Annotated in this window: 92 protein-coding genes, 4 pseudogenes and 1 riboswitch (2 of these 97 cut by a window edge); of the genes and pseudogenes, 45 read left to right on the top strand and 51 right to left on the bottom strand. The window is 70.4% G+C overall.

Going from position 1 to position 115,343, the window contains the following annotated elements:
* The 10 genes and pseudogenes from DEJ48_RS10845 to DEJ48_RS10800 form a co-directional block, all read right to left on the bottom strand.
* Positions 1 to 425 (bottom strand): annotated as a pseudogene (locus DEJ48_RS10845) (tyrosine-type recombinase/integrase); its annotated part reaches 787 nt to the left of the window's first position; the annotation flags it as partial.
* Between the two features lie 75 nt (positions 426 to 500).
* On the bottom strand, positions 501 to 746 hold the full coding sequence (locus DEJ48_RS10840) for a helix-turn-helix domain-containing protein (RefSeq protein ID WP_150215949.1): 246 nt from the start codon (positions 744 to 746) through the stop codon (positions 501 to 503).
* A 454-nt stretch (positions 747 to 1,200) separates the two neighbouring features.
* On the bottom strand, positions 1,201 to 2,712 hold the full coding sequence (locus DEJ48_RS10835) for an ATP-binding protein (RefSeq protein WP_411757443.1): 1,512 nt from the start codon (positions 2,710 to 2,712) through the stop codon (positions 1,201 to 1,203).
* Positions 2,679 to 3,557, bottom strand: a complete 879-nt coding sequence (locus DEJ48_RS10830; protein ID WP_150215947.1) for a bifunctional DNA primase/polymerase — start codon at positions 3,555 to 3,557, stop codon at positions 2,679 to 2,681. The genes DEJ48_RS10835 and DEJ48_RS10830 overlap by 34 nt, the downstream gene beginning before the upstream one ends.
* Positions 3,558 to 3,646: 89 nt before the next feature.
* A complete protein-coding gene (locus tag DEJ48_RS10825; protein WP_150215946.1) occupies positions 3,647 to 4,483 on the bottom strand; it encodes a phosphoadenosine phosphosulfate reductase in 837 nt (278 codons plus the stop codon).
* 85 nt (positions 4,484 to 4,568) lie between these two features.
* The gene (gene ssb / locus DEJ48_RS10820) at positions 4,569 to 5,024 is read right to left on the bottom strand and encodes a single-stranded DNA-binding protein (RefSeq protein ID WP_150215945.1); all 456 of its coding nucleotides are present in this window, start codon (positions 5,022 to 5,024) and stop codon (positions 4,569 to 4,571) included.
* A gap of 13 nt (positions 5,025 to 5,037) precedes the next feature.
* The gene (locus DEJ48_RS10815) at positions 5,038 to 5,331 is read right to left on the bottom strand and encodes a hypothetical protein (protein WP_150215944.1); all 294 of its coding nucleotides are present in this window, start codon (positions 5,329 to 5,331) and stop codon (positions 5,038 to 5,040) included.
* On the bottom strand, positions 5,331 to 5,660 hold the full coding sequence (locus DEJ48_RS10810; protein WP_150215943.1) for a hypothetical protein: 330 nt from the start codon (positions 5,658 to 5,660) through the stop codon (positions 5,331 to 5,333). The genes DEJ48_RS10815 and DEJ48_RS10810 overlap by 1 nt, the downstream gene beginning before the upstream one ends.
* Entirely contained in the window at positions 5,657 to 5,857 is a 201-nt protein-coding gene (locus DEJ48_RS10805; protein WP_150215942.1) for a hypothetical protein, read from the bottom strand. The genes DEJ48_RS10810 and DEJ48_RS10805 overlap by 4 nt, the downstream gene beginning before the upstream one ends.
* A 4-nt stretch (positions 5,858 to 5,861) precedes the next feature.
* On the bottom strand, positions 5,862 to 6,071 hold the full coding sequence (locus DEJ48_RS10800) for a hypothetical protein (protein WP_150215941.1): 210 nt from the start codon (positions 6,069 to 6,071) through the stop codon (positions 5,862 to 5,864).
* A gap of 546 nt (positions 6,072 to 6,617) precedes the next feature.
* Here DEJ48_RS10800 and DEJ48_RS10795 point away from each other — a divergent pair.
* Positions 6,618 to 7,100, top strand: coding sequence for a hypothetical protein (locus DEJ48_RS10795; protein ID WP_150215940.1), 483 nt, complete (start codon positions 6,618 to 6,620; stop codon positions 7,098 to 7,100).
* A gap of 415 nt (positions 7,101 to 7,515) precedes the next feature.
* Here the strand turns inward: DEJ48_RS10795 and DEJ48_RS10790 are convergent, their stop codons facing one another.
* The 13 genes from DEJ48_RS10790 to DEJ48_RS10730 form a co-directional block, all read right to left on the bottom strand.
* A complete protein-coding gene (locus DEJ48_RS10790) occupies positions 7,516 to 8,778 on the bottom strand; it encodes a hypothetical protein (protein WP_150215939.1) in 1,263 nt (420 codons plus the stop codon).
* A complete protein-coding gene (locus DEJ48_RS10785; RefSeq protein WP_150215938.1) occupies positions 8,772 to 10,115 on the bottom strand; it encodes a hypothetical protein in 1,344 nt (447 codons plus the stop codon). Before DEJ48_RS10785 ends, DEJ48_RS10790 begins: the two co-directional genes overlap by 7 nt.
* Positions 10,039 to 11,292: a hypothetical protein gene (locus DEJ48_RS10780; protein ID WP_150215937.1), complete on the bottom strand. Its 1,254-nt coding sequence runs from the start codon at positions 11,290 to 11,292 to the stop codon at positions 10,039 to 10,041. Before DEJ48_RS10780 ends, DEJ48_RS10785 begins: the two co-directional genes overlap by 77 nt.
* A 2-nt stretch (positions 11,293 to 11,294) precedes the next feature.
* Positions 11,295 to 11,669, bottom strand: a complete 375-nt coding sequence (locus DEJ48_RS10775) for a hypothetical protein (RefSeq protein WP_150215936.1) — start codon at positions 11,667 to 11,669, stop codon at positions 11,295 to 11,297.
* A 2-nt stretch (positions 11,670 to 11,671) separates the two neighbouring features.
* On the bottom strand, positions 11,672 to 11,896 hold the full coding sequence (locus DEJ48_RS10770) for a hypothetical protein (RefSeq protein ID WP_150215935.1): 225 nt from the start codon (positions 11,894 to 11,896) through the stop codon (positions 11,672 to 11,674).
* On the bottom strand, positions 11,896 to 12,879 hold the full coding sequence (locus DEJ48_RS10765; protein ID WP_190537323.1) for an NlpC/P60 family protein: 984 nt from the start codon (positions 12,877 to 12,879) through the stop codon (positions 11,896 to 11,898). Before DEJ48_RS10765 ends, DEJ48_RS10770 begins: the two co-directional genes overlap by 1 nt.
* A 156-nt stretch (positions 12,880 to 13,035) precedes the next feature.
* The gene (locus tag DEJ48_RS10760) at positions 13,036 to 14,739 is read right to left on the bottom strand and encodes a type IV secretory system conjugative DNA transfer family protein (RefSeq protein ID WP_150215933.1); all 1,704 of its coding nucleotides are present in this window, start codon (positions 14,737 to 14,739) and stop codon (positions 13,036 to 13,038) included.
* A 236-nt stretch (positions 14,740 to 14,975) separates the two neighbouring features.
* Entirely contained in the window at positions 14,976 to 15,224 is a 249-nt protein-coding gene (locus tag DEJ48_RS10755) for a hypothetical protein (RefSeq protein ID WP_150215932.1), read from the bottom strand.
* A gap of 9 nt (positions 15,225 to 15,233) precedes the next feature.
* Positions 15,234 to 16,376: a hypothetical protein gene (locus DEJ48_RS10750; protein WP_150215931.1), complete on the bottom strand. Its 1,143-nt coding sequence runs from the start codon at positions 16,374 to 16,376 to the stop codon at positions 15,234 to 15,236.
* Positions 16,366 to 16,707 (bottom strand): hypothetical protein, encoded by a 342-nt coding sequence (locus tag DEJ48_RS10745; protein ID WP_150215930.1) that lies wholly within the window; start codon positions 16,705 to 16,707, stop codon positions 16,366 to 16,368. The genes DEJ48_RS10750 and DEJ48_RS10745 overlap by 11 nt, the downstream gene beginning before the upstream one ends.
* Positions 16,704 to 17,357 (bottom strand): GGDEF domain-containing protein, encoded by a 654-nt coding sequence (locus tag DEJ48_RS10740; protein WP_317850910.1) that lies wholly within the window; start codon positions 17,355 to 17,357, stop codon positions 16,704 to 16,706. The genes DEJ48_RS10745 and DEJ48_RS10740 overlap by 4 nt, the downstream gene beginning before the upstream one ends.
* An 8-nt stretch (positions 17,358 to 17,365) precedes the next feature.
* A complete protein-coding gene (locus DEJ48_RS10735; protein WP_150215928.1) occupies positions 17,366 to 17,692 on the bottom strand; it encodes a hypothetical protein in 327 nt (108 codons plus the stop codon).
* A gap of 175 nt (positions 17,693 to 17,867) precedes the next feature.
* Entirely contained in the window at positions 17,868 to 18,077 is a 210-nt protein-coding gene (locus DEJ48_RS10730; protein ID WP_150215927.1) for a hypothetical protein, read from the bottom strand.
* Positions 18,078 to 18,910: 833 nt separating this feature from the next.
* Between DEJ48_RS10730 and DEJ48_RS10725 the strand changes: the two genes are divergently transcribed.
* From DEJ48_RS10725 to DEJ48_RS10715, 3 genes are all read left to right on the top strand, one after another.
* A complete protein-coding gene (locus DEJ48_RS10725; protein WP_150215926.1) occupies positions 18,911 to 19,279 on the top strand; it encodes a GntR family transcriptional regulator in 369 nt (122 codons plus the stop codon).
* Between the two features lie 242 nt (positions 19,280 to 19,521).
* Positions 19,522 to 20,736, top strand: a complete 1,215-nt coding sequence (locus tag DEJ48_RS10720; RefSeq protein WP_150215925.1) for a helix-turn-helix domain-containing protein — start codon at positions 19,522 to 19,524, stop codon at positions 20,734 to 20,736.
* A 52-nt stretch (positions 20,737 to 20,788) separates the two neighbouring features.
* Positions 20,789 to 21,238, top strand: coding sequence for an NUDIX domain-containing protein (locus DEJ48_RS10715; RefSeq protein ID WP_150221108.1), 450 nt, complete (start codon positions 20,789 to 20,791; stop codon positions 21,236 to 21,238).
* A gap of 211 nt (positions 21,239 to 21,449) precedes the next feature.
* On the opposite strand, the gene DEJ48_RS10710 is transcribed toward DEJ48_RS10715, so the two are convergent.
* The gene (locus DEJ48_RS10710; protein ID WP_150215924.1) at positions 21,450 to 24,581 is read right to left on the bottom strand and encodes a DEAD/DEAH box helicase; all 3,132 of its coding nucleotides are present in this window, start codon (positions 24,579 to 24,581) and stop codon (positions 21,450 to 21,452) included.
* Between the two features lie 46 nt (positions 24,582 to 24,627).
* Complete coding sequence (locus tag DEJ48_RS10705) at positions 24,628 to 25,434, bottom strand: hypothetical protein (RefSeq protein ID WP_150215923.1); 807 nt, start codon at positions 25,432 to 25,434, stop codon at positions 24,628 to 24,630.
* Positions 25,435 to 25,940: 506 nt separating this feature from the next.
* On the opposite strand from DEJ48_RS10705, the gene rlmN reads away from it, so the two are divergent.
* From rlmN to DEJ48_RS10680, 5 genes and pseudogenes are all read left to right on the top strand, one after another.
* On the top strand, positions 25,941 to 27,047 hold the full coding sequence (gene rlmN / locus DEJ48_RS10700) for a 23S rRNA (adenine(2503)-C(2))-methyltransferase RlmN (protein WP_150215922.1): 1,107 nt from the start codon (positions 25,941 to 25,943) through the stop codon (positions 27,045 to 27,047).
* 72 nt (positions 27,048 to 27,119) lie between these two features.
* Positions 27,120 to 27,236: riboswitch (TPP riboswitch) on the top strand.
* Positions 27,237 to 27,312: 76 nt separating this feature from the next.
* Positions 27,313 to 28,413, top strand: coding sequence for a thiamine ABC transporter substrate binding subunit (locus DEJ48_RS10695; RefSeq protein ID WP_150215921.1), 1,101 nt, complete (start codon positions 27,313 to 27,315; stop codon positions 28,411 to 28,413).
* On the top strand, positions 28,389 to 30,080 hold the full coding sequence (locus DEJ48_RS10690; RefSeq protein WP_150215920.1) for an ABC transporter permease: 1,692 nt from the start codon (positions 28,389 to 28,391) through the stop codon (positions 30,078 to 30,080). Before DEJ48_RS10695 ends, DEJ48_RS10690 begins: the two co-directional genes overlap by 25 nt.
* A complete protein-coding gene (locus DEJ48_RS10685) occupies positions 30,080 to 31,108 on the top strand; it encodes an ABC transporter ATP-binding protein (protein ID WP_150215919.1) in 1,029 nt (342 codons plus the stop codon). The genes DEJ48_RS10690 and DEJ48_RS10685 overlap by 1 nt, the downstream gene beginning before the upstream one ends.
* A gap of 85 nt (positions 31,109 to 31,193) precedes the next feature.
* Positions 31,194 to 31,984 (top strand): annotated as a pseudogene (locus DEJ48_RS10680) (maleylpyruvate isomerase family mycothiol-dependent enzyme).
* 25 nt (positions 31,985 to 32,009) lie between these two features.
* On the opposite strand, the gene DEJ48_RS10675 reads toward DEJ48_RS10680, so the two are convergent.
* The 6 genes and pseudogenes from DEJ48_RS10675 to DEJ48_RS10650 all read right to left on the bottom strand — a co-directional run bounded on the left by DEJ48_RS10675 (position 32,010) and on the right by DEJ48_RS10650 (position 38,184).
* Positions 32,010 to 33,155, bottom strand: a complete 1,146-nt coding sequence (locus DEJ48_RS10675; protein ID WP_150215918.1) for an LOG family protein — start codon at positions 33,153 to 33,155, stop codon at positions 32,010 to 32,012.
* Between the two features lie 37 nt (positions 33,156 to 33,192).
* Entirely contained in the window at positions 33,193 to 33,597 is a 405-nt protein-coding gene (locus DEJ48_RS10670; RefSeq protein WP_150215917.1) for a VOC family protein, read from the bottom strand.
* Between the two features lie 101 nt (positions 33,598 to 33,698).
* The gene (locus tag DEJ48_RS10665) at positions 33,699 to 34,964 is read right to left on the bottom strand and encodes a hypothetical protein (RefSeq protein ID WP_150215916.1); all 1,266 of its coding nucleotides are present in this window, start codon (positions 34,962 to 34,964) and stop codon (positions 33,699 to 33,701) included.
* 332 nt (positions 34,965 to 35,296) lie between these two features.
* Positions 35,297 to 36,088, bottom strand: a pseudogene (locus DEJ48_RS10660) (ABC transporter ATP-binding protein); the annotation flags it as partial.
* A gap of 186 nt (positions 36,089 to 36,274) precedes the next feature.
* The gene (locus DEJ48_RS10655) at positions 36,275 to 37,654 is read right to left on the bottom strand and encodes an aspartate aminotransferase family protein (protein ID WP_150215915.1); all 1,380 of its coding nucleotides are present in this window, start codon (positions 37,652 to 37,654) and stop codon (positions 36,275 to 36,277) included.
* Entirely contained in the window at positions 37,639 to 38,184 is a 546-nt protein-coding gene (locus DEJ48_RS10650; protein WP_190537321.1) for an Lrp/AsnC family transcriptional regulator, read from the bottom strand. The genes DEJ48_RS10655 and DEJ48_RS10650 overlap by 16 nt, the downstream gene beginning before the upstream one ends.
* A gap of 165 nt (positions 38,185 to 38,349) precedes the next feature.
* Between DEJ48_RS10650 and DEJ48_RS10645 the strand changes: the two genes are divergently transcribed.
* From DEJ48_RS10645 to DEJ48_RS10635, 3 genes are all read left to right on the top strand, one after another.
* Entirely contained in the window at positions 38,350 to 39,789 is a 1,440-nt protein-coding gene (locus tag DEJ48_RS10645; protein ID WP_150215913.1) for a gamma-aminobutyraldehyde dehydrogenase, read from the top strand.
* Positions 39,790 to 39,961: 172 nt separating this feature from the next.
* On the top strand, positions 39,962 to 42,562 hold the full coding sequence (locus tag DEJ48_RS10640) for an MXAN_6230/SCO0854 family RING domain-containing protein (protein WP_150215912.1): 2,601 nt from the start codon (positions 39,962 to 39,964) through the stop codon (positions 42,560 to 42,562).
* Positions 42,563 to 42,682: 120 nt separating this feature from the next.
* Complete coding sequence (locus DEJ48_RS10635) at positions 42,683 to 43,867, top strand: spermidine/putrescine ABC transporter substrate-binding protein (RefSeq protein WP_223831990.1); 1,185 nt, start codon at positions 42,683 to 42,685, stop codon at positions 43,865 to 43,867.
* Between the two features lie 219 nt (positions 43,868 to 44,086).
* Here the strand turns inward: DEJ48_RS10635 and DEJ48_RS10630 are convergent, their stop codons facing one another.
* Positions 44,087 to 44,761 (bottom strand): glycerophosphodiester phosphodiesterase, encoded by a 675-nt coding sequence (locus tag DEJ48_RS10630; protein WP_150215911.1) that lies wholly within the window; start codon positions 44,759 to 44,761, stop codon positions 44,087 to 44,089.
* 39 nt (positions 44,762 to 44,800) lie between these two features.
* Positions 44,801 to 45,862 carry an adenosine deaminase gene (locus tag DEJ48_RS10625; RefSeq protein WP_150215910.1) on the bottom strand — a complete coding sequence of 354 codons (1,062 nt, stop codon included), beginning with the start codon at positions 45,860 to 45,862 and terminating at the stop codon, positions 44,801 to 44,803.
* Positions 45,863 to 45,986: 124 nt separating this feature from the next.
* Here DEJ48_RS10625 and DEJ48_RS10620 point away from each other — a divergent pair, with 124 nt between their 5' ends.
* Complete coding sequence (locus DEJ48_RS10620; RefSeq protein WP_190537318.1) at positions 45,987 to 46,817, top strand: DUF4190 domain-containing protein; 831 nt, start codon at positions 45,987 to 45,989, stop codon at positions 46,815 to 46,817.
* Here DEJ48_RS10620 and DEJ48_RS10615 read toward each other — a convergent pair.
* Positions 46,801 to 48,120, bottom strand: a complete 1,320-nt coding sequence (locus tag DEJ48_RS10615) for an aminotransferase class I/II-fold pyridoxal phosphate-dependent enzyme (RefSeq protein WP_150215909.1) — start codon at positions 48,118 to 48,120, stop codon at positions 46,801 to 46,803. The genes DEJ48_RS10620 and DEJ48_RS10615 overlap by 17 nt on opposite strands.
* A gap of 76 nt (positions 48,121 to 48,196) precedes the next feature.
* Here DEJ48_RS10615 and DEJ48_RS10610 point away from each other — a divergent pair, with 76 nt between their 5' ends.
* Positions 48,197 to 49,513: an MFS transporter gene (locus DEJ48_RS10610; RefSeq protein WP_317850909.1), complete on the top strand. Its 1,317-nt coding sequence runs from the start codon at positions 48,197 to 48,199 to the stop codon at positions 49,511 to 49,513.
* A 13-nt stretch (positions 49,514 to 49,526) separates the two neighbouring features.
* On the opposite strand, the gene DEJ48_RS10605 is transcribed toward DEJ48_RS10610, so the two are convergent.
* Complete coding sequence (locus tag DEJ48_RS10605; RefSeq protein WP_150215908.1) at positions 49,527 to 50,105, bottom strand: NADAR family protein; 579 nt, start codon at positions 50,103 to 50,105, stop codon at positions 49,527 to 49,529.
* 177 nt (positions 50,106 to 50,282) lie between these two features.
* On the opposite strand from DEJ48_RS10605, the gene DEJ48_RS10600 reads away from it, so the two are divergent.
* From DEJ48_RS10600 to DEJ48_RS10565, 8 genes and pseudogenes are all read left to right on the top strand, one after another.
* Positions 50,283 to 51,785: a gamma-aminobutyraldehyde dehydrogenase gene (locus tag DEJ48_RS10600; RefSeq protein WP_150215907.1), complete on the top strand. Its 1,503-nt coding sequence runs from the start codon at positions 50,283 to 50,285 to the stop codon at positions 51,783 to 51,785.
* Positions 51,786 to 51,854: 69 nt separating this feature from the next.
* Complete coding sequence (locus tag DEJ48_RS10595; protein WP_150215906.1) at positions 51,855 to 53,105, top strand: spermidine/putrescine ABC transporter substrate-binding protein; 1,251 nt, start codon at positions 51,855 to 51,857, stop codon at positions 53,103 to 53,105.
* 159 nt (positions 53,106 to 53,264) lie between these two features.
* Positions 53,265 to 54,425, top strand: coding sequence for an ABC transporter ATP-binding protein (locus DEJ48_RS10590; RefSeq protein WP_150215905.1), 1,161 nt, complete (start codon positions 53,265 to 53,267; stop codon positions 54,423 to 54,425).
* Positions 54,422 to 55,357, top strand: coding sequence for an ABC transporter permease (locus tag DEJ48_RS10585; RefSeq protein WP_150215904.1), 936 nt, complete (start codon positions 54,422 to 54,424; stop codon positions 55,355 to 55,357). The genes DEJ48_RS10590 and DEJ48_RS10585 overlap by 4 nt, the downstream gene beginning before the upstream one ends.
* The gene (locus DEJ48_RS10580; protein ID WP_150215903.1) at positions 55,357 to 56,160 is read left to right on the top strand and encodes an ABC transporter permease; all 804 of its coding nucleotides are present in this window, start codon (positions 55,357 to 55,359) and stop codon (positions 56,158 to 56,160) included. The genes DEJ48_RS10585 and DEJ48_RS10580 overlap by 1 nt, the downstream gene beginning before the upstream one ends.
* 40 nt (positions 56,161 to 56,200) lie before the next feature.
* Entirely contained in the window at positions 56,201 to 57,619 is a 1,419-nt protein-coding gene (locus DEJ48_RS10575; protein WP_150215902.1) for an NAD(P)/FAD-dependent oxidoreductase, read from the top strand.
* Positions 57,620 to 57,726: 107 nt separating this feature from the next.
* A complete protein-coding gene (locus DEJ48_RS10570; protein ID WP_150215901.1) occupies positions 57,727 to 58,203 on the top strand; it encodes a hypothetical protein in 477 nt (158 codons plus the stop codon).
* A gap of 259 nt (positions 58,204 to 58,462) precedes the next feature.
* A pseudogene (locus DEJ48_RS10565) lies at positions 58,463 to 59,470 on the top strand (chitinase); the annotation flags it as partial.
* Here the strand turns inward: DEJ48_RS10565 and DEJ48_RS10560 are convergent.
* Positions 59,424 to 60,104: a phosphatase PAP2 family protein gene (locus DEJ48_RS10560; RefSeq protein WP_317850908.1), complete on the bottom strand. Its 681-nt coding sequence runs from the start codon at positions 60,102 to 60,104 to the stop codon at positions 59,424 to 59,426. The pseudogene DEJ48_RS10565 and the gene DEJ48_RS10560 sit on opposite strands and share 47 nt — an antisense overlap.
* 462 nt (positions 60,105 to 60,566) lie before the next feature.
* Positions 60,567 to 61,901, bottom strand: coding sequence for a 4-aminobutyrate--2-oxoglutarate transaminase (gene gabT, locus DEJ48_RS10555; RefSeq protein WP_150215898.1), 1,335 nt, complete (start codon positions 61,899 to 61,901; stop codon positions 60,567 to 60,569).
* Between the two features lie 241 nt (positions 61,902 to 62,142).
* On the opposite strand from gabT, the gene DEJ48_RS10550 reads away from it, so the two are divergent.
* The 5 genes from DEJ48_RS10550 to DEJ48_RS10525 all read left to right on the top strand — a co-directional run bounded on the left by DEJ48_RS10550 (position 62,143) and on the right by DEJ48_RS10525 (position 71,164).
* A complete protein-coding gene (locus DEJ48_RS10550; RefSeq protein ID WP_150215897.1) occupies positions 62,143 to 64,317 on the top strand; it encodes an ATP-binding protein in 2,175 nt (724 codons plus the stop codon).
* Between the two features lie 244 nt (positions 64,318 to 64,561).
* Positions 64,562 to 66,250: a PucR family transcriptional regulator gene (locus DEJ48_RS10545; RefSeq protein ID WP_150215896.1), complete on the top strand. Its 1,689-nt coding sequence runs from the start codon at positions 64,562 to 64,564 to the stop codon at positions 66,248 to 66,250.
* A 413-nt stretch (positions 66,251 to 66,663) separates the two neighbouring features.
* A complete protein-coding gene (locus tag DEJ48_RS10535) occupies positions 66,664 to 68,109 on the top strand; it encodes an aldehyde dehydrogenase family protein (protein ID WP_150215894.1) in 1,446 nt (481 codons plus the stop codon).
* A gap of 152 nt (positions 68,110 to 68,261) precedes the next feature.
* On the top strand, positions 68,262 to 69,143 hold the full coding sequence (locus DEJ48_RS10530; RefSeq protein ID WP_150215893.1) for an SDR family NAD(P)-dependent oxidoreductase: 882 nt from the start codon (positions 68,262 to 68,264) through the stop codon (positions 69,141 to 69,143).
* A gap of 77 nt (positions 69,144 to 69,220) precedes the next feature.
* The gene (locus DEJ48_RS10525) at positions 69,221 to 71,164 is read left to right on the top strand and encodes an acyl-CoA dehydrogenase family protein (RefSeq protein ID WP_150215892.1); all 1,944 of its coding nucleotides are present in this window, start codon (positions 69,221 to 69,223) and stop codon (positions 71,162 to 71,164) included.
* Positions 71,165 to 71,183: 19 nt separating this feature from the next.
* Here the strand turns inward: DEJ48_RS10525 and DEJ48_RS10520 are convergent, their stop codons facing one another.
* Entirely contained in the window at positions 71,184 to 71,465 is a 282-nt protein-coding gene (locus DEJ48_RS10520) for a hypothetical protein (RefSeq protein ID WP_150215891.1), read from the bottom strand.
* Between the two features lie 124 nt (positions 71,466 to 71,589).
* On the opposite strand from DEJ48_RS10520, the gene cpt reads away from it, so the two are divergent.
* From cpt to DEJ48_RS10480, 8 genes are all read left to right on the top strand, one after another.
* Positions 71,590 to 72,117 carry a chloramphenicol phosphotransferase CPT gene (gene cpt, locus DEJ48_RS10515; protein WP_190537961.1) on the top strand — a complete coding sequence of 176 codons (528 nt, stop codon included), beginning with the start codon at positions 71,590 to 71,592 and terminating at the stop codon, positions 72,115 to 72,117.
* A gap of 48 nt (positions 72,118 to 72,165) precedes the next feature.
* Complete coding sequence (secA, locus tag DEJ48_RS10510; RefSeq protein WP_150215890.1) at positions 72,166 to 74,841, top strand: preprotein translocase subunit SecA; 2,676 nt, start codon at positions 72,166 to 72,168, stop codon at positions 74,839 to 74,841.
* Between the two features lie 55 nt (positions 74,842 to 74,896).
* Positions 74,897 to 76,165: a 1-deoxy-D-xylulose-5-phosphate reductoisomerase gene (gene dxr, locus DEJ48_RS10505; RefSeq protein WP_150215889.1), complete on the top strand. Its 1,269-nt coding sequence runs from the start codon at positions 74,897 to 74,899 to the stop codon at positions 76,163 to 76,165.
* A complete protein-coding gene (locus DEJ48_RS10500) occupies positions 76,162 to 77,463 on the top strand; it encodes a M50 family metallopeptidase (RefSeq protein ID WP_150215888.1) in 1,302 nt (433 codons plus the stop codon). Before dxr ends, DEJ48_RS10500 begins: the two co-directional genes overlap by 4 nt.
* Positions 77,464 to 77,654: 191 nt before the next feature.
* Positions 77,655 to 78,812, top strand: coding sequence for a flavodoxin-dependent (E)-4-hydroxy-3-methylbut-2-enyl-diphosphate synthase (gene ispG / locus DEJ48_RS10495; RefSeq protein WP_150215887.1), 1,158 nt, complete (start codon positions 77,655 to 77,657; stop codon positions 78,810 to 78,812).
* Positions 78,813 to 79,356: 544 nt separating this feature from the next.
* Complete coding sequence (locus DEJ48_RS10490; RefSeq protein ID WP_150215886.1) at positions 79,357 to 80,205, top strand: GNAT family N-acetyltransferase; 849 nt, start codon at positions 79,357 to 79,359, stop codon at positions 80,203 to 80,205.
* 29 nt (positions 80,206 to 80,234) lie between these two features.
* Positions 80,235 to 80,786, top strand: coding sequence for a GNAT family N-acetyltransferase (locus DEJ48_RS10485; RefSeq protein ID WP_150215885.1), 552 nt, complete (start codon positions 80,235 to 80,237; stop codon positions 80,784 to 80,786).
* A gap of 114 nt (positions 80,787 to 80,900) precedes the next feature.
* Positions 80,901 to 82,595 (top strand): proline--tRNA ligase, encoded by a 1,695-nt coding sequence (locus DEJ48_RS10480; protein ID WP_150215884.1) that lies wholly within the window; start codon positions 80,901 to 80,903, stop codon positions 82,593 to 82,595.
* A 74-nt stretch (positions 82,596 to 82,669) separates the two neighbouring features.
* Here DEJ48_RS10480 and DEJ48_RS10475 read toward each other — a convergent pair whose 3' ends face one another.
* The 3 genes from DEJ48_RS10475 to DEJ48_RS10465 are packed head-to-tail and all read right to left on the bottom strand — an operon-like array spanning position 82,670 to position 84,629.
* Positions 82,670 to 83,569, bottom strand: coding sequence for an aminoglycoside phosphotransferase family protein (locus DEJ48_RS10475; RefSeq protein WP_150215883.1), 900 nt, complete (start codon positions 83,567 to 83,569; stop codon positions 82,670 to 82,672).
* 26 nt (positions 83,570 to 83,595) lie between these two features.
* Positions 83,596 to 84,081 carry a ferritin-like domain-containing protein gene (locus DEJ48_RS10470; protein ID WP_150215882.1) on the bottom strand — a complete coding sequence of 162 codons (486 nt, stop codon included), beginning with the start codon at positions 84,079 to 84,081 and terminating at the stop codon, positions 83,596 to 83,598.
* Positions 84,078 to 84,629, bottom strand: a complete 552-nt coding sequence (locus tag DEJ48_RS10465; RefSeq protein ID WP_150215881.1) for a hypothetical protein — start codon at positions 84,627 to 84,629, stop codon at positions 84,078 to 84,080. Before DEJ48_RS10465 ends, DEJ48_RS10470 begins: the two co-directional genes overlap by 4 nt.
* Positions 84,630 to 84,897: 268 nt before the next feature.
* Between DEJ48_RS10465 and rimP the strand changes: the two genes are divergently transcribed.
* The 9 genes from rimP (at position 84,898) to DEJ48_RS10415 (ending at position 97,296) form a co-directional block, all read left to right on the top strand.
* Positions 84,898 to 85,395 carry a ribosome maturation factor RimP gene (gene rimP / locus DEJ48_RS10460; RefSeq protein ID WP_150215880.1) on the top strand — a complete coding sequence of 166 codons (498 nt, stop codon included), beginning with the start codon at positions 84,898 to 84,900 and terminating at the stop codon, positions 85,393 to 85,395.
* Positions 85,396 to 85,397: 2 nt separating this feature from the next.
* Positions 85,398 to 86,387, top strand: a complete 990-nt coding sequence (nusA, locus tag DEJ48_RS10455; RefSeq protein WP_150215879.1) for a transcription termination factor NusA — start codon at positions 85,398 to 85,400, stop codon at positions 86,385 to 86,387.
* A 132-nt stretch (positions 86,388 to 86,519) separates the two neighbouring features.
* Positions 86,520 to 86,810: a YlxR family protein gene (locus DEJ48_RS10450; protein WP_150215878.1), complete on the top strand. Its 291-nt coding sequence runs from the start codon at positions 86,520 to 86,522 to the stop codon at positions 86,808 to 86,810.
* Positions 86,811 to 86,956: 146 nt separating this feature from the next.
* A complete protein-coding gene (gene infB / locus DEJ48_RS10445) occupies positions 86,957 to 90,064 on the top strand; it encodes a translation initiation factor IF-2 (RefSeq protein ID WP_150215877.1) in 3,108 nt (1,035 codons plus the stop codon).
* A gap of 156 nt (positions 90,065 to 90,220) precedes the next feature.
* The gene (locus DEJ48_RS10440; RefSeq protein ID WP_150172847.1) at positions 90,221 to 90,514 is read left to right on the top strand and encodes a DUF503 domain-containing protein; all 294 of its coding nucleotides are present in this window, start codon (positions 90,221 to 90,223) and stop codon (positions 90,512 to 90,514) included.
* A gap of 50 nt (positions 90,515 to 90,564) precedes the next feature.
* Positions 90,565 to 91,026 (top strand): 30S ribosome-binding factor RbfA, encoded by a 462-nt coding sequence (rbfA, locus tag DEJ48_RS10435; protein ID WP_150186515.1) that lies wholly within the window; start codon positions 90,565 to 90,567, stop codon positions 91,024 to 91,026.
* Positions 91,023 to 91,928, top strand: a complete 906-nt coding sequence (gene truB, locus DEJ48_RS10430; protein WP_150215876.1) for a tRNA pseudouridine(55) synthase TruB — start codon at positions 91,023 to 91,025, stop codon at positions 91,926 to 91,928. Before rbfA ends, truB begins: the two co-directional genes overlap by 4 nt.
* Positions 91,929 to 92,167: 239 nt before the next feature.
* Positions 92,168 to 96,214, top strand: coding sequence for a trypsin-like peptidase domain-containing protein (locus DEJ48_RS40280; protein WP_223831988.1), 4,047 nt, complete (start codon positions 92,168 to 92,170; stop codon positions 96,212 to 96,214).
* 128 nt (positions 96,215 to 96,342) lie between these two features.
* Complete coding sequence (locus DEJ48_RS10415) at positions 96,343 to 97,296, top strand: bifunctional riboflavin kinase/FAD synthetase (protein ID WP_150215875.1); 954 nt, start codon at positions 96,343 to 96,345, stop codon at positions 97,294 to 97,296.
* 7 nt (positions 97,297 to 97,303) lie between these two features.
* On the opposite strand, the gene DEJ48_RS40750 is transcribed toward DEJ48_RS10415, so the two are convergent.
* The 10 genes from DEJ48_RS40750 to eccE form a co-directional block, all read right to left on the bottom strand.
* Complete coding sequence (locus tag DEJ48_RS40750; RefSeq protein WP_150215874.1) at positions 97,304 to 100,651, bottom strand: tetratricopeptide repeat protein; 3,348 nt, start codon at positions 100,649 to 100,651, stop codon at positions 97,304 to 97,306.
* 16 nt (positions 100,652 to 100,667) lie between these two features.
* Entirely contained in the window at positions 100,668 to 101,006 is a 339-nt protein-coding gene (locus DEJ48_RS10405) for a trypco2 family protein (protein ID WP_150215873.1), read from the bottom strand.
* Positions 101,007 to 101,230: 224 nt separating this feature from the next.
* Positions 101,231 to 102,244, bottom strand: a complete 1,014-nt coding sequence (locus tag DEJ48_RS10400) for an ABC transporter ATP-binding protein (protein ID WP_150215872.1) — start codon at positions 102,242 to 102,244, stop codon at positions 101,231 to 101,233.
* A gap of 29 nt (positions 102,245 to 102,273) precedes the next feature.
* On the bottom strand, positions 102,274 to 103,302 hold the full coding sequence (locus DEJ48_RS10395) for an ABC transporter ATP-binding protein (protein WP_150221103.1): 1,029 nt from the start codon (positions 103,300 to 103,302) through the stop codon (positions 102,274 to 102,276).
* Positions 103,303 to 103,325: 23 nt separating this feature from the next.
* Positions 103,326 to 104,291 (bottom strand): ABC transporter permease, encoded by a 966-nt coding sequence (locus tag DEJ48_RS10390; protein ID WP_190537316.1) that lies wholly within the window; start codon positions 104,289 to 104,291, stop codon positions 103,326 to 103,328.
* Positions 104,288 to 105,382 carry an ABC transporter permease gene (locus DEJ48_RS10385; RefSeq protein WP_150215871.1) on the bottom strand — a complete coding sequence of 365 codons (1,095 nt, stop codon included), beginning with the start codon at positions 105,380 to 105,382 and terminating at the stop codon, positions 104,288 to 104,290. Before DEJ48_RS10385 ends, DEJ48_RS10390 begins: the two co-directional genes overlap by 4 nt.
* Positions 105,383 to 105,385: 3 nt before the next feature.
* Positions 105,386 to 107,308, bottom strand: coding sequence for an ABC transporter substrate-binding protein (locus DEJ48_RS10380; protein ID WP_190537315.1), 1,923 nt, complete (start codon positions 107,306 to 107,308; stop codon positions 105,386 to 105,388).
* A 589-nt stretch (positions 107,309 to 107,897) separates the two neighbouring features.
* Entirely contained in the window at positions 107,898 to 111,569 is a 3,672-nt protein-coding gene (locus DEJ48_RS10375) for an SCO5717 family growth-regulating ATPase (protein ID WP_150215870.1), read from the bottom strand.
* A gap of 307 nt (positions 111,570 to 111,876) precedes the next feature.
* A complete protein-coding gene (locus DEJ48_RS10370) occupies positions 111,877 to 112,644 on the bottom strand; it encodes a hypothetical protein (protein ID WP_150215869.1) in 768 nt (255 codons plus the stop codon).
* Entirely contained in the window at positions 112,644 to 113,966 is a 1,323-nt protein-coding gene (gene eccE, locus DEJ48_RS10365; protein ID WP_150215868.1) for a type VII secretion protein EccE, read from the bottom strand. The genes DEJ48_RS10370 and eccE overlap by 1 nt, the downstream gene beginning before the upstream one ends.
* A gap of 218 nt (positions 113,967 to 114,184) precedes the next feature.
* Here eccE and eccB point away from each other — a divergent pair, with 218 nt between their 5' ends.
* Positions 114,185 to 115,343: the 5' portion of a type VII secretion protein EccB gene (eccB, locus tag DEJ48_RS10360; RefSeq protein WP_150215867.1), read on the top strand. 374 nt of this gene lie beyond the right edge of the window; the window shows 1,159 of its 1,533 coding nt (coding positions 1-1,159); it begins with the start codon at positions 114,185 to 114,187; its stop codon lies off the right edge, out of view.

Genomic DNA, 115,343 nt, shown 5'->3' with positions numbered 1-115,343 from the left:
GCGGGGTTGCTGGCCAGGATGCTGACGAGCTTTCGGATGTGCTCCGGGCGGAACGAGTCGAGCGGGCGCGAGCCGAGGATGGGAAATGCGTGCAGGCGTAGCCGCTGCTCGGTCGCGATCCGACTGGACACGTCAGCGGTGTGAGCCTGCAGCCACTTCTCGGCGTAGCTCTTGAAGGTGATCCGCGCCGCGCGCGGATCGACGTAGTTGCCGCGCGACATGTCGGACGCGAGGTCGGTGAGCCACTTCTCGGCGAGCCGCTTCTGTCCGTCGGGAAAGCTCTTGGACTTCTCGGAGCCGTCGGGCGCGACGTAGCGGGCGCGGTAGCGCTGCCCGACTCCGTGACGGTCGGTCTTGACCCGTACGTTCTTGCCGTCGGCGCCGGGTTCGGTCTTGTACCAGCGGTCTTGGACGTGGCCGGCCATGTGGTGACTGGGTCTCCTCATGCAGAAGGGAAGGCCACTGAGGTGGCCTTCCCTGGGGAACGGAGAGGTGCGGGACTACGCCGCGTCGGCCTCGGCGTGCCGTTGCTGGGCGACGTAAGCGCGGACGTCGGCGGGGTCGTAGCGAACGTGCTTGCCGACGCGGAAGCCGGGCGGGCCGGTGCGCTTCTTTCGCCACTGGTAGACCGTTTCGAGTGGTACCTCGAACATCGTGGCGATGTCGCTGGGAGTCAGGTAGCGGTCGGGGAGACCGCCGCGAAGAGTGGCGCGGGGGTCGACTTGTGCGGGGCGGGGTCGGCTCATGAGGTCCTCGGGGATGTGTCGTATGACGGTCGGTGGCCCTCGGTCTGCGTGTTGTCCTAGGTGCGGATTTCTGCGTCATCGCGTCACCTGCGTCAATCAGGCCTCTGACCTGTGGGCTTGTGTGACGCGGCAGGGCGGGCCCTGCGTCACCTGTGACACGGGCTCGCGTCACGCGGTGACGCGGGTGACGCGGGGTGACGCAGGATTCGCCGTCTGCGTCACCGGTGTCTGTGCTGGTCAGAGGCCGTCTGTCGGGCCGTGGTGACGCCGTGACGCAGATCTTCCCTACTTAGGAAAAAGAAGGGGTGGTTTCTGTGGTTGTACGTCGCCGCTTAGGACTTGAAGAACGGGCCGCTTCGCGGCGCGACTTGTGCAGGGCGGCTGTCGCCGCCGAACAGCAAGAGGAGCACCCCCGGCGCGGCGTGCTCCTCTTGCTTGTCTGCCTGTGCGGTGGTCAGAACGCGGGCTGCTGTGCGTGCGGCGGGGCAGAGGCCGGGCGGCTGATCTCGATGTAGCGGGCGGCGCGGGTGCGGCCCCACTCGACCAGGACGCCGCGGGCGGCCAGGGTGGGCTGGATGCGCCGCAGCCGGTCGGAAAGGACCTTGCCGGTGGTAGGCCAGCCCTTGGGCAGGGGGCGGCAGTCCTCGCCGCTGTAGAGGGCGGTGAGGCAGTGCAGCCACTCAGCCGACGTCATCCGTGCCTCTTCGCCCGGGGCGAGTGAGGCGGCGTGCTGAAGGACGGTCTGCGCGAGCAGATCACCTTCGATGACGTCGTCGTTCAGGTCGTCCAGGCTGGCCCGGTAGGCGGCCAGCGTCCCGAAGCTCATGGCCGCGTCGAGTTGCGCGCACAGGTGGGCGAAGTCGGCCATGCGCAGGTCGGTGGGGGTTTCTGCTTCGGCCGCGCGGACCTTGACGGTGAGGTCGAGCAGGGAGCCGAGGACGGTGGGCAGGATCTCGGCGTACTCCGCCCACAGTTCCGCTTCGGTGCGCCGTACCTGGGGGCGTTCCAGGCGCAGCGTGAGGAGGCGTTCGGCGAGGTCGGGGCGGATGATGCCGACGTCGATGCCGGTGAGCAACACGGGGCGGCGGTAGCGGGAGCGGACGACGTCGCCGTCGGTGAACAGGGCGCGCTTGATGCTCTCGGCGCCGGTGATGACGCAGCACATGAGGTCGGACAGGTCCGGGGCCAGGTGCGAGAGGTTGTCCAGGGCGGTGATCCATCCGGCGGCTACGGCCGTGATCATGTTCTCTTCGTCCTTGGGAGGCCGCCGCAGGTCGGCGCTCATGCCCTCGATGATGCGGATGAGCATCCGTCCGGCGGTCGACTTGCCCGCGCCCTGCGGGCCGGTGAGGAACGGCGCCGGGACGGGAACGGACGGTTCGAGGCAGCCGATGAGCCAGGCGAGGGCCAGGCATTCGGTCTGGGCGTCGGCGAAGTTGCACAGCCGCAGCAGCAGATCCAGGCCCTTACCGCCTGTCTGCTTCTCGGGGAGGGGGAGTTCGCCGGTGAGCTGGGTGCGCCGCCAGCAGACCTCTTCGGGGTCGGGGATGCGGATGTCCCAGCCGGTGGGGTGGATGCGTACGGACTGTCCGTCGTCGCGGCCCAGGTCGAGCCAGGTGGCGCCGTCGAAGCCGGGGGCGACGCGGATGTGGGTGGGCTGTACCTGCTCGGCGAGCGCGAGTGCTTCGATCAAGTCCAACGCCTCCTTGAGGGCGGTTCCGTTGAAGACGCCGACCTCGTCGCGGAAGAGGCCGACCATGAGTTCTTGGCGGTGGCTCCCGGTGGTGCCCTGGGAGCGGATGGGGCGGGCCACGGGGTGGCCGGTGCGCTGGGCGTACACGGTGCCGTCGACCGTGCGGAAGTACCGGAAGTGGGACTGCGCGTAGTCGGTGATGACCTTGCGCGCCGGGTCCTTCTCCTCGTCGGACACGGTCAGAGTCCCAACTTGGACCGGGCGTTGGTCCATGCGTCGGTGCAGTGCCGCAGGGTCTCGCCCTTGGTCTGTGCGGCGGTGAACAGGCGGGTGATGTGGGCGTCGGTGAGGCAGCCGCACCGGCCGTGGGTGGAGAGCACTGCCAGGAACGTGCGGTAGACGGTGGCGTGCACGCCGCTGGTGGCCTCGGTGATGCGCTGTTCGGCCATCGTGAGGCCGCGGTCCAGGTAGGCCGGCGTGCGGTGCGGGCAGGCGCCGCCCCCGCCCGGTGCGGGCACGGTGGAGGCGGGCACCGACCGGGCCGGGGCGGGCTTCACGCCCAGTGCCCGGACCGTGTCGGGCAGGGCGGTGGGGCGGCCGGTGCCGGGCCCCAGCCAGCGGGCGTAGGCCATACGGGACTTGATGTCGATGCCGGGGCGGACGCCGTTGGCGGAGGGCATGGTGCCCAGGTAGATCCAGTGCTGGCCGCGTGTGGTGGGCACGGTGCGGGTGCGCGGGAGGTGGGCGTGGGCCCAGGCGATGGCGTCGGCGTCATCGAGGTCGACGACGGTCAGTCGCGCCCCGCCGGGGTGGTAGGCGACCGCGGCGGCCCGCTGCCAGGCGGTCGCCCAGGCGGTGGAGGTGAGGGTGTCGGGGTTGGTGGTTGCGGCGGCCCAGGCGTGGCAGGGGTGCGGGCAGGTGCAGGGCCCGGCCTGCTTCATGTTCGGCCGGCCGCCGCATGCGTTCTTGGCGCAGGCCGGGCAGTTGTTGAAGGGGGCCTTGCCCACGCGCAGCGGCAGGACGGGGACGCCCTTGGACGCGAGCGTGAGCGCGGTGGCCAGCAGCCCGGTCGGCTGTGGCCTGAGAGGGGCTCGCCGGGGTGGGGCGCAAGGGTTCATGCTGGGGGTCTCCTGCTTCTGTGATGAGGACGGGAGAACCGGGGCGGGCCGCAGTCTTTGGCGAGAGGGCGGCCCGCCTCGGGCGTGCTCTAGGTCATGCACCAGCCGGAGTCACAGCCGGTGTCCCACTCGTCGAAGGGCAGCGTGTCGACGCCGTCCGGGATCGCGGCCCGCAGGCTCCGGTTGAACCGGGTCAGCCAGACGTGGTCTTTGCCGAGTTCGTCACGTCGCCGGTTGAGGAGTTCTTCGAGCTGGCAGGCCTTCTCGAACAGCTCCGGCTCAGTGCGGCGCATGTCATGCCACGTCTCCGGCCGGTGGAACGGGCAGAACCAGCATGATGACTTGGGCGGCACCGGCAGGCCCGCGGCGCGGATGATGCGGGCGCAGTCGATACGCCGGATACCGCGCTCCAACAGCGGGTACTCGATGCGCTCGTGCGGCTCGCAGCGCCGGTTGTTCGCCCGCTGGATCTCGTCCAGGCTGATCCCGATCCCGACCGTGGCGGGCGCGTCCTTGGTGGCGCCGCGCCGCTTGAGTTCATCGGCGATGACCTCGATTTTGAACTGGGCCGTGCACGAGCGGGTGCCAGGGGCCCCGTTCGACATTCGCACCGGGATTTTCAGCGACCGCGAGCCCTCCCGAGTCAGGTCCTGTAAGAGGGTGCGGACCTCACCGGATCGCTTCATCACGCGGTCGAGAACGACCAGCTCAAGGCCGTGCGCTTTGGCGTAGGGGATGGCGTACTGGCGCAGGTAGGCGATGGTGCCGGGGTGTTCGGAGTCGTCCCCCACGTTCGCCATCAGAAAAGTGTGGTAGTCCAGCTCCCCCTGGGCCGCGAGAACCAGAGCGGCCGTGGACTGGACCCCGCCGCCGTAGCTGAACGACCGCAACACCTCAGTGCTCGTGATCGACTGTGTGGTGGGCATGTGATTCTCCTGTTTCTGTGATGAGGACGGGAGAACCGGGGCGGGCCGCAGTCTTTGGCGAGAGGACAGCCCGCCCCGGGCTCAGCTAGAACGGGGGCTTCTCGCTGAACGTCGAGTCGCCCGACGGCTGGCCGGTGTTCCACGGGTCAGCGCCGGCCGCGGCGGCGCCGTTGCTGCGCTTTCCCTGGATGGTGACGTTGGTGAAGCGCAGGCTGGCGCCGATCTCGTCGACCTCCAAGGCGAGCATGGAGCGGTTCTCGCCCTCGGGGGTCTGCCAGTCGTGTTGCCGGATGCGGCCGAAGGCGACCACGCGGGAGCCCTTGGTCAGCGAGTCGCCGATGTGTTCGGCGAGGTGGCGCCAGGCGGCGCAGCGGAAGAACGTGGACGTGCCGTCCTTCCACTGGTTGGAGTCGCGGTCGAAGACGCGCGGGGTGGCCGCGATGGTGAACTTGGCGAGCGCGGCCCCGCCCTCGGTGAACTTGATTTCGGGGTCGGCGGTGAGGTTGCCGACGACGGTGATGGGGGTCTCTCCGAACGACATGGAATCTCCCTGGTCAGTGGGTTCGAAGGGGGGTTTCGCTGCTGTAGCCGTGGGCGGCCCACGGGTCGGTGTGACGGTGCGGGGGCCAGCGGCGGCGCGGGAGCCAAAGCACGATCCAGCGGCGCTGTTCGTCCCAGCAGTGGCACGGGTCCCAGTTGGTACCGGCGTACTCGCCGGTCTCGGGGTCGCCGTAGTCGTACTCCGCACCGCCCGCGCCTTCGCAGTCGGGGCAGTCGGGGCGGGGCGTGTCGGTCAGGACGAGGGCGGGCCGGGGCCAGGTGGTGCGCTGGATGCGCAACCGGGCCATCAGCGTGTGTCCTTGGGCGGCAGCTGCAGGCGCCGAGCGGCTTCGTGCAGCTTGGTGTTGAGCACGGAGGGGGCGTGGTCGGTGAGGGAGAGCAGGGCGACCGCGGCGGCGACGATGACGTCGGCCAGTTCCTGGGCGACGTCGTTGCGGCTGTGGGTCAGGCCCTTGCGGGGGTTCTGGCCGGTGGCGCCGATGTACGCGGCGGCGGCTTCCCCGGCCTCCTCGTTGACCTTGAGCAGGCGCATTGCGATCTCGTGTTCGTCGCGGCCGTTGGCCGCGTCCAGGGCGGCGGTGATGCGGGCCGTGACGGGCCACAGGGCGGCACTCATGCGGGGATCTCCTGGGGGTCGGTGCGGATGACGGCGAAGGTGTCGTTGGCCTGGTCGTAGTGGACGTGGACCGGGCCGGGGGCCTCGTTGCGGGCCTGGGTGGCACGGTGCGCGGCCACGAGGGAGGCGCGGGTGTCGCCGGCCGGGTAGGAGTCGAGCAGGACGGGGTGTCCTGCGGTGCACTCGCGGCAGGCCATGGCGCTACTCCTGGCCGTGGGTGCGAACGTCGGCGGTCTGCGTATGTCCGGGCTGGGGCGTGGGGCTGGCGTCCTCGTCGCGCCCGTCGATGACGGCGGCGAGGGCGAGAACGAGCAGGACGATCAGGGCCCAGAACCATATGGGCCGCCGGGCGGGGGCGACCGGGGTGATGCTGATCTCGTAGCGCGTGGCAGTGCTCTTACCCAACAGCATGGTGAAGCCTCCGAGTTGTGACAGGACGTGGGGCGCGGGCCGGTGGGCCTGCCCGACCTTCGCGACCGCAGATGGACAGATGAAGGCCAGGAAGACCGGCCAGAGTTGGCTCTGGGCGGCTGGGTTCGTCCGTAAATGGACGTGGGTCAGACAGGGGCGATCTAACGGGCTGTGGCTGACGAGCTCAGGGGCCTCGCGCCTGAAGCGCTCGTGGCGAATACGAGCGGATAGTCAATTTTTAGCCATTTAGGTCAATTTGAGCCCGTTCTACAGCGCTGTAGATTTCGATCGGGTCTCAAATACGCAAAGCGGAACGAACTGGGCTCCAGCCCTGGCGGGTGCACACGCGTTGGAAATTTCCGCAACTTCCCTACACCGCAGGGGAATTGACGTGCCGTTGTCTCGCCGCATTGAGGCGAGGCTGGCAAAGATTTGATCATGCTACGGTCCTTTGGTCCGAACAGCCCCGAGAAATTCCTAGCGTTATGAAGGCAGAGGTTACGAGTGATCAAGTCCCGTGTTTTTAAGGCAACTTGCTCGGCAGTCATGACTGGTGCGCTGCTTGCTGCGGTTGCCCCTGCGGCGTCTGCCACAACTGCTAGGCAGGGCGAAATAAAGCCCGCCGCAGTAGCGGCAGTTGACGATGGTGGTGCTTACCTGGACCTCGCCTCGCAGGGATACACCTACGAAGAGGCTGTCGAGGCATTCAAGGATTCCCCGGTCGTCACCGTGGTAAAGGGTGAGGTGCCGGAGAGTGACGCGACCGAGGTCGTGGCGCGTGGTGTCAGCCTTGGTTGGTACGTCTACGTGAAGCTGAGTAAGTCTCAGGCCAAGGCCGTCAATGCTGGATCTGCGGCTACTGCAGCCGGTCTCATCGGCGCCATCACCGGAGGGATCGGCGGAGCCGTCGCCGCAGGTGTCTACGCCGCGGTTGTATCCATGGGCAACGAAAAGATCGACAAGTGCAAGAAGGGTGTAGAGTTCAAGTTCACCTACCTTGCCAAGTTCAAGGGCGCCAAGTGCTACTAAACGCCTAGGAGGGGAGCATGCGCACCCCATCAGCTATCGGAACGGCCGCCGCCGCATTCGCCTTCTTCTTCGTCCTGCTAATCGGTAGCGAATTTGTGGCAGATGACGGAAGCATGGCTCAGTCGGCCCTGTTCTATTTGGCTATTGCTGTACCGGGCGCCCTGTTGGTCTTCTGGGTTGCAACTAGAGGCCGAAGGTGACTCGCACCCCGAGGTGAAAGGCATGTTTCACCTCGGGGTAAAGCACTCTCTCGGACGTGCGGGACCCAGGCTCTGCCTAATCTTCAGCTGTATGTGCAGGTGTCGTTCTCACTGCGTATGACTGTGCTCCGATATGGGTTCCGGATCAAAAGCCCGTGGGACGAAGCTCGTGTCCGATGGGCGCCTAGGGAATTTGATCCCGATCTGTTGTTGACTCAGGCGGCGTGGTCGATGACGTTGGGCGGCATCTCCCACGACCACTGCCCGCGCGTGGCAGGCCTGGCGACGGGGCCTTTACCCTGGGCGGCGTCGCGGCGCCGGGAGGTGAAGCACAGCCGCTTCTCGTAGTCGGTCACCAACGTCTGCACGAGGTTGACGTGCCGCCCGGTCTGCCAGATGGCCTGACCCCGGCCCAGCAGCGGGATCTGTCGCACCGCCCAGTCGGGCAGGGAGAACAGCCCCCGGCACTGCTCCGCTTCCCCTTCGTCCATCTGGTGCAGGACCCGGGTGGAGGCCAGCCGCAGGAGGTCCTTGGCCTCCTCGGAGGTGGCGTCTTTGGCGCTGTGCGCAACGGAGGTGACGGACAGGCCCTCGCGGCGGGAGTACTTCATCATCCGCTGCAACAGCGCGGCCGTGGCCGGATGCTTGAGGATCTGCCACGCCTCCTCAACGATCAACGTCGAGTGGATACCGTGATCGGCGCCGCCCTGAGCGAGCCACACCGACTCCAGGAACACCCCCACGACCGACATCAGCGCGGGCAGGGCGATGGAGGTGCGGTCGATGCGGGAAAAGTCGAACACGGTCAGCTTCGCATCCAACGACACCGACGTTTCCCCATCGAGCATCCCGCGGGTCGCGGAGCGGATGAACGGAGACAGCGCCTGCACCACTTCCTGCCCGAAGGCGAGCAGCTGCGCGGCATCGAAGCGCCCGGGGATGGCGTCTGCTTCCAGGGAGGTGACCGCGCCCATCAACCCGGACAGCGTCCGGGCCGCGGGGGATTCCATGGCCGCGTCCAGCGCCATGCGCGCCCCCGGAGAGAGCGGCCGGTGCCCGCCGAGCTCGGCGAGCACCGCGACCAGCTGCACCCGGTGCAGCGGCGGGATCCGAGGATCCAGGGGGTTCATGCACACCCCGTCACCGAAGCGGACCGGGGTGAGGTGAAGGGCCGCGGCGACCGCGTCCCACTCGCCCACCCCGTCTTCGCCCTTGGCGTCCAGGACGGCGTAGCGGCGCCGAGGGCGGGCCATGTCCCGCAGCGACATGACCTTGGTGTTGGTGGACTTGCCGTTGCCCAGCGTGCCCAGAAGCGCCATGCCGGTGGACGGCAGAACCTCCTGGTCGCAGTCCACCGGGGTCATCCGGAACGGGGAGCCATCCAGCAGCGAGGCACCGATCAGCGCCCCGTCGGTGACCGGCTTGCAGGCATATCCGGGGAACAGGCCCGCTGCCTGGCGGGTGGTGGTGGTCAGCATGTGATCTCCCCTCCCGGGAGAGGCTGGGTGGCGTGCCAGCCCTTCTCGTGTTCGCGGTCCATCCACATCAGGTGCGCGCCGGCCGACACCGCGCCCTGCTCCACGTCGCGGCGGAACTCCTTCAGCTCCGTCTCGTCGCGGGCTTGGATCATCACGTGGGCGGCGACCTTCACGTAGGCGGCGCCATCGGAGATGTCCTCCTCATGCAGTTCAGCCGCGCGGCGTCCGGTGCGGGTGGAGGTCTTCTCCCGGCGCACGTCCTGCTCATCGCGGGCGGTCGCGGTGCGCAGCATCTCCCCGGTCTCCAGCCGCTTTTCCGCCTTGCGCCGGTCCAAGGGCAGGTACTCCACGACCGTGGTGCGGGTGACCCGGGGCAGCGTGGTGATCATCGGGCGCCAGAAGTCCGCGGCCCGCTCCCCCCGCCGGAAGTCGGTGACATCCGCGGTCGCGGTGACGAAGTCCCCGGACCGGAACAGGGTTTCGTGGATCTCGTAGGGGTCGCTGCCCTTGATCGGGGCGAGGGCGATGTCCCAGGTGGCGCGGTCCCACATGCGGCCGGTGTCGATCCCGCACACCTGCGCCTGCTCGTAGGCGGCTTGGGCCCAGGCGGTCTCTTCCTCGACGTCGGGGCCGTGGGCGGGCACGGACAGCAGGATGACGGTGGAGTGCACATCGCACGCCCCGTTCACCAGGCCCATGAGCTGGCGGTAGGAGTCGGCCAGGTCGCCGTCTCCCTCGGCGCGCACGTCGTGCCCGCCCGTGTGGGGGCTGACGGCGTGCACGATGCGCACGCAACTGCCGTGGCCGGTGGCCGCGACCCACTCCAGGAACGCGGCCAGCGCGTTGTGTGCGCGGTCGCGGTGGACGTCGTCCTTGAGGGCGGCGCCGTCGGTGACCCACTCGAACGCGGCCAGCAGCCTGCCCCCACCCTGTGGGAAGGCGTATCCGTCGCGTTCGTGCCAGACCACATCGTTGATGTGGGTGAAGGTGGTGTGGTGGGGCAGGGCCCCCTCCGCATCATCGGCGAAGGAGGCCAGCTCACTCTCGTACCGGCGCACGGCCCGTTTCAGGGCGCGCTTCCTGAGCGCGTGACCGCCGCGACGGCCCACCCGTTCGACGACCGTCGATCCGCCCGTCTTGACCAGCGACAGGGCCCCGGCAAGCGCCGTCGGGATGATGCAGGTCAGGGTCCCCAGAATGCCGGGCACGGCCATCCCGTGCACGGCGCTGAGCGCGACGCCGGCGCCCATGACGGTCAGGTCAGTGCGTGACGGGGGGAGCTTGAGTGTCTCGGTCTCGTAGAGGGGGTCGAGCAGGTACGTCCGTGACCCGGACATGGCGGATCCTCTCCTGTCGAGCGGGCGTAGAACGGGACGGTGCCGACGGGGCGGCTTGACTGGGGTGCGCCGACCGGCCCGGGGCCTTCAACGCGGCACGGACGCCCTTGCCGCCGCCCGCGTAGGGGCGGCGCCCCGGCGCGTGCACGGACGCCGCAGGCTGGGGCATCTTGCCCCTGGCGGGCCTGGACTGCGCGGCGGCCAGCCGCTTGGCGTGGGCCCGGCGTTCGGCATCGGCGGGCATCTTGGTCACCGCAGTGCGGCCCTCGCTCTGCGTCCGCAGCTTGGGGGCGCGGGTGACGGCCGCGGCGACACTCTTGGCCATCGCCGGGAGGCTCAGCAGGATGTACAGGCACACCACCGCCGTGGCGGCGGTCAGCAGCAGATCGTTCAGCGCGCTTTTCGGCAGCACCTTGCGGAACATCAGCACGATGGCGACCGGCACCCTAGCCAGGAACACCGCCGCGAGCAGATGCAGCAGCATCTTCCCGCTGCGGGATTGCAGCCAGCCCTTGCCTACCCCGAGCGCGGCGGACAGCGGCAGGAACACCACCGCCGCCAGCACGGCCAGGGGCGAGATGACGCACAGCAGCCACAGCGGGCCGACCGCGAACAGCACCACCGCGGCTTGTGCCAGGCGTCCGTAGGGGTTGCCGGTGGAGCCCAGCAGGGACTTTTCCATGCCCTTGAACGGGTGGTCGGCCAGGTCGGCGTAGATGAGCGCGGAGAACTGGCCCAGCGCGAACGCGATCAGGACCACCGCCGTCGGGATGACGGTCACCAGGAACAGCAGCCCGAAGAACCGGCCGCCGGCCGAGCCCGCCTTCTTGAAGGCGGGCCCCGAAGGGCGGGCGATCCAGAAGATCAGCCCGCCCACCAGAACAACCGCACCGATCAGCACGGCGATGCCCGCCACCGGGTTGTACACCTTCGCCAGCGTGCCGCCCTTCAGGCCGCCGAGGGGATCGGCGGCGGCCATCATCGACTTGTCCATCAGCCGGTACAGCGCCGATGCCTGGTCGGAGAGCCAGTTGGCGGCGGCGCCCAGCGGATCGAGCGCATCGGGCCGGTGCGGCGTCAGGTCGTCCGGCGCGACCCCCTTGCCGCCGCTGCCCTCGCCGCGCTCGCAGTACTTACGGGCGTCACCCCTGATGTACTGGCAGGGATTGTCGGCCATGCTCAGCCGCCCAGCGCGGTGGCGATGGACGGGCCGATGGCCAGCACGCCCAGCAGCAGCACGATCAGACCGCCGACCGTGACCGCGGTCTTCTTCAGTGCCGAGCCGTCCTTCTTGAACCCGGCCTGGATCCCGCCACGCCCCGCCGAAATCACGGCTCCGGCGGCGATGGCCAGGATGACCGCGCCGACCAGGACGCCCATGATCACGCCGTACAGCGGCAGGAACCCGGCCACCGGCGCGAGGTCCGGGCCGGTGTCGTTGACCGTCTTGACTACCTGCTTGGCGCCCTTGGAGCAGTCCTTCTTGCCGTCCGACTTGGTGATGCACCCATCACCAGGACCGGCGACGACGATGGTTCCGGTGTACTTGCCCATGCTCAGTACTCCTTCTCAGACGTGCGGTTGAGGGGTGCGGGCTGCTGTGCGGTGAGGCGCTTGAGGGTGGAGCCCAGCCGGAACGCGAAGAACACGGCGCCGACGCATACGAGGGCCAGGAAGATGACCAGGACCGTCAGGACGGTCACGGTCGTTTCCAGGCTCTGCGCGGAAGAGGCCACGGAATACATGGCCTGCGTGGTCGCAATGCACTGTCCGTTTCCCATCACACCTCCTTGGTGTTCGTGGATTTCGGGTAGACGCGGCCGGCGCCCATGTAGGTGTCCCACCAGACCTTTTCGATACGGACCTTCGCCCCGGTGCGAGGGGCGTTCAGGAAGTGGCCTTTGCCGAGATAGATGCCGACGTGGTCGATGTCGGCAGCACTCGCCGAACCGGTGCGCTTCTTCTGGCTGAAGAAGACGAGGTCGCCGATGCTCAGGTCGTCCTTCTCGACGAGGGCCCCGTCGTTTTCCAGGTACGTGTACTGGGCGCTGGCGACGCGGGGAAGGGTTACCCCGGCCTGAGCGAAGGCGGCTTTGGTGAGACCCGAGCAGTCAAAGCCGCCGTCCCCATCCCCGTTTCCGCCCCAGACGTAGTTCTTGCCGATCTGCGCGGACGCGTAATTGACCGCCTCGACCGCGATGTTGCCCTGACCGCCAACCGTCTGACCCATCTTCGCGGCAGACGCCATGATGGTGGAGACGTAGTTTTCCGTCTCCTTGTACGGCGGTATGCCTCGGTACTTCTGCACCGCCCCCGGCCCGGCGTTGTATCCGGCCAGGGCAAGGCGGGTCTTGTCGCCGGGCACACCCTTCAGATTTCGGGAGACCGAGCACATGTATTTGGCGGCGGAGGGGATCGCGTCTTCCGGATCCCACACGTCCTTCTTGCCGTCGCCGTTGCCGTCGTATCCGGAGTTCTGCCAGGTTCCGGGCATGAACTGCGCGATACCCATCGCCCCGACTGGCGATTTGGCCCGGGGGTTGAAGCCGGATTCCTGTTTGAGCTGTGCGGCCAGAATGCTGGGGGTGATGGCGTCGCACTCGTTGCCCCAGGCGTTGAAGAGCCGCTCGTAGCGGGCGGGCACCGATCCCGGTGCCGTGCGGTTGGCCACCGACGTGGCCTTACCGCTGACCGCCGGGTTGCCGGACAGGCTCGTGGCGGTGACCGCCAACAGGCTCGATCCGACCACCACGAGGCCGATCACGGATCCTTTCATCTCCTGCCCTCCGCAGGTGTATTGATGCAGTTCACAGACCGTGCGGGGCACCGTGCAGGCACCGTGTGGCCACCGTGCGCCGCACGGCGGGCCAGCGGTCCTGCACAGTGGTCGCACGGTCGTTGCACGGTGTCGGCACGGTGGTCAGCGGCGGAGAATCGCGGTCAGGAAGCGGCCCCGGACACGGCCCTCCTGGGCCGTGGGAACGCTGTAGCCGAACGACGTGGACAGCCACGCCGCGACCGCCTTGCCGGTGGCCGTGTCGTCGCCCTCCCCGACAATCTCGACTCCGAGTTCACGGAGCCGGGAGGCGAACTCGACGGTGGAAAGGAACACGTCGTCGCCGTAGGCCTCACGGACCAGGCGAACGTGTTCGGGCTCCGCGTCGAAGAACTCCTCCGCGCGGGCGTCAATGGCCTCCTGGAGTTCCTCGTCGGTGACGAGGAATCCGCGCATCTCCCGAAGCTGGTTCTTGATTTGGAGGATTGCCGCTCCATCGATTGCTGGGAGCTTGGAGGCATCGTGTCCCGTTGCCGCTGTACCGCTTCCCAAAATCACATCCGACTGCTTGGTCTCACCGCACCCGAAGGCCAGCCGCACACGGTGATTCGCGCGAATCGACGTGTTGATGACTTCAGCTTTCGGACTCTGCGTGGCCAGCAGGACGAGGATTTTCGATGAACGGAACTTCCGGGAAGCCTTCTTCAGCTTCTTCTCGAACTCCGCTGCCTGCTTCTTCGAGTCGGCCTCATCGGTGTAGGTGCTTACCTCGTCGATGATGAAAAGCAGCGGCCGGTGTTTCACCTTTCCGTTTCCGGCCTTGACCGATGCGCTGTTCTCCGCAGCACGCTGTTCGTGCCGCTCTTCCACGAAGGAGATGATGTCCATCATCCGGTCGTGGTCGGGAACCTCTTCATAGATGAGGCACGCTTTTTCCGCGTAGGCGAGGTCGCCGTCTCCCTTGGCGTCGACCAGGACGATGTCCCAGCCGTTGACCAGAGCGAAGTAGACGAGCCATTTGATCTCTTCGGTCTTTCCGGCACCGGCCGATCCGGCGATCAGCATGTGGGTATCGCCGACCGGAGAGCGGATTTCGACGATGGCGCCGTGCATGTCGTACCCGAGAGGGATCACGCCCCGGCGGGTGGCTTCCAGCGGGTCGGGAAGGGCCGGGGTGCGGCTGTAGACGGGATGGTCCAGGACCGTGATGACCACATGCCGCGAGGTGGGCCCCGGGCGCATGGTCACCTTCGTGGCGTCCACGCCGAGCCAGGAGATCACCCGCTCGGACTTGCCAGCCACATCGCCGTACACCCCGCCGGGCGGCAGCTCGATGACCCACTCTTCCCCCAGCTCAACCCGACCGCGGCTGAGCGTGCGGGGCTTGCCCGCCGCGAAGTCCAGCTTCAGCGCAGCGGCCAGCTCGGGTGCCCGGTCGCTCTGCAACGAAGCGGGCACCTCTGGGGGCTGCCCCTGCGGGGCGGGCGGGATTGCGGTGCCCGAGAGGCTGTGCGGGGCGGGACCTTGGAGGCCGTCGGCTGTGAACGCCGCCACAGTGCGGTTCTGTTCGCGCGGACGCGGCCCGCGGTTGCGCCGATAGGCCCGGGTCATCGCGAGCATGCAGGATCCGACCAGCAGCACGGCGATGCCGAGCAGCCAGTAGCGGTTGTCGTAGACCCACGCCTCGACCGCGTCGCGGTAGACCAGGCCGGAGGCGGGCACCGTGACGGCGAGCCCGCCGATCAGCCAGCGGGACTCCTCCGACATCGGCTTCCGTGCTGCGGGCCTGGCCGTCGTCTTCGTGGTGGGGGTTGCTGCTTTCGTCTCTTCGACCGCTTCGGCGGCCATGCATCCTCATTTCTCAGCTGGGGTGGGAAGGACGAATCCCCCGGGGCCGGTCTCGGATCTGCGCGGCGGACCTGCGGGACCTGCGGACCATGTCCGCCAGCCCGCCAGCCGCCGGCCAACCGATGGCCCGGGGCGGTGGTGCACTCGACTGTCTTCCGGCAGTCGTGACGAAGGCCGTCCCCCAACGCGATGGGGGGGACGGCCTTCATCAGTGGTGCCGGAAGGGGGGCTCGGGGTCAGAGCTGGTTGGGCTCCAGGGCGAAGAACGTGACGTTGGCGCGCGCCAGGTCCGGATTGCTCCGCGCGAGTTCTTCCCTGATGGCCGTGTAGACGTCCAGGCGGGTCCAGCCCTGCGGCGGTGTGCAGGTGTTGGCCGCCGTCACGGACAGGCGCCCGGGGAGGTCCAGCGTCATGACCCAGTGGTGGCTGCCCTGCGGCGGCTTCGCGGTTTCGGTGGTCTGCTCGGTCTCGGTCAGTACGGGCATGGCCTCTCCTTATGCCTGGTCACGGGGCGGCGTGCGGACGGTTCGCGCCTTGCCGGGGAACTCGGCTTGCAGCTGCTCGTAGGTCTTGGCCATCCGCTCGTAACTGGCCTTGGCCTCCTGCGCATTCATGGCCTTGATGAAGCCGTTCAGCGACTTCGGCGGCGCCAGCTCAGTGAAGATCCGCCGCCCGGTCAGGTACAGCGACGCATCACTGATGCTGGGCTTGCGCCCCGGACCCTCGGAAAGATCCGAGGGCCCCTCGGAATCCTCGGAACCGAATTCCGAGGACACACGTCCGGCGGGGTGTTCGAGCAGGTCAGGGCATTCCGAGGATTCCGAGGGCACCGCCTCGCCCATGCCGGGCGCCGCAGGGGCCGGTTGCGGGGGCGCCTCGATGGCGGGGACTCCGTCCGAGGGCGCGGTGAGGACGTGCAGTTCGCGGGCGGTGAAGGCCCGGGCCGCTGCCCCGTGCTCACTCTCGGAGGACTGCAGCTTCTCTTCAGCCTTGGCACGTGCCTTGTTGATCTTCTTTTGCATGCCGGTCAGCGCCTTCGCCTGAACCGCCTGCCGATGTGCCCGCGCGAGCGTCTCGGCCGTCTCGACGACGACCTCGTTCTCCGCGCCGGCCTTGAGCTGGCGTGCGTCGGCGTAGGTGAGGGCCAGGGTGTTGCGGGCGGCGGCGGACTGCTCGGCGATGACGCGCGAGGTCGCGTCGTCCGCGAGCATGTGGTCAGCGAAGATCCTCAGCCCCATGAACACGGCGGCGGCCACCGGCACCAGGGCGAAGACGCGGGCATGGCCCATCAGCAGCAGGATCGCGACCGACCCAGCCATTGAGAGGGCGGCCACGGACAGCATCACGGCCATGCCCAGGATGCTGCGCTGGCGGATGGCCTGCTCGCTCATCTTCAGCGCGCCGATCCACAACGCGTCAAAGACCAGGGCGATGAACCAGGCCGCGGCGGTGCCGAAGCGCCCGTGCAGGCCGAGGATCGGGGCGAGCTGGCTGCCGACGGTGACCGCCACGACCGTCAGTGCCGCCAGCGTCAGCAGCTTCTCGACCACAGCGAACGGGTTGATGCCCCGGGCCCTGTCCAGCGCGCGCGAGGTGCGCGTCCCCTGGGCCGGTTCGGGTGATGTCTTACGCCGCATGGCAGCCTCCTACCAGGGTGAGGGTGCGACGCAGCACGTCGCCGTAGGCGTACAAGGTCACGCGGGCACCGGCGTAGTCCGTGTCGGCGCACAGCACCCACGTCTGACCGTCGCCCTGCGTGTGGAAGTCGATGTCTTCGCGGGCGATGCCGAGCGCCGCCCGCCACGGCTCGAACGCCCCCAAGTCGCCGTGCAGGGAAAGATCCAGCTCCTTCGGGACGATCGGCGAGATACGCTCGGTCGGCGCGGGCAGCTGGGCGAAGTCCACGGCCAGCAACCGCAGCGCGGTCAGGGCAGGCGAGAGGTCCTGCACCGTGTCGGCGTAGTTCATGCGGTCACCTCCGTTGTGCAGTGGGTACCAGGGCGTCCCGCGCGGCGGCCGTTCACCGTGCCCAGCGCCGGGCCGTGCTCGCGTGCGGGGGCGATGCTGAAACCGCCGCCTTCCTGCTTGATTCGGTACATGTGCTCATCGGCCAGCCGCAGCAGCGCTGACAGATCAGCCCGCCCGGAGCGGGCCGCCCCGATCGACACGTGCACGTCGATCACGCGCCCCTCGAAGATGACGGGCTGTTCGAGTCGGCCGATCAGGTTCAGCAGCTTCGCGTTGAGGTTGCCGGTCCCGGTGTCGCTCGTGCCGCCCACGTCGACGAGGGCGGCGAACTCGTCTCCGCCCAGTCGGCCAGCCACGCCGTGATGCGCGTCCGCCCACGCGCCCAGGCGCAGGCCGGTCGCGCGAAGGACCGCATCCCCGGTCGCGTGGCCGTAGGTGTCGTTGATCTGCTTGAACCAGTTGAGATCCAGCAGGAGCACCGCCCGCTGCTTCCCTCGGGCCAGGCTCTTGCAGGCGCGCTTCTCGAACTCTGCGCGTGTCCACAGGCCCGTCAGTGGGTCGTGGCGTGTGTCCTTGATCCGGCGTCGCAGCCACAGGCTGTTCAGGGACCATCCGGCCGTGAGCGGCAGGGCGACGGACAGGGCCGTCAAGGTCTGGCTCATGCCGCCACCGCCTGACCCAGCGCGGTGCACACCGGCGCCCGCCGTCCCCGGCGAGCCCGACGCGTGCGGGGCGCCGGCGTCGGCAGGTCGCTCACCTTCAGCAGGGCGCGGGCGTAAGCCGCGGCCGCCGGGTCGACCTGCCGCAGGTCCGCGAGCACGTCGCGGGCCACGGCCAGCCGTGCCGCCCGGTCCTCCTCCAACTCGTTGGCCGTGCCGGTGAACAGCTCGGGGTCGAACCCCGGCGCGTACTCAGTCAGGCCCAGCGCCAGTTCCGCGAACTCCTTCGCGGTAACGGCGGTATGACCAGCAACGATGCAATTCATGGGTCGTACTCCTCTGAGGTCAGATGGGATGCAGACGGCCCAATGGCGCCCCCGGAGTAGCCGCTCCGGGGGCGCCGCCGCATGAATGAACGGCCGCCTCACGACGGCACAGCCGCCGGAAGGGCGACCGGAGCACCCCGGTTGGGAGTCGAACCCAGCCGGGGCAGTGGTGCGGTTAGACCAGCGGCGAGACGGCTTCAACGGACTCGCCGGCCAACAGGCCCCGGGCTACGGCAAGCCCGGAAGGCGTGAGCGCGCCGCGGTCGACCAGATCGGCCGCGTACAGGCTCATCAAGGCGTCGGCGTTCTTCGACGTCACCGCGTGATCGTCACGCTGGGCAGCGCGAACGAGGATGCGCTGTTGCAGATACGGCATCTCAGGCATGAGAACTCCCAACAGAACTCGGCTCCAGCTCCCCTCGACTCCGTCCGTACGGGCCCGCCCCGAAGAGCGGCCCGGACGGACGGAGGAGGCAGCCGGCGCGGCGCTAGCCGCCGCGAAAGCAGCTGGAGATGACCGGTCGCCCGCAGCGTCCTGCGCTGCTGACGGGTTAAAGGTGAGACGGCATCGCCGCGCCGGTCGATGACGGCGATGCCGGGGTATGTCGTCGGTTCACACCGCCCCCTTGCAGACGAAAGAACACGGCTTTCACCAGCACGCCGTTGCCACGGCGTACCGGCCCCGAGCCGGGATAGTCGGGTGCGTCTCGTTACTGCTCGACGCCAGCAGGGCGGCCCACACCGGGCGGCGCCCCAAGATGCGGGGGCGTTCTCCGGAGCCGGTGGGCTTGGCGTTACCGCCGACGACATCACCCGGTCGTCGCGGGGGCGGTCTCACTCTTGCCGCCACGTGCGTTGGGGCCCCGCTATACATCCCCACACCCGAACCCGGGCAGCGCCAGCCAGGCGCGTAGGGGGAGAGCCACGTTCATCACGGCGGTTTGCCCCCGGACCCTCGCCCTAGGCACCTACCGTTACCGCCGCTCTCGCGTCAGCCCCGCACGATCACTCTTCAGTTCTCAAACCGCTATCGCTTCCTTCGAGGCGACCCGCCAGTACGGACCTCTCCGGGCGTTTGCGCAGGTCAAACAGGTCTTACGTGTGCTCTGCCTCTACGGCGAGCAACTGACTCTGTTCTAGCACGACTAATACAACCAGTACAAGAGTCCGTGTTGTTCGTGCTGGCTGTGCTAGATCAGAGGGCGTTAGCATCGACGCATGACGCCGACTGCTGACGACGCGCGACGGGTGAACGAGCAGATCGCTGAGGCCCTGCGGGAGGAGATCAATACCGGCAAGGTGAAGATCGGGGAGAAACTGCCTTCGGTCCGTGCGATCGCTGAACGCTTTGAGGTAGCTCCAGGGACAGCGACAAAGGCTGTCCAGCTACTCACGAAGTGGGGATTGGTTGCGCCGGACTCAACTCGCGGCTACTTCGTGAGCGCTCGCAGCCCCGAAGATCAGGAAGTATCGGCCCCAAGTGCCGAGTTCACCGCGATCATGCGGGAGATCGAATCGATGCGTGAGCATCTGGGCCGCTTGGACGGACGCCTGCAACAGCTGGAGGAGCAGGGCAGGGAGGGGTGACGGGCGATGCCAACCGTTGCGCCCTCTGCGCAAGGGTGCCCACTTCCATGGAGAGCTCCGCAAGGGCCACCATCACCTGGTGCCGTTCCTTAGTCGTCAGAGACATAGCCGCGCCTCCTTGCCACCGTCGTTGGCGTCTCGATCTCGACACCCATGACGCTATGGCGCGACCCTGAACTGACCCCGGAAAATCCTTCCGGGGTCCTCATGCCAACTGAGGTGACGCTGAAGTCATGCGAGGAATGACGCAGCAACTGACGATCGGTGAGCGGGTCGCGTGGTACCGCCATCGCCGAGGCGTGTCCCAAGAAGTGCTGGCCGGACTGGTTGGGCGCACTGCCGATTGGCTCGGCAAAGCGGAGAACAACCGCATCGAGCTCGACAGACTCTCTGTCATCCGGGCACTGGCTCACGCGTTGGACGTGTCCATCGGTGACCTCATTGGCGAACCGACGCTGTTGGAGTGGTCCGCAGACAGCGGGCGACGCACGGTCCCTGCCCTACGCGAAGCGCTCATGGACTACCGGCAGTTGACCCCACTCCTTGGCGCGCCGGCGGATGGCGAACCCCCGAGTCTGACCGCGCTGCGATCCGACGTGAGCGAGGTGTGGGACGCCTACCAGGGGTCCCAATACGGCTTCGCCACCCGCCAGTTGCCCCTGATCCTCTCGGATGCCCTGCTCGCCGTGCGCACCTGCGTCGGGGGGGAGCGGGAGGAAGCGAGCGCGCTGCTCGCTTTGACGTACCAGGGGGCGGCGATGGTCCTCGGCAAGTTGGGGGAAAGCGAGCTTGCTTGGATGGCTGCGGATCGCGGTCTCGCCGCTGCACAGCAGAGCGGGAACAACGTCGTCATCGGATCGCTCTTCCGGTCGGTGACGCACTGCCTGCTGTCCACTGGACGCTTCGAGACCGCAGTGCAGCTCGTGAGCGATGCCGTCGGGTTCCTTGAGCCTGGGCTGGGGGAGGCGACCCCCGCGTACTTGTCCGTCTACGGAACCCTCTTCCTGACGGGCTCAATGGCCGCAGCTCGCGCAGAGGACCGTGCGACAACACAAGCCTTCCTCCGTGAGGCGGAGGCGACGGCAACACGCCTCGGGACGGACGGAAACCACATGTGGACGGCCTTCGGCCCCACCAACGTCGCGATCCACAAGGTGGCTACCGCTGGTGAGCTCGGAGATTTCCAGGTCGCAGCGGATTTAGGGGCTCAGGTCGATACGAGCGGGCTTCCTGTCGAACGCAGAGTGCGGCACGACCTCGAAACGGCGCGGGCACTAACGGCTCGGAACCGCATCGACGACGCGCTCAGCGTGGTCCTGGGCGCGGAAGAGCTGGCGCCGGAGCAAGTCCGACACCACTACATGGCGCGAGAGATCGTGCTCGGCTGGGTCCGCGGTACTCGTGGGCGGCCGAGCCGCTCCGTGGCCGACCTGGCCGAGAGGCTTCGAGTGGTGTGAGCTGGTTAGGCTCGGTCATGTGAGCGAGACCGAGAACGAACACGAAGCGAAGATGGCGCGCCCGCGGATGGCCTCGGGTGCGCTCTTCTTTGATGACCACGGCCGCGTCATGCTCCTGGAGCCCACGTACAAGGACTACCGGGACATCCCAGGAGGGTACGTGGATGCCGGCGAGTCGCCGCTACAGGCGTGCGTCCGTGAGGTTCAGGAGGAACTCGGCATCGCGCCGGAGATCGGGCGCCTACTCGTCGTCGACTGGGCACCTAGCCCTTCCGAGGGGGACAAGGTGCTGTATCTCTTCGATGGCGGCACCCTCGCAAGTCAGCTTCAGGCGCAGATCAAGCTGCAAGCCTCTGAGATCAAGGCGTATGACTTTCATCCCCTTGAGGCTGTGGACGATCTCACGATCCCCCGACTAGCGCGCCGCATCCGTGCCGCTGCGGTCGCTCGCCATGAAGGCGCGGTGGCGTACTTGGAGCATGGCGTGCCGCCCGGGCAGTGAAGCTGAGTACGGGTGCGGGTGCCGCGTTGTCCAGGTCGGACATCAGCGCCCTACGTCTGCCCAACTGAGGTGCCCGATGACATGGGCCCCGGACGAAGTGTCCGGGGCCCATGTCATCGGGCACAGCGGCGAGCCGTCTGCGGCTGTGCTCAGGGCAGGCGGCTCCGGGTATTCGTCGTGCCGACGAACTGCCCGTCCACGGTCAACTGCCTCAGTTAACGCCATCTAGGATTCGCCACACGCGGTAGTACGAGCTACCTACGGACCCAAGGGCGCGACTCCACGTGGCTTCGCCCTGGGCGGCAAGCCGAGACCTAGCCTCGCGCAGTGACGTGGTGCTTCCGCCGAGGATTGCATCAGCGATAAGCGGAGAAGCAGAGCGTGGAACGCCCAGCAGTCGCATGGAGATTTCCCGCTCGTTTGCAACACCGTAGAAGGCGTATGAGGGGAAATTTCGAAGTTCTCGTCTACGTGCGTCGCTCATACGCTCAAAATCCTCACCCAAAGTCATAGACTGAAGTGCTGAAAGCCCCCAGGCGACGGTGGGTGCCATCTTGAAGAGACGCTGACAGCACTTCGTCACGGCGACTAGGTCAGTGTCTCTTTCCTTCTTGAAGTACTGTGCCGCCAGGGTGGGGATGGAAGCGCCATTAACCCAATCTTGGATTACTCGCGAAATGAAATCACCAGTTCGATCTTGGTGATCTTCGATAATGGGAACTAAGTTTTCCCGTAGTTCTGGTACTTCCAGCATTACCCCCACGAGTCCCGCTAGGGGGCGAGGGCTTCCCTCATACAGAGACTGGTCCCAAACTTGAGCACTAATGCGAGCTTCGCTGAGCCTTCGTAGGGCGCTAGACACGCTTTCCCACGAGAAGCCTGTGCTGTCGACCAAGCTAAGAGGCTTTCCAGTGATTCTTTCCGAATATTCGCGAACGCCTTGAGTTAGTTGCGCAGCCCACGAAGGTTGACTACTTCGAAGGCTTTGGAATCCTAGGGTGCCTCGCAGGATCTGCTCTACCTCATTTGCGAACTCGGCGTGATCGCCGATCTGGCGATAGGTGTGAGCCAAGAACTGGACGAAGGAGGACCAAGTTGGTTGGTAGGATAGCTGATGCAGATTTAGCTCACCGTACTGAGCCATGGCGATTCGCACCATGTCGATCAGGGTCGAGTTGAGATCTGCGACCTTCCGCCCAACGAAAGATCGTAGCTTTGTTTCCTTCGCTCGGTCTGACGCCGCCAGCGCTACGACGCCAACCTGACCCTGTTCGATTCGCCCAGCCCTCCCGGCAAGGTTCCAGAAGTCTTGCGCTGGCATATCTTCCCCGTAGGGGAACTGGTGGGATGCCATGACGACATTGGCAACTGGGAAATTTACGCCTTGAGCGATAGTAGTAGTGGACACGAGATGGTCGAGCTCGCCGGACTCCATCAAGTATTCCGTCAAGGCTCGAATCTCATCGGGTAGTCCTGCGTGATGGACACCCACACCTCGCTTGAGCAGTCCAACGAGGGGGAAATCCGCGCCGAACTCCTGGCCCACTACCGCAGCGACAGCTTGTAGGTCGGGGCTCGGCTCTGGTAGTTCCCGGCGGGGCTCACCGATCTGCTGGGCGACGGTCCATGCGTACCCTGGCTGTTGTGCGAGAGTTATGGTCTGCCCGCGGAGCTCAAGTACTGAGGCTGTCGCAGCCGCCAACTTTCCTTGTGCCTTCGCTGCCGAACTGGTGAATCCCAACGGCCGGTTGCCGCCGATCGGCAGACTAGTCCTTGTGCTCAAAGTGTTTTTTGTTGTGACGAGTGGATCGAGCCGGATGCTGTAATTGCCGCGCGTGCCCGGTTGGTGGCAAGCTAGTGCGATAATTCGATCATTTGGCGTCCAGTCCAGCGACATTTTAATGGATTGCTGACTGGTGCTGTCTAGCCACTTAGCTACGGTGTCGCCATTGTCGATGAATGGCGTTAGGAGCAAGAATGCCGCATCCCGGGCTTCGCGGTTGATGCCTGCAAGTAGAAGCTCTAGTTTGATTCCGCGGTTAGGGTCAGAGATATTGTGTGCTTCGTCGACCACGACTAGGCACAACGGCCGACCGATCTCTTCCTGCCAGCCTGAGCGAAGCAGTAGATCAAGTTTTTCGGGTGTTGAAACTAGTACATCAAACTGCGACTCCCCAGAGTCATGAAGCATTTCAGCTTCAAGGCCGTCCACTTCCAGGGCTGGGCTAACTCGCTCTACGTTGATATTAAGCGGCCCCAGGTCCCGTCGCAGTCGACGCGTCACTTGGTTCACCAGGGCTCGGCTGGGGGCAACGTAAGCGACCCAACCTGCTTGCTGTCGGTAGGTATTAAGTGCCTGCAAGATGCGAAACTGTGCGATCAGTGTCTTGCCAGCACTCGTCGGGAGGCTGACGACGACACTTCGGAATGAGGATCGAATAAGGCCCTCTTCCGCGAGTGCTGCACGCTGGGGTGGCAGTGCCTCGAAAATGGGCCGCTCCGCCCCTCGTGAAACCAAAGACTCGACAAAGCTGGTGACTTCTGGGCTGACTGCCCGAGAAACTGTCCACAGGCTATTATCGATAATTTGACTGCCAGTAACGGATAGCAAGCGCACTAGCTCTTCGAGGTCGACATTCCCGGATGAAATGGCTGCTTCCAAGGCTCGATCACAGTGAGTTTCGGCTCGTTCCTTGACGTCGAAGCGTCGCTCTCCGCGCACGTCCGTTAGGACAGAGCCTGTCTCAATGAACTCTGCAATCAATTCGCCACATCGAATTAGATGGTAATAGCAGACCAGTTCCCATGCGGCGGGCCTAGCATCAGCCCCTTCCGCTTCGAGGAAGCTACCCTCGAATTCTTCCTGGTCGCGACGAAGTGCGGAAATACTTGAAGCCAAGGCGTCAAGGTCTGCCCAGCCTCGCTTGCGTAGCAGGAGCAGCCAGACATCAACCGTGCCATTGACAATTCGTTCCTCCCATCCGGCACTGTTCGGTATGGGGGTAGGGATTTCAACCTCTGCAAGAAGGCGTGCCGCAAGGGGTGTCTCATCAGAGAGCCAGCCGATACAGGCAGTCCTGAGTAGGAAGATTCTCGATTCCGCTGAAATTCCGGAATCTACCTGCGTGCGCGCGATGCCAAATGCCTGACCGCACAGCTTTCGTGCTTCCTCGCTTTTCGGGTCCTCCATGATCGCGTCCCATGCGAGGAGGTCGAGCGACTGCATAGCAAACTTTACGTCGTCGGCTGCATCGCCCGAAGTTTCCGAGTTAGGGAGAAAGCCCTCAGCCAGTACCGGCTTGAGAGCGGAGGTGATCAGGCTCTGTTGGGCTTGCGCGCTCACGCGCTCGACAAGGCCGGGGTCGAGTGATCCGTCGAGCCACGAGAGGTCATGCACTGTTCTCAAGCCCCACGTGTGAGGGCCAACTGGCCATGGTGACTGGCAGATACCAGGCAGTCAGTAGCGCCTTCATCGGCTCCACAACCGTGCGGGCAAGGGCCGCTCCGCGCACGCTGACATCCCTTTCGTTCGGACTCGTGTCCCGAATGAGACAGCCTACGAGACGGATGTCGCGTCCTTGAGACTGGACGTACCGGGACGCAGCGGCCTTGTAAAGCTCTCTGTGCTCTTGCGTGGAGCATCGGGCGCGAAGCCACTTGATCAACGTCCAGTGGTCGGCGTGCTTGTCCGTCAGTCGCTCCAGTTGTTGGATCAGCCCCGAACGGCCGTACACGACGTTTGGTGGTGCAGATGCGTCCGCAGATGACTTGACCTCGCCAAACAGCAGTGTGGCCGCACCGTCTATGACGCTAAGACCAACTAGGTCCGCGCCAGGGAGGCTGGCTCTTCTGGTACGCCTATCCCGAGCGTTGTTCCAGACCCACACTACTGAGTGCCAGTGCTCCAGCAGAACCTCTGCAAGGGCTTCGCCCACCTCCCAAGGCAACGGTTCAGCTTCACTCGCAAGGAGGTCACCCACAGTCTCCACAGCCATCTCTGTGGTCGCCAGTGCGCGAAGCTCCTCAATTATTGCAGCGCTGGACTCTAAGTCGCCCACTCTCTCGGCCCACGGACCGTCTCCTAACTCGACCATCACCTCAGGCGTTAACCGAACGCCTGACCAGGCGACGTCGCCCTGAGCTCCTGCGAAAGCAGATTCGCCGGCACGAATGCGCGGCGAGGATTGCTGCGCCATACGTAAGTCCCCTGCCATGCCTGGTGGGGTCGACTGTCAGCGCACATTGCCCCCCACGCCCTCCCTTGCGAACCAAGATTGTCTCGACCGTCTTTGCCGATGTCTACAGTGCGTCAGGGGTCGAAACTCCTCGTATCTCAAGAGTGCGCACTCGGGTGTGTCGCTCAGGAGAGCGCGAGCGGCGATCCCTTTGATGCGGAGGCGGGGTTCTGGCAGGTCAAGTGCAGTGCGGAACCGCGACCATTCGTGCACCCTCTGTCCTCCCCCGCTGAGACGCCTGTCACCACGTACACGCAGCAGGCCACCGGTTTGTGCGTTCTGGCAGCTGTAGGGGCGAGCGTTCAAGCGGGTGAGTCCGGCCCTTTGCCCAGCTCAAGCGGGATAGCGCCGGGCCGTCTGTGGGCCGTCGAAGGGCGACCCACAGCGACCACCGACGACCAATGACGACCCCCATCAATGCGCGGTGACCTGGTCGACGTCTGTGCGTCTGCGACACTGGAAGGACCATGCCTGTACCCGGAGAACTCACTTTCGTCGCGCCGCGCGGTGCCAAGAAGCCGCCGCGGCACCTCGCCGACCTCACGCCCGCCGAGCGCAAGGAAGCCGTCGCCGCCATCGGCGAGAAGCCGTTCCGTGCCAAGCAGCTCTCGCAGCACTACTTCGCGCGGTACGCGCACGATCCGGCGGAGTGGACCGACATCCCGGCCGGGGCGCGGGAGAAGCTGCGTGAGGCGTTGCTGCCCGAGCTGATGTCCGTGGTGCGGCACATCAGCTGTGACGACGACACGACGCGCAAGACGCTGTGGCGGCTCTTCGACGGGACGCTCGTCGAGTCGGTGCTCATGCGGTACCCCGACCGGGTCACCATGTGCATCAGCTCCCAGGCGGGCTGCGGCATGAACTGTCCGTTCTGTGCCACGGGGCAGGCCGGTCTCGACCGGAATCTGTCGACCGGCGAGATCGTGCATCAGATTGTTGATGGCATGCGGGCGCTGAGGGACGGCGAGATTCCGGGGGGTCCGGCTCGGCTTTCCAACATCGTCTTCATGGGGATGGGCGAGCCGCTCGCCAACTACAACCGTGTGACAGGGGCCATTCGCCGCCTCACCGACCCCGAGCCGGACGGCCTCGGGCTCTCGCAGCGGGGGATCACCGTGTCGACGGTGGGGCTCGTGCCCGCCATTCACCGGTTCTCCGACGAGGGCTTCAAGTGCCGGCTCGCGATCTCGCTGCACGCGCCGGACGACGAGCTGCGCGACACCCTCGTGCCGGTGAACACGCGGTGGAAGGTGCGGGAGGTGCTGGACGCGGGGTGGGAGTACGCCGCGAAGTCCGGACGCCGGCTCTCCATCGAGTACGCGCTGATCCGCGACATCAACGACCAAGCCTGGCGTGGTGACCGGCTCGGGCGGCTGCTCAAGGGCAAGCCCGTGCACGTGAACCTGATTCCGCTGAACCCTACGCCGGGCTCGAAGTGGACCGCCTCGCGGCCCGAGGACGAGAAGGCGTTCGTGGAGGCCATCGCCGCCCACGGTGTGCCCGTCACGATCCGGGACACCCGGGGGCAGGAGATCGACGGGGCGTGCGGCCAGCTCGCCGCCGCCGAGCGGTAGGCGAGCAGTAGGCGAGCGCTGGGCGAGAGGTAGTCTGGCGGGCGTACGGCTCGTACGAGTACACACATCTGCATATTCCGACAGGGGAGCGCCACAGCGCTGAGAGTGCGGCCACTTGGACAGGTGGGCCGCAGACCCTCTGAACCTCGCCCAGGTCATTCTGGGTAGGAAGTTCGGGCATCACTCAAGCTGTAGCGCCCTGCCCGCGTGCCGTCGGTGCGCGGGCGGGGCCGCGTCTTCTCCTGGTCACCCAGGAGGAAAGTCAGTGAGCACCACCAAGTCAGGGAGCACCAAGAAGGTCGCGTTCACCGCCGTGGCAGTGGGCATCGGGCTCGTCGCCGTCTCCGCGTGCGGCAGCTCCGACGGCGGGTCCGGGAAGGCCGACTCGAAGAGCGTCACGCTCGTCAGTCATGACTCCTTCAATGTCTCGAAGGACGTGTTGAAGGACTTCGAGAAGCGGTCCGGATACAAGGTCAAGGTCCTCAAGGACGGTGACGCGGGCGCCGCCGTGAACAAGGCGATCCTGTCCAAGGACAACCCTCAGGGCGACGTCTTCTTCGGCGTCGACAACACGCTGCTCTCGCGGGCCGTCGACAACGGGCTCTTCCAGTCGTACCGGGTCAAGGGTGCGGAGAAGATCAAGCCGGAGTTCCTGGCCGACGGGGACAGGAGCCGGGTGACGCCCGTCGACAGCGGTGACATCTGCGTCAACTACGACAAGAAGTACTTCGCCGACAAGAAGCTCGCGCCGCCGAAGTCCTTCGAGGACCTGACCAAGCCCGCTTACAAGGATCTGCTCGTCACCGAGAACGCCTCGACCTCGTCGCCCGGCCTCGGCTTCCTGCTCGGCACCGCCGCCAAGTACGGGGACGACGGGTGGGAAAGCTACTGGAAGAAGCTCAAGGCCAACGGCGTCAAGGTCGTCGACGGCTGGGAGCAGGCCTACAACGAGGAGTTCTCCGGGTCCGCGGGGGGCAAGAAGGCCAAGGGGGACCGGCCGCTCGTCGTCTCCTATGCCTCCTCGCCGCCCGTCGAGGTGCTGTACGGCAAGCCGCAGCCGAAGCAGGCGCCGACCGGCGTCGCGACCGGCACCTGCTTCCGTCAGGTCGAGTACGCGGGCCTGCTCAGCAACGCCGGCAACGAGAAGGGCGGCAAGGCGCTCCTCGACTTCCTCGCGAGTCAGGAGTTCCAGGAGGACATGCCGCTCAACATGTTCGTGAACCCGGTCCGTGAGGGTGCCACGCTGCCGAAGCTGTTCACCGAGCACGGCGTGACGGTCGACAAGCCCGAGACCATGGACCCGAAGAAGATCGCCGACAACCGCGAGCCGTGGATCAAGTCGTGGACCTCGCTCGTACTGAAGTAGCGAAACCCCGGCCACGCGCGGGATCCCGGCGCGGGAGCGCGGCGCGGCTCGGTCTGATGGCCGTGCCCGTCGCGTTCTTCGCGCTCTTCTTCGCCTATCCGGTCACGGCGATCGTCGCGCGCGGGCTGCACATCGACGGCGTGTGGCGGTTCGGGCGGATCACCGACGTGCTCGGGCAGTCCGACATCCGGCACGTGCTGTGGTTCACCACCTGGCAGGCGCTCGCGTCGACGGCGCTCACGCTGCTGATCGCGCTCCCCGGCGCGTACGTCTTCGCGCGCTTCGACTTTCCGGGGAAGCGGGTGCTGCGGGCCGTCGTCACGGTGCCCTTCGTGCTTCCGACGGTCGTCGTCGGCACGGCGTTCCTCGCGCTGATCGGGCGGGGCGGGCTCTTCGACGAGCTGTGGGGCGTGCGCCTGGACACCACGGTGTGGGCGATTCTGCTCGCGCACGTCTTCTTCAACTACGCAGTTGTCGTGCGGACCGTGGGCGGGCTCTGGTCGCAGCTCGATCCGCGGCAGGAGGAGGCCGCGCGGATGCTCGGCGCCTCCCGGTGGAAGGCGTGGCGGACGGTGACGCTGCCCGCGCTCTCGCCCGCCGTCGCCGCCGCCGCGCTCATGGTCTTCCTCTTCACCTTCACCTCCTTCGGTGTGGTGCAGATCCTCGGCGGACCCGCGTACTCGACGCTCGAAGTCGAGATCTACCGGCAGACCGCCCAGCTCCTCGACCTGCCGACGGCCGCCGTCCTGACCCTCGTGCAGTTCGCCGCGGTCGGCCTGATCCTGGCGATCCACGCGTGGACGGTGCGGCGGCGCGAGAGCGCGCTGAAGCTCGTCGACGCCTCGGCCGCGGCGCGCAGGCCGCGCGGCGCCGGGCAGTGGACGCTGCTCGGGTTCGTCATGGCGACGGTCGTGCTGTTGATCCTGCTGCCGCTGGGTGTGCTGGTGCAGCGGTCCTTCGACGGGCCCGAAGGATTCGGGTTCGCGTACTACAAGGAGCTGACCTCGGCGGACGGCGGCGCCTTCCTCGTACCGCCCATCGAGGCGATCGGGAACTCGCTGCAGTACGCGGTGGTGGCCACGGCCATCGCCGTGCTGATCGGAGGGCTCGCCGCCGCCGCACTCACCCGGCGCGCGGGCCGGCTCGTGCGCGGCTTCGACGCGCTGCTCATGCTGCCGCTCGGCGTCTCCGCGGTGACCGTGGGCTTCGGGTTCCTGATCACGCTCGACAAGCCACCCCTCGATCTGCGGTCCTCCTGGATCCTGGTGCCACTCGCCCAGGCCCTGGTCGGCGTGCCGTTCGTCGTACGCACCATGCTGCCCGTCCTGCGCGCGGTGGACGGCAGGCTCCGCGAGGCGGCTGCCGTGCTCGGGGCGTCGCCGCTGCGGGCGTGGCGCGAGGTCGACCTGCCGATGGTGTGGCGGGCGCTGCTGATCGCCGCCGGGTTCGCCTTCGCCGTCTCGCTCGGCGAGTTCGGGGCGACGGTCTTCATCGCGCGGCCCGACAATCCGACGCTGCCGGTCGCCGTGGCCCGCCTGCTCGGACGCGCGGGCGACCTCAACTACGGCCAGGCGATGGCCCTCTCGACGATTCTGATGGTGGTGTGCGCGGTGTCCCTGCTGCTCCTGGAACGCGTCCGGACCGAGCGCACCGCGGGGGAGTTCTGATGACGGACGCGCTGCTGAGTCTGCGGGAGGCGACGGTACGTTTCGGGGCGCGGGCCGCGCTCGACGCCGTGGACCTCGACGTCGCCGAGCACGAGATCGTCTGCGTGCTCGGGCCGAGCGGCAGCGGCAAGTCGACGCTGCTGCGCGCGGTCGCCGGGCTCCAGGGGCTCGACTCGGGGCGGGTCGTCCTCGACGGACGCGACCAGCGCGGGGTGCCCGCGCACAAGCGGGGCGTCGGCCTCATGTTCCAGGACCACCAGCTCTTCCCGCAGCGGGACGTGGCGGGCAACGTCGCCTTCGGGCTGCGCATGCACGGCGCGTCGCGCGGCGAACAGGTCGACCGGGTCGCCGAGTTGCTGGAACTCGTCGGCCTCCCCAAGGCACAGCGGCGTGCGGTGGCCGCGCTGTCCGGCGGCGAGCAGCAGCGCGTGGCGCTGGCGCGGGCGCTCGCGCCGCGGCCCCGCCTGCTGATGCTCGACGAGCCCCTCGGCCAGCTCGACCGCTCGCTGCGGGAGCGTCTGGTCGTCGAACTCAGGGAACTCTTCGACGAGTTGGGTACGACCGTCCTCGCCGTCACGCACGACCAGGGCGAGGCCTTCGCGCTCGCCGACCGCGTCGTCGTCATGCGGGACGGGCGGATCGCCCAGTCCGGCACGCCGCTGGAGGTGTGGCAGCACCCGGCCGACGAGTTCGTGGCGCGGTTCCTCGGCTTCGACAACGTGGTGCCGGCGACGGTGGCGGGCGGGGCCGCCGACACGGTGTGGGGCAAGATCCCGGTCCAGGAGGGCACTTCGGCCGGACCGTGCACGATCCTGGTGCGACCGGCCGGGGTGCGGCTCGTGCCTGCCGAGGAGGGGCTGCCGTGCCTGGTCACGGCGCGCACCTTCCGGGGCACGCATGTCGCCGTACACCTGCAGCCGAAGGACGGGCCGCGCCTGGAGGCGGCGTGTGCGTTGCGCCGGGCGCCGGAGGTGGGGGAGACGGTGGGCGTCGGGTTCGACGCGGAGGACGTGGTGGTGCTGGGCTGAGGGGCGCCTCGGGATGCGTGTGCGCGGCCGCGCGCGGCGCCGAAAACCAGGTGTCGCGGCGCAGGCGTCGCTCTACTGTTCGGCCATGACGACACTCGGCCACGAGCGGTACTGCGACGAAGTCGCCCGGCAACTCGACCTCCTGCGCGCGACGCTGACCGGCGCGGACCTCACGGTCACCGTGCCGACCTGCCCCGACTGGACACTGGCCCGGCTCGTGCGGCACACGGGCGGCGCGGTGCGCTGGAGCGAACGCCTGGTCGCCACGCGCGCCGGACAGGACATTCCGGAGGAGGACATCCCGGAGCTCGAAGGCCCCGAGGACGACGCCCCGCCGCCCTCGACGCCTGGCTGGCCCGCACCGCGGAGCTCGGCGCGACCACGTTCCGCGCCGCGGGCCCCGACGCCACCGTGTGGTCGTGGGCCGACGACCACAGCGCCGCGTTCTGGGCGCGCCGCATGACGCACGAGCTGGTCGTGCACCGCGCGGACGCGGCCATCGCCGCCGGTGTCCCGTACGAGGTCGACCCGGAGGTCGCCGCGGACGCCATCGACGAGTGGCTCGACCTCGTCGCCCTCGCGCAGCGCACCGACCCGGACGACAGCGCGGCGGAGCTCAAGGGCGGCGGACGCAGCATCCACCTGCACGCGACCGACGCGCCGCAGGGCCTGGACGCCGAGTGGCTCGTCGAGTTCGGCGACGACGGGTTCACCTGGCGGCGCGGCCACGCGAAGGCGACGGTCGCGCTGCGCGGGCCGCTCACGGAGGTGCTGCTCGCCTTCTACCGGCGACGGTCCCTTGACAGCGGGCGCGTGGAGGTCGTGGGGGAGCGGGAGGTGCTGGACTTCTGGCTGGAGCGGGCTTCGTTCGGGTGAGCCGACGCGGTTACGGCGTATGCGCTCAGGCCGTGCGGGACGGCGTCGCGCCGAGCCCCCGCAGGGCGTCCGGGGCGTCCTCCACGCGGTCCACCAGGGCGATCCGGGACTCCATCGGGCGGTCGCGGGCCAGCGACCGGAGCAGCGGCCACACCGGCAGGTGGTCGGTCCAGTGGGCGCGGTCGACCAGGACCATGGGGGTGGGTTCGCCGCGGGACTCGTAGTAGTTGGGGGTGGCGTTGTCGAAGACCTCCTGGACGGTGCCCGCCGCGCCGGGGAGGAAGATGACGCCCGCGTTCGAGCGGGCGAGGAGGCCGTCCTCGCGGGTGGCGTTGGCGAAGTACTTGGCCAGGTGCGAGGCGAACGCGTTCGGGGGCTCGTGGCCGTAGAACCATGTGGGGATGCCCACGGAGGCGCCGCCGTCGGGCCACCGCTCCCGGACCGCGAAGGCCGCCCGCGCCCACTCCGTGACGGAGGGCGTGAACGACGGGGCCTTGGCGAGGAGTTCGAGGGACTCGTCCAGCATGACGTCGTCGAACGGCGCCGCGTAGGCACCGAGGTTCGCGGCCTCCATGGCGCCCGGGCCGCCGCCCGTCGCGACGGTGAACCCCGCGCGGGCCAGCGCGCGGCCGAGCCGGGCCGCTCCCGCGTAGGCGTCCGTGCCGCGGGCCATCGCGTGCCCGCCCATGACACCGACGACCCCGGACCCGACGAGGAGCTCGTCGAGGGCGTCCGAGATGGAGTCGTCGTGTATGGCGCGCAGCATCGAGGAGAAGACGTCCCCGTCGGCCTTGGTCCGCTGGAACCAGTCGTACGCGTGCGCGTCCGGCGTCGCGTCGTACCCGCCCTCGGCGAGGCCGACGAACAGGTCGTCGGCGGAGTAGAGCAGCCCGCGGTACGGGTTGAACGGCAGTCCGGGGACGGGCGGGAAGACCAGCGCGCCGCCCGCCCGCACCCTCGCCGCCGCGTCCTCCCGCATCGGGCAGCCGAGGAAGACGGCGCCCGCCACGTCCGCCGCGAGGAGGGCGGAGGTGCGCTCCGTCAGGTCGACGGCCTGGACGCGGCACCCGGCGAGGGCGCCGCGTCCGGAGGCCTCGTCGAACTCGGCGAGGGTCTCGATCTCGCGGTCCTCGCCGGGGGGTTGCGGGTCGGACTGGGGTGTCGGATGCATCCGCCCATGCTAAGCAGGGCGGCCACCGGCGCCTCGGTCAGCCCTGGACCTCGGACGGGTCCATCCACATGACCTCCCAGGTGTGGCCGTCCAGGTCGTCGAAGCCGCGGCCGTACATCGTTCCGTAGTCCTGGACCTTGCCCGCCGTGCCGCCCGCGGCGATCGCTCTGTCGACGAGCTCGTCGACCTTCTCGCGGCTCTCGGCGCTCAGACAGATCAGCGTCTCGCTGACCTTCGTGGCGTCCGCGATCTCCTTCTGCGTGAAGTTCGCGTAGTGCTCCTTGCTCAGCATCATCGCGACGATGGTGTCGCTGATCGTCACGCACGCGCAATCGTCGGTCGAGAACTGTGCGTTGAGCGTGTAACCGAGCTCCGTGAAAAACTTCTTCGACGCGGCGACGTCGGACACGGCCAGGTTCACGAAGATCATCTGCTGGTACATGGTGTGTCTCTCCCGGTGTGTGTGCGCGGTCAGCGCGTCTGCTTACGGAGGGATAGACATGCGTTCGACCCGGAACTCATCGCTCGTCGCGAACTTTTTTCTCACCGGGTCAACGGCAGCGCTGCCAGCTGTGCGACGACCCAGGTCAACGGGCCGAACACGGCGAACAGCGCGCCCGCGCGGAGCGCCGCCGAACCGCGCAGCATCGTCGCGGGCGCCCCGAGCCGCAGCAGCGCGGACGTCGTGTCCGAGCGCGCCTGCCGTGCCTCCACGGAGGCCGTGGCCAGCGTCAATACCGCGCATCCCGCGACGAGCAGCGCGCCGAGCGTGGTCAGCGGACCGGCCTCGGGGCGCGGCCCCGCGTACAGCACGATCGACGCGTACGCGCCCGACGCCACCGCGCACAGCACGCCGAGCGGGCGTCCGATGCGCCGCGCCTCCTCCTGCAGGACGCGCCCCGCGAGCAGGCGCAGCGCACCGGGCCTGACCGCCTGCAGCAGCCGCCCGCAGAGGTAGGTGAGGCCGGGGCCCGCGAGGACGAGGCCGAGCGCGGTCAGCGCCCATCCCGCGAGCACGCCCGCGGGACTGCCGTCGGCGCTGCCGGGCAGGGGGAAGCCGGTGTTCGGAGCGGTGCCCGAGCGGCTCGTGTACGTCTCCACGGCGAGGCCGGCGGCGAGCAGGGCGACGCCCCAGGGGAGGCCGCTCGGAGGTGGTGTGGGGGCGGCGGGTTCGGTCCCGGGCTCCGCGCGGGCCGGGGGCTCGGACTCGGTCTCCGCCTCGGTGCCGGGCCGGGACGCGGTCGCGGTCGCGGGACCGGCCTTGGCCCCGCGCGTGATGCCCCCGGCCCTGGCCGTGGTCTTCGTGGCGCGCGGTCGCAGTACGAAGGCGCTCGCCGCGGACGCGGCGATCGGCACCAGTGCGAGCAGGGTGAGCGCGGCGGCGACCGGCAGCGGCTGGTCGGCGGCGAGCAGATCGGCCGCCGACCCGTCGAAGGGGAGGCCCGAGACATCGCCGCGCAGGTGCAGGAAGAAGAGCAGCGCGAGCATGGAGCCGAGCGTGCAGGCGACGGCCGTGGAGACGGCGGCGAGCATCATCAGCCGGCCGGGGCCGAGGCCCACCGCGGAGAGCCCGCTGCGGGGGCGGGTGCCGGGGTCGGTACGGGCGACGGCGACGGCGAAGTAGACGGTGGCGGCGATCGGCGCGACACACCACGCGAGGCGCAGCCCGGCGCCCGCTCCGGGGCGCTCCATCGCGTACGCCAGGGTGCAGAGCAGCAGGAAGCCGGTGCCGGCGGAGGCGGCGGCGACGAGGAGCCGTCGGAGCTGGACGACGGGGTGGGCGCCCCGGGCTAGACGGAAAGCGAGCACGCGGCCCCTTCCGTCCGGGTGGGGGAGGCGACACCGGCGGAACGGGTGGCTTCGGCGGTGCTTGCCGAGGTCGGGGGCGTGGCCTTGGGTGTGGGCGTGGGGGTGTCCGTTTCCGCGGGCGTGGCCTTGGTCGCGGGCGCGGGCGTGGCCGCGGTTGTCGGCGTGCCGGTGGCCGCGGTGCTGGTGGTGCCTGCGGGGTGCCTGGTGCCTGTGGCGTGTTCGGTGTCTGTGCGCCCTGAGGTGCTTACGGGGTGCCTGGTGTCTGTGGGACCTGAGGCGCCTACGGAGCCCGAGGTGCCTGAGGTGCCCGAGGAGCCTGAGGTGCCCGAGCCCGAGGAGCCCGCGGTGCCCGATGGCCCAGCGGCGACCGCCTTCTCGGTCTTCGCCCCTTCACCTCCCCCGGACCCGCCAGCCCTCTCCCCCCTCTCCACCCCCGGCAGATGCACCGTGCTCACCCGTCGGCCGTCCAAGAGGCTGACCGTGCGGTCCGCCAGCGTGGCGACCGCCTGGTCGTTCGTGGCGAGGACGACCGTGATGCCGTGCGAGCGGGCCGCCGTCGTCAGCGTGCGCAGGGCGAGCGTGTGGTCGGCGCGGTGCAGGGGAGCGGTGGGCTCGTCGGCGAAGAGCACGGACGGCGTGGTGACCAGGGCACGGGCGATGGCCACGCGCTGCCGCTCCGACTGGAGCAGCGCGTGCGGCCGCTTCCGCGCGCAGTCGCCGATGTCGAGACGGTCCAGCCACTCCTGGGCGGCGGGCTTGGAGACCCGGTGCGAGGCGCCGCGCAGCATCAGCGGCAGGGCGACGTTCTCCCAGGCGGTGAGCTCGGGGACGAGGTGCGGTTCGGGGTCGATCCAGCCGAAGCGGTCGCGGCGCAGCCGTTCGCGTACGAGCGGGCCCATCGTGTGGACGGGCGTGCTGTTGAACCACACCTCGCCCTGCTGGGGGAGCAGTTGGCCGGAGAGGCACTGCAGGAGCGTCGTCTTGCCGCTGCCGCGCGGGCCGTTGACGGCGAGGATCTCGCCCTCGCGGACACCGAGCGAGACGCCGGTGAGGGCGGGGGAGCCGTTGTGTGTGACATGTAGGGCGCGTGCCCACAGCACGTCGTTGTCCGGCGGGGCCACCATGGCGTACACCTCGGTTCAGATCAGCTCGACTCCCCCGTACGGGGGAACGAAGGCGGGGCCGATCGGTCACTGGGCACGGTAGGGATACGGGCGGACCCGTCCGGAAACGACGCGGCCCGGGGGCCGCCGTTCTCACTCGAACGGCGGCCCCCGGGCCGGTGTTGATCACAACCTGTTACGAACCGATCAGAGCTTCGTCCACGCCTCGGTGAGGACCTGCCGCAGGATGCCCTCGATCTCGTCGAAGGTCTCCTGGGTGGAGATCAGCGGCGGGGCGAGCTGGACGACCGGGTCGCCGCGGTCGTCGGCACGGCAGTACAGGCCGTTGTCGTACAGCGCCTTGGAGAGGAAGCCGTACAGGACGCGCTCCGTCTCCTCGTCGTTGAACGTCTCCTTGGTGGCCTTGTCCTTCACGAGCTCGATGCCGTAGAAGAAGCCGTTGCCGCGGACGTCGCCGACGATCGGCAGGTCGAGCAGCTTGCGGAGGGTCTGGTGGAACGCGTCCTCGTTGTCGAGGACGTGCTGGTTCAGGCCCTCCTTCTCGAAGATGTCGAGGTTGGCGATGCCGACCGCGGCCGAGACGGGGTGGCCGCCGAAGGTGTAGCCGTGCAGGAAGGTGTTGTCGCCCTTGTAGAACGGCTCGGCGATGCGGTCCGAGATGATGCACGCGCCGATCGGGGAGTAGCCCGAGGTCATGCCCTTGGCGCAGGTGATCATGTCCGGGACGTAGCCGAACTTGTCGCAGGCGAACATCGTGCCGAGGCGACCGAAGGCGCAGATGACCTCGTCGGAGACGAGCAGCACGTCGTACCGGTCGCAGATCTCGCGCACGCGCTGGAAGTAGCCGGGCGGGGGCGGGAAGCAGCCGCCCGCGTTCTGCACCGGCTCCAGGAAGACGGCGGCGACCGTCTCCGGGCCCTCGAAGAGGATCTCCTGCTCGATCTGGTCGGCGGCCCAGCGGCCGAAGGCCTCGGGGTCGTCGCCGTGGATCGGGGCGCGGTAGATGTTGGTGTTCGGCACCTTGTGCGCGCCCGGGACCAGCGGCTCGAAGGGGGCCTTCAGGGCGGGCAGACCGGTGATGGACAGGGCGCCCTGCGGGGTGCCGTGGTAGGCGACCGCGCGCGAGATGACCTTGTACTTCGTGTGGTTGCCGTTGAGCTTGTGGTACTGCTTCGCCAGCTTCCACGCGGTCTCGACGGCCTCGCCGCCGCCGGTGGTGAAGAAGACCTTGTTGAGGTCGCCCGGCGCGTAGTCGGCCAAACGTTCCGCCAGCTCGACGGCCTTCGGGTGGGCGTAGCTCCACACCGGGAAGAAGGCCAGCTCCTGCGCCTGCTTGTAGGCGGTCTCGGCGAGCTCGTGACGGCCGTGGCCCGCGTTGACGACGAAGAGGCCGGACAGGCCGTCCAGGTACTTCTTGCCCTTGTCGTCGTAGATGTAGGTGCCCTCGCCACGCACGATGGTGGGGACGGGCGCGTTCTCGTACGACGACATGCGGGTGAAGTGCATCCACAGGTGGTCGTAGGCGGTTTGGCTGAGGTCCTTGCTCACGGCTATCGGGTTCCCCACATATAGGTCTGCTTCTTGAGCTTGAGGTAGACGAAGCTCTCGGTGGAGCGCACGCCGGGGAGGGCGCGGATGCGCTTGTTGATGACTTCGAGCAGGTGGTCGTCGTCTTCGCAGACGATCTCCACGAGGAGGTCGTGCGAGCCCGCGGTCATCACCACGTACTCGGCCTCCGGCATGGCGGCCACGGCGTCCGCGACCGGGTCCACATCGCCCTCGACGTCGATACCGACCATCGCCTGCCTGCGGAAGCCCACGGTGAGCGGGTCCGTGACGGCGACGATCTGCATCACGCCCTGGTCGAGCAGCTTCTGGACGCGTTGGCGCACGGCTGCCTCGGACAGGCCGACGGCCTTGCCGATGGCGGCGTACGGACGGCGTCCGTCCTCCTGGAGCTGTTCGATGATCGCCAGAGATACGGCGTCCACGGGAGGGGTGCCGTTCCCACCGCCGCTTCCGCCAGGGTTTCCGGTGCGGGAGCTGCGAGGGGTGCTGGGGTCTGCGCTGCGACTGGCCACGACCTCACTCTGCACGACGTCTCGTCACTTCCGCAAGGCTCAACCGTTGAAATTCGTTGTTTCGAACTTCAATACTCACGGATTCCGCAGTTCTGGGCGGCTGGGTATGTTGAAAGCGTCGGTGCAGCGACTAGGGTGGGTGTCTCATCCACTGGACATCTGACTTGGAGGGCCGCGGAAGTGACCACCGAGCTGCGCCGTCTGCGCAACTACATCAACGGAGAATTCCGGGACGCGGCCGACGGACGGACCACCGAGGTCATCAACCCGGCGACCGGCGAGGCCTACGCGACCGCGCCGCTGTCCGCCCAGGCCGACGTGGACGCCGCCATGAAGGCCGCCGCCGACGCGTTCCCCGCCTGGCGCGACCTCACCCCCGCCGAGCGGCAGAAGGCCCTGCTCAAGATCGCCGACGCGTTCGAGGAGCGGGCCGAGGACCTCATCGCCGCCGAGGTCGAGAACACGGGCAAGCCGACCGGACTGACCCGGTCCGAGGAAATCCCGCCCATGGTCGACCAGATCCGCTTCTTCGCGGGCGCGGCCCGGATGCTCGAAGGGCGCGCCGCGGGTGAGTACATGGAGGGTCTGACCTCCATCATCCGCCGCGAGCCGATCGGCGTCTGCGCGCAGGTCGCGCCGTGGAACTACCCGATGATGATGGCCGTCTGGAAGTTCGCCCCGGCGCTCGCGGCGGGCAACACGGTCGTCCTCAAGCCGTCCGACACGACCCCCGCGTCGACCGTCCTGATGGCCGAGATCATCGGCTCCATCGTGCCGCCCGGCGTCTTCAACGTCGTCACGGGCGACCGCGACACCGGCCGTGCCATGGTCGAGCACCCCACCCCGGCGATGGCCTCCATCACCGGGTCGGTGCGTGCGGGCATGCAGGTCGCCGAGTCCGCCTCCAAGGACCTCAAGCGCGTCCACCTGGAGCTCGGCGGCAAGGCGCCCGTCGTCGTCTTCGAGGACACCGACATCGCCAAGGCCGTCGAGGACATCTCCATGGCGGGCTTCTTCAACGCGGGCCAGGACTGTACGGCCGCCACGCGCGTGCTCGTCCACGAGTCCATCCACGACGACTTCGTGACCGCGCTCGCCAAGGCGGCCGCCGACACGAAGACCGGTCAGCCGGACGACGAGGACGTGCTCTACGGCCCGCTGAACAACGCCAACCAGTTGAAGCAGGTCTCCGGCTTCATCGACCGGCTGCCCGCGCACGCCAAGGTCGAGGCCGGCGGCCAGCGGGTCGGCGAGAAGGGCTACTTCTACGCCCCGACCGTCGTCTCCGGCCTCAAGCAGGACGACGAGATCATCCAGAACGAGGTCTTCGGCCCGGTCATCACCGTCCAGTCCTTCACGGACGAGGCGCAGGCCGTCGAGTACGCGAACGGCGTCGAATACGCGCTCGCCTCCTCCGTCTGGACGAAGGACCACGCGCGCGCGATGCGCATGTCCAAGGTCCTCGACTTCGGCTGCGTCTGGATCAACACGCACATCCCGCTGGTCGCGGAGATGCCGCACGGCGGCTTCAAGAAGTCCGGCTACGGCAAGGACCTCTCGGCGTACGGCTTCGACGACTACACGCGCATCAAGCACGTGATGACGTCCATCGAGGGCTAGTACTGCTCTGGCCTGGGCCTTATTGAGGTGCCCGGCCCCGCCGCCCTCGCGTACCGTCGCGTACGCGGGGGCGGCTCCGCGGTGTGCTTCCTTCTTTTTCTTCTCTGCAAAAGATCCGTAGCGCACCCACTCCCCGCCCCCGCTCTTCTCTGCACCATGGGGGTGGAACCTGATGACGACGACGAACGACGACCTCCTGGGGATGCTGCTGCGCCGTCGGCAGAGCGTGTACGTCCCCGAGGGACCCGGACCGTCCGCCGTGACCACCGCCGGCGTCGTCGTCCTCGAAGCCGAACTCGCCGACCGCGGCCACCTGCTGACCGCCCCGCTGCGCCGCGCGCTGACCGCGCTGTCCGCCGACGGCCTCGCGGCGACCGGGCGGAAGCTGCTCGCCGACGTCGACGCCCTGATGGGCTCCGACCGGCACCACGCCCCGCTGTTCGCGCGGTTCCCCGCCGAGACCGCCTACCAGCCCGCGTACGAGCGGTACACCACCGTCGTCGCCGAGCATCTCGCCGCGCAGAAGCACCAGCCCTGCATGAACTGCGCGGGCACCACGTCGAGCGTGCGCGCGCTCGACCCGTGCGCCCACCTCCTGTGCGACGATTGCCTCGGCACGAAGATCGTCCCCTGGAACTGCTGCGACCAGTGCTGCGAGTGGTACGAGTGCCCGATCTGCGACAAGCGCTACGAGACGGACGGCCCCGTCGACCCCTGGCTCGACACCGGCGCCGGTCTCGACGGTGACGGCGGCCCCGTCCTGCGTGCCCTGCGCCTGGGCGCGCCCGGCGACGCCGCCGCCGAACTCGCCGCGCTGCTCGCCCGCCGCACCCCCCTGAACCCGCAGGACCACGACGACCTCGTCCTGCTCCTCGGCAACCTGGACCCGGCGGCGGCCGCGGAGTGGCTTCCGCCCGTCATTCCGCTGCGCGAGAGCAAGGCCCTCGCCCTCGCGCCGCTCCTCGACCTGTCCGCCGTGCGCCCGCTGATCGGACGGTACGCGGACACGGCCACCGACGTGCTGCGCCTCCTCGTCGTACGCTCCGGGGGCGACCCCGACCTGCTCGAAATCCCGCGCCTGCGCGGCCTGCCGCGCCCCGTACGCCGCGAACTCCTCGCCCTGCTCGACGGGTTCGAGTTCCGGCGCCTCGCCGAGGACATGGCACGCCACCCGCGCGCGTGGAAGCACGTCGGTGAAATCCTGCACCCCTTCGAGCACGCCCGCCGCCACGCGCGCGTGGCCCTCGCCTTCGCCGCCCTGCGCGGCACCCGCGTCGACGACGGCGCGCTCGGCGAGATACTGCTCGCCGAGGCGGCCCGGCACGACGACGTCCGCCTCGCCGGCGACCGGCTGCGCGTCGTCACCTGGCAGGCACGCGTCGAGGAGGCGCTCGGCCGCTGGGACGTCGAGGCCGCGGTGCGCCTGCTCCGCGAGCGGCCCGGCGAGCTCCTGCGCCGCCTCGACCTGCTGCTCGCCCGCTCCGGCTCGGCGACGCTCCCGGACGCCGTCGCCGAGGCGCTCGCCGCCGCCCTGCCGCACTCGGGCCCCGGGCCGCTGCTCGGCGCGTACGGCCGCATGAAGGTCCGTGCCGTGCCGGGACACCGCCGCGTCTTCTTCCCGCGCGGCCGCGTCACCCAGGCGTACGCGGTCGAGGACCACCGGCCGCCGCTGCCCGCCCGGGTGGCGGGCCGCGCCGGTGAGCTCATCGAGGCGGAGGCGGTGCGCCGCCTCGCCGAACGCGACGGCGAGCGGTACGACGTGGCCGTCCTGGACGCCGCGCTCGCCGACCTGCCCGTACCGTTCGCCGAGCGGGCGTCGGCCGCCTCGCTGGTCGCCGTGCCGCGCGGCAGCTCCCTGCCCGTGCCCGCGGACAGCGAGACCGTGCGTCTCTTCCTGCACTGGACGCAGCCCAAGGGCGTCCGCGTCGACCTCGACCTGTCCGTCGCGCTCTACGACGACCTGTGGCGCTTCATCGGCCTCTGCGACTACACACAGCTGGAGTACGCGGGCGGCGCCGCCCGGCACTCCGGGGACCTCACCTCCGCGCCCGCCCCGCAGGGCGCCACCGAGTACCTGGACCTCGACCTGCCGCGGCTCGCGCACACCGGGGTGCGGTTCGTGGTGCCCGCGGTGTTCTCGTACAACGACATCCCCTTCGACGAACTCCCGGACGCCTTCACGGGGTTCATGGCGGTCACGGGCAAGGACCGGGCCGTCTACGACCCGCGCACGGTCCGGCAGCGCTTCGACCTCGCGGGCGACGCGAAGCTGACCGTGCCCATGATCGTCGACCTGCGGGCGCGGCGCGCCTGGTGGACGGACGTCACCCTCGCCACGACCGGCACCCACCACGCCGTGTGGCGCTACCGCGAGCAGATCGGCCGCATGGGCAACGACCTGCTCGACACCTTCCAGCCGTGCGGCCGGGCCACGCTGTGGGACCTGGCCTGCTGGACGGCGGCGGCCCGCACCGACGGCGACGTGTACGTGCGCGGACGCGGCCACGTCCTGTGGGGCTACCGCCGTGCGCAGGGCGAGCCGCGCGCCGACTTCGCGCTGCGCATACGGGACGGCTGGGAGCCGGACGCGCTGTGCGCGGAGGCGGAGTTGACGGACCGGACCGCCCTGCTCGCGCTGGTGCACGGCGACCTGCCGGGCGCGCAGGACGCGGCGTCCGGCACGGCGTACCGCCTCTACCCGGGGCCGGTGGACGAGGCGGCGCCGGAGCGGGTCACCGCCGGGGACCTGGCGGGGTGGCTGGAGCCCGCGTGAGTGAGTGCGTACGCCCGGGGTGATCGACAAGGTGTCGGCTCCTCGCGGCGGGGCTCGACGCTGCGTCCATTGCCGCGCCGACGGACGAGGGCGCATGCTGCCGGGGTGCGAGCGAACCCCATGACCTCCATGACCTCCTCCGTGTCCCGCCGTTCCCTGCTCCGCGTCCTGGGCGGCGGTGCGGCCGTCGGCGCGCTCGCCGGATGCGGGGTGCCCGCCGCGTACATCGAGCCGGGGGAGCGGGCGGCGAGCGACGACTCGCGCAGGGACAGGACGCTGGCCTTCGCCAACTGGCCGCTGTACATCGACACCGACGACAACGACAAGACGAAGCGGCCCTCGCTGGACGCCTTCGAGAAGCGGACCGGGATCGACGTCCGCTACACGGAGGAGATCAACGACAACGACGAGTTCTTCGGCAAGATCAGCCCGTCTTTGATGAACCACCAGGAGACCGGCCGCGACCTCATCGTCATCAGCGACTGGATGTGCGCCCGCTTCGTCCGGCTCGGCTGGGTCCAGGAGATGGACCGTGCCCGCCAGCCCAACGTGACCAAGTACCTGGACCCGCTCCTGCGGTCGCCGCACTTCGATCCGGGGCGCAAGTACACCGTCCCGTGGCAGTCGGGCATCACCGGCATCGCTTACAACAAGCGCAAGGTCGGCCGCGAGCTCAAGCAGGTCTCCGACCTGTGGGCCGATGACCTCAAGGGCCGCGTCACCCTCCTCTCCGGCCTCGACGAGGCGTTCGCGCTGCTCCTCCAGGGCGACGGCGTCGACATCAGGAAGTGGACGGCGGACGACTTCCACCGGATGTGCGACAAGGTCGAGAAGATGGTGAACAGCCATCACATCCGCCGCTTCACCGGCAACGACTACATCAAGGACCTCTCCAGCGGCGACGTCCTCGCCTGCCAGGCCTACAGCGGCGACGTCATCCAGCTCCAGGCGGACGACCCGGACATCGAGTTCGTCGTCCCCGAGGAGGGCGCGGAGCTGTGGGCGGAGTCCCTGATGGTGCCCAACCTGGCCCGCCACAAGCAGAACGCCGAGCGGCTCATCGACCACTACTACGACCCCGAGGTCGCCGCGGAGCTCGCCGCCTGGGTCAACTACGTCTGCCCCGTCCCCGCCGCCCGCGACGTCCTCGCCTCCTCCAAGGACAAGGAACGCGCCGCCCTCGCCGAGGACCCGCTGATCTTCCCCGACGACGCGATGCGCAAGCGGCTCGTCATCGCGCGGGACATCACGTCGAAGGAGCGCACGGAGTTCGCGAAGCGGTGGAACGCGTTGGCGGGGTTGTAGCAGGCTGGCCGGAGCGGCGGCGTCCGCGGCGGTGGTTGTGCACCGCCTCCCGGATGTCCTCGGCGGGCCACGTGACGAACGTCAGGGCGCCGTTGAGCCGGGCCGCGTGGCCCGCCGCGGTGAACGCGAACCCGCGCTGCCCGAGGTCCGCGAGCCGCATGCCCTTGGTGCGGCCCTGATGACGCGCTGCGTCAGCGGCCCCCAGGGGTTGTCGTGAGATCAGCGAAGACCGTGCAGGACGTCGATGCGGTTCGTGGTGATCGCGTCGACGCCCGTGTCGATCAGGCGCCGCATCGAGCGGCGCGTGTCCGGGGTCCAGGCGGAGACGAGCAGGCCCTGCCGGTGCACGTGGAGGGTCAGTTCGCGGTCGACCAGCGGGAAGCGGAGGTTGAGCCAGCGCGGCTTCACCGCGTCCAGCAGGACGGGGCGGGGCGGGGCGGTGGTCGTCCAGGTCAGCGCGATCTCCGCGGCCGGGTCCGCCTCGCGCACGGCGAGCATCGTCCGCCCGCCCGCGCAGTAGTACACCCGCTCCGTCGCCCCGCACTCGGCGACGACCCCGATGACCGTGCGCACGGCGTCGTACGTCGCCCCCGGCAGGTCGATCATGAGCCGGTGCCCCTCGGTGGCCGCGAGGGCCGCCGCGAGGGTCGGGATGCCACCCTCGGTGAGGCCCTCGACCTCCGCCGACGACAGGGCGGCGAGCGGTCGCTCGTACCCCCACAGGCGCTTGAGGGTCGGGTCGTGCAGCAGGACGGGTACGCCGTCGCCGCTCAGGCGGACGTCGATCTCCACCGCGTCCGCGCCCCGGTCGAACGCGGAGCGCAGGGACGGGAGGGTGTTCTCGCGGACGCGGTAGGGATCGCCTCGGTGGGCCACAGCAGTCACGGTGCGCATGGGCCCATTGTGGTCACGGGATGCGGACAGGTGCGTGAATTACGGCGCGAGCCACGTGTCCGTGTACGTGTCGATCTCGGCGGCGATCCGCGCCTTGCCCGCCGGATCGAGGAAGGACGCCTCGACGGCGTTCTTCGCGAGGGCCGCGATACCGCGCTCGTCGAGGCCGAGGAGACGGGCCGCGACGGCGTACTCGTTGTTCAGGTCCGTGCCGAACATGGGCGGGTCGTCGGAGTTGATCGTGACCGTCACCCCGGCCTCGACGAACTGCTTGATCGGGTGCTCGTCGAGGGTGCTGACCGCGCGGGTCGCGATGTTCGAGGTCGGGCAGACCTCCAGCGGGATGCCGTGCTCGGCCAGGTGGGCGAGGAGCCCCGGGTCCTGTGCGGAGGTCGTGCCGTGGCCGATGCGCTCGGCGCCCAGGTGGATCAGGGCGTCCCAGACGGTCTCGGGGCCCGTCGTCTCGCCGGCGTGCGGGACCGAGTGCAGGCCCGCCGCGATCGCCCGGTCGAAGTACGGCTTGAACTGCGGGCGCGGCACGCCGATCTCGGGCCCGCCGAGCCCGAAGGAGACCAGGCCCTCGGGGCGCAGGCCGTCGGTGACGGCGAGCCGCAACGTCTCTTCGGCCGACTCGAGCCCGGCCTCGCCGGGGATGTCGAAGCACCAGCGCAGCACGGTGCCGAACTCGGCCTCCGCGGCCTTGCGGGCGTCCTCGATGGCCGCCATGAACGCGCGGTCGTCGATGCCGCGGCGCACGGAGGAGAACGGGGTGATGGTCAGCTCGGCGTAGCGGACGTTCTGCCGCGCCATGTCGCGGGCCACCTCGTAAGTGAGGAGGCGCACGTCCTCGGGGGTGCGGATCAGGTCCACGACGGACAGGTAGACCTTGATGAAGTGCGCGAAGTCCGTGAACGTGAAGTAGTCGGCGAGCGCCTCGGGGTCGGTCGGCACCGAGGAGTCGGGGTGCCGGGCGGCCAGCTCGGAGACGATCCGGGGGGAGGCCGAGCCGACGTGGTGCACGTGCAGTTCCGCCTTGGGCAGTCCTGCGATGAAGGCGTGCGGGTCTCTGGCGGGCGCGGCTGCGTTCTGCTGCTCGGTCACGGTTTCCTCCCCAGGAACGGGTTTGATCGGCTGATCGATGGGTCGGGGATCATCGTAGGCGGCGGTCGGCGCGGGTAAAGCGGGGGCCGTAGCATGACGGAACGTACGAAAGAGGTGACCCGTCATGTCCGCGAAGTCCGAGGACGACTCCGTGCCCGGGGTGGGTGGCGCGGATGGCGCGGGGGCGCCGGAGGAACGCGATCCCTGGGCGCCGCCCGCGGAGGACGGGTCGGCGAAGGACGCGCGGAGTGCGCCCGGAGCTCCGCTCGGGCCGCCGCCTTCGGTGCATGACCAGTGGACGGTGACGTCGATGCCGGGGGCCGTGCCGCAGCCGCCCGCGCCTCCGATGGCCGGTGGGCAGCCCGGTGTTCCGCCGGGTGTGCCGCCCGGCATGGGCAACCCCTTCGCGGCGCCCGGCGAGCCCGTGCCGCCGCCGCCCGTCTCGCCGGACGGGCCCGGGCAGATGCCGTACGGGCCACCGGGGCAGATGCCCTACGGGTACCCGGGCCAGGGCTATCAGGGGCCGGGATACCAGGGCCAGGGGTATCAAGGCCAGGGATATCAGGGCTTCCAGGGCTATCCCGGGTACGGCTGGCCCGCCATGCCCATGACCCCCGCGAACGGCATGGGCGTGAGCGCACTCGTCCTCGGGATCGTCGCCGCCGTCGGTTTCTGCCTGTGGCCGCTGGCGATCGTCCTCGGCATCCTCGCGGTGATCTTCGGCGCGGTGGGACGCGGCAAGGCGCGGCGGGGCGAGGCGACCAACGGCGGGCAGGCCCTCGCCGGGATCATCTGCGGAGCCGCGGGCATCGTCCTGGGCGTGGCGCTGCTGGTGATCCTCATCGTGGTGCCGGACGAGGACTCCGGCGCGGGGTCCACGCGGAACGATCGGGACGACTCGGGCTATTCGGCCGGTTCGGCCACCGGAACCGTCGGAATCACCCCCCGTACGTAGCCTCCGACTCGCCGAGCACCGCGGCGAAGTCCGCGGCGAGACGCCCGGCGTCCGCCGCCCCGAGCGCGGACGTGGTGATGCGCACGGCGGTGGGCGCGGCGATGCGGAACCGCGCCCCCGCGGCCACCCACCACCCGCGCGACCGCAACCCGTTGACCACCGCGGACTCGTCCCGCACGGGCACCCACACGTTCATCCCGCTCGCCCCCCGCGCCGCGATCCCGTGCCCCGCGAGCTCGCGGATCAGCGCCTCGCGCCGCTCGCCGTAGACACGCTCGGCCCGGTGCACCACCTCACGGGCCGCCGGGTCGGCCATCGTCCGCTCGACCGTCTCCTGCAGTACGTGGCTGACCCACCCCGAGGTGAGCAGCATCCGCCCCTCGTGCCTGGCCAGCGTGGTGGGGTCGCACGCGAGGGCCGCCCACCGCAGGTCGACGCTCAGGTGCTTGGAGACGGTCCGCACCTGCGCCCAGCGCGGGAGCCCGCCCGTGGCCAGTGAGTACGGGGCCGCCCCCGCGATCTCCGCGTTGTGGTCGTCCTCCACCACGAGCACGTCCGGATGCCCCGCGAGGGCGTCGAGCAGCGCGTCCCGCCGCTCGGCGGTGAAGTGGCCGCCCACCGGGTTCTGCCCCCGGGGACTGCACACCAGCGCCCGCGCGCCCGCCCGCAGCGCCCCGCGCAGCGCCTCCGGCCTGATGCCCTCGTCGTCGACGGCCACCGGCACCATGCGCAGCCCCAACGCCGGTACGAGGTCCAGGAGATGGTGGAAGCCGGGGTCCTCCACGGCCACCGTGTCGCCGGGTTTCAGCTCCACCGAGAGCAGCCGGGCCATGCAGTCGAGCGCGCCGTGCGCGAAGGTCACGCCGGAGTCGGGGACTCCGTCCCGCGCGAACCACTCCCGGGTCCGTTCCTCAAGGCCGGCGAGGCGCGGCGACCCGCGGTGCGAGCCGTTCACCGGCTCCACCCTGGCGGGCGGCAGCAGGACCGGCAGCAGTTCCGGATCCGGATGCCCGCCCGCCAGGTCGCGCACCCCCGGCGGCGCCTTCGGCGGCCTGCGGGTCCCGACAGCGGGGGCCTGCGCCACGACCGTTCCGCCCCGGCCGCGCGTCACGACGATGCCGCGCTGCCGCAGTTCCTTGTAGGCCGTCGCCACCGTGCCCGCGCTGACTCCCAGTTCGTCGGCGAGCCTGCGCACCGGAGGCAGCGCGGCGCCCGGCGCCAAGCCGCCGTCGGCCACGGCCTGTTCGACCGATGCGGTGATTCCCTTGGCGGTCGAGCCACTGATCACATATTGTGCTGCCACGTAAACAATTATGTACCGGTACAAAATTTCGCGTCAAGTCGACGTCGCCAAGTCGTCTGCCGGACAAGGGGGATGGGTGAGCCTCACTCGTAAGCGGTCCGCGCTGTACGCACGCATACCGGGAGGTGCCGACGGCCGCCGCATGCTCTGGATCGCCCTGATCAACAAGATGGGTACCGGTCTCTGGATGGGGGCGGCCGCCCTCTACTTCACCCTGATCACCGGGCTCTCCGTCGCCGAGGTCGGCGTGCTCCTGGGGGTCTCGGGCGCCGTCGGCATCGCGGGCGCGCCGCTCGCGGGTCACCTCGCCGACCGCTTCCCGGTCACCCGCATCCTCATCGGCGCCCAACTCCAGCAAGCAGTCGCGCTGTTGGCGCTGCTCACGACGGACGACTTCGCGCTGCTCCTGCTGTACTCCGCCGTCAACAGCCTCGCCGACCGCGGCGCCAACGTCCTCACCAAGCTGTACGCCGCCCGCATCGCGGGCCCGGACCGCACCAGGTACCAGGCCGTCCAGCGCACCGTCTCCAACGCGGGCTGGGCCATCGGCGGTCTGGCCGGCGCGCTGGCCCTCGCCGTCGGCACCACCCACGCCTACCAGGCGCTGCTCCTCGGCAACGTGGTCAGCTTCCTCGCCGCCGCGGCCCTCACCCCGCGCTGCGCCGAACCTCCGTCGCCGTCCCGCGTGGTCACCGCCTCCACGACCGCACGCGGACCGAGAGCCGCCCCTGGCACCCCGCCCTCCAACCCGTGGCGCGACCGCTCCTACCTGCTCTTCACCGTGACCGAGGCGGCCCTCTTCCTCGACGACGCGGTCCTCCAGGTCGGCATCCCGCTGTGGATCGTGCACGCCACGGACGCCCCGCACGGCCTCGCGCCGCTCCTCATGGTGCTCAACTGCGTGCTGGTCGTCTGCTGTCAGGTCCCGCTGTCCCGGTTCGGCAGCACTCCGGAGCGGGCCCGCGCGCTCCTGGTCCCCCTCGCGGCGTGCTTCGTCGTCGGCTGCGCCGCCCTGACCGCCTCCACGCTCGGCGGCACGGGGCTCGCCGTCGCCGCCCTCACGGTCGCCGCCATCGCCCTGACCTTCGCGGAGATACTCCACGCCGTCGCGTCCTGGGAGCTCTCGATCGCGCTCGCGCCCGGCGACGCCCAGGGCGCCTACCTCGGGGTCCACGGCCTGTCCTCGTCGGCCCAGCGCAGCGGCGGGCCGCTCCTGGTCACCGCGGTGATCGCGGCGGGCCCGCTCGCCTGGCCGGTCCTCGGCGCCGGGGTGATCGTGACGGTGGCGGCGCAGAGCCGTCTCGTACGGAGGCGGCTTGACCGGCAGGGCGACGGGGCCGGGGCGGGCGAGTCCGTGGCGGAGGACGCCGTGGTGGCCCCGCGCACCAGATGAGCAGCCCCGTCCCTCAGATCCGGCCCCGCGCCTCCATCAGCGCGAATCCCAGCAAGTTCGGCCCCCGCCACTTCTCGGGGTCCTCCGCGCGGGGGTCGTCGGCCGCCAGGCCGATGCCCCAGACGCGGTCCATGGGGCTCGCCTCGACCAGGACGCGCTCACCCGTGCCCACGAGGAAGTCCCGCAGCGCGGGGTCCGACGCGAACTTGTGCGTGCTGCCCTCGACCACGATGCCGAAGCGCTCGCGTGCCCATATCGCGTCGTCGAAGCCCCGGACGAGCCGTCCCGCCTTCTTCGCCTCGGCAGCCGTGCGGGCCGCGAGGGCCGCCCGCTCCGCGTCCGCGTCGTCGAAGAGGCGGGCCTTGGCCGCCATCATCCAGTGCTCCGCCGTCGCGTACTCCACGCCGTCCACCGTGAACGGCGACGGCCACCACTGACTCAGGCAGCTCGGGCCGAGCGTGCCGTCCCGCCGCGGGGTGTGGCCCCAGAAGCGCAGGTACGTCACCTTCTCGCCCGCGCGCACCGCGCCGACCAGCGCCTCCACCGAGTCGATCTTCGTCATGCACGCGAGTCTGGCACGCACCACTGACATTCCGTCCTGGGTTTTCGGGGTCGACTCGACACCTGGTCGACAGATTCCGTCGCGTAACCAAAAGGCAACAACGGAATCACTTGTTGGACTATCACTGCTCTGTCAGGATCGGCACTCAAATCGATCCGGAGCTACGCCGACCCCCGCGGGACGGGGCGGGCGGCGGAGGAGAGCGTCATGCACAACTTCCAGGCGCGGGACCACTTCGCGGACGGTGCGCAGTACATCGCCGGGCGGCTGACCAAGGGGACGTCCGGCGCCTCCCACGCGGTCGTCGACCCCGCCACGGGCGACGAGGTCTACACGTACGAGCTGGCCGGGGCCGACGACGTCGACGCCGCCGTCGCCGCGGCCGCCGAGGCGTTCCCCGGCTGGGCGGGCGCCACCCCGGGCGAGCGTTCCGACGCCCTGCACCGGTTCGCCGGCGTCCTCGCGGAGCGTGCCGAGGAGATCGCGCAGGCCGAGTCGCTGCAGTGCGGCAAGCCGATCAAGCTGAGCCGCGAGTTCGACGTCCCCGGGACCGTCGACAACGCAGCCTTCTTCGCGGGCGCGGCCCGGCACCTCCAGGGCCAGTCGGCCGGGGAGTACACCGGCGACCACACCTCGTACGTACGCCGTGAGCCCATCGGCGTCGTCGGGTCCATCGCCCCCTGGAACTACCCCCTCCAGATGGCCGCCTGGAAGGTCCTCCCGGCGATCGCCGCGGGCAACACCATCGTCCTCAAGCCCGCCGAGCTCACCCCCTTCACCTCCCTCCTCTTCGCGCAGGCCGCCACCGAGGCCGGCATCCCCGACGGCGTCGTCAACATCGTCACGGGCGCCGGGAAGGACGCCGGTGAGCACCTCGTCGGGCACCCCGACGTCGCCATGACGTCCTTCACCGGGTCCACCGGCGTCGGCAAGCGCGTCGCCGAGATCGCCACCGCCACCGTCAAGCGGCTGCACCTGGAGCTCGGCGGCAAGGCGCCCTTCGTCGTCTTCGACGACGCCGACCTCGACGCCGCCGTGCACGGCGCGGTCGCCGGCGCGCTCATCAACTCCGGGCAGGACTGCACGGCCGCCACGCGCGCGTACGTGCAGCGCCCCCTCTACGAGGCCTTCGTGCAGGGCGTCGCCGACCTCATGGAGAGCGTGCGGCTCGGTGACCCGTTCGACCCGAGCACCGACATGGGGCCGCTCATCTCGCACGCGCACCGCGACCGCGTCGCCGGGTTCGTGGACCGGGCCCGCTCCTACGCGCGCGTGGTGACCGGCGGCGAGGCGCTCCAGCACCCCGGCGCGTACTACAAGCCGACCCTGATCGCCGACGCCGCCCAGGACAGCGAGATCGTGCAGTCGGAGATCTTCGGCCCCGTCCTCGTGGTGCTGCCCTTCGACAGCGACGACGAGGGCATCCGGCTCGCCAACGACACCCCCTACGGTCTCGCCGCCTCCGCCTGGAGCCGCGACGTGTTCCGCGCCAACCGCGCGACCCGCGACATCAAGGCGGGCTGCGTGTGGGTCAACGACCACATCCCGATCCTCAGCGAGATGCCGCACGGCGGTTACAAGGCGTCCGGCTACGGAAAGGACATGTCCGCGTACTCCTTCGAGGAGTACACGCAGGTCAAGCACGTCATGTTCGACAACACCGCGGTCGTCCGCAAGGACTGGCACCGCACGATCTTCGGGGACCGGTAGTCACGCAGCCACGTCGTCGCGGGCCGCGTGACCGGCGGCCGCCTTCCTCCCGAAAGGGCAACCACGCGCATGGAGCAGTACGAGCCACACCGCCTCAGTCCGGCCCAACTGGCCGCCATGCACCGCAGCTACCGGAACGGCAGGGCCGCCCTGACCCGCCGTACCCTGCTGCGCGCCTCCACGGGCGGCGCGCTCGCGATCGGCGGCCTCGGGGCACTCAGCGCCTGCGGCATCCCCGCGGCGGGCAAGAGCCAGGGCGAGGTCTCGTCCGACGACCACTCGGCGAAGGAGAAGCGCGTCAGCTTCTCCAACTGGACCGAGTACATGGACGTCGACGAGAAGGACGAGAACCGGCGGCCCACCCTGGACGCGTTCACGAAACGCACCGGGATCACGGTCAAGTACACCGAGGACATCAACGACAACGTCGAGTTCTTCGGCAAGATCAAACCGCAGCTCGCCGCGGGCCAGGAGACCGGACGCGACCTCATCTGCGTCACCGACTGGCTGGCCGCCCGGCTCATCCGCTTCGGGTGGGTCCAGAAACTGGACCCGGCCAACCTGCCGCACGCGTACACGAATCTCTCCGCCCAGTTCCGTGACCCGGACTGGGACCCCGGCAGGTCGTACTCGTATCCCTGGACCGGCATCTCCACCGTCATCGCGTACAACAAGAAGGCGACCGGCGGCAGAGAGATCACGTCGGTGTCGCAGCTGCTCGATGACCCGAAGCTGAAGGGGCGCGTCGGGTTCCTCTCCGAGATGCGCGACACCGTCGGCATGACGCTCATCGACATGGGCAAGGACCCCGCGGACTTCACCGACGACGACTTCGACGCGGCCATCGCCCGCCTCCAGAAGGCCGTCGACAAGAAGCAGATCCGGCGCTTCACCGGCAACGACTACACGTCCGACCTCGCCAAGGGCGACATGGCGGCCTGCCTCGGCTGGGCCGGCGACATCGTGCAGCTCCAGGCCGACAGCCCCGACGTCGGCTTCCACATCCCCGACCAGGGCTACATCACGTCCACGGACAACCTGCTGGTCCCGAACAAGGCACGGCACAAGAAGAACGCCGAGCGGCTCATCGACTACTACTACGAGCCCGAGCCCGCGGCCCGCCTCGCCGCGTACATCAACTACGTCTGCCCGGTCGACGGGGTACGGGACGCGCTCGCGAGGATCGACGCGGACGCCGCGTCGAATCCGCTGATCATCCCCGACAAGGAGATGAAGGAGAAGTCCCGGGCGTTCCGGTCGCTCACGCCGAAGGAAGAGACGGCGTACGAAGAGAAGTTCGCGAAGCTGACCGGCGCGTGACGCTCCGGCGGACGAGGCCGCTTCTTGCCTGCGGGCCCGTCTTCTTGCCTGCGGGCCCGTCGTGGCTCGTCGCGCCCCACGGCGGAGCCGCACATGTCACAGCCCCGCGCCCCTGAACGGCACCTCCCGTTGCCCCTCGACTCCCCCCTGGACCACACCATGACCTCTGCTCAAGAAACCGGCGGCGACGTCCGTCTCGCCGGGATCAGCAAGACCTACGGCTCCTTCACCGCCGTGCGGCCGCTCGACCTCACCGTGCCGCAGGGCTCGTTCTTCGCCCTGCTCGGCGCGTCCGGCTGCGGCAAGACCACCACGCTCCGCATGATCGCGGGCCTGGAGGAGCCCAGTTCGGGGACCGTGCACCTCGGCGACCAGGACGTCACGGCCCTGCCGCCGTACAAGCGGCCCGTGAACACGGTCTTCCAGTCGTACGCGCTCTTCCCGCACCTGGACATCTTCGAGAACGTCGCCTTCGGGCTGCGCCGGCGCGGCATCAAGTCCGTGAAGGGCCAGGTCGGCGACATGCTCGACCTGGTGCAGCTCGGCGAGCACGCCCGCAAGAAGCCGCACCAGCTCTCCGGCGGCCAGCAGCAGCGCGTCGCCGTCGCCCGCGCCCTCATCAACCACCCCAAGGTGCTCCTCCTCGACGAGCCGCTCGGCGCCCTCGACCTGAAGCTGCGCCGTCAGATGCAGCTGGAGCTCAAGCGCATCCAGACCGAGGTCGGCATCACCTTCGTGCACGTCACGCACGACCAGGAGGAGGCCATGACCATGGCCGACACCGTGGCCGTGATGAACGGCGGCCGCGTCGAGCAGCTCGGCGCCCCCGCCGACCTGTACGAGAACCCGCGCACGACGTTCGTCGCGAACTTCCTCGGCACGTCGAACTTCATCGAGGCGGATGTCGATGCGCGCAGCGGTGACGACATGGTCGTCAAGGCGGGCGACTGCAAGCTGACGCTGCCCGTCGCACGATGTAGCGGCCCCACCGCCACGGGCGGCAAGGTCCTCGTCGGTGTGCGCCCGGAGAAGATCTCCCTCAGCCACGCCGACGACGCCGGACAGATCCCCGGGGGCCGCAACCGCATCACCGGACGCATAGCCGACAGCAGCTTCATCGGCGTATCGACGCAGTACGTCGTCCGCAGCCCCGTCTGCCCCTCCTTCGAGGTGTACGCGCAGAACATCGAGCGCGACACCCGCCTCGTCCCCGGCGCCGAGGTCGTCCTGCACTGGAACCCCGCCCACACCTTCGGCCTCGACGCCTCCCAGGACGTCGCGGCGGGCGTCGAGAAGGTCGAGGAGGACGCCTCCGCATGACCACCGTGACCGACGCACCACCGCCGACGGCGCCCGCTCCCGAGGAGCCACCCGCGCGCAAGCCGCGCAGGCGAGGGCGGCTCGTCCCCTACTGGCTGCTGCTCCCCGGCATCCTCTGGCTGATCGTCTTCTTCGCGCTGCCGCTCGTCTACCAGGCGTCGACCTCCGTGCAGACCGGCTCCCTCGAAGAGGGCTTCAAGGTCACCTGGCACTTCGCCACCTACTGGGACGCCCTGACCGACTACTGGCCGCAGTTCCTGCGCTCGGTGCTCTACGCGGGCGCCGCCACCGTCCTGTGCCTGCTGCTCGGCTACCCGCTCGCCTACCTCATCGCGTTCCGCGCGGGCCGCTGGCGCAACGTCATCCTCGTGCTGGTCATCGCGCCGTTCTTCACCAGCTTCCTGATCCGTACGCTGGCGTGGAAGACGATCCTCGCCGACGGCGGCCCGGTCGTGGGCGCCCTCAACTCCCTGCACGTCCTCGACGTCACCAGCTGGCTCGGCATCACGGCCGGCGACCGGGTCCTCGCCACACCGCTGGCGGTGATCTGCGGACTCACGTACAACTTCCTGCCGTTCATGATCCTGCCGCTCTACACCTCGCTGGAGCGCATCGACAGCAGGCTGCACGAGGCCGCGGGCGACCTCTACGCCAAGCCGTCCACCACGTTCCGCAAGGTGACGTTCCCGCTCTCCATGCCGGGCGTCGTCTCCGGAACGCTGCTCACCTTCATTCCGGCGGCCGGTGACTACGTCAACGCCGACCTGCTCGGATCCACCGACACCCGCATGGTCGGCAACGTCATCCAGACGCAGTTCCTGCGCATTCTGGATTACCCGACGGCCGCCGCACTCTCCTTCATCCTCATGGCCGCCATCCTCTTCATGGTGACCTTCTACATCCGCAAGTCGGGGACGGAGGATCTCGTCTGATGGCCGCCTTCTTCCGCTGGCTCCGGCGCAATGCCATCGTCATCGCGGGCCTGCTGACGCTCGCGTACCTGCTCCTTCCGAACATCGTCGTCACGGTCTTCTCCTTCAACAAACCCAAGGGCCGTTTCAATTACTCGTGGCAGGAATTCTCGCTCGACGCGTGGCAGGACCCGTGCGGTGTCGCCGACATGTGCGGATCGCTTTCGCTGAGCCTGCAGATCGCCACCTGGGCGACGATCGGCGCGACCGTGCTCGGCACGATGATCGCCTTCGCGCTCGTGCGCTACCGGTTCCGCGCGCGCGGCGCCATCAACTCGCTGATCTTCCTGCCGATGGCGATGCCGGAGGTCGTCATGGCCGCCTCGCTGCTCACGCTGTTCCTCAACATGGGCGCGCAGCTCGGCTTCTGGACGGTCCTCATCGCCCACATCATGTTCTGCCTCAGCTTCGTGGTGACCGCCGTCAAGGCGCGCGTCATGTCGATGGACCCGCGCCTGGAACAGGCCGCCCAGGACCTTTACGCCGGTCCCGTGCAGACGTTCCTGCGGGTGACGCTGCCGATCGCCGCACCCGGCATCGCGGCGGGCGCGCTGCTCGCCTTCGCGCTCTCCTTCGACGATTTCATCATCACGAATTTCAACGCGGGCTCGACTGTGACCTTCCCCATGTTCGTCTGGGGATCGGCACAGCGGGGCACGCCCGTTCAGATCAATGTGATCGGTACGGCGATGTTCCTCGTCGCCGTCCTGCTCGTGCTCTCCGGAATGCTCATCGGCAAACGCCGCAACAAGCAGCCCCGGTAATACCCGGCACTGCCCGGTAACACCTGAAGGAGTGGAAATCATGGCCCCTGGTGCCATGACCCGTTTCACCGAGTCCCTCTCCGGCGCCAAGCCGGTGTCGTTCTGGCTGGACGACCCCGGCAGGCCCGCCCCCGAGCCCGCCCTCACCGGCGACGAGCGCTGCGACCTGCTCGTCGTCGGCGGCGGGTACAGCGGCCTGTGGACCGCGCTCATCGCCAAGGAGCGCGACCCGGAGCGCGACGTCGTCCTCGTCGAGGGCCGCGAGGTGGGCTGGGCCGCGTCCGGCCGCAACGGCGGCTTCTGCGCCGCCTCCCTCACCCACGGCATCGCCAACGGCCTGTCCCGCTGGCCCGGCGAGATCGCGCAGCTGGAGGAGCTCGGCGCCCGCAACCTCGACGAGATCGAGGCGGCCGTCAAGCGGTACTCCATCGACTGCGACTTCGAGCGCACCGGCGAGATCGATGTCGCCACCGAGCCGCACCAGATGGCCGAACTCCGCGAGATGTACGAGGAGATGGCGGAGCACGGACTGGCCGGGGGCGCCGAGCTCCTGGACGCGGACGCGCTGCGCGAACACGTCGACTCGCCGACCTTCCTCGGCGGCCTCTGGGACCGCGAGGGCGTCGCCATGCTGCACCCGGCGAAGCTGGCGTGGGGCCTGAAGCGGGCCTGCCTGGAGAAGGGCGTACGCGTTTACGAGCACACGCCCGCGCTGGAACTGGCCTCCTCGGGCGCGGGCATGGCCATCCGCACGCCGTACGGCCGGGTCTTCGCCCGCCACGTCGCCCTCGCGACGAACATCTTCCCCTCGCTGGTCAAGCGCCTGCGCCCGTACACCGTGCCGGTCTACGACTACGCGCTGATGACCGAGCCGCTGACCGACGAGCAGCTGGCGGCGATCGGCTGGAAGAACCGCCAGGGCCTCGGCGACAGCGCCAACCAGTTCCACTACTTCCGGCTCTCCGCCGACAACCGCATCCTGTGGGGCGGCTACGACGCGATCTACCCGTTCGGCGGGAAGGTGCGCGCCGAGTACGACGACAGGCCCGCGACGTACGCGAAGCTGGCCGGGCACTTCTTCACCTGCTTCCCGCAGCTGGAGGGGGTCCGTTTCACCCATGCGTGGGGCGGCGCGATCGACACGTGCTCGCGGTTCTCGGCGTTCTTCGGCACGGCCCACAAGGGGCGCGTCGCGTACGCGGCGGGCTACACGGGCCTCGGCGTCGGTGCCTCGCGGTTCGGCGCCGACGTGATGCTCGACCTGCTCGCGGGCGAGCGGACGGAGCGCACCGAGCTGGAGATGGTGCGGACGAAGCCGCTGCCGTTTCCGCCCGAGCCGTTCGCGTGGACCGGTGTCGCGCTGACCAAGTGGTCGCTGGCCCGCTCCGACGCGAACGGCGGCAGGCGGAACCTCTGGCTGAAGACGATGGACAAGCTGGGCCTCGGCTTCGACAGCTGAGGCGTGCGGCCGTGACAACTGGCCGCCGAAACCCGCGTAATGCTCCGGCCCGTGGCCTCTCTCCCCTGTGACGCGCATGTTGCCGCACAGGGAAGGAAGGTCCTGCCATGACTGGCTCGGGTGACTCGGGGGAGAGGTCGGCGATCGACTGGCTGGTGTCGGTGGCACCGGAACCGGACGCCTGCCGCTGGGAGTGGGAGCGCAACCCCTTGGGGGTCGCGCTCCTGCCGGCGGGGAGGCGCTGGGACGTGCTGATCCTGCCCGGTGAGCTCGGCTACCCCACGCTCGACGTGCTGACCCGCTGCGTCGACCGGCCCGGCCCCGTGCTCGCCGACTTCGGCGACGAACGCATGGGGTTCTTCGTGCCGCCGGGCACGGTCTCGCGGTGGCTCGGCACGGGGGTGCGGGGAGCGGGGCGCGGCACCTGGGTGGTCGTGCCCTATCCGGGCCGGGCCGCGGGCGGCGTCCGCTGGCTGGTCCCGCCGGACGGCTCGGGGACGCTGACCGACCCCGGGGTGCTCGAACTCGCGATGCACGAGGCGGCCGCACGGCTGGCGGGCGACGGTCACGACGGCGGGACGTGAGCTGCCGGAAACCTTGACAACTCAATTGGTCTGGACCAAGTTATGCGCGACCCGCCCTCCAATCCCCCCATGCCCGGAGGCAGTTGTGGATCGCTCTTCGTTGCCCCGAACCAGCCCCGCGAGCCGCGTGAGACGTGCCGCAGTGGTCGCCGTCGCGGCCTGCGCGCTCGCCGCGTCCGGCCTGCTCTCGACCCGTGCGACGGCGGCCCCCGAACCCCGGGACGCCGGACCACGGGCCGCGGGACCGTCCGTCGCCGCCGACCACGCCCTCGTCGGCTATCTGCACACCAGCTTCGCCAACGGCTCCGGCTACACCCGGCTCGCCGACACCCCCGACAGCTGGGACATCATCGACCTCGCCTTCGGCGAACCGACCTCCGCGACCTCCGGTGACATCCGCTTCGGCCTCTGTCCCAGGACGGAGTGCCCGAACGTCGAGACGAAGGACGAGTTCAAGGCCGCGGTGAAGGCCAAGCAGGCCGCGGGCAAGAAGGTCCTGATATCCATCGGCGGCCAGAACGGCCAGGTCCAGCTCAAGACGGCGCAGGCCCGCGACACCTTCGTCGCCTCGGTCTCGAAGATCATCGACGAGTACGGGCTCGACGGCCTGGACATCGACTTCGAGGGCCACTCGCTCTCGCTCGACGCCAACGACACCGACTTCAAGAACCCGAAGACCCCGGTGGTCGTCAACCTCATCTCCGCGGTGAAGACCCTCAAGGCCAAGTACGGCGCCGGCTTCACGCTCACCATGGCGCCCGAGACCTTCTTCGTGCAGCTCGGGTACCAGTTCTACGGCACCGGCAAATGGGGCGGTCAGGACCCGCGCGCGGGCGCGTACCTGCCCGTCATCCACGCCCTGCGCGACGACCTGACGCTGCTCCACGTCCAGGACTACAACTCGGGCCCGATCATGGGCCTCGACAACCAGTACCACTTCATGGGCGGCGCGGACTTCCACATCGCGATGACCGACATGCTGCTCACCGGCTTCCCCGTGGCGGGTGACAAGAACAACGTCTTCCCGCCGCTGCCGCCCCAGAAAGTCGCCATCGGCATGCCCGCCTCCGTCAACGCGGGCAACGGCCACGTGTCCACGGGCGAGGTCAACAAGGCCCTGGACTGCCTCACCAAGGGCAGCAACTGCGGTTCGTACAAGCCCCACGGCACCTGGCCGGACCTGCGCGGCCTCATGACGTGGTCGATCAACTGGGACCGCTTCAACAACTGGGAGTTCTCGAAGAACTTCGACCGGTACTTCGGCTGACCGGCGCCGTCCGGCCGACCAACAGCACCATCGCCAGCAGCAGCACCGCGGCCAGGCACCAGCTCGCCACCACGTCCAGCGGCCAGTGGTAGCCGCGCCGCACGAGCCCGAACCCGACCGCCACGTTCAACAGGCAGCATCCGATGACCAGTTCGCGGCGGCCGTACGCGCCACGGAGCAGCGGCAGCAGGAGCAGCGCCGCCACTCCGTAGGCGACGGCGGCCGTCGCCGCGTGGCCGGAGGGGTAGAAGCCGCCGTCGCCCGCCATGCCGGGCGGGCCGGGGCGGTCGATGACCGCCTTCAGCGGTGCGACGAGCACGGGCACCGCGGCCATCGCGACGAGCGCGGCGACCGCGGGCAGCCACCACCGGAACGCACCGCCGCGCCGCGCGCGCCACGCGGTGTACACGGCCACGGCGACCAGCACCGGCACGGCCACCGTGGCGTTGCCGAGGTCGGCGAGGAACTCGGCGGCACCGTCCGGCAGTCGACTCCCGGCGAGGGCGCGCGCCGCACGCTCGTCGGCGCGGCGCAGCGGTCCTTCGACGACGACCTGCCAGGTGAGCAGCGCGAAGAGGACCACGCACAGCGAGAGGGCGAGGGCCGGCCGCCGCGGGGCCGGGGTTGCGGACATGCGCCACAGCCTGACACGGCACGAGGTCCGGACATGCCGAAGGGCCGGCACAAGGGGGGGAGTGTGCCGGCCCTTCGGTGGCCGACCGGCCCGGACTGTCCGAGGGGACCTGCTCACGCGGGTCCGTCGGGGGGAGTCTCCGAAGCGGTCTTCCGGATCGGGGGTCCGCGCGCCCCGGGGGGTGTGGGGCGAGCGGCCGTCCGATCGGTGAGGAGTTCCGGAGCCAAGAGCTCCGGGTGTGTGCGCTAGGGCACGACCAGGACGAGGCTGGGGAGGCTCCGTCGTGGTGCCGCCCACAGTCCCCTGTGAGCGGGTGTTTCTCTCATCTGCAGAAACCGTACGGCAGCGGATGGCGGGCCGACAGACGGAACAGCAACCCGTCATGGGGCCCGCACACCTTCTTCACACGCCCCGACGGTCACGCCCGGTGCGGGAGGCGTCCCTCCGGGCGATCGCGGCCGCTCAGACGCGGGCGAACGCACCCTCGATGATGTCCAGGCCCTCGTTCAGCAGGTCCTCGCCGATGACCAGCGGCGGCAGGAAGCGCAGCACGTTGCCGTACGTGCCGCAGGTCAGCACGAGCAGGCCCTCGGCGTGGCAGGCCTTGGCCAGCGCGGCGGTCGCCTCGGGGTTCGGCTCCTTGGTCGTACGGTCCTTGACCAGCTCGATGGCGATCATCGCGCCGCGACCGCGGATGTCGCCGACGATGTCGAACTTCTCCGCCATGGCGGTCAGCCGGGTCTTCATGACCGACTCGATGTGCTTCGCCTTGGCGTTGAGGTCGAGCTCCTTCATGGTCTCGATGGCGCCGAGCGCACCGGCGCAGGCCACCGGGTTGCCGCCGTAGGTGCCGCCGAGGCCGCCCGCGTGCGCGGCGTCCATGATCTCGGCGCGGCCCGTCACGGCGGCGAGCGGCAGACCGCCCGCGATGCCCTTGGCGGTGGTGATGAGGTCCGGGACGATGCCCTCGTCCTCACAGGCGAACCACTGGCCCGTACGGCAGAAGCCGGACTGGATCTCGTCGGCCACGAAGACGATGCCGTTGTCGTTGGCGAACTTCACGATCTCGGGCAGGAAGCCCTTGGCCGGCTCGATGAAGCCGCCCTCGCCGAGCACCGGCTCGATGATGATCGCGGCGACGTTCTCGGCGCCGACCTGCTTGGCGATCATGTCGATGGCCTGCTTGGCGGCCTCGGGGCCGGCGTTCTCGGCACCCGTCGGCCAGCGGTAGCCGTACGCCACCGGCACGCGGTAGACCTCGGGGGCGAACGGGCCGAAGCCGTGCTTGTACGGCATGTTCTTGGCGGTCAGCGCCATCGTCAGGTTGGTGCGGCCGTGGTAGCCGTGGTCGAAGACGACGACGGCCTGGCGCTTGGTGTGCGCACGGGCGATCTTGACGGCGTTCTCGACGGCCTCGGCACCGGAGTTGAACAGCGCCGACTTCTTCTCGTGGTCACCCGGCGTGAGCTCCGCCAGCGCCTCGGCGACGGCGACGTAGCCCTCGTACGGCGTGACCATGAAACAGGTGTGGGTGAAGTCCTGGAGCTGGGCGGAGGCCCGGCGCACGACGGCCTCGGCGGAGGCGCCGACGGACGTCACGGCGATACCGGAACCGAAGTCGATCAGACGGTTGCCGTCGACGTCCTCGATGATGCCGCCGCCCGCGCGCGCGGCGAACACGGGCAGCACGGAGCCCACGCCACCGGCGACCACGGCGGTACGGCGGGCCTGCAGCTCCTGCGACTTCGGACCGGGGATGGCGGTGACGACGCGGCGCTCCTGCGGAAGGGCAGTCATGAGGGGCTCCTGTTGCTGACGGGGGTGGGGCGACGATACGGACGCTCTACTGCTTTCTTCGCAGGTTAGGGGCGGCGCCAGGGGGTGGGCATGCTCCATGGGGGAGTCGTTCGGCGTGGCGGTTGTCCGTGGTGGACATAGCGGAGGGCTCATCGCCGGGCGCGTATCCGGTGAGCTCGCCCCGCAGGGGCACTAGATTGACCCGCGAACCAGGAGAGCGGCAGGCCAGGGGGCAAGAATCGTGGATTCCGACGGCACGCAGGACGCGCAGGGCACGCATGCGACGCCGGTGCCGCGCCCGGCGTCGCCTCCGCAGGGGGCCGTACCGCCCGCGCCCGCACAGCGGTCGCAGAGCGCGCCGGGCCCGGCGGCCGGTCTGCCGCCCCGGCCCGCGCAGGCCCCCGGAGCGCCGCCGCTGCCCGACGGAGCCGCCTTCCTCGCCTGGCTGCGCGCGCCGCGCCCCGCCGCCCTGCCCGGCATCTGGCGGTTCGCGCACAAGCCGCGGCCGGAGCTCGAGCCGGAGATGGTCCCGACGCGGCAGCTGCTGAGCGGCGCCCTGATCTCGTTCCTGGTCGGCTGGCTGCTCTGGTCGCTGCTGTGGAACGGGTACCTCGGCGGCTGGTGGGTCCTGCCGATCGAGCTGTTCCTGCCCGACGCCTGGCTGTACACCGGCGACAAGGTCGGCAACGCCGTCGTCTGGTACGGCTACTACACCCTCATCGCGTTCGCCATCATGATCGGCGTCGGCAGGCTCGGCCGCTGGGGCGAGGTCTGGCGCCGCTTCGTCGCCCCCCGGCTGCGCCGCCCGGACGCGCCCCCACCGCCGCCCGCCCCCGAGGAGGACCCCGCCCGCTGGCCGCAGCTGCGGGCCGCGGGTGCGGAGGCCGCCGCCGACCGGCTCGCCGCCGACGCGCGGGCCGGGCTGATGCGGGACGTGGACCACGCCCGGATCGCGCGGGCCTGGCGGTCCGTGCGCGCCGGGCGCAGCCCGCTGCACGTCTTCACCGACGCCGTCGTGCGCGACGGCGCCCGCGCCTGCCCGCACCCCTCGGGCGACCGGGACCTGCCCGCGCGGGCCGCCCGCCACGACCTCGCCACGGCGCAGGTGCGCCTCGGGACGACGGCCGACGACCCCCGCAACCCCTACGCCTACCGGAGCACCGGGCTCGCCCTCGGCCCCGACCTGCTCGGCACCTCCCTGCTCGCCGTCGGCCCCGGCGGCTCCGGCAAGACCGCCCGCGTGGTGTGGCCGCTCGCCGAGTCGCTGTGCCTGGGCGCACTCGCCGGGCGGGCCGCCGTGGTGGTCGTCGGGGCGGCGGGCGCGGGGCTCGGGCCCGCCGAGGACTACGACGTGGTGGTACGGATCGGGCAGCCCGACTCCGTGTACGACCTCGACCTGTACGGCGGCACCAACGACCCGGACGAGGCCGCGGCCGTCCTCGCCGAGGCCCTCGTCGGCGACCTCGTCGACCCGCACCCCAGCGGTGACAGCCGCCGCTCCACGACCTGCCTCGCCCAGCTCCTCGGCCCCTTCCTCGCCGTCCACCGGCGCTTCCCCTCGGTGCCGGAGCTGCGCGCCCTGCTCGACGGGTCGCCCGGCCCGCTCGCCGCCCTGCGCAAGGCACTGCAGTCGGCGGGGCAGGACGCGATGATCAGGGAACTCGACGCCCGCGAACGCCAGTTGGGCCACCCCGGCGACCCGGGCGCGGTCCTCGCCGACCGCATCGCGCTCCTGGACCGCCCCGCCTTCGCGCCGTTCTTCGACACCTCGGGCCGCAGCACCCCGTTCTCGCTGCGCGCCCTCGACCACCCCGTACGGGTCCGCATCGACCTCCCCGAGCGCGGGCACGCCGACGCCTCGCGGATCCTGGCCCGGCTCGTCCTCGCCCAGTTCACCGCGGTCGCCGCCGGACGCGAGGACCGCTCGCTCTTCGCCTGCCTCGTCCTGGACGACGCGTCGGGCACGGTCACCCCGGAATCCGTACGCCGGGTCCAGCGACTGCGGTCCGCCAACGCGGGCGTCGTCATGACCCTGCGTACGCTCGACGACGTACCCCGTCCGCTGCGCACACCGCTGCTCGGCGCGATCGGCTGCCGCATGGCGCTCTCCGGGCTCACGCCGTGGGACGGCCAGGACTTCGCGGAGGTCTGGGGCAAGGAGTGGACGGAAGCGCGCGATGTGACGGACCGGCAGATCATCGCCGAGACCCCACTCGGCAAAACCGTGCACATGCTGCGCCGTGTCATCACCGGCAACGCGCCGACGGCCCGCGCCGTCACCGTCCGTCAGGTCGAGCGTGAACGCTGGTCCGCGTCGGAGCTGGCACACGGGGTGCCGCCGGGGCACGCGGTGCTGTCCCTGACGGACGTACGCGGGGAGCACGCGCCCCCGCTCCTGGTGGACCTGCGCTCCTGAAGCGGCGCGGGGCCCGGCCTGAAGCGGCGTGGACGGGGCACCCGGAAGGTCCGGCGCGGAGAACGCGCCGGACCACACGTCCCCGGATCACACGTACGGGGAGTTCGGTCTCTGCGGCACCGTACGGTGAGGCAGAATCGACACAGGTCGTTCATACGGACCGGCCAAAAGATCCACATCCGGCGCCCGCGAACCGGGGGCCGGGAAACCGACCCGCCCCGCCTGCCGCAGACCTGAAGGTCCCATGCCGCCCACGCTCGCCTCGCTCGTCCACCACTCCGCGCTCAAGCTGACCGTGCGCGCGGGCGAGGAACGCCTGGACGCCCCCGTGCGCTGGGCGCACGCCAGCGAGCTCGCCGACCCCGTGCCGTACATGGAGGGCGGGGAACTCCTCCTGATCACCGCGCTCAAGCTGGACGCGGAGGACCCGGACGCCATGCGGCGCTACGTGAAGCGGCTGGCCGGCGCCGGGGTCGTCGGCCTCGGCTTCGCCGTCGGCGTCCACTACCCCGACATCCCGCGCGCCCTCGTCGACGCCGCGACCGACGCGGACCTGCCGCTCATCGAGGTGCCGCGGCGCACCCCGTTCCTCGCCATCAGCAAGGCCGTGTCCGCCGCCATCGCCGCCGAGCAGTACCGCGCCGTGACGGCGGGCTTCGCCGCCCAGCGCGAGCTGACGAAGCAGGCGCTGAGCGACGGTCCCGAGGGACTGCTGCTCGCCCTCGCCGGGCAGGTCGACGGGTGGGCCGCGCTGTACGACGCGTCGGGCGCCGTCGTCGCCGCCGCGCCCGAGTGGGCCAACCGCAGGGCCGCGCGGGTCACCGCCGACGTGGAGCGCCTCAGGGAGCGCCCGGCGCCCGCCAGTTCCGTCGTCGCCGGCGCCGAGGACCGCGTGGAGCTGCACTCGCTCGGCACGGGACGCAGGCCGCGCGCGGCGCTCGCCGTCGGCACGGCGTCGACCCTCGGCACCGCCGAACGCTACGCGGTCCACTCCGCCATCGCCCTCCTCACCCTCACCACCGAGCGCTCCCGCTCCCTGCACGCCGCCGAACAGCGGATCGGCGCGGCGGTCCTGCGGATGCTGCTGGCCGGGGAACCCGACCACGCACGCACCGTGGCCGGCGAGCTGTACGGCGGCCTCCTCGACGCACCGTTCCGCCTCGTCGTCGCGCAGGTGGCGTCCGCGTCCGCGGCGCGGGTGCGGGCGGGCGCGGAGGACAACGGAGCGGGCGATGCGCGGCCCGGCACCGCGTCCGCCGCGGTGCTCGCCGCGGTGGCCGACGCCTCCGGGAACGGTGACCCGCTCGCCGGACTCGTCGACGTCGTCGAGGCGGCGGCCGCGCGCTCCGGCGAAGCGCTGCTCGTCGTCCCGTACGGGGAGCGGCTCGTGCTGCTCGTCGTGGACGGCGGCGCGGGTGTGCGGGCGTGCGCGGAGTACGCGGCGGCGCTGGAGGCGGGCCGGGGAGCGGCGGGACGTGACGCCACCCCCTCCGGGGATGAGGGCGAACTGGTGATGGGCCTGTCCGCCCCGGCCGGACCGATCGCCGCGGCGACGGCGTACAAGCAGGCGGAACAGGCGCTGTCCGTCGCGCGGCGGCGCGGCCGGGCACTCGTCGAGCACGAGGAACTCGCCGCGGGGTCCGTCCTGCCGCTCCTCGCGGACGACGCGGTGCGGGCGTTCGCGGACGGCCTCCTCCGCGCGCTGCACGAACACGACGCGACGGGCCGTGGCGACCTGGTCGCCTCCCTCCGCGCCTGGCTCTCCCGCCACGGCCAGTGGGACGCGGCGGCGGCCGACCTGGGCGTCCACCGCCACACCCTCCGCTACCGCATGCGCCGAGTGGAAGAAATCCTCGGCCGCTCCCTGGACGACCCAGACGTCCGCATGGAGCTCTGGCTCTCCCTCAAGGCAACATCCACAAACACGGACTGACGCCACCCGCACCTCGCCAGGGGCGGGGGTGCCTGATCAGGGGCGCGAGGAACGGCGCGCCAAGCCCCCACCGGCCGGCAGGAGAACACACCCGCCCCGGTGCGGGGCAACGGCAAAGGCCGGGGGGCGCCTGATCAGGGGCGCGGGGAACTGCGCGAAAACCCCCACCGGCCCGCGGCCAAGGACGAAGGCCCCCCTACCCAGGGGCGCGGGGAACTGCGCGAAACCCCCCACCGGCCCGCGGCCAAAGAACGCCCCCGGCGGGCCGACGCCCCGCGACACATACAGAGCGGCACAAGGCCCCCGGCCAGTACTCCGCGTAGGACAAACGCCGCCGCCCCCACGTACCCCTACCGTGAGGAACGTACGTACCCCCCCCAAGACACACCACCGCGGAAGGGCCGGGAATCGACATGACTTCCATCCACGCCTTCTGGCTCGCCGGTCGCCAGACCACCGGCGAGACCACGTTCGACGTCACCTCGCCCTGGGACGGCCGGGTCGTCGGCAAGGCCGCCGTACCGACCGACGCACAGGTCGAGGAAGCCGTCGCCGCCGCCCACGCCGTGCGCGACGAGTTCGCCGCCACCCCCGCCCACGTCCGCGCCGCCGCCCTCGCCCACGTCTCGAACCGCCTGGTCGAGCGCACCGAGGAGATCGCCCAGCTGATCTCCGCCGAGAACGGCAAGCCGATCAAGTGGGCCCGCGGCGAGCTCGGCCGCGCCGTCTCCGTCTTCCGGTTCGCCGCGGAGGAAGCCCGCCGCTTCAACGGCGGCGAGGCCCAGCGTCTGGACACCGACGCCGGCGGCCAGGGCCGCCTCGCCCTGACCCGCCGCTTCCCCAAGGGCGTCGTCCTCGGCATCGCGCCGTTCAACTTCCCGCTGAACCTCTGCGCGCACAAGATCGCCCCGGCCATCGCCGTCGGCGCGCCGATCATCCTCAAGCCGGCCCCGGCGACCCCGCTCTCCGGTCTGATCCTCGGCGAGCTGCTCGCCGAGACCGACCTGCCCGCCGGTTCGTGGAGCATTCTGCCGGTCGCCAACGACAAGATGCCCGCCCTCGTCCAGGACGAGCGGATGCCGGTCATCTCCTTCACGGGTTCCGAGAAGGTCGGCTACGCGATCATGGACTCGGTGCCGCGCAAGCACTGCACCCTGGAGCTCGGCGGCAACGGCGCGGCCGTCGTCCTCGGCGACTACTCCTCCGACGAGGACCTCGACTGGGCCGCCTCGCGCATCGCCACGTTCTCCAACTACCAGGGCGGCCAGTCCTGCATCTCCGTGCAGCGGGTCATCGCGGACGCGTCCGTGTACGACCGGCTCGTGCCGCGCGTGGTCAAGGCCGTCGAGGCCCAGGTCACCGGCGACCCGTCCGACCCGGCGACCGAGGTCGGCCCGCTGGTCAACGAGGACGCCGCCAAGCGCGTGGAGTCCTGGGTCGACGAGGCCGCGAAGGCGGGCGCCAAGGTGCTCACGGGCGGCAAGCGCGACGGCGCCGCCTACGCGCCGACCGTCCTCGCCGACGTACCGGCCGACGTCACCATCGCCTGCGAGGAGGTCTTCGGTCCCGTCCTCACCCTGAAGAAGGTGGACGGCGAGGCCGAGGCGTTCGACGCCGTCAACGACTCCAAGTACGGCCTCCAGGCGGGCGTCTTCACGCACGACCTCCAGACCGCCTTCCGCGCGCACCGCGCCCTGGAGGTCGGCGGCGTGGTCATCGGCGACGCGCCCTCCTACCGCGCCGACCAGATGCCGTACGGCGGCGTGAAGCAGTCCGGCGTGGGCCGCGAGGGCGTCCGCTTCGCGATGGACGACTACACGTACGAGCGCGTCATGGTCCTGACGGGCCTCGCCCTGTAGGACAGAGCGTCCCGAGTCCGACGGCCGGAGCCCACTGTGCGGGGGCTCCGGCCGTTGTCGTACGCCCTGGCCCCAGGGCCTGCCTGGTGGTCGTGACACCAGGCTCCGCACGCTCTCCCCACCCGCCGCACCGCGCCGCCACCGTAGAGGGCATGGACCGACACACCACCCTCGTCACCGGCGCGACCCAGGGCCTCGGCCGCGGCATCGCACTCGACCTCGCCGCCCGCGGCCACGCCGTCCTCCTGCACGGCCGCGACCGCGCCCGCCTGGACGCCGTCGCCGCCGAGGTGCGGGAGCACGCCCCGGGCGCCCCCGTCCGCACCTACCTCGCCGATCTCGCCGACCTCGACCAGGTGCGCGCGCTGGCCGCCGAGATCGCCGCCGCCGAACCCCGGCTCGACGGGCTCGTCAACAACGCCGTCGCGGGCGGCGGTGCCGAACCCCTCCGGCGGGAGTTCAGCGCGCAGGGGCACGAGCTGCGGTTCGCCGTGAACCACCTCGCCCCCTACGCCCTCGTCCGCGCACTGCTGCCCCTGCTCACCGCGTCCGCGCCCGCCCGCGTCGTCAACGTCGCCTCGATCGGACAGGAGGCGGTCGACTTCGACGACGTCATGCTGGAGGACGGCTACGAAGGGCTGCGCGCCTACTGCCGCAGCAAGCTCGCGATGATCATGGCGACCTTCGAACTCGCCGTCGAGCTGGAGGGCACCGGCGTCACCGTGAACGCCCTCCATCCGGCGCACCTCATGGACACCGAGGGCGTGCGGGCGTACGGCCTCGACCCGCTCGTCGGCGTCGACGAGGGGGTGCGCCCCACCGTGCGGCTCCTCGTCGACCCCGAACTCGGCGGCACGACCGGCCGCTACTTCGACCAGTACACCGACGCCCGGGCCCACGAGCAGGCGTACGACACCGGGGCCAGGGCCCGCCTGATGGAGCTGACCCACCGTCTCCTCGGCCTCCGCCGGGGGAGCGAAGGCTGCGCGAGGACTGGTAGGAGCGGGGCGAATCGGGTACCAACGATCCAGTAGCACCAGTCAGTAACCGACCGGGTCACGATCGGGCCGACCGGCCCGACGGCCCCACTCCGCGGCGAGGTGAGCTCCTCATGTCCGCACCAACCCCCAAACCGTCCGTGAGCGAACGCGAGGCCCGGCAGGTCGCCGAGGCCGCCCGCGAACAGGACTGGCGCAAGCCGAGCTTCGCCAAGGAACTCTTCCTCGGCCGATTCCGTCTCGACCTCGTCCACCCGCACCCGATGCCGCCCGACGAGGACGCGCAGCGCGGCGAGGAGTTCCTCGCCAAGCTCCGCGACTTCTGCGAGACGAAGATCGACGCGGCCCGCATCGAGCGCGAGGCGAAGATCCCCGACGAGGTCCTCAACGGCCTCAAGGAGCTCGGCGCCCTCGGCATGAAGATCGACACGAAGTACGGCGGGCTCGGTCTCACGCAGGTGTACTACAACAAGGCCCTTGCCCTGGTCGGCTCCGCCAGCCCCGCGATCGGCGCGCTGCTCTCCGCGCATCAGTCGATCGGCGTACCGCAGCCCCTGAAGATCTTCGGCACCCAGGAGCAGAAGGACGCGTTCCTGCCCCGCTGTGCCCGTACCGACATCACCGCGTTCCTGCTCACCGAGCCCGACGTCGGTTCGGACCCGGCGCGTCTCGCGACGACGGCGGTGCCCGACGGCGACGACTACGTGCTGGACGGCGTGAAGCTGTGGACCACCAACGGCGTCGTCGCGGATCTGCTCGTCGTCATGGCACGGGTGCCGAAGTCCGATGGCCACAAGGGCGGCATCACCGCGTTCGTCGTCGAGGCGGCGTCCGAGGGTGTGACGGTGGAGAACCGCAACGCGTTCATGGGGCTGCGCGGCCTGGAGAACGGCGTGACCCGCTTCCACAACGTGCGGGTCCCCGCCGCGAACCGCATAGGAGCCGAGGGTGCGGGCCTCAAGATCGCCCTGACCACGCTCAACACCGGGCGGCTCTCGCTGCCCGCCATGTGCGTGGGCGCGGGCAAGTGGTGTCTGAAGATCGCCCGCGAGTGGTCGGCCGCGCGTGAGCAGTGGGGCAAGCCCGTCGCGTTCCACGAGGCGGTCGGCTCGAAGATCTCCTTCATCGCGGCGACGACCTTCGCGCTGGAGGCCGTGCTCGACCTCTCCTCGCAGATGGCCGACGAGGACCGCAACGACATCCGCATCGAGGCGGCCCTCGCCAAGCTGTACGGCTCCGAGATGGCCTGTCTGATGGCCGACGAGCTCGTCCAGATCCGCGGCGGCCGCGGCTTCGAGACCGCCGAGTCCCTCGCGGCCCGCGGCGAACGCGCCGTCCCCGCCGAGCAGATCCTGCGCGACCTGCGTATCAACCGCATCTTCGAGGGCTCCACCGAGATCATGCACCTGCTGATCGCCCGCGAGGCGGTGGACGCCCACCTGAAGGTCGCGGGCGACCTCATCGACCCCGACAAGACCCTGTCCGACAAGGCGAAGGCGGGCGCGCGGGCGGGCGGCTTCTACGCCAAGTGGCTGCCGAAGCTGGTGGCGGGGCCCGGTCAACTCCCGCGGTCGTACGCCGAGTTCCACCCCGACGGGCACCCCGACCTCTCCGGCCATCTGCGCTACGTGGAGCGGGGCGCCCGCAAGCTGGCCCGCTCCACCTTCTACGCCATGTCCCGGTGGCAGGGGAAGATGGAGTCCAAGCAGGGCTTCCTCGGCCGTGTCGTCGACATCGGCGCCGAGCTGTTCGCGATGAGCGCGGCGTGCGTGCGCGCCGAACTCCTGCGCACCACCGAGGACCACGGCCGCGAGGCGTACCAACTGGCCGACGCCTTCTGCCGCCAGTCCCGCATCCGGATCGAGGAGCTCTTCGGCCGGCTGTGGACCAACACCGACGACCTGGACCGCAAGGTCGTCAAGGGCGTCCTCTCGGGGACGTACACCTGGCTGGAGGAAGGGGTCGTCGATCCCTCGGGGGACGGTCCGTGGATCGCGGACACCGCGCTGCCGGACACACCGCGGCCGGATGTGCGCAGGGTGATCAAGGAAGGGTGACCGGGCAAGGGGGGAGCCGTCAGCCGAGCGCCGGCTGGTGCAGGGCCGCGAGCGCGCCGTCGATGGCGCGCGGCTGCGGCTTCCCCGAGGCGTCCGGCTTGTTCCACCGCATGAGGTTGACGGCGAAGGTCATCTGACGCCGTCCGTCGGCACTGGTCAGGGACGTCGTTCCGGCGCCCCGGACCGTGCCCTCGTGCCCCCGGTACACGCGGCCGCCCGGGCCCTCGATCCGTGTCAGACCGAGGCCGTAGTCGAGCGTCTTGCTGCCGTCCAGCGCGCGCACCCGGCCCGTGCGCCGCATCCGGTCGCCGTCGCCGGGATCGTCCGCCGTCCGTCGCGCATTCCGCCTGGAAGACGCGCCGCCCGGCGCAAACCCCGGGAAATCGTTTGGCGCGGGGGAGCGGTGCTCCTACCGTGGCCCGGTGATGACCCAGGTGATCGTCCTCAACGGTGGTTCCAGCTCGGGGAAGTCCGGGATCGTGCGGTGTCTGCAGTCGGTCCTGCCGGAGCCGTGGCTGAGCTTCGGCGCCGACACGCTGGTCGCCGCGATGCCCGCGTCCCTGCGGTCGTCGGACGGCGGCATCGAGTTCGCGGCCGACGGCACGGTGAGCGTCGGGGAGGAGTTCCGGACCCTGGAGGCGGCGTGGATCGAGGGGGTCGCCGCGATGGCCCGCGCGGGCGCCCGGGTCATCGTCGACGAGATCTTCCTGGGCGGCGGGGAGTCGCAGCGGCGCTGGCAGAAGGCGCTGGACGGGCTGCCGGTGCTGTGGGTCGGCGTGCGGTGCGACGCGGAGATCGCCGAGGCCCGCGGGATCGCACGGGGCGACCGGGCCGCCGGCATGGCCGCGTCCCAGGCCGAGGTGGTGCACCGCGGCATGGTCTACGACCTGGAGATCGACACCGCCCACACCGAGTCGATGGAGTGCGCGCGGACCATTGCTGCCGCTGTGTGACCCGGCCCACAATGGGCGGACCGGTCGGCGAGCCAGGGAGGGGTCGCCATGTCCGTCCTCAGGCTGGACCAGCTCACCGGCAGGATCATGCGTGCGGGCGAAGGCAGAATGCTGCGCAGGCTCGAACGGATCAGGGGGCAGGTCAACTCCATCGAGGGGGAGATCGAGCGGCTCACGGACGCCGAACTCCGCGCTCTCACGGATGAGTACAAGGAGCGGTACGCCGACGGGGAGAGCCTCGACGCGCTGCTGCCCGAGGCCTTCGCGACCGTCCGCGAAACCGCACGGCGCGTCCTCGGCATGCGCCACTTCGACGTCCAGGTGATGGGCGGCGCGGCACTCCACCTCGGCCATATCGCCGAAATGCAGACCGGCGAGGGAAAGACGCTCTCCGCCACGCTGCCCGCGTATCTGAACGCCCTGACCGGAAAGGGAGTTCACCTCGTCACGGTCAACGACTACCTGGCCGAGCGCGACGCCCGCTGGATGGGCCGCGCCTACCGTTTCCTCGGTCTGACCGTCGGCGTCATCAAGACGGACATGAGTCCCGACCAGCGCCGTGCCGCGTACGCCTGCGACATCACGTACGGCACGAACAACGAATTCGGCTTCGACTATCTGCGCGACAACATGGCCTGGTCGAGGAGTGAACTCGTGCAGCGCGGGCACCACTTCGCGATCGTCGACGAGGCGGACTCCATCCTCATCGACGAGGCCCGCACCCCGCTGATCATCTCGGGCCCCGCCGACCAGCCGACACACTGGTACGGATTCTTCGCCGAGGCCGTCCGCGGAATGCGCGGCATCGCCATCCAGGAGGAGAAGTTCACGGCTCCGCAGCGCAAACTGGAACTCGCCGAACTTCGCGCCGCGTACGACTACGAGTACGACCCGAAGAAGCGCACCGTGGCCGTCCTGGACAGCGGCGTGGAATTCCTGGAGAACCAGCTGGGCATCGACAACTTCTACGACTCCGCCCACACCTCGCTCATCGGCCAGCTGCACAACGCGCTGAAGGCGAAGGAACACTTCAAGAAGGACAAGGACTACGTCGTCACCGACGGAGAAGTCCTGATCGTCGACGAGCACACCGGACGCATCCTCGCGGGCCGCCGCTACAACGAAGGCGTCCATCAGGCCATCGAGGCCAAGGAGGGCGTCGAGGTCAAGGACGAGAACCAGACGCTCGCCACGATCACCCTGCAGAATTTCTTCCGTCTCTACGAAAAACTCGCCGGAATGACCGGCACGGCCATGACGGAGGCCGCCGAATTCCACCAGATCTACAAACTCCACGTGGTGCCCGTGCCCACCAACAAGCCGATGATCCGGGCCGACCACCCCGACGTCGTCTACCGCGACGAGGACGTCAAGTTCGAGGCGGTCGTCGCCGACATCATCGAGAGGCACGGCACCGGCCAGCCGATCCTCGTCGGCACCGTCTCCGTCGCGAAGTCCGAGCACCTCTCCGCCCTGCTCAACCGGCGCGGCATCCGGCACGAGGTGCTCAACGCCAAGAACCACCGGCGCGAGGCGCAGATCGTCGCGCAGGCGGGACGCAGGGGCGCCGTCACCGTCGCCACGAACATGGCGGGCCGCGGCACCGACATCATGCTCGGCGGCAACCCCGAGGCCATGGCGGAGGCCGAGCTCCGGGCGGACGGCCGCACCCCCGAGGACGACCCGGACGGGTACCGCGCGGCCCTGGACCGCATCGCCGCCGAGGCCGCCGCCGAGCACGACGAGGTCACAGGACTCGGCGGGCTCTACGTCCTCGGCACCGAGCGCCACGAGTCGCGCCGCATCGACAACCAGCTGCGCGGCCGCTCCGGCCGCCAGGGCGACCCCGGCCGGTCCCGCTTCTACCTCTCGCTCGGCGACGACCTGATGCGCCTGTTCCGCGCCGAACTAGTCGAACGCGTCATGCTCATGGCCAACGTCCCCGACGACGTGCCCATCGAGAACAAGATGGTGACCCGCGCCATCGCCTCCGCGCAGTCCCAGGTCGAACAGCACCACTTCGAGACCCGCAAGAACGTCCTCAAGTACGACGAGGTCCTCAACCGCCAGCGCGGCCTCATCTACCAGGAACGCCGACGCGTCCTGGAGGGCGAGGACCTGCGCGAGCAGACGCACCACTTCATGGCCGACACCATCGACGCGTACGTCGCCGCCGAGACCGCCGACGGCTTCGCCGAGGAGTGGGACCTGGAGCGGCTCTGGACCGCCTGCCGCCTGCTCTACCCCGCACGCGTCACCATCGGCGACCTCGACCGGGCCGCGGGCGGCCGCGCCGACGTCACTCCGCCGCTGATCACCAAGGCCCTGACCGACGACATCCACGCCCGCTACGAGGAACGCGAGCGCGCCCTCGGCCCCGACGTCATGCGCGAACTGGAGCGCCGCGTGGTGCTCTCCGTCCTCGACCGGAAGTGGCGCGAGCACCTGTACGAGATGGACTACCTCCAGGAGGGCATCTGGATGCGGTCCTACCTCGGCAGGGACCCCCTGTTCGAGTTCCAGCGGGAGGGCTTCGACCTGTTCACGGCCATGATGGACGCCATCAAGGAGGAGTCCGTCGGCTACCTGTTCAACCTGGACGTACGCGCCGAAAGCCTGGACGCGCGCAAATCCGGCGGCCAACTCCGCTTCAGCGCGCCGACCATGGACACCGCGGAGGGCGTCCAGGAGGGCGATTTCGACACCCGCGACAGGAAGGAGTGACCCCGATCGGGCACGCCCTGTCGGACCGGACCCGGGATACGGCCACAATAGGGGGATGAGCGACAGCGCATCCCCCCTCGCCGACCCGCATCTCGTCTTCGACCCTCTCACGGGGGACGGACCGCGGGACATCGTGATCCTCGGCTCCACGGGCTCGATCGGCACCCAGGCCATCGACCTCGTCCAGCGCAACCCCGAGCGCTTCCGCGTCACGGCGCTGTCCGCCGCGGGCGGCCGCGTGGGCCTCCTCGCCGAGCAGGCGCGGCAGCTGCGGGTCGGGACGGTCGCGGTCGCCGACGAGAACGCCGTACCGGCACTGCGCGAGGCCCTGAAGGGGCAGTACGCCGCGGGGGAGCGGCTCCCCGAGATCCTGGCGGGACCCGACGCCGCGACGCAGGTCGCCGCGTCCGACTGCCACACCGTCCTCAACGGGATCACCGGCTCCATCGGCCTGGCCCCGACACTCGCCGCCCTGGAAGCGGGCCGCACCCTCGCGCTCGCCAACAAGGAATCGCTCATCGTCGGCGGCCCCCTCGTCAAGGCGCTCGCCAAGCCCGGCCAGATCATCCCGGTCGACTCCGAGCACGCCGCGCTCTTCCAGGCGCTGGCCGCCGGCACGCGCGCGGACGTACGCAAACTGGTCGTCACCGCCTCCGGCGGCCCCTTCCGGGGGCGTACGAAGGCCGATCTGGCGGACGTCACCCCCGAGGACGCGCTGGCGCACCCCACCTGGGCCATGGGCCCGGTCATCACCGTCAACTCCGCGACGCTGGTCAACAAGGGGCTGGAGGTCATCGAGGCACACCTGCTCTACGACATCCCCTTCGACCGCATCGAGGTCGTCGTCCACCCGCAGTCGTACGTCCACTCCATGGTGGAGTTCACCGACGGCTCCACCCTCGCCCAGGCCACCCCGCCCGACATGCGCGGCCCCATCGCCATCGGCATCGGCTGGCCCGAGCGCGTGCCCGACGCCGCCCCCGCCTTCGACTGGACCAAGGCGTCGAGCTGGGAGTTCTTCCCCCTCGACAACGACGCTTTCCCGTCGGTCGGGCTCGCCCGGCGGGTCGGGGAGCTCGCGGGCACGGCTCCGGCAGTGTTCAATGCCGCCAACGAGGAGTGCGTGGACGCGTTCCTGAAGGGCGCCCTGCCCTTCAACGGCATCATGGAGACCGTCACGAGGACGGTGGAGGAGCACGAGACCGCCGTCACCGGCGGGCCTGGAACCTCCCTGACCGTCGCGGACGTCCTCGAAGCGGAGACCTGGGCGCGTGCTCGGGCACGCGAACTGGCAGCAAAGACGACCGCGGAGGCCCGTGCATGACGACACTGATGATGATCCTCGGGATAGTCGTCTTCGTGATCGGGCTGCTCTTCTCGATCGCCTGGCACGAGCTGGGGCACCTGTCGACCGCCAAGATGTTCGGCATCCGCGTGCCGCAGTACATGGTCGGCTTCGGACCGACCCTCTTCTCGCGCAAGAAGGGCGACACCGAGTACGGCGTCAAGGCGATCCCCCTCGGCGGGTACATCCGCATGATCGGCATGTTCCCGCCGGGCGCCGACGGCCGCATAGAGGCACGGTCCACGTCCCCCTGGCGCGGCATGATCGAGGACGCGCGCTCGGCGGCGTTCGAGGAGCTCAAGCCCGGCGACGAGACCCGCCTCTTCTACACGCGCAAGCCCTGGAAGCGCGTCATCGTGATGTTCGCCGGGCCGTTCATGAACCTGATCCTCGCCGTGGCGATCTTCCTCGGCGTGATGATGACGTTCGGCATCAGCAGCCAGACCACCCAGGTCGGCAAGGTCTCCGACTGCGTCATCCAGCAGAGCGAGAACCGCGCGAAGTGCGAGAAGGGCGACAAGGCCGCGCCCGCCAAGGCGGCGGGCCTGAAGCCCGGCGACAAGATCGTCGCCTTCCAGGGGCAGTCCGTCGACGACTGGTCCGCGCTCCAGTCGAAGATCCGCGACACCATCGGCCCGGCCACCATCACGGTCGAGCGCGACGACAAGCGGCTCGACCTCCACGCGAACCTGATCAAGAACCAGGTCACCAAGACCGACGGCGACGGTGCGTACGTGGAGGGCAAGTACGTCACCGCGGGCTTCCTCGGCTTCACCCCCGCCACCGGCATCGTGCGGCAGTCCTTCGGCGACTCCGTCGACCGCATGGGCGACATGATGGAGAACGGCGTCGAGTCGATCATCGCCCTGCCGTCCAAGATCCCCGACCTGTGGAACGCGGCGTTCGGCGACGGCGAGCGCAAGCAGGACTCCCCGATGGGCGTCGTCGGCGCGGCCCGCGTGGGCGGCGACGTGTTCACCCTGGACATCCCGCCGGAGAACCAGATCGCGATGATGCTGTTCCTCATCGCGGGCTTCAACCTCTCGCTCTTCCTCTTCAACATGCTGCCGCTGCTCCCGCTCGACGGCGGCCACATCGCCGGCGCGCTGTGGGAGTCCGTGCGCCGCAACGCGGCGAAGGTCCTGCGCCGCCCCGACCCGGGCCCGTTCGACGTCGCCAAGCTGATGCCGGTCGCCTACGTGGTGGCGGGAATCTTCATCTGCTTCACGATCCTCGTGCTCATCGCGGACGTGGTGAATCCGGTGAGAATCTCCTGATTACGGGAAGTTTGCAGCGGCCCGGCACCTTGTGTGACGGGCCGCCCACCATTGGGTGGACTTCCGGACGTGATGTGCCCGGCCCCTGCGCGGTGCCGTAATCTCGAATCCGGAGCCCGCCGATCTCGGGACCTGAAAGCACACCTTGTGCTCGACACTCTGTGATCCACACTCTTGGGGATGCTCGCCAGATGACTGCCGTATCGCTCGGAATCCCGTCCGTTCCGACCAAGCTCGCCGACCGAAGGGTCAGCCGCAAGATCCAGGTCGGCACGGTGGCCGTGGGCGGGGACGCACCGGTCTCGGTCCAGTCGATGACGACGACGCGCACGTCCGACATCGGCGCCACGCTGCAGCAGATCGCGGAGCTGACGGCTTCCGGCTGTCAGATCGTGCGCGTCGCCTGCCCGACGCAGGACGACGCGGACGCGCTCGCCACGATCGCGCGCAAGTCGCAGATCCCGGTGATCGCCGACATCCACTTCCAGCCGAAGTACGTGTTCGCGGCGATCGACGCGGGCTGCGCGGCGGTCCGCGTCAACCCGGGCAACATCAAGCAGTTCGACGACAAGGTCAAGGAGATCGCGCGCGCCGCGAAGGACGCGGGTACGCCGATCCGCATCGGCGTCAACGCGGGCTCCCTGGACGCGCGCCTCCTCAAGAAGTACGGCAAGGCGACCCCCGAGGCCCTCGTCGAGTCGGCCCTCTGGGAGGCGTCCCTCTTCGAGGAGCACGACTTCCGCGACATCAAGATCTCGGTCAAGCACAACGACCCGGTCGTCATGGTCAACGCGTACCGCCAGCTCGCGGCCCAGTGCGACTACCCCCTGCACCTCGGCGTGACCGAGGCGGGCCCCGCCTTCCAGGGCACGATCAAGTCCGCCGTCGCGTTCGGCGCGCTGCTCTCCGAGGGCATCGGCGACACGATCCGCGTCTCCCTCTCCGCGCCGCCCGCGGAGGAGATCAAGGTCGGCATCCAGATTCTGGAGTCGCTGAATCTCCGCCAGCGCCGCCTGGAGATCGTCTCCTGCCCGTCCTGCGGCCGCGCCCAGGTCGACGTCTACAAGCTCGCCGAAGAGGTCACCGCCGGCCTCGACGGCATGGAGGTCCCGCTCCGCGTCGCCGTCATGGGCTGCGTCGTGAACGGCCCGGGCGAGGCCCGTGAGGCCGACCTCGGCGTCGCCTCCGGCAACGGCAAGGGCCAGATCTTCGTCAAGGGCGAGGTCATCAAGACGGTGCCGGAGTCGAAGATCGTGGAGACGCTCATCGATGAGGCGATGAAGATCGCGGAGCAGATGGAGAAGGACGGCGTGGCCTCCGGCGAGCCGACGATCTCCGTGGCGGGCTGACGCCACACACCTCCGCTCCTGCGGCCCCGCCCCCCCCGCACCAGCGGGGCCGCGCATGCGGCACTTCCCCCAACACTGCCCCGCCGCTCCGCGGCGGATCACTCCCACCCACCCGTGCACCCGGCACCGCCCCGCCCCGTAGGGGCCGTGGCCCGCACCCCCGGGCCGGCGTCGAATGCCGCACCGCCCTGTCCCGCCGCTCCGCGGCGGATGCTTCCCACCCACCCGTGCGCCCCGCCCCGCCCCGCCCCGTAGGGGCCGTACCCGCGCCGGACGTCTCAGCCCCCGGATCCGCCCGAGGACCCCGTACCGCGCCCTGCAGGGCCGGGTACCGGCTGTGTCGTCCTACCCCAGGGCGATGGCACGGAGCAACGCGTGGGTGGGTGGGTATGACGCCGCGGAGCGGCGAAAGGGGCCCCGGCCCCCACCGAGGGGGAGCCCGCCCCCTGCACGGCACCCCAACGGACAAAAGGCGCCCCCGCACAAGGCGCCCCCGCCAGGTACAGTGCGGAGATCAGCAGACCGTATGGTGAGGCCCCCGCACGTGTTGACTCAGACCACCACCCGGGTCCTCGAACCGAGTGACCTCGACGCCGCGCTCGCCGTGCTCGACCGCGAGCCGGTCGCGAACGCCTTCGTGACCGCCCGCGTCCAGGTGGCGGGCCTCGACCCCTGGCGCCTGGGCGGCGAGATGTGGGGCTGGTACGAGGACGGCATGCTCGCCTCCCTCTGCTACGCGGGCGCCAATCTCGTCCCCATCTGCGCCACCCCGCGGGCCATCCGCGGCTTCGCGGACCGCGCCCGCAGGGCGGGACGCCGGTGTTCGTCCATCGTCGGCCCCGCCGAGTCCACCGCCCAGCTGTGGCGGCTCCTGGAGCCCTCCTGGGGCCCCGCCCGCGAGGTCCGCGCCCAGCAGCCCCTGATGGTCACCGACCGGCTCCCGGACGACATCGTCCCGGACCCGTACGTCCGTCGTGTCCGCAAGGACGAGATGGAGACGATCATGCCGGCGTGCGTGGCGATGTTCACCGAGGAGGTCGGCGTATCGCCGCTCGCGGGGGACGGCGGCCTGCTCTATCAGGCCCGCGTCGCCGAACTCGTCGGCTCGGGCCGCTCCTTCGCCCGTCTCGACCGCGACGGCAAGGTCGTCTTCAAGGCGGAGATCGGCGCCGCCACGTCGCAGGCGTGCCAGATCCAGGGAGTCTGGGTGGCCCCGGAGTACCGAGGCCGCGGCATCGCCGCCCCTGGCATGGCCGCCGTCCTGCGCTACGCCCTCGCGGACATCGCCCCCGTCGCCAGCCTCTACGTGAACGACTTCAACACCGCGGCCAGGGCGGCGTACCGCAGGGTCGGCTTCCGCGAGGTCGGCGCCTTCATGAGCGTCCTGTTCTGAACGCGCGCGGCGCGAAGTAGGGTCGCCCCATGACAGACGATGTCGTGATCGCGCCGCTCGACCTCGCCGCGCGCGTGGACGACGCGCTGCGCGTCCAGGCCCACGCCTTCGGACTGAGCGACGACGAAGTGGCCGTACGGAGGCAGATCGTCCTGCGCCACCTCACCTACCCGGGCGCCCGCGCGTTCGGCGCGACCACCCCCGACGACCGCCTCGTCGGCTTCGTCTACGGCATGCCCAACAGCCGCGGCCACTGGTGGTCGACGGTCGTCGAACCGTATCTGCGCAGCCAGAACCTGGACGGCTGGCTCGACGACTCCTTCGTGATCACCGAGCTCCACGTGCACCCGGGCCATCAGAACCGCGGCATCGGGCGCGCTCTGATCACGACGATCACCGAGGGCGTCCCCGAGCCGCGCTCGATCCTCTCCGCCATCGACGTGGAGAGCCCCGCCCGCGGCCTCTACCGCTCCCTCGGCTACGCGGACCTGGCCCGCCGCGTCCTGTTCCCCAGCGCCGCCCGGCCGTACGCCGTGATGGGCGCCCCCCTGCCGCTGCCGGCGCCGGCGAAACGGTTCTGAGCCGTAACCGATTTCCGCCCGCCACCGGCCCCCGGCTAACCTCCTGCGTACCACCCTCCCCCAAGCTCTCGGCTTCGCTCGAGCAGGGGGGACCCCCATCCGCAGGAGTTCACCATGGCCCAGGTCCAGCGCATGTCCCGACTGATGGCGAAGACCTTGCGCGACGACCCCGCGGACGCCGAGGTGCTCAGCCACAAGCTCCTCGTTCGCGCGGGATACGTGCGCCGTACCGCCGCCGGTGTCTGGTCGTGGCTGCCGCTGGGCAAGAAGGTCCTCGCCAACGTGGAGCGGGTCGTGCGCGAGGAGATGGACGCCGTGGGCGCCCAGGAGGTCTCGCTGCCCGCCCTGCTGCCCAAGGAGCCCTACGAGGCGACCGGCCGCTGGACCGAGTACGGCGCGGAGCTGTTCCGCCTCAACGACCGCAAGGGCGGTGACTACCTCCTCGGCCCCACCCACGAGGAGATCTTCACCCTCCTGGTCAAGGACCAGTGCACGTCCTACAAGGACCTGCCGGTGATCCTCTACCAGATCCAGACCAAGTACCGCGACGAGGCCCGCCCCCGTGCCGGCATCCTGCGCGGCCGCGAGTTCCTCATGAAGGACTCCTACTCCTTCGACACGGAGGACGAGGGCCTCGCCCAGTCGTACGCGCTGCACCGCGCCGCGTACCAGAAGATCTTCCAGCGCCTCGGCCTGGACTACCGCATCTGCGCCGCCACCGCGGGCGCCATGGGCGGCTCGAAGTCCGAGGAGTTCCTCGCCCCGGCGGCGGCCGGCGAGGACACCTTCGCCGACTGCCCGAACTGCGACTACGCGGCGAACACCGAGGCCGTCTCCTTCGCCCTCAAGCCGGTGGACCCGGCGGGTGTGCCCGCCGCCGAGGAGATTCCCACCCCCGACACCCCGACCATCGAGACGCTCGCCGCGCACCTCGGCGTCCCGGCGTCGGCCACCCTCAAGAACCTCCTCGTGAAGGTCGACGGCGAGATCGTCGCCGTCGGCGTCCCCGGCGACCGCGAGGTCGACCTGGACAAGGTCGAGGCGCACTTCGCCCCCGCCGCCGTCGAGCTGGTCACTGCCGCCGACTTCGAGGGACGTGACGATCTCGTACGCGGCTACGTCGGCCCGCAGGGCCTGGAGAAGGTCCAGTACGTCGCCGACCCGCGCGTCGCCCCCGGCACCGCCTGGATCACCGGCGCCAACAAGGACGGCGTGCACGCCAAGAACGTCGTCGCGGGCCGTGACTTCGAGGTCGACACGTACGTCGACGTGGTCGTCGTCCAGGAGGGCGACCCCTGCCCCAACTGCGGCACCGGCCTCAAGCTGGACCGTGCCATCGAGATCGGCCACATCTTCCAGCTCGGCCGCAAGTACGCCGACGCCTTCCAGCTCGACGTCCTCGGCCAGAACGGCAAGCCGGTCCGCGTGACCATGGGCTCGTACGGCATCGGCGTCTCCCGCGCCGTCGCCGCCCTCGCCGAGCAGCACGCCGACGACAAGGGCCTCATCTGGCCCGAGGAGATCGCCCCCGCCGACGTCCACGTCGTCGCCGCGGGCAAGGCCCTCCAGACCGAGCTGGCCCTTGAGGTCTCCGACAAGCTGGCCGCCGCCGGTGTCCGGGTCCTGGTCGACGACCGTCCCGGCGTCTCCCCGGGCGTGAAGTTCACCGACTCCGAGCTGATCGGCGTGCCGAAGATCCTGGTCGCGGGGCGCCGCTCCGCCGACGGCGTCGTCGAGCTCAAGGACCGCCGCACCGGCGAGCGCGAGGAGCTCACCGTCGACGAGGCGATCGCCCGCCTCACGGCCTGACGGCATACGCAGAAGGGGGCGCTCCGCACGGCGGCGCGCCCCCTTCTCGCGTACACGTACACATGCACGTACCGCTACAGCCAGCCTGCGAACTCCAGGAGCAGTTCCGCGTCCTGCGGGCGGCCCACCCGCAGCGCCCGCACACCCGACTCCACCGCACGGAACAGCGTCCAGCCCCGCAGCCGCTCCTGCTCCACCTCGAGGGACTCCGCCAGCTTCTTCACGCGCCGCCGCGTGATCGAGGCGCCCGACGGCGAGGCGATCAGGTCCTCGACCCGGTCGCGGACGAGCCGGGCCAGGTCGAAGGCGGGCTCCCCGACCACCGGATCGGGCCCCACGGCCAGCCACGGCAGCCGGTCCCCGGCGAGCACCTTGCTCTGCCGGAACGTGCCGTGCAGCAGCTTCGGCTCCGGGCTCGCCGCGAGGAGCTCGTCCCGGGCCGCGAGCGCCGCGTCGACCAGCGGCGCGACCTCCGCCTCGGCCGCGGCGGAGGTCCGCATCGCCTCGGCCTGCCGGCCCGTGCGCTCGGCGACCGTCTCGAAGCGGTGCCCGGCGGGCGGCTCCACCCACAGCCTGCGCAGCGTCCCCGCAGCCTCCAGGAGAGCCTTGGCCTCCGGCAGCGACCGCACGGACACGTCACGGTGCAGCCGCTCCATGAGCAGCGCCCCGTCGGCGCACTCGGGGTCGAGCAGCCGTGCGGCGCCGAGCCCGTTCCAGTGGGCGAGCGCGGCCCGCTCGCTCTCCGGCCGCGACCGGGGCGGTACGAGCTTCAGCACCGCGGGCGTGTCGTCGGCCCGCCGGACCAGCAGCACGAGGCTGCTGCGGCCGCCGGGCACATGCACCCGCTCGACGGTCAACTCGCGTAGAGCGACGGCCTTTTCGGCTGCCACGGGCAGCTTGTCCAGCCAGTCGTCGCCGTCCTGCGCCGTCTCGCCGAGTGCTGTGACGAGGCGCTGCGGCGGTTCGAGAGCCATGCGCGAGTCGTTCCCTTCTGAGCGCGTTACGCCTGGGGTGTCGCCGGTGCGGACGACGGTGTCGACCGCTCGGCGAGCCCAGGGAAGGCTACGCTCCCGCCCCGCCACCGTGCCGCACGGACCGCCGCCTCCCGCAGCGCGAGGGCCGCGGTGCCGCGCCGGGTGCCCGACGAGGCGCGTACGAGATCGGAGTAGACGCCCGCGACCCGGTCCTCCAGCTCCGTGGCGAGCCGGACGGCGGCGGCGGCGTCCGGCACCGGGAACGGCAGCGAGTACGCGGCGTCCGCGGACTGCGGCTCGCCGCCGAGGTCGCGCACCGCGCGCTGCAGCTCGTCGCGCCGGGCGCGGTGCGCGTCGTACGCCGTGCGCGCCTCCCCTCTGCGCTTGTCGCCGATGCGGCCGCCGACGACCCCGTAGCCGTACACGGCCGCGTGCTCGGCGCCGAGAGCCGCCTGCAGCGCCTTCAGCTCGTCGTCCTTCGACGGCTCCGGCGAGTCCTTCGTACCGCTCACTTGTCGTTCTCCGTCTCCGTCAGCAGGTAGGCGTGGGCCGCGCCCGCGGCGGCCACGGAGGCGAGCAGCCTGCCCTCCTCGGCGGGGGCGTCGAGCAGGGTCCTGCCCCGCCGGTCGGCCAGCTCGCGTTCGGCCTTGGCGAGGTCGCGCACGGCCGCGTCGGGGTCGGGGGCCACGGAGGGCGACGGCGCCTTCGGTGGGGAGCCGGCCGCGGTACCGGACGCGGCGGGGGAGGGGCTCGCGTCGTCCGTGCTCTTCTCGAACGCCTCCGCGTGCCGCTTCACCTCGCCCCGCAGCGGCCCGAGCCGCTTGTCGAGCGAGGGGTGCGCCGCGAGCACGGCGTCGTACTGCCTCAGGAGCTCCCTGCTGTCCTTCGCCGCGGCGGCGCGCAGCCGCCGGGCGGCGGACGGACGCTCGTCGGCGGCGGAGTCGGCGGAGTCCGAGCAGCCCGCGAGCAGCGCCGCAGACGCGACGCCGGCGGCTCCGGCGAGCAGACTCCTTCGGCGCGGTCCCGGACGGGATCGCGGGGCGGTGCGATACGACGGCACGGCAGACGTCCTCGGAAGGAAGGCCAAAAGGCGCGAGCGAGAAAGGTGCGAAAAGGGAACGGAAAGGAACAGAAAGGGAGATCGGTGGGCACAGACCCGGTGATCACCGTACCTTCGGACCGCCCCGGCGCCCGCGATCGGCTCGGAACGGAGCGCCGCATCGTCCCCTCCGTGGGCGGCAACACCCCTTCGGACCGGATACCCTTTGACCTGACACGCAGACTTGCAACGCACCCACAACAGCACACGCGGCCGAGGAGTCACCCGGATGAGCACCACCCAGAGCGAGAGGCTGCGGCAACTACTGGAACCGCTCGTCACCTCGCAGGACCTGGATCTCGAAGAGATCGAAGTGGCCTCCGTCGGACGCAAGCGGGTGCTGAGAGTCGTCATCGACTCCGAGGACGGCGTGGATCTGGACCAGATCGCGGACGTGAGCCGGGCGCTCTCCGCGAAGCTCGACGAGACCGACGCCATGGGCGAGGGCGAGTACGACCTGGAGGTCGGCTCCCCCGGCGCCGAGCGTGCGCTCACCGAGCGCCGCCACTACCTGCGCGCGATCGACCGCCTGGTGAAGTTCACGCTCACCGAGGGCGGCGAGGTGACCGCCCGCATCCTGACCGTCGACGACGAGGGCCTCGACCTCGAAGTGCCCGGCGTCAAGGGCCGCAAGCCCACGTCCCGCCGCCTCGCCTTCGACGAGATCGACAAGGCGCGCGTGCAGGTCGAGTTCAACCGCAAGGACAAGAAGGAAGAGGAGGCGTAGCCGTGGACATCGACATGAGTGCCCTGCGGGGTCTGGTCCGGGAGAAGGAGATCTCCTTCGACCTCCTCGTCGAGGCGATCGAGTCGGCCCTCCTCATCGCCTACCACCGCACCGAGGGAAGCCACCGGCGCGCGCGCGTGAAGCTCGACCGCGAGAGCGGACACGTGACGGTCTGGGCGAAGGAGGAGGCGGACGAGCTCGAAGAGGGCCAGGAGCCCAAGGAGTTCGACGACACCCCGTCCGACTTCGGCCGCATCGCCGCGACCACCGCGAAGCAGGTCATCCTCCAGCGTCTGCGCGACGCCGAGGACGACGCGACGCTCGGTGAGTACGCCGGCCGCGAGGGCGACATCGTCACCGGCGTGGTCCAGCAGGGCCGCGACCCGAAGAACGTGCTGGTCGACATCGGCAAGCTGGAGGCCATCCTGCCCGTGCAGGAGCAGGTGCCCGGCGAGCAGTACCCCCACGGCATGCGCCTGCGCAGCTACGTCGTCCGGGTGGCCAAGGGTGTCCGCGGCCCGTCCGTGACGCTCTCGCGCACGCACCCGAACCTCGTGAAGAAGCTCTTCGCGCTGGAGGTCCCGGAGATCGCCGACGGTTCCGTCGAGATCTCGGCCATCGCCCGCGAGGCCGGCCACCGCACCAAGATCGCGGTCCGCTCGACGCGCTCGGGCCTCAACGCCAAGGGCGCCTGCATCGGCCCCATGGGCAGCCGTGTGCGCAACGTCATGGGCGAGCTCAACGGCGAGAAGATCGACATCGTCGACTGGTCCGACGACCCGGCCGAGATGGTCGCCCACGCGCTCTCCCCGGCCCGCGTCAGCAAGGTCGAGGTCGTCGACCTCGGCGCCCGCTCGGCCCGCGTGACCGTGCCCGACTACCAGCTGTCGCTCGCGATCGGCAAGGAGGGGCAGAACGCCCGCCTCGCCGCGCGGCTCACGGGCTGGCGCATCGACATCAGGCCCGACACGGAGCAGCCCGCCGACCAGTAGAAGGCCGGGGGCGGAGCCGTCCGGGGAATAAATTCCGGGCGGCCACCGCTTCGATCACGACAGTATGTGGCGAGTAGCCGTTCGATTCTTGCCCCAAAGGGGTGAGGTCGGTGCGGGGAGGTAGACTTAAGCGTGTCTGGCCGGACGCATGCCCGCGCATGCCCTGAGCGCACCTGTGTGGGGTGCCGGGAGCGAGCGGCCAAGAGCGATCTGCTGCGCATCGTGCGGAAAGAGGACGCCTGCGTCCCCGATCCAAGCGGTACGCTGCCCGGCCGGGGTGCGTATGTACACCCCGCCCTGGTCTGTCTGGACCTGGCGGTCCGCCGCCGGGCGTTCCCGAGGGCGTTCCGCGCCCAGGGACCGCTCGACACGGAGGCACTGCGCCGGGCTGTCGAGACAGTCGCCCAGGAGGCGACACCGTAAGACGTGGGCGCACGGAACCCCGTGTGGCCCTGGTACCCCGCGAGTTGGAAGTAGGTCGAGATTGCGATGAGCACTCGATGAGCACGCGATGAGTACGCCCATGAAGTAGCGACGGTCCGGCGTAACCCGGACCTAAAAGGAGCGAAGTGGCTAAGGTCCGGGTATACGAGCTCGCCAAGGAGTTCGGCGTGGAGAGCAAGGTCGTCATGGCCAAGCTCCAAGAACTCGGTGAATTCGTACGTTCGGCGTCCTCGACGATCGAGGCGCCGGTGGTACGCAAACTGACTGACGCATTGAACCAGGGCGGTGGCAACGGCAAGTCCGCCGCCAAGCCCGCGGCGCCGCGCAAGCAGGCCGCCCCCAAGCCGGCGAGCCCCGCGGCTCCCGCATCCCCCTCTCCCGCGCAGGCCGCCCGTCCGGGTCCGGCCGCGCCGAAGCCGCCGGCACCCAAGCCCGCCGCGGCCGAGAAGCCGGCCTCTCCGGCCACGCCGGGCCCGCGCCCGACGCCCGGCCCCAAGCCGCCGGCCCCCAAGCCCGCACCGGCCTCGCCGGCCCCGGCCGCCCCGGAGTTCACCGCTCCGCCGGCCGCGCCCGCAGCCCCCGCGGCCCCGCAGGCGCCCCGTCCGGGTGCCCGTCCCGGCGCCCCGAAGCCCGGTGGCCGTCCGGCCCCCGGTCAGGGCCAGGGCCAGGGTCAGGGCCGTGGTGACCGCGGCGACCGTCAGGGTGCCCCGCGCCCCGGCGGCCAGGGTGGCGCCCCCCGTCCCGGCGGCGCCCGTCCCTCGGGTCCGCGCCCGGGCAACAACCCCTTCACCTCCGGTGGTTCCACCGGCATGGCGCGCCCGCAGGCGCCCCGTCCGGGCGGCGCCCCGCGCCCCGGTGGCCAGGGCGGCCCCGGTGGTCCCGGTGGTGCCCCGCGTCCGCAGGGCCAGGGCGGCCCCGGTGGCGCTCCCCGTCCGCAGGGTCAGGGCGGCGCCCGTCCGACCCCGGGCGGCATGCCCCGTCCGCAGGGCGGCGCTCCGCGTCCCGGCGGCGGTCCCGCCGGTAACCGTCCGAACCCGGGCATGATGCCGCAGCGTCCCGCCGCGGGTCCGCGTCCCGGCGGTGGCCCCGGCGGTGGCCGTGGTCCCGGCGGCGGCGGTCGTCCGGGTGGCGGCGGCGGTCGTCCCGGTGGCGGCGGCTTCGCGGGTCGTCCCGGTGGCGGTGGCGGCGGCTTCGCCGGTCGTCCCGGCGGTCCCGGTGGTGGCGCAGGCCGTCCCGGCGGTGGCGGCGGCTTCGGCGGTCGTCCCGGCTTCGGTGGCCGTCCCGGTGGTCCCGGTGCCCGTGGTGGCACGCAGGGTGCGTTCGGCCGTCCCGGCGGGCCCGCCCGTCGTGGCCGCAAGTCGAAGCGGCAGAGGCGCCAGGAGTACGAGGCCATGCAGGCCCCGTCGGTGGGCGGCGTCATGCTGCCTCGCGGCAACGGACAGACCGTCCGCCTGTCGCGCGGTGCCTCGCTGACCGACTTCGCCGAGAAGATCAACGCGAACCCGGCCTCGCTGGTCGGCGTGATGATGAACCTCGGTGAGATGGTCACCGCCACGCAGTCCGTCTCCGACGAGACGCTGAAGCTCCTCGCCGAAGAGATGAACTTCGTCCTGGAGATCGTCAGCCCGGAGGAGGAGGACCGCGAGCTCCTCGAGTCGTTCTCCATCGAGTTCGGCGAGGACGAGGGCGGCGAGGAAATGCTCGTCTCCCGTCCGCCGGTCGTGACCGTCATGGGTCACGTCGACCACGGTAAGACCCGACTGCTGGACGCGATCCGCAAGACGAACGTCGTCGCGGGCGAGGCCGGCGGTATCACGCAGCACATCGGTGCGTACCAGGTCGCCACCGAGGTCAACGGTGAAGAGCGCGCCATCACCTTCATCGACACCCCCGGTCACGAGGCGTTCACCGCCATGCGTGCCCGTGGTGCGAAGTCCACCGACATCGCGATCCTCGTGGTCGCGGCGAACGACGGTGTGATGCCGCAGACGATCGAGGCGCTGAACCACGCCAAGGCGGCCGACGTGCCGATCGTGGTCGCGGTCAACAAGATCGACGTCGAGGGTGCCGACCCGACCAAGGTGCGCGGTCAGCTCACCGAGTTCGGTCTGGTCGCCGAGGAGTACGGCGGCGACACGATGTTCGTCGACATCTCCGCGCGCCAGGGCCAGAACATCGAGCAGCTGCTCGAGGCCGTGGTCCTGACCGCGGACGCCTCGCTCGACCTGCGGGCCAACCCGGAGCAGGACGCGCAGGGCATCGCGATCGAGGCCCACCTCGACAAGGGCCGCGGCGCCGTCGCGACCGTCCTCGTCCAGCGCGGTACCCTCCGCGTCGGCGACACGATGGTCGCCGGTGACGCGTACGGCCGAGTCCGCGCGATGCTCGACGACAAGGGCGAGAACGTCGAGGAGGCGACCCCGTCGACTCCCGTCCTCGTTCTCGGTCTCACCAACGTGCCGGGTGCCGGCGACAACTTCCTGGTTGTCGACGAGGACCGTACGGCGCGTCAGATCGCCGAGAAGCGTGCGGCCCGTGAGCGCAACGCCGCGTTCGCCAAGCGCACCCGCCGGGTTTCCCTCGAGGACCTCGACCAGGTGCTCAAGGCCGGTCTGGTCCAGGACCTCAACATCATCATCAAGGGCGACGCGTCCGGTTCGGTGGAGGCTCTCGAGTCCTCGCTGCTCCAGCTCGACGTCGGCGAAGAGGTCGACATCCGCGTCCTGCACCGCGGTGTGGGTGCGGTCACCGAGTCGGACATCGACCTGGCGATGGGCTCCGACGCCATCGTCATCGGCTTCAACGTCCGTGCGGCCGGCCGTGCCGCGCAGATGGCGGAGCGCGAGGGCGTCGACGTCCGCTACTACTCGGTGATCTACCAGGCCATCGAGGAGATCGAGGCGGCCCTCAAGGGCATGCTCAAGCCGGAGTACGAGGAGGTCGAGCTCGGCACCGCGGAGATCCGCGAGGTCTTCCGCTCGTCCAAGCTCGGCAACATCGCGGGTGTGCTCATCCGTTCCGGCGAGGTCAAGCGCAACACCAAGGCCCGCCTGCTCCGCGACGGCAAGGTCATCGCGGAGAGCCTCAACATCGAGGGTCTGCGCCGCTTCAAGGACGACGTCACCGAGATCCGCGAAGGGTTCGAGGGCGGTATCAACCTCGGCAACTTCAACGACATCAAGATCGACGACGTCATCGCGACGTACGAGATGCGCGAGAAGCCGCGCGGCTGATCAGTTCGCTGATCTGATCCGCTCGGTTCAGTGTCGGGGCCGGTCGACGGGGAAAATCCCGTCGATCGGCCCCGGCCGTTCCGTGTACGGTTCTTGTGTCCCTGCCAAGTGGTTGGTGGGGCCTCGACCCCGTACCGGCGGGACATCCGGACACACATGTATGTGGGGACTCTGTCCTTCGATCTGCTCCTCGGCGACGTACATTCGCTGAAGGAGAAACGCTCCGTCGTCCGTCCGATCGTCGCCGAGCTCCAGCGCAAGTACGCGGTGAGCGCGGCGGAAGTGGGCGGTCAGAACCTGCACCGCAGAGCCGAGATCGGCCTCGCGGTGGTGTCCGGCGACGCGGGCCACCTCCACGACGTACTGGACCGGTGCGAGCGCCTCGTCGCCGCCCGGCCCGAAGTGGAGCTGCTGTCGGTACGACGGCGGCTGCACGGCGACGATGACTGAACACAGCAAGACAAGCCCAGGGAATGCCCGGGGATAAGGGAGACGGAGCAGTGGCCGACAACGCGCGGGCGAAAAGGCTGGCGGACCTCATCCGAGAGGTGGTTGCTCAGAAGCTGCAGCGCGGGATCAAGGACCCGCGGCTCGGCACGCACGTGACGATCACGGACACCCGGGTGACCGGCGACCTGCGGGAGGCCACGGTCTTCTACACGGTCTACGGCGACGACGAGGACCGCGCGGCGGCCGCCGCGGGCCTGGAGAGCGCCAAGGGCGTCCTCCGGTCGGCGGTCGGACAGGCCGCGGGCGTGAAGTTCACGCCGACCCTGTCCTTCGTCGCGGACGCCCTGCCGGACAACGCGCGGGCCATCGAGGACCTCCTCGACAAGGCCCGGATGTCCGACGCCAAGGTGCGCGAGGTCTCGGCCGGCGCCGAGTTCGCGGGCGGCGCGGACCCGTACCGCAAGCCCGAGGACGAGTCCGACGAAGAGACGGACGGCGACGCCCGAGCATGAGCAACAGCGGCACCACGCCGGACGGCCTTGTCATCGTCGACAAGCCGTCCGGCTTCACTTCGCACGACGTGGTGGCCAAGATGCGCGGGATCGCCAAGACCCGCCGCGTCGGCCACGCGGGCACCCTCGACCCCATGGCGACCGGCGTCCTCGTGCTCGGCGTCGAACGCGCCACCAAGCTCCTCGGCCACCTCGCGCTGACCGAGAAGGAGTACCTGGGCACGATCAGGCTCGGCCAGAACACCCTCACCGACGACGCCGAGGGCGAGATCACCTCGTCGACGGACGCGTCGAAGGTCACCCGCCAGGCCATAGACGCGGGCATCGCCAAGCTGTCCGGCGACATCATGCAGGTGCCGTCGAAGGTCAGCGCCATCAAGATCGACGGCAAGCGGTCGTACGCCAGGGCCCGCAAGGGCGAGGACTTCGAGATCCCGGCCAGGCCGGTCAAGATCTCGGCCTTCACGGTGTACGACGTCCGTGACGCGGTCGCCGAGGACGGCACGCCCGTGCTCGACCTGGTCGTCTCGGTCGTCTGCTCATCGGGTACGTACATCAGGGCGATCGCCCGCGACCTGGGCGCCGACCTCGGCGTCGGCGGTCACCTGACCGCGCTGCGCCGCACCCGCGTCGGCCCCTACAAGCTGGACACGGCGAAGACCCTCGACCAGCTCCAGGAGGAGCTGACCGTGATGCCCGTGGCCGACGCCGCGGGCCGGGCCTTCCCGCGCTGGGACGTGGACGAGAAGCGCGGCAGGCTGCTGCTCAACGGCGTCCGGATCGACATGCCCGAGGAGTACGCGGGTGTGGGCGCCGTCGCCGTCTTCGACCCGGAGGGCCGCTTCCTGGTCCTCGCGGAGGAGTCGCGAGGCAAGGCCAAGAGCCTGGCCGTCTTCGCCTGACGCCGACGCACCTCTGTGACGGTGCCCCCCGAACGTAGTGGAGCGGCGGACCTCGGTCCGCCGCTCCACGCTTCCCCCCTCTTAAGGTCTATCCACCGACACGCCTCCATTCACCCCATCGGGCAGGCGCTCGGAGTGAACCGGGGGGTCGGAAGGGGGCGCGTTCGCGCCGTCGCCTGTCCTGCTGATCACCCCCGACCTACGGTCGAGGGAACGGGGCACGGTGGGGAGGTTCGAGCATGGCGGCACGCGGCCGGGACGGCTTCTCGGTTCCCGCGCCGGAACCGTCTCTGGTGCGGGTCTGCGATCTCGCCGGGCGGCCGCGCGGCACGGGGTTCGCTGCGGACGAGCACGGCACGGTCGTCACCAGCCACGAGGCGGTCGACGGGCTCGCCAGGATCGTCCTGCACGCGCCGGACGGCCGCACCTGCGTGGTGCCCGCCGAAGCCGTGGCGGAGCTGCCCGGCACCGACCTCGCCCTCGTCCGCACCGAAGGCCTCGGACTGCGGCCCCTGCCGTTCGCCGCCCGGGCATCCGTGGCCACCGGTGCCTACGTACGCATCGCCGCGGGCGGCTGGCGCGAGGCACGGGTCCTCGGCACCTCGGCGGTCACGTACACGGCGACAGACCGCTGCCACGCGGTGGGCGCCGCCCTGGAGCTCGCGATCGGCACGGACGGAGCCGACGCGCTGCGGCTCGGCGGGGGCGCCGCGGGCGGGCCGGTCGTGGACGCGGTGACGGGCGCGGTGCTCGCCGTCCTGGGAACGGCACTGCGGCCCCGCCGGGGCTCCGAGCCTCCGGCTCAGGACGCCCACGGCTCTGCGGGTTTCGCCGCATGGAGCGCCGGGCCCTCGGTTCAGGATGGCCACCGTCCGGCGGGTTTCACCGGCTGGAGCTCCGGGCCCTCGGTTCAGGATGCCCAGGGCCCTGCGGGATTCGCCGGCTGGAACTCCGAGTCCTCGGCTCAGGATGCCCAGGGCCCTGTGGGTTTCGCCGTCTGGAGCTCTGAGCCCTCGGTTCAGGACGCCCACCGTCCGGCGGGCTTCGCCGTCCCGCTCCTGGCGGCGGCCGCCGCCGACCCGGGCGGGCCGCTCGCCGAACTCATCGCGCGCAACGCCGCGACCGTTCCCGCGTACGGCGAAGACCTCAACCTCGCGGGCGCACTGCACCTCACAGCCACCTCGGCGGGCTCCGACGGCCCGCCCGCCCCGCTCCACGAACCGGTCGAACGCCCCGACACGGCCCGCGAGTTCGCGACCTTCCTGACCGGCCCCGCCCGCGTGCTCGGCCTCGTCGGCGACCCCGGCACCGGACGCACGACGGAGCTGGCCGCCCTCGCCGCGCGGCGCGCGAGGGGCGCCGAGCCCGCCCCCACGCTGTGGCTGCGCGGCGCCGACCTGCGGGGCACGGACGTGTCCGTGGCCGACGCGGTGGAGCGGGCGCTCGACCGCGCGGGGCGCATCCTGACGGCGTCCGCGGAGGACGGCCAAGGGCTCGGCGACCACTCCGCGGACCGGGTGGCCCGGCTCGTCCACGCCGCGGGGCGACCGCTCCTCCTCCTGCTCGACGGCCCCGAGGAGATGCCTGCCGTGCTCGCCCACCGCCTCGCGCAGTGGAGCTCCGGCACGGCCCGATGGCTGGGGGACACCGGTGCCCGGCTCGTCGTCGCCTGCCGCGCCGAGTACTGGGAGCAGGCCGGCGCCCACTTCGACGCGGCATCGCTGCACGCCGCGGCTGACGGCGCGGAGCTCCCCGGCTGCGTACGCCTCGGGGACCTGCCGGAACCGCAGGCATCCCGGGCCCGCGCACTCCACGGCATCCCGGACGACGCGCTGGCCGCCGCCGACGCCCGGCACCCGCTGGCCCTGCGCCTGCTCGGCGAGGTGCGGGGCGCGACGCCGTCCGCCCCGCCGCCGGGCACTCCGACCCGCGAGGACGTCTTCAGCGCCTACCTGCACCTGCTCTGCCTGCGGGTCGCGGTGCGGCTCGCGGCGGCGAACGGGCTGCGCGGGAGCGCGGTGCGCCGCCTGGCGGCGAGGGTGTCCGGCCAGGTCCACGAGGCGGCCCGACGCTGCCTCGGCCCCGGCCACGGCGAGCTGGACAGGGCCTTCTTCGAAGAAGCCTTCCCGTGGGGGGCACGCCTCCACGGCTGCACGGGTTGGGCGTCAGCGGTGCTGACGGAGGGACTCCTCGTACCGGCGGGGCCGGGTTACCGCTTCGCACACGAGGAGGTGGCGGACTGGCTCCAGGGCACACATCTGGATGTGGACGGAGCTCTGGAGGCGCTGGTGCATCGATATCGGGGGGTGGGGGGCTCGCCGGGGGCGGGGGCGGTGGCTTCGGTGGACCGGGGGGCTGCGGCTGCGGCGGGGTTGGAGGTGCCGGTGGGGCCGGGGGTGCAGGTGGACTCGGCGGCTTCGGTGGAGTCGGTGGGCCTGGGGGTGCCTGGGGGGCCGGCGGTATCCGTGGGCTCGGCGGGTTCGGGTGGACCGTCGGTCTCCGAGTGGCCGGGGGGTCCGGCGGTTCCGCCGGATGGAGACGCGGATGGTGACGCGGATGGAGACGCCGTGGTCCCGGAACAGCGGCGGCGCAGGGCGGCTGCCGCTCGTGCCGCGGCCTCCGGCCCCGCCCGGGACTCCGCCCCAGCTCCTGCCCCCGCCCCTGCCGCCGTCTCCGCCCCTTCCCCCACCCCCACCCCCACCCCCGTCCCGCTTCTGCCCGTGCCGCGGCACCGGATCGGGCCCGTGGTGCAGGCCCTGCTGTTGCTCGGGCGACAGCGGGGGGCCGCCGAGCTGGCCTCCCGGCTGGGGGAGCTCACGGACGCGCTGGTGGAGTTCGGGGACGGGGGAGCGGCGGGAGGATCGGGCGACGGCGCTTGGTGGGCCTCGCACCTTCTCGGCGAGGTGCTGCTGCGCGTGCCCGACGCGACGCCCTACCTCGCGGTGCTCGAACCCCTCGCGGCGCGCGGGGAGTTCGGGACCGCGTTCTGGCTGGGGCTGCCGCTGGCCGAGGCAGACCGCTTCTCGCTGCTGCGCCGGCTCGTCGTGCACGACGGCCCTCCCGGCACCCCGGACCGCCGCCTGGACGCCGTCGCCGTACTGCTCCGCGCCGACCCCGCAGGCGTACAACCGCTCCTCGCGCGGTGGTTCGGCGACGAGCGGCCACTGGACGCGGCGCCCGACGCCACCGTCGCCTCCGCCGCGCAGGCGCTGCTCCACACCCACCGGCACCGCGCCATCGACGACCTCACCGAGGCCCTGGTCGACTGCGCGCACGCCCGCGCCGACGAGCTGCTCGCCGCGCTCGCGGAGGAGGAGCCCGCCGCGCTGTGCAGGGCCGTCGACCGCTGGGCCCGCGACGAACGCCCCGGCAGGCGCGTCGCGGCCGCCGCCTACGGCCTGCGCGCCGCCCCGCACACCACCACCGCCGCCGAACACGCGCTGCTGCGGTGCTCCGCCCTCGCGCTGCTCGCCCGCTCCGCCGACGACGCCCTCCACGGCGCCGCCCTCGCCCTCCTCGTACGCGATCCGAGCACCCGGGCCCAGCACCTGCCGGACGCCCTGCGACGCTTCACCGCCGGGGACCCGCGGCTGCCCGCGAGCGCCCTCGCCGCCGCCCTGACGACCCACCCCGAACCCGTCCTCGACGCCTTCCGCACCCGGCTGCACGCGCCGGATCCGGCCGCCGACGCCATCCTGTGCTGCCTCGCCGACGTGACCACGCCCGCCCTGGCCCGCCGCGTCGCCACCCTCGTCCACGACCTCCTGGAGACCCGCCCCGAGGCGGCCGCGCCCGCCGTCGCGTACATCGACCGCCGCCTCGAACACGGCCCCGACGTGCGCCCCGTCCTCTTCCCCCTGGTCGCAGGGCTCCTGCACAGCAGACACGTACAGGTCCGTGCGGCCCTCGCGCCCGTGCTCGCCGCGCCCGGCACCGCCGTCTCCCGCGCCCTGCGCGGCGAACTGCTCGACGTCCTGCTCAGCCAGGAGCGGGACGCCGCCGTTCTGGAGAGCGTCCTGCGGGCGGTGGTGCTCGGCGTGTCGGAGTGCGGCGAGGACCGCGCCCGCGAGCGCGTCCACCGCACCGTGCTGCTGCTCGTCCGCACGCCGGAGGGCGCGTCCCGCTGCGACCGGCTCCTCGTCGAACTGGCCCGCGGCCGTCCGGGCTTCGCCGCGCTGGTCACGGGCTGGCTGGCCGACGCCCCGCAGGACTGGGCCGCCCTCGTCGGCCCCAGCGCCCTGCGGGTGATCGAGAACCTCGCGGGCGGCGTCCGCGTCCCTGCATAGGAGTGACCCCCGCCACTCCCTCCGGTGCGAGCCGTGAGGTGTCGGCATGGCACTCTTAGACCTGCGCAATCGGCAATGGGAACGTACAGATGTACGTGACGTATACGGGTTCGGCGAGGAGCAAAGAAGTGCAGCGCTGGCGTGGCTTGGAGGACATCCCCCAGGACTGGGGGCGCAGCGTCGTCACCATTGGTTCCTACGACGGCGTGCACCGCGGGCACCAGCTCATCATCGGCCGTGCGGTGGAGCGCGCCCGTGAGCTCGGCGTGCCCGCCGTCGTCGTCACCTTCGACCCGCACCCCAGCGAGGTCGTCCGCCCCGGCAGCCACCCGCCGCTCCTCGCCCCGCACCACCGGCGCGCCGAGCTGATGGCGGATCTTGGGGTGGACGCGCTCCTCATCCTCCCCTTCACCACCGAGTTCTCGAAGCTGTCGCCCGCGGACTTCGTGGTCAAGGTCCTCGTCGACAAGCTGCACGCGCGCGTGGTCGTCGAGGGCCCCAACTTCCGCTTCGGCCACAAGGCGGCGGGCAACGTCGACTTCCTGGCCGAGCTCGGCGGAACGTACGACTACGAGGTGGACGTCGTCGACCTCTACGTGAGCGGCGAGGCGGGCGGCGGCGAGCCGTTCTCCTCCACGCTGACCCGCCGCCTGATCGCCGAGGGCGACGTCACCGGAGCGGCGGAGATCCTCGGCCGCCCGCACCGCGTCGAGGGCGTCGTCGTGCGCGGCGCGCAGCGCGGCCGGGAGCTGGGCTTCCCCACGGCGAACGTGGAGACCCTGCCGCACACGGCCGTCCCCGCGGACGGCGTCTACGCCGGCTGGCTGCACGCCCAGGGCGAGGCGATGCCGGCGGCGATCTCGGTCGGCACGAACCCGCAGTTCGACGGGACGGAGCGCACGGTGGAGGCATACGCGATCGACCGCGTCGGCCTCGACCTGTACGGCCTGCACGTGGCCGTGGACTTCCTGTCCTTCGTCCGCGGCCAGGCCAAGTTCGACACGATCGACTCGCTGCTCGTGGCGATGGCGGATGATGTGAAGCGGTGCCGCGAACTGGTCGAGGCGGCGCGGAAGCCCTGAGCGCCGGTCAGGACGCCGCCGCATCGCGGAGCGCCGCCACCTTCTCGAGACGCTCCGTGCACGAGCCCGGATCCTCGCGCTCCAGCTCGCGGTACAGGGCCAGTGCGGCGTCGCACGCCTCCTGAGCCGCTTCCGGACGGTGCAGGGCGATGAGGGTTTGGGCGTGGTATTCGTGGGCCGCGGCGGTCTCGGCCCTCAGTTCGTCCCTCAACTCCGCAGGCAGACCGGCCAGGAGGGCGACTGATTCGGCAGCAGCCTGTTCCTCCTCCTTCGGACGTTCCGCCGCGGACATGAAGTGGGCCTGATTGGCCAGTGCATCCAGCAGGCCCTCATAATCCGCGGGGTTCTCGCGGTGGACGGTGCGGAACACCTGCGCGGCCTTGATGTTCACCCGGTAGGCGACCGATGCCTGCGACGCGTGGAGCAAGGACCGGGTCTGTACGAGGAAGGATATTCCGAGCAGCGGCAGATGCCGTCGGCCGTCCTCGGCCACGAGCCTGCGCGCCAAACCGGTGGCCTCGACCGCCGCCTCGACGGCCTCCGACGGCGAACCGATCCTGAGACGCAGGTCGACCAGTTTGTTCAGGGCATGCACGAGTTGCACCCTCGAGCGTGGCGGCCCCGAGTGGGCGAGCTGCCGTCTGATCGCCGCGTCCTCCCGTACGTCTTCCAGCGCACCGACGAGATCGCCCAGGTCGACAAGGACCCGCGCCCTGTTGCGCAAGATCGAGGCGAGTTCCTCCAGGTACGCGTCCGGATGGTCCTGCGCGGCTCTACGGCGGACGCTCAGGGATTCGTTCGCGGCCTCCATCGCTGCGGCGAGGTCACCGGCCTCATAGAGTCGCGTCGTGAGCGTACTGAGCGACCTGGCCAGATCGGGCAGCAGCGTGACGTCGTCGGCGGCGAGTTCGCGTCGTGTATCGACCGACCTGCGGGCGGCCGCAAGCGCCGCTTCGTCGTCGCCTGTTTCCGCGAGGTGCCGGGAGAGGTTGTTCAGCACCGCCCCCAGCCCGAGCGGCGCGAACGACTGGTTCTTGCCACCCGTCACCTGCAACGCCACGAATTGCGCGACGCTCTGCCGTCCGTCGCGCACGGCCTCATCGAACCGCCCGAGCCTGCCCAGTGCTGTCGCTCGGTCGTGCAGCAGCAGTCCCCGGAGCACATCGCCAAAGCCTCCGGCGCCCTCTGTGTCGAGCAGCCGCAGTCCGGACGTCGCGGTCTCCAGTGCCTCCTGGTTACGGTGGGCCCCGAGTTGCCGTCCTGCCAGATTGTGCAGAGTGCCCGCCCGCTCCCGGTGCGGGTCGGCCGCCGACGGCTCGGGCTCGACCTCCAGCAGCTTCTCGTGCAGGCGGACGCTCCACGACGACAGCGCCCGGGTGAGGGGTGGGATCCTCGCCGCCAGGTCGAGCAACCGGCCCGGCGGCAGCAGTTCCTCCACGAGGATCTGGTCCAGCGCCGCGATCAGGATCGCGGGTTCCGCGCTGCGCGTTCCCGCCGCCACCAGCAGGGGCGCCAAATGCGCCGGGCGGGAGCGGACGGCGGTGCGCAGGACGTCCGCCAGAGGCTCGGACTCGGTCTGCGCCGCGGCCCGGCTCAGCACAAGAAGCGCGTTCACCGTCTCCTGCCCGTCGAGCACCGGCAGCAGACGAAGCAAGATCTCCGGCTCGGCCGCCACTCGCCTGCCCACGAGGAACTCGCCCAGGGGGTCGGGCTGGAGAGGGCCCCACTGCCACGTCGTGCCGCCGTCCGCCGAGTCGGGGCGTGGATAGAGCTCGTGGAGCCAGTCCGCCACCGCCCGCCGCACCGACTCCGGGTGGTCGCCGACGCGCGGCACCCGAGCGAGCATCGCGTGGGCGCGCGCACCCGGCACCGGCCCCACGAGGGTGGCGGTCACCACCGCGTTGCGCAGTGCGGCGTCGCCGAGGGCACCGAGCGGGGCGCGGCGCGAGGTCTCCCGCCAGTACGCCGACTCATGGCCGATGAGGGCCTCCTGGGCGTCCCGTACCGGAGGCCCGGCGCTCGGCGCCAGCACGCTCGCGAGCGCCGCCATGTGGATGTCGAGGACGGTCCTGTGCGGGCGCCGGGGCGTGCCCGGCGGCTCAGGGAGCATGTCGTGCGGCGACCCCGCCGCCACCGGGAGCCCCAGCGCCGCCGCTCCCCGTGTCAGGTCCGCCACCGCCGTGCGGAAGATCTCGTCCTCGGCCACGCCCAGGGACGCCGTGTCCAGGATCGACCAGCGCCGGGCCCGCGCCGTCGTGTCCGCAGCCTCCGCCCCGCCGAGGGAGCGCAGCTCGTCCCACCACTGGCCGAGGGCTCGTGCGACGAGCAGGACCCTGAGCGGGACCCCGCTCGTGCTCCGCCCCAGCAGGCGCAGGAGTTCCCCCACCTCCTCCACCCGGCTCTCCGCGTAGTCGATCACCAGGAGGACGGGGGCCGTCGTACCCGCGAGAAGCCGGTGCTGGTCCGGTCCGCTGCCCCGCCTCAAGTGCACCACCGCGTACCGTTCCGCGGCGACCCGGTGTCCGAGCTCGCGGGCGAGCCGTGTCTTCCCGGCACCGCCGGCCCCGGTGAGGACCGCCATCGACAGGTCGTCGTCCGCCGTGCTCCACGCCACCATCTCGTCGAGGAGTTCGCGGCGCCCGGTGAACCGCACGGTCTCCGCTCTGGGGTGGAGCAGGGTGGCGGCGGACCGTGGCACGAGCGGCTCGACGGATTCGGTGTGGTCGGCGAACTCGGCGGGTTCGAGGTGGATGGTCGCCCCGGTGTGCAGGCGCACCAGTTCGCGGAACGCTTCGTCGGCGAAGAGGACGTAGCTGGGGACTGCCTCGATCCTGCTGTGCTGCCAGCCCGGCAGGTCGGCGACGGCGACACCCACAAGAGTGCCCGCGCACCACACGGCGCCGCCCGACAGGCCGGCCCAGGGCGAGACCCGCTCGGGCCCGACCGGGGGAGTGCCGGTCAGGCTCAGTACGTAGCGGTCGGACTCGACGGCTTCCATGGGGTCGAGCACGCCGACGAACGACGTGGAACCCAGGGTCCCCGTACGCCCTGAATGACCCGTGTATCCCCGGATCCACGTGTCCGCCGGGTCCTGCGTCACCAATCTGCCCCAGCGCACGGGGGCGAGGTCGCGCGTCAGATCCTGCTCGGCCAGCAACAGGGCGCTGTCGTAGGGCCCGTCGGAGCGCGACCACACCACTCGGCAGGAGACGGGGTCGCTCCCGGGCACCTGCACCGTCGCGTCCGTGCGGCCCCCCAGGACGTGCTGCGCGGTGAGTACGAGGCGCGGCGCGAGCAGGTGGCCCGACCCTTGTCCCGCCGCCCGCACCACGGCGGTCCGGCGTGTCTCCTGCATGCCGGGCGGCCGCTTCTCAGCGCCCGAAGGAGGGTTCGAGACTGCCGGTCTCCGGCGGGTGCTCGTTGCTGATCAGAAGCGGGTTGCCGGTCTGGTCCCGCGGCGTGAGGACGAGCTTCACGTGGTGCACGTCCTCCTTCGTGAGCCGTCCGGAGGCGCCCGCCGACACCACCGTGCCCAGCACCCGACCGAGGCCCACTTTGGCGGTGGCCTCCCTGGTGAGGGTGACCGCGAACTCCAGCTCGATGGGGCCGACCTCGAACTGCACGTTGCTGCCGGCGCCCGCGGCGGCCGCTTCCAGCAGCTCGTCCCGGAGCGCCTGTACGGCCTCGCCGACCCCGATGGGCTCACTCATCTTGCCCCCAACTCCTCGCGACGCGTGTGCAGTCGGCACACTCTACGGCGCCGGTGTCGCTCGCGAGTGCGCGGCGAGAAAGCCTCCTGGAGGGCGCCCGCCGGGCGCCTTGTCAGGGGCGCGGGGAACTGCGCGAACAGCCCCCACCGAGCCGCAGCCGACACAGAGCCGCACCCGGCGCAGAGCCCCAGCCGCCCCCGCCTGCGAACCCCCGTCGGCAGACGCTAACGCGCCGCCGCCCAGTGGCACGCCACCTGCGTCTCGCCCGCCCCGGAGAGCACCGCCAGGTCCTCCCCCCGGCAGCGGTCCGCGACCCCCGCCCGTTCCGCCTCGCCCGAGGCGAGTACCTGGCAGCGGGCGTGGAAGCGGCAGCCGCCGGGGATGCGGGACGGGTCCGGGGGCTCGCCCGTGAGGACGACCGGGGCCCCGGGGGCCTCGGGCAGGACGGACAAGAGGGCTTGCGTGTAGGGGTGCTGAGGGGACGTCAGGACCTCCTCCACCGTTCCCGTCTCCACGATCCGGCCCAGGTACATCACCGCGACCCGGTCGGCGATGTTCCAGGCGAGGCCGAGGTCGTGGGTCACCACCAGTGCCGACAGGCCCAGTTCGTCGCGCAGCCGCAGGAGGAGTGCCAGGATCTCGCCGCGTACGGACGCGTCCAGTGACGCCACCGGCTCGTCGGCGACGATGAGTTCGGGTTCGAGGACAAGCGCGCCCGCGATGACGACGCGCTGGCGCTGGCCGCCCGAGAGTTCGTGCGGGTAGCGCAGGAAGAAGCGCTCGGGCGGGCGCAGGCCGGCCCGGGAGAGGGCCCCGGCGACCGCCGCCCGCTCGTCGCCCCCGTACCCGTGGATGCGCAGCCCCTCCGCCACGGCGTCGTACACCGTGTGCCGGGGATTGAGCGACCCGCTCGGGTCCTGGAGCACCAGCTGGACCCGCTTGCGGTACGCCTTCAGGGCGCGGCCGGAGTAGTCGAGTGGTTCGCCGCCGAATGTGACCTTGCCGGAGGTCGGCGGGACGAGGCCCAGCAGTGAGCGGGCCAGTGTCGTCTTGCCGCAGCCCGACTCGCCGACCAGGGCGACGATCTCGCCGCCCTTGATGTCGAGGTCGACGCCGTCCACCGCACGCGCGGTCGGTCCACCACGGCGGCCGGGGAAGGCGATGTGCAGACCGGCGGCGGTGAGCAGCGCACCACCCGGCGCCTCGACCACCGTGCCTGCGTCGTCCTGCGTCGTCATGCGTGCGTCCTCTTCACGGGGGCTCTCGGTCACGGTGTGCGCTCCGCCGTCGCGGGGGCCGACGTGGGCTGCGCGGGAAGCGGTGCCCCCGCGTGGACACACGCCGCGCGGTGGTGCGGCCCCGCGTCCCGCAGCGCCTGGTCCTCCGTGGCGCAGGTGTCGAGCGCCACCGCGCAGCGCGGATGGAACGTACAGCCCGTGGGGAGCGCGGACGGGTCGGGCGGATCGCCCGGCAGACCGCGCGGGGCGAACCGCGACGCGATGTCGCCGATGCGCGGGAAGGCCGCCGAGAGGGCCTTCCCGTACGGGTGCCTGGCGTTCTCGTAGACCTCGGAGGCCGGGCCCTCCTCGACGACACGGCCCGCGTACATCACCGCGAGCCGGTCGCACGTGTCGGAGAGCACGGCCAGATCGTGGCTGATCATCATCAGGCCCAGGTCCTGCTCGGCCACCAGCTGTTCGATCAGGCGCAGGATCTGCGCCTGGATCATCACGTCGAGCGCGGTGGTCGGCTCGTCGGCGATGATCAGCCGGGGATCGCAGGCGAGCGCCATCGCGATCATCACGCGCTGGCGCTGGCCGCCGGACAGCTCGTGCGGGTAGGCCTCCGCGCGGGCGGCGGGCAGCCCCACGTGTTCGAGGAGCTCGCCGACCTTGGTCTTCGCGCCGGCCTGCGTCGCCTTCTTGTGCAGCAGGATCGGCTCGGCGATCTGGTCGCCGATGCGGTGGACGGCGTTCAGGGAGTGCATCGCGCCCTGGAAGACGATCGAGGCGCCGGCCCAGCGCACCGCGCGGACCTGCCCCCACTTCATGGTGAGGACGTCCTCGCCGTCGAGCAGGATCTCGCCGGACACCTTGGTGCCTGCGGGCAGCAGCCGCAGCAGGGCGAGCGCGAGTGTGGACTTGCCGCACCCCGACTCGCCCGCGACGCCCAGTTTCCGGCCCGCGTCGACGTGCAGGTTCACACCGCGGACGGCGGCGGCGCCGTTCGCGTACGTCACTTCGAGATCGCGTACGTCGAGCAGGCGCCGCGGGCTCGCTTCGGTGATGTCGGTCATATTGGTGATGTCGGTCGACTCGGTCAACGGGTGGCCCCCAGCCTGGGGTTGAGCACGGATTCCACGGCACGGCCGCACAGCGTGAACGCCAGCGCGACGACCGCGATGGCGAGACCGGGCGGGGCGAGGTACCACCAGTGCCCCGCGCTGACCGCGCCGGCCTCGCGCGCGTCCTGCAGCAGGCCGCCCCACGACACGCTCGTCGGGTCGCCGAGGCCGAGGAACGCGAGCGTGGCCTCGGTGAGGATGGCGCCGGAGATGACCAGTGTGGTCTGCGCGAGGACGAGCGGCATGACGTTGGGCAGGACGTGTCGGGCCATGATGTGGCCGTGGCCGCCGCCGAGTGCCTGCGCCCGTTCGATGTAGGGCCGGGACTCCACGGCGAGGGTCTGCGCCCGGACCAGGCGGGCCGTGGTCGGCCAGGTCGTCACGCCGATCGCCAGGATGATCGTCCAGATCGTGCCGGACATCACCGCGGCGAGCGCGATGGCGAGCACGAGCGTCGGCATCACCAGGAACCAGTCGGTGATGCGCATGATCACGGTGGCGTACCAGCCCTTGAAGTGCCCGGCGGTGATCCCGACGAGCGTGCCGATGGCCACCGAGAGCACGGCGGCGAGCAGCCCCACGGTCAGCGACATGCGCGCGCCCCACACGAGCAGGCCCAGCAGGTCGCGCCCGAACTGGTCGGTCCCGAGCGGGAACTCCGCACTCGGCGACTCCATCGGATCGCCCGGCGCGCCGGTCACGCTCTGCGCGTCGGAGCCGACGAGCAGCGGCGCGAAGACCGCGGCGAGGGCGATCAGGACGAGCACGGCGAGGCCGACGAGCCCGGCGCGGTGCGTGCGGTACTCGCGCCAGAAGCGCGCCGCCGAGTGCCTGCGCCGCGTCCAGGCGAGTGACCGCGCGCTCTTGGCGGCGGGCACCGCCGCGGCGGCGGGCACGGGGTCGGCCTGTGTCGGGTCGGTCGGTGCGGATTCGGTCGTCATCGGCCCACCCGGGGATCGAGCAGCGGATAGATCACGTCGGCCAGGGTGTTCATCAGGATCACCGCGACGGAGAAGACGAAGAACAGCCCCTGCACCAGCGGCAGATCGGGCACGCTCAGCGCCTGGTAGAAGAGCCCGCCGAGGCCCGGCCAGGAGAACACGGTCTCGACGAGGATGGCGCCCGCCACGACCGTGCCGAGGTTGACGAACATCAGGGTGACGGTCGGCAGCATGGCGTTGGGAACGGCGTGCCGACGCCGTACGAGATCGTCCCGCAGCCCCTTCGCCCGCGCGGTCGTCAGATAGTCGCTCCCCATCTCGTCGAGCAGCGACGACCTCATGACGAGCAGCGTCTGCGCGTATCCGACCGCGACCAGGGTGATGACGGGAAGCACCATGTGGTGCGCGACGTCGATGACGTACGCGAAGCCGGTCTCGCCCCCGGACTCCAGGCCGCCGGTCGGGAACATCCCGGGAATGGGCCCGATGCCCACCGAGAAGGTGATGATCAGCAGCAGCCCCAGCCAGAACGACGGCACCGAGTACAGCGTCAGGGCGAGCCCGGTGTTGAAGCGGTCGCCGAGCTTGCCGTTGCGCCACGCGGTGCGCGTGCCGAGCCAGATGCCGATGATCGTGTAGAGGACGTACGCCGTTCCGGTGAGCAGGAGCGTCGCGGGCAGCGCCTCGGTGATCTTGTCCATCACGGGCGCGTGGAACTGATAGGACGTACCGAAGTCGCCGGTCAGGACGTTGCCGGTGTAGTCCCAGAACTGGGCCATGACGGACTTGTCGAGTCCGAACTCCTTGCGCATCGCGGCGAGTTGCTCGGATGAGACCCGCTGGCCGCCCGTCATCTGCTTGACGGGGTCGCCGGGGATCAGCCGGAACAGGAAGAAGCTGGTGACGAGCACGGCGAACAGCGACACGACCGCGCCGCCGATCTTGCCCGCCACATAGAGGAGGTAGGCGCGGGTGTTGCGGTCCCGGGGCCCGCGGGCCGACGCCGCCCCGGCAGCGGCCGGGTCGCCGTCGGCCCCGGGACCCTTGGGGCCCTCGGTGTCGAGCAGTGCGGGATTGCTGTCAGCGGTCATGCGTTACTCGCGGTCCTCTGCGGTAGAACGGCGGCGCAGGGCGAACAGGACTCCGCCGCCCACGAGCACCACCGCGGCAGCGGCGATACCGATGATGACACCGGTCGAGCTGCCGTCCTTGGAGGAACTCTTCCCATCCGCGGGCACGGCCGACCACCAGCTCCAATATCCGTCCTGGCCGTAGATGTTGCCGGCGGCCGTCGGCATGGTGGTGATGGACTTGATCTGGTCGGTGCGGTAGGCCTCTACGGCGTTCGGGTACGCGAGGACGTTCATGTACCCGGAGTCGTACAGCCACGACTCCATCTGCTTCACGATGTCGGCGCGCTTGCCCTGGTCGTACTCGGCGAGCTGCTTGTCGTAGAGATCGTCGTACTTCTTGTCGCAGATGAAGTTGTCCGTGGCCGCGCTCTCCTTGGCCTTCTTCGGCAGCGCGGCGCAGGTGTGGATGCCGAGGACGAAGTCGGGGTCGGGGTTGACGGACCACCCGTCGAAGGCGAGATCGTACTCACCCGCGTACCAGGGCACGGACACGTCATCGAGGCAATTCACCTTGAGCCCGATGCCGAGCTCCCCCCACCACTCCTTCAGATACTTCCCGACGGCCTTGTCGTTGGGGTCGGTGGCGTGGCACAGGATGCGGAAGTCGAGCGGCTTCCCGTCCTTGCCGACGCGCTTGCCGCTGCTGTTCTCCTTGTACCCCGCCTCGTCGAGGAGCTGTGCGGCCTTCTTCGGGTCGTACTTCAGCTCTTGCTCGGCGGACGGCTTCCAGGCGTACTCGGAGAAGCGCGGCGGAATGTACCCGGCCCCTTCGACGGCATGCCCCTGAAAGACCTTGTCGACGAGCGCCTCACGGTCGACGGAGAGGAAGAGCGCCTGCCGCACCTTCTTGTCGAGCAGCGCGGGATGCCCGTCACCGAACTTCTTGCCGTCGAGGGTCTTGGCGCCGGGATTGGTGGCCAGGGCGAAGAACCGCCGCCCGGGCCCCTCATTGACCTTGATGTTGTCCTCGTTCTTCAAGGACTCGGCCTGCGCGGGCGTGAGCGCGGGCTGCCCGGCCACGAACGACACCTCGCCCTTCCTGAGGGCGGAGACGGCGGCGTCCTGGTCCTTGTACGTCTTGAAGACCAGCTCGTCGAACTTGGGCGACCCGCGCCAGAAGTCCTTGTTGGCCTTCAGCCGTACGTACTGATCGACCTTGTAGTCCGTCAGGGTGAACGGCCCGTTGCCGACGACGGGGAAGTCCTTGTCGTTGTTGAACTTCGAGATGTCGTCGACCTTCTCCCAGACGTGCTTGGGAACGATCGGCACATCGAGGGCGGCCATGGTCGCCTGCGGCTTCTTCAACTCGATGACCAGCTTGGTGGGGCTCGGCGCGGTCACCTTCCTGAAGTTGGTGACGAAGTTCGAGTTCGCGGTGGCGGTGCCTTCCTTGGACATCACCTTGTTGAACGTCCACGCCGCGTCCTCGGCGGTGGCCTGCTTCCCGTCCGACCACTTGGAGTCGCCCCGGATGGTGTACGTCCAGGTCAGCTTGTCCTCGGAGGACTCCCACTTCTTGGCGAAGCCCGGGACCGCCTTGTTGTCCTTGGCGTCGTAGTTCGTCAGGTACTCGTACGTCAGCCGGTGGATGCTGGTGCTGAGCAGCCGCTGGGCGAGGAACGGGCTGAGCGAGTCGACGCTCTGCGCCACGGCGACGGTGAGCACCTTCTTCCCGCCGTCGTCCGCCTTGGCCTGTGCTTCCTGCGGGGCCGGATTGAGTGGCGTGGCGAAGCCGGCCGTCAGAGTGAACGCGGCGACGCCACCGGCGAGGGTGACCTTGAGGCGGCGGTGGGGGTGGGGGCGGTGCCGGGGTGTTGCTCTCCGCTGGGGTGCTGCGTCTCGCCGGGGTGCTGCTGATCTGCCGTGCTGATCTTGTGTGTCCATGGGTCGGTGACCTCGCGTCATCGCTCGCGCAGGGATGGCTGGTTGCACATTGTTCGATCAAGAAACGTCAGCTGGTTGCTGTGTGTTTACCAGCGCTGGTCTGCGCGCGTCAACGGCGTGCGCACCCCATGTGGCCTGCGGAAATAACGAATTGACCGGTATGGAGCACGCATTGGTCGAGACCACTGACGCGTGCCTGGTGAGGGGGTGACGGAGGGGGGTGGGGGGACTTGACCTGGGGGTGCGTGGGGGGACTTGACCTCGGGGTGCGTGGGGGCGTGGACGGCTCACGTTCCCTGCGGGTGGTGGCGTGCGCGGGGTGTGGGTTCGTCGCGGGGTGGTGGCGTGTGGTGGGTGGGGGCTCGTCTCCCTCTGTCCCTCCGGTGGTCCTGCCTGTGGGTGGTTCGGTGTGGCGGGTGGTGGGGCTCGTTCCGCCTCTGTGGGCCGGCGATCCGCCTCTGTGCCCACCCGTTCCGCACGGCGGAACGGGTGGGCACAGCCACGGTGCCGGGTGGGGCGAACGGGGGCGTGCACGACGGTGGGCCCGTACCGAGGAACGGTACGGGCCCACTGGTGAGGGTGCCGGCGACTACTGCTGCGGAGGCGGCGGCTGCTGGAACGGCGCCCCCGGCTGGAACGGCGCGCCGGGCTGCGCGGGCGGCGGCGCCTGCCCGCCCTGGGGCTGAGGCGGCTGGTGAGGCTGCTGCTGGTGGGGCGCCTGGCCCTGCTGAGGAGGCTGGCCTTGCTGGGGCGGCTGGCCCTGCTGGGGCGGCTGCGGCTGCCACCCCTGCGGAGCCCCTGGCTGCTGGGGATAACCCTGCGGCGGCTGAGGCTGCTGCGGCGGCTGCCCCGGCTGAGGAGCGTACGGCTGAGGCTGCTGAGGAGCGTACGGCTGCCCGTGCTGAGCCGGAGCCGGGCCCGGAGCCGGAGCCGCAGGCTGAGCCTGCTGAGGCGGCTGCCCCGGCCCCTGCGGCACCTGCTGCCCCGGCATGGGCGGAGCCAGATGAGGCGGCGGATTCCCGTCAGACGTCCACAGCCCCTGCTGCTGCTGAGCCCGCACGAAGTCCTCCGCGACCATCGCGGAGAGGTTGAAGTACGCCTCCCGCACCTTCGGCCGCATCATGTCGAGGTCGACCTCGGCACCGGCGGCGAGGTGCTCGTCGAAGGGGATGACGACAACGCCCCGGCACCGCGTCTCGAAGTGCGACACGATGTCGTCGACCTTGATCATCTTGCCGGTCTCGCGCACACCGGAGATGACGGTGATGGACCGCGAGACGAGATCGGCGTAGCCGTGCGCGGAGAGCCAGTCCAGCGTCGTCGAGGCGCTGCTCGCGCCGTCCACGGACGGCGTCGAGATGATGATCAGCTGATCGGCGAGGTCGAGCACCCCGCGCATGGCGCTGTAGAGCAGCCCCGTACCGGAGTCGGTGAGGATGATCGGGTACTGCTTGCCCAGTACGTCGATCGCGCGCCGGTAGTCCTCGTCGTTGAACGTGGTCGACACGGCCGGGTCGACGTCGTTGGCGATGATCTCGAGCCCGGACGGCGCCTGCGAGGTGAAGCGCCGGATGTCCATGTACGAGTTGATGTACGGGATCGCCTGGACGAGGTCACGAATGGTGGCCCCGGTCTCGCGCCGCACGCGCCGGCCGAGCGTACCGGCGTCGGGGTTGGCGTCGATCGCGAGGATCTTGTCCTGCCGCTCGGTGGCGAGGGTGGAGCCCAGCGCGGTGGTGGTGGTCGTCTTGCCGACGCCGCCCTTGAGGCTGATGACGGCGATGCGGTAGCAGGAGAGGACCGGAGTACGGATCAGCTCCAGCTTGCGCTGCCGCTCGGCCTCCTCCTTCTTGCCGCCCAGCTTGAACCGCGAACCGCCCGCGGGCCGACTGCTCTTGGCCTTGGGCTTGGTGTTGCGCAGCAGCCGGTCGGAGGAGAGCTCGACGGCGGCGGTGTACCCGAGCGGAGCCCCGGGGTTCGTGCGCTCCCGCTGATCGTGCTGCACGGCCTGCGGCCAGGCGGCGCCGGTGCGGGGGTCGACGGGGGCTTGGGGCTGCTGGGGCTGCGGCTGCTGGGGTGCCTGAGGGTGAGCCTGCGCAGGCACTTGCGGCTGGGGTTGGGGCTGGGGTTGGGGCTGAGCCTGAGGGTGGGCCTGCTGCTGAGGTGCAGGCGGCTGCTGGTTCGGCAGGGGCTGACCCCCGGGAGCGGCGCCGTGCGGCGGCTGCGCGGGAGCCTGCGCCGGAGCCGGGAACGGCTGCCCGGGCTGTACGGACTGCCCGGGCTGTACGGGCTGCTGTCCCTGGGGACCGGGCGCCTGCGGGTACCCGTACCCGCTGTCCGGGCCGGCCGCTTCAGGGGCGACCGGAGCGGTGGGTGCGGGAGCGGGTGCGGGAGCGGGTGAGGGAGCGGAGTTCTGCGGGGGAGGGGCAGGCACGAAGGGCGCGCCGGGCGTCGTGGCAGGAGCGGCCTGCGGGAATCCGTAGCCGCCTTGCGGAGCCTCGGGGGCGGCAGGCGCGGGCGGAGCGGGGTTCTGCGCGGGCGCAGTGGGCGCAGTGGGCGCAGCGGGCGCAGCGAACGGTGTGCCGGGGGCGGCGGCCGGCGCGGTCTGCGGGAATCCGTACCCACCCTGCGGGGCCTCGGGGCTGGCAGGTGCGGGGGCGGAGTTCTGGGCGGGAGGGGGCGGCGCGGTCTGCGGGAACCCGTACCCACCCTGCGGGGCCTCGGGGGCGGCAGGCGCGGGCGGAGCGAAGTTCTGGGCAGGCGGAGCGGCGTTCTCGGCAGGCGGAGCGGGCGCCGCGAACGGAGTGCCGGGGGCGGCGGCCGGCGCGGTCTGCGGGAACCCGTATCCACCCTGCGGCGGATGCTGAGCGGCAGGCGCAGGTGCAGGCGCGGACGCAGGCCACGTACTCGGCGCGGGCTGCGGGGCCTGCGGTGCCTGCACCTCCGGAGCCTGCGGCTGCGCGGCCTCGGCGACAGGCTGCACCGGTTGCTGAGCGGCAGGTGCGGTCGGCACCGGCGCGGGCCACTGTGGCGCGGCGGGCGGAGCGGCGGGCTGGAAGGCGGGCGGCAGCGGAGGCAGCACGTCCTGAGGAGACGGCGGCGGAGGCCAGGCGGACGGCACGGAGTCCTGTACGGAGTCGTCGGCACCGCCGGAGTCGGAGTCATCGTCAGCAGGACGACTCTCCCCAGCCTGAACGGACGCACCCGACGCACCCGACGCACCCGACTCGCCGGAGTCACCGCCGTCACCGGATTCGTCCACGCCAGAGGAGGCCACGCCAGAGGAGGCCACGTCGGACGAGGCCAGGTCGGACGAGGCCACGTCAGACCGACCACCCTCCGCGTCCCGCCCCGCCGCAGCGGCCAGCTCCTCGAACTCCCGCTTCAGAGCGCGAGCGGAGAACCGCATGGTGGCGCCACTCTCGAGATCGCCGCTGCCGAGGCTCTCACCCACGGGTTCACCCACGGGCTCGACCACGGGCTCGACGACATCGCTGTCGGCAGAGGAGGACGCGGACGCTTCCGAGGTCGGACTCGCCTGGTCCCGGTCGCCACCCTCCCGCTCCTTGGCCTCGGCGAGGGCATCGACGTCCTTCTTGGGCACGACGCCGGTCACATGAACGGAGGCCGCAGGCCCGGCGAGGGCCCCGCTCCAGTCGGAGGCCCCACCGCCGGAAGGCACCGAATCCGAGGCAGCCGAAGCCCCCGACTCCGAAGCCCCCGATTCCGAAGCCTCCGACGACTCCGAGGCCCCCGAAGATTCAGAAGTTCCCGGCCCATCAGCGGCATCCGAACCCGCAGGCTGAAACCCACTCCCCACAGGCAACTTGGGCACGACGCTCGGTACGCCCGCGGAGGGCGGCCCCAGAGGCAGCGGCGGAGGCGGCGGCGCGGCGAAGGAGGGCATGGCGGGGGCGGCAGGCGCGGAAGCAGCCGGACCGGAGCCCCCCGAAGCGGACCCCGCAGAGGCAGCCCCCTCCGAATCGCCCCCCACCGCACCGGAGGAGTCCGACGCACCGGAAGAGCCGGAGGTGGCGGCGGAGTCCGAAGCGTCGGAGGAGTCAGACGCAGTCGGCGGCGTAGAAACGGGTGCAGCCGAAGGCGTCTTACCCGCACTGCCCGAGGCGTTCTGCGTGTACCAGGCAGGCGGCGCGTAGTCGATGGTGAACTCACCCGTCGTCTCGGAGGCGGACTCCGCGTCGGACTGATCATCGACGGGTGAGTCCCAGCCCCCGCGGATCTCGTCCCGATCGCTGTTCACAATGCCTCCTGATGTGGTCGAGCACCCTCGTGCCGTGGTGGGGGGCGACCGTTCCTGTCGTCCGATCCGCCTGGCTCTCCCCGTTGAGTGACGCGCCCGACCCGTTCAAGGGTTCTGGCATCGCGCCCTGTCCCAGCCTAATCACCAAAACCACGAGCACGGCAGGGCAGTCCACCCCACCAATGCTGTCCATTGCGTCACGCCCCGCGCAGAAGCGGTTCAGAAGCGATCCACGTACATCAATCAGCGCCAGACAAACCCCCCAACACCCGACACTCCACCCCGAATTGCCAAAGGCGCCGCCTGATCAGTCCATCCGCCGAGCGGTACCCAACAATCCGGTCTCGGCGTCCGTGGCCTGCGTCATCACGTACTGCCGGTCCCGATCGGCGCACCACAGGGTCACACCGTCCGCGAGCGTCGGCAGCGACTCGACGTCAGCGCCCGGCAGCCCGAGCAGCCGCCCGATCTGCACCGCTTCGTCCGGCGACACCCGCTGCACGCCCACCAGCCGCGCCTGCCGCACGAGTCGGGGCGCGACGGGACTCAGGTACGGCAACACCGTCAGCACGGACTGCCAGGGCGCGGAGACGACCCGCCCCCGAGGCGGCCGCATCCCGCAGTCCCGCACCACCAGCACGGGACTCCCCGCGGACGCCCCCTGCGGCGGCACCCGCCCCACGTCGTGCACGGCCATCCCGCTCTGCCCGACCCCGAGCGCCTGCACCAACTGAGCCCACGCCCCGGCCCGCCCGGTCTCCACCGCGACCCGAGCTCCGGTAGCGGCGGCCCTGAGCGCCAGGATCTGAGCTGTCCACAGCCCGCCGATGAAGAGGATGTCGTACGGCGTGGGGCGGTTGACGCCGAGTGTCGCGGGCCGGCCCTCCGCGTCCGCGCCGATCACGACGCCGTCGTCACCGATCGGCAGGGCGAGTGTGTCCACCTGGTCGGCCGAGAGTGCGTGCCTCCCATGTCGAGGACCGAGCAGCCCGAAGCCGCCTCGTAGGGCGGATGCGAGCGTACCGCCGACGGCCTCACCCGGGGCGCCCGCGACTGGAAGAGTCCGGCCGGCCATCAGCGAGCACCACCAAGCGGCAGCGTGGCCAGCATTCCGGGCAACTGCTCGCGGTCGAGGCGCACCAGACCCGTACCGGCCTGACGTGCGGCCTGTTCCAAGGACTGCCTCGCAGCCACGAGTTCGGCATCTCCGCGACCGGTCACCCGCAGGTGGCCGCGTACGGCGATGTCCTGCCGTGCGCCACGTCCGAGCGTGAGACTGAAGGTCGTGGTCAGTGCCGGAACGGCAGTGAGCAGGGCCACGAGCTGCGGCAGCGCGGGTCCTCCGGTTCCTCCCAACTGCGGCCAGCGCTTCACCCAGTACGTCGTGTGGCGCCGGTTGTCGCAGCGCCATGCGCGCGGGGTTTCCTCGGTCCTGCGTTCCGGCATCGCGGCCCGGTTGGCCTCAGCCGTCACCAGGGGGTTGGCGCAGGCGGAGGTCGCGATGGCGGAGGCCAACTCCTCCTCGTTGAGGACGGTCACGTGGAACCCGGCTCCTGTGAGTCGACTCGCGAGCTGGTCCGCGGCGCGCACCACGCACTTCTGCGCCCCGGTCAGGCCGCCTCCGCGCGCTGCCACGGCCTCGGGGGACAGTTCTGGGTCGAGCTTGAGGGCGATCCACGTGATCCGTACGGCGGGCGCGCCCGTGAGGGCCTGCAGAGGGGCGTAGTTGGTGACGGCCAGAGACTGCTGGGGCAGGTGCAGTGCCGGCGCGGGCTGGGTGTGCAGCACGATCTGGGCGGACTCGAGCCGGATGCCGTCCACTTCGAGTGCGTCGCGTACCAGGTTCACCGGCAACGGCTGCCGTCCGCGATCGGCGCGCAGTGCCGTCACGTCCGTTTCGACCTGCAGAACCGCCGTCACGAACGTTCCGTCACCGACCATGCCGACCTGGCGACGGTCCCGCCCGTTGAAGGCGTACGTACGGAGAGCGGGGTCGCATTCGACCGCGGGCGCGAAAGCAGGGTCGGTGCCCGGAGGTATCGATCGCTCCCCGGCACTGCGTCGACGGGACCGCAACGCCCGTGCGGTGTGCAGCCATTCATGCAAGGGACGGCCACGTCGACGTACGAGGGCGAACAGCACCAGTACCGCTGCGATCACGGATGCCGAGGTGAGTGCCAGGGGACCGACTGTCCAGGCCGCGACGAGCAGAGCGGCGGCGGTCTGAAGCAGGACGAGCCGCAGAAGACCGAACGAGCCCAACTCCCGTGGAAGCGAACGTGGATGGACAGAGCCCGGCCTGGTTGGACCCGACGCCGTCGGAAGGTCGGTGGCCGTCTGTGAGCGTGCCCGTGTCGGTGTTCGAGTGGCGGACCCCGTATGTCTTCCTGCACGCATGCGCGACGCTGAAGCCACGAGCCCAACCCCCGTAATTCTCCTGAACCACCCTATTTGGCAAGGCGCTTGAACATCGCTGACCTCACCCAACCCGCACGTGCGATTACTCAACAGGCATAGTAGGGCCCGGCCCGACAACGGAGTGCGGGGGGACGACTCGCAACCGCAACGGGGGCAGCACAGCCACTCAGGTCGCTCACGGGGAGAAGCGGACACGCATGGCATCACGGCGGGACGAACTCAACGCCTACATTTTCGCGAAGCGCCGCACGCTGGCCGCGTTCATCCAGCCTTCGCCCTCTGGCTCGGAGGAAGGCGCTCCTCGCCCCCTGCGAGGGGTGGTGCCCGGACTCATCGTCGCGGTGGTCGTCCTGGCGGTCTTCGGTGCGTGGGGGATGTTCCGGCCGGCGGCCAAACCGGGCTGGGACGAGCCCATGAAGCACGTGATCATCGCGAGTGACTCGACGACCCGTTACGTCGTCCTGGAGACCCGGGGCAAGCCACAACTGCATCCGGTCCTCAACATGGCTTCGGCGAAGCTCCTTCTCGACTCCGGTCAGGGCGAGGTCATCAACGTCGACGAGTCCGTACTCGACAAGGGCAAGATCCCGCACGGCGCCACCATCGGCATCCCGTACGCGCCCGACCGTCTGCCCTCGGCGCAGGAGGCCGGCTCCGCCAAGCGCTGGGCAGTCTGTGAGCGACCCGTCGAGGGCGGCAGCAGCATTCAGAAAGCGGCTTTCGTACTCGGAGAACGTGACCGGCACCGGACCGAGGGCCGTGAACGTCTGCGGGGCGGCGAGCTGTTGTACGTCATGGGCCCGGACAAGACACGCTATGTGGTCGACGCCCGGGGCCGGGCATACCGGATCGCGGAGAAGGAGGATCGCGGACTCTTGCTGCGCGTCCTCGTGGGGTCCGGTCGCGAACCGCAGAAGGTGTCCAAACAGTGGCTCGACACTCTGCTCCCCAAGGATGAGATCGTCTTCCCCGAGATCGACGACCGTCCGGGCGCGGACGCGCACGTGCCGGACCTTCAGGACGGTGCGGCGGACAAGGTCGGCATGGTCCTCAAAGCGACCGACGGTGAAGGACCGCGGCACTACGTCGTCCTTCAGGGGCATATCGCCCCGATCTCCGATTTCACCGCGAAACTTCTGCTCAGCAGCCCCGATTTGGTCGGCCTCGGGCAGAACGGACGCGCCCGGCAGCTGAGCGCGGCGGCGTTCCGCCCCGGGACGGAGGAGTTCGGAGCGGAGAACGACTGGCCGCGCCTGGATCCGAGCACCGCCAACGAGGTGTCAGGCGCACGCGGCAGCCGGAATACCGTCTGCAACGTCCTGCGCGACGTCGACGCCGACGACGGCGCGACCACTC

This window comes from Streptomyces venezuelae (assembly GCF_008642315.1).
GTDB lineage: Bacteria > Actinomycetota > Actinomycetes > Streptomycetales > Streptomycetaceae > Streptomyces > Streptomyces venezuelae_D.
Note: the sequence above shows the minus strand (reverse complement) of the source record. Positions and strands in the feature narration are given on the sequence as shown.

What these genes read in the sequence shown, in the direction of transcription:
- DEJ48_RS10840 (WP_150215949.1), bottom strand. Translation starts at nt 746, where the DNA reads ATGAGCCGACCCCGCCCCGCACAAGTCGACCCCCGCGCCACTCTTCGC.
- DEJ48_RS10835 (WP_411757443.1), bottom strand. Translation starts at nt 2,712, where the DNA reads ATGGACCAACGCCCGGTCCAAGTTGGGACTCTGACCGTGTCCGACGAG.
- DEJ48_RS10830 (WP_150215947.1), bottom strand. Translation starts at nt 3,557, where the DNA reads ATGAACCCTTGCGCCCCACCCCGGCGAGCCCCTCTCAGGCCACAGCCG.
- DEJ48_RS10825 (WP_150215946.1), bottom strand. Translation starts at nt 4,483, where the DNA reads ATGCCCACCACACAGTCGATCACGAGCACTGAGGTGTTGCGGTCGTTC.
- ssb (WP_150215945.1), bottom strand. Translation starts at nt 5,024, where the DNA reads ATGTCGTTCGGAGAGACCCCCATCACCGTCGTCGGCAACCTCACCGCC.
- DEJ48_RS10815 (WP_150215944.1), bottom strand. Translation starts at nt 5,331, where the DNA reads ATGGCCCGGTTGCGCATCCAGCGCACCACCTGGCCCCGGCCCGCCCTC.
- DEJ48_RS10810 (WP_150215943.1), bottom strand. Translation starts at nt 5,660, where the DNA reads ATGAGTGCCGCCCTGTGGCCCGTCACGGCCCGCATCACCGCCGCCCTG.
- DEJ48_RS10805 (WP_150215942.1), bottom strand. Translation starts at nt 5,857, where the DNA reads ATGGCCTGCCGCGAGTGCACCGCAGGACACCCCGTCCTGCTCGACTCC.
- DEJ48_RS10800 (WP_150215941.1), bottom strand. Translation starts at nt 6,071, where the DNA reads ATGCTGTTGGGTAAGAGCACTGCCACGCGCTACGAGATCAGCATCACC.
- DEJ48_RS10795 (WP_150215940.1), top strand. Translation starts at nt 6,618, where the DNA reads ATGACTGGTGCGCTGCTTGCTGCGGTTGCCCCTGCGGCGTCTGCCACA.
- DEJ48_RS10790 (WP_150215939.1), bottom strand. Translation starts at nt 8,778, where the DNA reads ATGCTGACCACCACCACCCGCCAGGCAGCGGGCCTGTTCCCCGGATAT.
- DEJ48_RS10785 (WP_150215938.1), bottom strand. Translation starts at nt 10,115, where the DNA reads ATGTCCGGGTCACGGACGTACCTGCTCGACCCCCTCTACGAGACCGAG.
- DEJ48_RS10780 (WP_150215937.1), bottom strand. Translation starts at nt 11,292, where the DNA reads ATGGCCGACAATCCCTGCCAGTACATCAGGGGTGACGCCCGTAAGTAC.
- DEJ48_RS10775 (WP_150215936.1), bottom strand. Translation starts at nt 11,669, where the DNA reads ATGGGCAAGTACACCGGAACCATCGTCGTCGCCGGTCCTGGTGATGGG.
- DEJ48_RS10770 (WP_150215935.1), bottom strand. Translation starts at nt 11,896, where the DNA reads ATGGGAAACGGACAGTGCATTGCGACCACGCAGGCCATGTATTCCGTG.
- DEJ48_RS10760 (WP_150215933.1), bottom strand. Translation starts at nt 14,739, where the DNA reads ATGGCCGCCGAAGCGGTCGAAGAGACGAAAGCAGCAACCCCCACCACG.
- DEJ48_RS10755 (WP_150215932.1), bottom strand. Translation starts at nt 15,224, where the DNA reads ATGCCCGTACTGACCGAGACCGAGCAGACCACCGAAACCGCGAAGCCG.
- DEJ48_RS10750 (WP_150215931.1), bottom strand. Translation starts at nt 16,376, where the DNA reads ATGCGGCGTAAGACATCACCCGAACCGGCCCAGGGGACGCGCACCTCG.
- DEJ48_RS10745 (WP_150215930.1), bottom strand. Translation starts at nt 16,707, where the DNA reads ATGAACTACGCCGACACGGTGCAGGACCTCTCGCCTGCCCTGACCGCG.
- DEJ48_RS10735 (WP_150215928.1), bottom strand. Translation starts at nt 17,692, where the DNA reads ATGAATTGCATCGTTGCTGGTCATACCGCCGTTACCGCGAAGGAGTTC.
- DEJ48_RS10730 (WP_150215927.1), bottom strand. Translation starts at nt 18,077, where the DNA reads ATGCCTGAGATGCCGTATCTGCAACAGCGCATCCTCGTTCGCGCTGCC.
- DEJ48_RS10725 (WP_150215926.1), top strand. Translation starts at nt 18,911, where the DNA reads ATGACGCCGACTGCTGACGACGCGCGACGGGTGAACGAGCAGATCGCT.
- DEJ48_RS10720 (WP_150215925.1), top strand. Translation starts at nt 19,522, where the DNA reads ATGACGCAGCAACTGACGATCGGTGAGCGGGTCGCGTGGTACCGCCAT.
- DEJ48_RS10715 (WP_150221108.1), top strand. Translation starts at nt 20,789, where the DNA reads ATGGCGCGCCCGCGGATGGCCTCGGGTGCGCTCTTCTTTGATGACCAC.
- DEJ48_RS10705 (WP_150215923.1), bottom strand. Translation starts at nt 25,434, where the DNA reads ATGGCGCAGCAATCCTCGCCGCGCATTCGTGCCGGCGAATCTGCTTTC.
- rlmN (WP_150215922.1), top strand. Translation starts at nt 25,941, where the DNA reads ATGCCTGTACCCGGAGAACTCACTTTCGTCGCGCCGCGCGGTGCCAAG.
- DEJ48_RS10685 (WP_150215919.1), top strand. Translation starts at nt 30,080, where the DNA reads ATGACGGACGCGCTGCTGAGTCTGCGGGAGGCGACGGTACGTTTCGGG.
- DEJ48_RS10675 (WP_150215918.1), bottom strand. Translation starts at nt 33,155, where the DNA reads ATGCATCCGACACCCCAGTCCGACCCGCAACCCCCCGGCGAGGACCGC.
- DEJ48_RS10670 (WP_150215917.1), bottom strand. Translation starts at nt 33,597, where the DNA reads ATGTACCAGCAGATGATCTTCGTGAACCTGGCCGTGTCCGACGTCGCC.
- DEJ48_RS10640 (WP_150215912.1), top strand. Translation starts at nt 39,962, where the DNA reads ATGACGACGACGAACGACGACCTCCTGGGGATGCTGCTGCGCCGTCGG.
- DEJ48_RS10635 (WP_223831990.1), top strand. Translation starts at nt 42,683, where the DNA reads ATGACCTCCATGACCTCCTCCGTGTCCCGCCGTTCCCTGCTCCGCGTC.
- DEJ48_RS10630 (WP_150215911.1), bottom strand. Translation starts at nt 44,761, where the DNA reads ATGCGCACCGTGACTGCTGTGGCCCACCGAGGCGATCCCTACCGCGTC.
- DEJ48_RS10620 (WP_190537318.1), top strand. Translation starts at nt 45,987, where the DNA reads ATGTCCGCGAAGTCCGAGGACGACTCCGTGCCCGGGGTGGGTGGCGCG.
- DEJ48_RS10605 (WP_150215908.1), bottom strand. Translation starts at nt 50,105, where the DNA reads ATGTCAGTGGTGCGTGCCAGACTCGCGTGCATGACGAAGATCGACTCG.
- DEJ48_RS10600 (WP_150215907.1), top strand. Translation starts at nt 50,283, where the DNA reads ATGCACAACTTCCAGGCGCGGGACCACTTCGCGGACGGTGCGCAGTAC.
- DEJ48_RS10595 (WP_150215906.1), top strand. Translation starts at nt 51,855, where the DNA reads ATGGAGCAGTACGAGCCACACCGCCTCAGTCCGGCCCAACTGGCCGCC.
- DEJ48_RS10590 (WP_150215905.1), top strand. Translation starts at nt 53,265, where the DNA reads ATGACCTCTGCTCAAGAAACCGGCGGCGACGTCCGTCTCGCCGGGATC.
- DEJ48_RS10585 (WP_150215904.1), top strand. Translation starts at nt 54,422, where the DNA reads ATGACCACCGTGACCGACGCACCACCGCCGACGGCGCCCGCTCCCGAG.
- DEJ48_RS10580 (WP_150215903.1), top strand. Translation starts at nt 55,357, where the DNA reads ATGGCCGCCTTCTTCCGCTGGCTCCGGCGCAATGCCATCGTCATCGCG.
- DEJ48_RS10575 (WP_150215902.1), top strand. Translation starts at nt 56,201, where the DNA reads ATGGCCCCTGGTGCCATGACCCGTTTCACCGAGTCCCTCTCCGGCGCC.
- DEJ48_RS10570 (WP_150215901.1), top strand. Translation starts at nt 57,727, where the DNA reads ATGACTGGCTCGGGTGACTCGGGGGAGAGGTCGGCGATCGACTGGCTG.
- DEJ48_RS10560 (WP_317850908.1), bottom strand. Translation starts at nt 60,104, where the DNA reads ATGTCCGCAACCCCGGCCCCGCGGCGGCCGGCCCTCGCCCTCTCGCTG.
- gabT (WP_150215898.1), bottom strand. Translation starts at nt 61,901, where the DNA reads ATGACTGCCCTTCCGCAGGAGCGCCGCGTCGTCACCGCCATCCCCGGT.
- DEJ48_RS10545 (WP_150215896.1), top strand. Translation starts at nt 64,562, where the DNA reads ATGCCGCCCACGCTCGCCTCGCTCGTCCACCACTCCGCGCTCAAGCTG.
- DEJ48_RS10535 (WP_150215894.1), top strand. Translation starts at nt 66,664, where the DNA reads ATGACTTCCATCCACGCCTTCTGGCTCGCCGGTCGCCAGACCACCGGC.
- DEJ48_RS10530 (WP_150215893.1), top strand. Translation starts at nt 68,262, where the DNA reads ATGGACCGACACACCACCCTCGTCACCGGCGCGACCCAGGGCCTCGGC.
- DEJ48_RS10525 (WP_150215892.1), top strand. Translation starts at nt 69,221, where the DNA reads ATGTCCGCACCAACCCCCAAACCGTCCGTGAGCGAACGCGAGGCCCGG.
- DEJ48_RS10520 (WP_150215891.1), bottom strand. Translation starts at nt 71,465, where the DNA reads ATGCGGCGCACGGGCCGGGTGCGCGCGCTGGACGGCAGCAAGACGCTC.
- cpt (WP_190537961.1), top strand. Translation starts at nt 71,590, where the DNA reads ATGACCCAGGTGATCGTCCTCAACGGTGGTTCCAGCTCGGGGAAGTCC.
- secA (WP_150215890.1), top strand. Translation starts at nt 72,166, where the DNA reads ATGTCCGTCCTCAGGCTGGACCAGCTCACCGGCAGGATCATGCGTGCG.
- dxr (WP_150215889.1), top strand. Translation starts at nt 74,897, where the DNA reads ATGAGCGACAGCGCATCCCCCCTCGCCGACCCGCATCTCGTCTTCGAC.
- DEJ48_RS10500 (WP_150215888.1), top strand. Translation starts at nt 76,162, where the DNA reads ATGACGACACTGATGATGATCCTCGGGATAGTCGTCTTCGTGATCGGG.
- ispG (WP_150215887.1), top strand. Translation starts at nt 77,655, where the DNA reads ATGACTGCCGTATCGCTCGGAATCCCGTCCGTTCCGACCAAGCTCGCC.
- DEJ48_RS10485 (WP_150215885.1), top strand. Translation starts at nt 80,235, where the DNA reads ATGACAGACGATGTCGTGATCGCGCCGCTCGACCTCGCCGCGCGCGTG.
- DEJ48_RS10480 (WP_150215884.1), top strand. Translation starts at nt 80,901, where the DNA reads ATGGCCCAGGTCCAGCGCATGTCCCGACTGATGGCGAAGACCTTGCGC.
- DEJ48_RS10475 (WP_150215883.1), bottom strand. Translation starts at nt 83,569, where the DNA reads ATGGCTCTCGAACCGCCGCAGCGCCTCGTCACAGCACTCGGCGAGACG.
- rimP (WP_150215880.1), top strand. Translation starts at nt 84,898, where the DNA reads ATGAGCACCACCCAGAGCGAGAGGCTGCGGCAACTACTGGAACCGCTC.
- DEJ48_RS10440 (WP_150172847.1), top strand. Translation starts at nt 90,221, where the DNA reads ATGTATGTGGGGACTCTGTCCTTCGATCTGCTCCTCGGCGACGTACAT.
- truB (WP_150215876.1), top strand. Translation starts at nt 91,023, where the DNA reads ATGAGCAACAGCGGCACCACGCCGGACGGCCTTGTCATCGTCGACAAG.
- DEJ48_RS40280 (WP_223831988.1), top strand. Translation starts at nt 92,168, where the DNA reads ATGGCGGCACGCGGCCGGGACGGCTTCTCGGTTCCCGCGCCGGAACCG.
- DEJ48_RS40750 (WP_150215874.1), bottom strand. Translation starts at nt 100,651, where the DNA reads ATGCAGGAGACACGCCGGACCGCCGTGGTGCGGGCGGCGGGACAAGGG.
- DEJ48_RS10405 (WP_150215873.1), bottom strand. Translation starts at nt 101,006, where the DNA reads ATGAGTGAGCCCATCGGGGTCGGCGAGGCCGTACAGGCGCTCCGGGAC.
- DEJ48_RS10400 (WP_150215872.1), bottom strand. Translation starts at nt 102,244, where the DNA reads ATGACGACGCAGGACGACGCAGGCACGGTGGTCGAGGCGCCGGGTGGT.
- DEJ48_RS10395 (WP_150221103.1), bottom strand. Translation starts at nt 103,302, where the DNA reads ATGACCGACATCACCGAAGCGAGCCCGCGGCGCCTGCTCGACGTACGC.
- DEJ48_RS10390 (WP_190537316.1), bottom strand. Translation starts at nt 104,291, where the DNA reads ATGACGACCGAATCCGCACCGACCGACCCGACACAGGCCGACCCCGTG.
- DEJ48_RS10385 (WP_150215871.1), bottom strand. Translation starts at nt 105,382, where the DNA reads ATGACCGCTGACAGCAATCCCGCACTGCTCGACACCGAGGGCCCCAAG.
- DEJ48_RS10380 (WP_190537315.1), bottom strand. Translation starts at nt 107,308, where the DNA reads ATGGACACACAAGATCAGCACGGCAGATCAGCAGCACCCCGGCGAGAC.
- DEJ48_RS10370 (WP_150215869.1), bottom strand. Translation starts at nt 112,644, where the DNA reads ATGGCCGGCCGGACTCTTCCAGTCGCGGGCGCCCCGGGTGAGGCCGTC.
- eccE (WP_150215868.1), bottom strand. Translation starts at nt 113,966, where the DNA reads ATGCGTGCAGGAAGACATACGGGGTCCGCCACTCGAACACCGACACGG.